The 100,203-nt window shown below is 60.9% G+C and carries 121 protein-coding genes; 85 read left to right on the plus strand and 36 right to left on the minus strand.

Features of this window, described 5'->3' with window-relative positions; translation table 11 throughout:
* The 5 genes from QZ498_RS04540 to QZ498_RS04560 form a co-directional block, all read left to right on the plus strand.
* A partial coding sequence (locus QZ498_RS04540) for a hypothetical protein (protein ID WP_206020970.1) occupies positions 1–87 on the plus strand: 87 nt, incomplete at its 5' end.
* A gap of 172 nt (positions 88–259) precedes the next feature.
* Positions 260–568 carry a 30S ribosomal protein S10 gene (gene rpsJ / locus QZ498_RS04545; RefSeq protein ID WP_057795293.1) on the plus strand — a complete coding sequence of 103 codons (309 nt, stop codon included), beginning with the start codon at positions 260–262 and terminating at the stop codon, positions 566–568.
* Positions 569–580: 12 nt separating this feature from the next.
* Positions 581–1,423: a 50S ribosomal protein L3 gene (gene rplC / locus QZ498_RS04550; RefSeq protein ID WP_294620552.1), complete on the plus strand. Its 843-nt coding sequence runs from the start codon at positions 581–583 to the stop codon at positions 1,421–1,423.
* On the plus strand, positions 1,420–2,037 hold the full coding sequence (gene rplD, locus QZ498_RS04555; protein ID WP_294620553.1) for a 50S ribosomal protein L4: 618 nt from the start codon (positions 1,420–1,422) through the stop codon (positions 2,035–2,037). The genes rplC and rplD overlap by 4 nt, the downstream gene beginning before the upstream one ends.
* Positions 2,034–2,330 carry a 50S ribosomal protein L23 gene (locus QZ498_RS04560; RefSeq protein ID WP_294620554.1) on the plus strand — a complete coding sequence of 99 codons (297 nt, stop codon included), beginning with the start codon at positions 2,034–2,036 and terminating at the stop codon, positions 2,328–2,330. Before rplD ends, QZ498_RS04560 begins: the two co-directional genes overlap by 4 nt.
* A 105-nt stretch (positions 2,331–2,435) precedes the next feature.
* Here QZ498_RS04560 and QZ498_RS04565 read toward each other — a convergent pair whose 3' ends face one another.
* A complete protein-coding gene (locus QZ498_RS04565) occupies positions 2,436–2,789 on the minus strand; it encodes a phasin family protein (protein ID WP_294620555.1) in 354 nt (117 codons plus the stop codon).
* A gap of 663 nt (positions 2,790–3,452) precedes the next feature.
* Between QZ498_RS04565 and rplB the strand changes: the two genes are divergently transcribed.
* From rplB to rplP, 5 genes are read left to right on the plus strand one after another with little or no spacing between them, the layout of a single operon-like run.
* Positions 3,453–4,295 carry a 50S ribosomal protein L2 gene (gene rplB / locus QZ498_RS04570; RefSeq protein ID WP_294620556.1) on the plus strand — a complete coding sequence of 281 codons (843 nt, stop codon included), beginning with the start codon at positions 3,453–3,455 and terminating at the stop codon, positions 4,293–4,295.
* Between the two features lie 3 nt (positions 4,296–4,298).
* Entirely contained in the window at positions 4,299–4,577 is a 279-nt protein-coding gene (gene rpsS, locus QZ498_RS04575; protein ID WP_294620557.1) for a 30S ribosomal protein S19, read from the plus strand.
* Between the two features lie 3 nt (positions 4,578–4,580).
* Positions 4,581–4,961 (plus strand): 50S ribosomal protein L22, encoded by a 381-nt coding sequence (rplV, locus tag QZ498_RS04580; RefSeq protein WP_294620558.1) that lies wholly within the window; start codon positions 4,581–4,583, stop codon positions 4,959–4,961.
* Positions 4,961–5,668 (plus strand): 30S ribosomal protein S3, encoded by a 708-nt coding sequence (gene rpsC / locus QZ498_RS04585; protein ID WP_294620559.1) that lies wholly within the window; start codon positions 4,961–4,963, stop codon positions 5,666–5,668. Before rplV ends, rpsC begins: the two co-directional genes overlap by 1 nt.
* A gap of 13 nt (positions 5,669–5,681) precedes the next feature.
* Positions 5,682–6,095: a 50S ribosomal protein L16 gene (gene rplP, locus QZ498_RS04590; RefSeq protein ID WP_154152103.1), complete on the plus strand. Its 414-nt coding sequence runs from the start codon at positions 5,682–5,684 to the stop codon at positions 6,093–6,095.
* A 508-nt stretch (positions 6,096–6,603) separates the two neighbouring features.
* Here the strand turns inward: rplP and QZ498_RS04595 are convergent.
* Complete coding sequence (locus tag QZ498_RS04595; protein ID WP_294620560.1) at positions 6,604–7,251, minus strand: hypothetical protein; 648 nt, start codon at positions 7,249–7,251, stop codon at positions 6,604–6,606.
* A gap of 146 nt (positions 7,252–7,397) precedes the next feature.
* Here QZ498_RS04595 and QZ498_RS04600 point away from each other — a divergent pair, with 146 nt between their 5' ends.
* The 13 genes from QZ498_RS04600 to rpmD all read left to right on the plus strand — a co-directional run bounded on the left by QZ498_RS04600 (position 7,398) and on the right by rpmD (position 13,189).
* Entirely contained in the window at positions 7,398–8,018 is a 621-nt protein-coding gene (locus tag QZ498_RS04600; protein ID WP_294620561.1) for a 2OG-Fe(II) oxygenase family protein, read from the plus strand.
* Between the two features lie 112 nt (positions 8,019–8,130).
* Complete coding sequence (locus QZ498_RS04605) at positions 8,131–8,616, plus strand: bacterioferritin (protein WP_294620562.1); 486 nt, start codon at positions 8,131–8,133, stop codon at positions 8,614–8,616.
* 197 nt (positions 8,617–8,813) lie between these two features.
* Positions 8,814–9,020 (plus strand): 50S ribosomal protein L29, encoded by a 207-nt coding sequence (rpmC, locus tag QZ498_RS04610; protein WP_154152109.1) that lies wholly within the window; start codon positions 8,814–8,816, stop codon positions 9,018–9,020.
* A gap of 15 nt (positions 9,021–9,035) precedes the next feature.
* Positions 9,036–9,266, plus strand: coding sequence for a 30S ribosomal protein S17 (rpsQ, locus tag QZ498_RS04615; RefSeq protein ID WP_154152111.1), 231 nt, complete (start codon positions 9,036–9,038; stop codon positions 9,264–9,266).
* 152 nt (positions 9,267–9,418) lie between these two features.
* The gene (rplN, locus tag QZ498_RS04620) at positions 9,419–9,787 is read left to right on the plus strand and encodes a 50S ribosomal protein L14 (protein WP_008757934.1); all 369 of its coding nucleotides are present in this window, start codon (positions 9,419–9,421) and stop codon (positions 9,785–9,787) included.
* Between the two features lies 1 nt (position 9,788).
* Entirely contained in the window at positions 9,789–10,100 is a 312-nt protein-coding gene (gene rplX / locus QZ498_RS04625) for a 50S ribosomal protein L24 (protein ID WP_294620563.1), read from the plus strand.
* The gene (gene rplE / locus QZ498_RS04630) at positions 10,093–10,656 is read left to right on the plus strand and encodes a 50S ribosomal protein L5 (RefSeq protein ID WP_294620564.1); all 564 of its coding nucleotides are present in this window, start codon (positions 10,093–10,095) and stop codon (positions 10,654–10,656) included. Before rplX ends, rplE begins: the two co-directional genes overlap by 8 nt.
* A gap of 18 nt (positions 10,657–10,674) precedes the next feature.
* Positions 10,675–10,980, plus strand: a complete 306-nt coding sequence (gene rpsN, locus QZ498_RS04635; protein WP_294620565.1) for a 30S ribosomal protein S14 — start codon at positions 10,675–10,677, stop codon at positions 10,978–10,980.
* 13 nt (positions 10,981–10,993) lie between these two features.
* Positions 10,994–11,386 (plus strand): 30S ribosomal protein S8, encoded by a 393-nt coding sequence (gene rpsH / locus QZ498_RS04640; RefSeq protein ID WP_294620566.1) that lies wholly within the window; start codon positions 10,994–10,996, stop codon positions 11,384–11,386.
* Between the two features lie 12 nt (positions 11,387–11,398).
* Positions 11,399–11,932, plus strand: a complete 534-nt coding sequence (rplF, locus tag QZ498_RS04645; protein WP_294620567.1) for a 50S ribosomal protein L6 — start codon at positions 11,399–11,401, stop codon at positions 11,930–11,932.
* A gap of 12 nt (positions 11,933–11,944) precedes the next feature.
* Entirely contained in the window at positions 11,945–12,304 is a 360-nt protein-coding gene (gene rplR / locus QZ498_RS04650) for a 50S ribosomal protein L18 (protein WP_294620568.1), read from the plus strand.
* Positions 12,305–12,424: 120 nt separating this feature from the next.
* Complete coding sequence (gene rpsE / locus QZ498_RS04655; RefSeq protein WP_294620569.1) at positions 12,425–12,988, plus strand: 30S ribosomal protein S5; 564 nt, start codon at positions 12,425–12,427, stop codon at positions 12,986–12,988.
* Positions 12,989–13,000: 12 nt separating this feature from the next.
* On the plus strand, positions 13,001–13,189 hold the full coding sequence (gene rpmD / locus QZ498_RS04660; protein ID WP_069301454.1) for a 50S ribosomal protein L30: 189 nt from the start codon (positions 13,001–13,003) through the stop codon (positions 13,187–13,189).
* Positions 13,190–13,513: 324 nt separating this feature from the next.
* Here the strand turns inward: rpmD and QZ498_RS04665 are convergent, their stop codons facing one another.
* Positions 13,514–14,323, minus strand: coding sequence for a VWA domain-containing protein (locus tag QZ498_RS04665; RefSeq protein ID WP_294620570.1), 810 nt, complete (start codon positions 14,321–14,323; stop codon positions 13,514–13,516).
* Here QZ498_RS04665 and QZ498_RS04670 point away from each other — a divergent pair.
* The 15 genes from QZ498_RS04670 (at position 14,322) to QZ498_RS04740 (ending at position 31,480) form a co-directional block, all read left to right on the plus strand.
* A complete protein-coding gene (locus tag QZ498_RS04670; protein WP_294620571.1) occupies positions 14,322–14,927 on the plus strand; it encodes a dimethylsulfonioproprionate lyase family protein in 606 nt (201 codons plus the stop codon). The genes QZ498_RS04665 and QZ498_RS04670 overlap by 2 nt on opposite strands.
* Positions 14,928–15,062: 135 nt before the next feature.
* Positions 15,063–15,536, plus strand: a complete 474-nt coding sequence (rplO, locus tag QZ498_RS04675; RefSeq protein WP_294620572.1) for a 50S ribosomal protein L15 — start codon at positions 15,063–15,065, stop codon at positions 15,534–15,536.
* A 111-nt stretch (positions 15,537–15,647) separates the two neighbouring features.
* Entirely contained in the window at positions 15,648–17,018 is a 1,371-nt protein-coding gene (gene secY, locus QZ498_RS04680; protein WP_294620573.1) for a preprotein translocase subunit SecY, read from the plus strand.
* The gene (locus QZ498_RS04685; protein WP_294620574.1) at positions 17,015–17,593 is read left to right on the plus strand and encodes an adenylate kinase; all 579 of its coding nucleotides are present in this window, start codon (positions 17,015–17,017) and stop codon (positions 17,591–17,593) included. The genes secY and QZ498_RS04685 overlap by 4 nt, the downstream gene beginning before the upstream one ends.
* 770 nt (positions 17,594–18,363) lie before the next feature.
* The gene (gene rpsM, locus QZ498_RS04690) at positions 18,364–18,732 is read left to right on the plus strand and encodes a 30S ribosomal protein S13 (RefSeq protein WP_294620575.1); all 369 of its coding nucleotides are present in this window, start codon (positions 18,364–18,366) and stop codon (positions 18,730–18,732) included.
* Positions 18,733–18,747: 15 nt separating this feature from the next.
* Positions 18,748–19,137: a 30S ribosomal protein S11 gene (rpsK, locus tag QZ498_RS04695; protein WP_294620576.1), complete on the plus strand. Its 390-nt coding sequence runs from the start codon at positions 18,748–18,750 to the stop codon at positions 19,135–19,137.
* Positions 19,138–19,250: 113 nt separating this feature from the next.
* On the plus strand, positions 19,251–20,267 hold the full coding sequence (locus tag QZ498_RS04700; protein WP_294620577.1) for a DNA-directed RNA polymerase subunit alpha: 1,017 nt from the start codon (positions 19,251–19,253) through the stop codon (positions 20,265–20,267).
* A 183-nt stretch (positions 20,268–20,450) separates the two neighbouring features.
* A complete protein-coding gene (rplQ, locus tag QZ498_RS04705) occupies positions 20,451–20,876 on the plus strand; it encodes a 50S ribosomal protein L17 (protein WP_294620578.1) in 426 nt (141 codons plus the stop codon).
* Between the two features lie 123 nt (positions 20,877–20,999).
* Positions 21,000–22,379 (plus strand): trypsin-like peptidase domain-containing protein, encoded by a 1,380-nt coding sequence (locus QZ498_RS04710; RefSeq protein WP_294620579.1) that lies wholly within the window; start codon positions 21,000–21,002, stop codon positions 22,377–22,379.
* A gap of 3 nt (positions 22,380–22,382) precedes the next feature.
* Positions 22,383–23,690 carry a replication-associated recombination protein A gene (locus tag QZ498_RS04715; RefSeq protein ID WP_294620580.1) on the plus strand — a complete coding sequence of 436 codons (1,308 nt, stop codon included), beginning with the start codon at positions 22,383–22,385 and terminating at the stop codon, positions 23,688–23,690.
* Positions 23,691–24,005: 315 nt separating this feature from the next.
* Positions 24,006–25,616, plus strand: a complete 1,611-nt coding sequence (locus QZ498_RS04720) for an ABC transporter substrate-binding protein (protein WP_294620581.1) — start codon at positions 24,006–24,008, stop codon at positions 25,614–25,616.
* A 318-nt stretch (positions 25,617–25,934) separates the two neighbouring features.
* Positions 25,935–27,545: an ABC transporter substrate-binding protein gene (locus QZ498_RS04725; RefSeq protein ID WP_294620582.1), complete on the plus strand. Its 1,611-nt coding sequence runs from the start codon at positions 25,935–25,937 to the stop codon at positions 27,543–27,545.
* A 212-nt stretch (positions 27,546–27,757) separates the two neighbouring features.
* The gene (locus QZ498_RS04730; RefSeq protein WP_294620583.1) at positions 27,758–28,714 is read left to right on the plus strand and encodes an ABC transporter permease; all 957 of its coding nucleotides are present in this window, start codon (positions 27,758–27,760) and stop codon (positions 28,712–28,714) included.
* A 15-nt stretch (positions 28,715–28,729) separates the two neighbouring features.
* On the plus strand, positions 28,730–29,791 hold the full coding sequence (locus QZ498_RS04735; protein WP_294620584.1) for an ABC transporter permease: 1,062 nt from the start codon (positions 28,730–28,732) through the stop codon (positions 29,789–29,791).
* Positions 29,792–29,797: 6 nt separating this feature from the next.
* A complete protein-coding gene (locus QZ498_RS04740) occupies positions 29,798–31,480 on the plus strand; it encodes an ABC transporter ATP-binding protein (protein WP_294620585.1) in 1,683 nt (560 codons plus the stop codon).
* 447 nt (positions 31,481–31,927) lie between these two features.
* Here QZ498_RS04740 and carB read toward each other — a convergent pair whose 3' ends face one another.
* Positions 31,928–35,227 (minus strand): carbamoyl-phosphate synthase large subunit, encoded by a 3,300-nt coding sequence (carB, locus tag QZ498_RS04745; RefSeq protein WP_294620586.1) that lies wholly within the window; start codon positions 35,225–35,227, stop codon positions 31,928–31,930.
* A 187-nt stretch (positions 35,228–35,414) separates the two neighbouring features.
* Here carB and QZ498_RS04750 point away from each other — a divergent pair, with 187 nt between their 5' ends.
* Complete coding sequence (locus QZ498_RS04750) at positions 35,415–36,539, plus strand: aminodeoxychorismate synthase component I (protein ID WP_294620587.1); 1,125 nt, start codon at positions 35,415–35,417, stop codon at positions 36,537–36,539.
* On the opposite strand, the gene QZ498_RS04755 is transcribed toward QZ498_RS04750, so the two are convergent.
* A complete protein-coding gene (locus QZ498_RS04755) occupies positions 36,540–37,769 on the minus strand; it encodes a cyclopropane-fatty-acyl-phospholipid synthase family protein (RefSeq protein WP_294620588.1) in 1,230 nt (409 codons plus the stop codon).
* Between the two features lie 247 nt (positions 37,770–38,016).
* Here QZ498_RS04755 and aspS point away from each other — a divergent pair, with 247 nt between their 5' ends.
* Both aspS and QZ498_RS04765 read left to right on the plus strand, forming a co-directional pair.
* Positions 38,017–39,801 (plus strand): aspartate--tRNA ligase, encoded by a 1,785-nt coding sequence (gene aspS, locus QZ498_RS04760; protein WP_294620589.1) that lies wholly within the window; start codon positions 38,017–38,019, stop codon positions 39,799–39,801.
* A 5-nt stretch (positions 39,802–39,806) separates the two neighbouring features.
* Positions 39,807–40,538 (plus strand): GNAT family protein, encoded by a 732-nt coding sequence (locus QZ498_RS04765; protein WP_294620590.1) that lies wholly within the window; start codon positions 39,807–39,809, stop codon positions 40,536–40,538.
* Between the two features lie 16 nt (positions 40,539–40,554).
* On the opposite strand, the gene QZ498_RS04770 is transcribed toward QZ498_RS04765, so the two are convergent.
* On the minus strand, positions 40,555–41,280 hold the full coding sequence (locus tag QZ498_RS04770) for a response regulator (protein ID WP_294620591.1): 726 nt from the start codon (positions 41,278–41,280) through the stop codon (positions 40,555–40,557).
* Between the two features lie 148 nt (positions 41,281–41,428).
* Here QZ498_RS04770 and mce point away from each other — a divergent pair, with 148 nt between their 5' ends.
* Positions 41,429–41,833 (plus strand): methylmalonyl-CoA epimerase, encoded by a 405-nt coding sequence (gene mce / locus QZ498_RS04775; protein WP_294620592.1) that lies wholly within the window; start codon positions 41,429–41,431, stop codon positions 41,831–41,833.
* On the plus strand, positions 41,833–42,120 hold the full coding sequence (locus QZ498_RS04780; protein ID WP_294620593.1) for a DUF1467 family protein: 288 nt from the start codon (positions 41,833–41,835) through the stop codon (positions 42,118–42,120). Before mce ends, QZ498_RS04780 begins: the two co-directional genes overlap by 1 nt.
* A gap of 221 nt (positions 42,121–42,341) precedes the next feature.
* Here the strand turns inward: QZ498_RS04780 and QZ498_RS04785 are convergent, their stop codons facing one another.
* On the minus strand, positions 42,342–42,758 hold the full coding sequence (locus tag QZ498_RS04785) for a helix-turn-helix domain-containing protein (RefSeq protein WP_294620594.1): 417 nt from the start codon (positions 42,756–42,758) through the stop codon (positions 42,342–42,344).
* A 72-nt stretch (positions 42,759–42,830) separates the two neighbouring features.
* Between QZ498_RS04785 and QZ498_RS04790 the strand changes: the two genes are divergently transcribed.
* Positions 42,831–43,463, plus strand: a complete 633-nt coding sequence (locus QZ498_RS04790; protein WP_294620595.1) for a cation transporter — start codon at positions 42,831–42,833, stop codon at positions 43,461–43,463.
* Positions 43,464–43,563: 100 nt separating this feature from the next.
* Here QZ498_RS04790 and QZ498_RS04795 read toward each other — a convergent pair whose 3' ends face one another.
* On the minus strand, positions 43,564–44,259 hold the full coding sequence (locus QZ498_RS04795) for an EI24 domain-containing protein (RefSeq protein WP_294620596.1): 696 nt from the start codon (positions 44,257–44,259) through the stop codon (positions 43,564–43,566).
* Positions 44,256–44,834 (minus strand): nitroreductase, encoded by a 579-nt coding sequence (locus QZ498_RS04800; RefSeq protein WP_294620597.1) that lies wholly within the window; start codon positions 44,832–44,834, stop codon positions 44,256–44,258. The genes QZ498_RS04795 and QZ498_RS04800 overlap by 4 nt, the downstream gene beginning before the upstream one ends.
* A 99-nt stretch (positions 44,835–44,933) precedes the next feature.
* Between QZ498_RS04800 and QZ498_RS04805 the strand changes: the two genes are divergently transcribed.
* Positions 44,934–45,188 (plus strand): DUF167 domain-containing protein, encoded by a 255-nt coding sequence (locus QZ498_RS04805; protein WP_294620598.1) that lies wholly within the window; start codon positions 44,934–44,936, stop codon positions 45,186–45,188.
* A gap of 2 nt (positions 45,189–45,190) precedes the next feature.
* Here the strand turns inward: QZ498_RS04805 and QZ498_RS04810 are convergent, their stop codons facing one another.
* On the minus strand, positions 45,191–45,430 hold the full coding sequence (locus QZ498_RS04810) for a hypothetical protein (protein WP_294620599.1): 240 nt from the start codon (positions 45,428–45,430) through the stop codon (positions 45,191–45,193).
* Positions 45,431–45,547: 117 nt separating this feature from the next.
* Between QZ498_RS04810 and QZ498_RS04815 the strand changes: the two genes are divergently transcribed.
* The 5 genes from QZ498_RS04815 (at position 45,548) to QZ498_RS04835 (ending at position 47,533) form a co-directional block, all read left to right on the plus strand.
* Positions 45,548–46,261, plus strand: coding sequence for a M48 family metallopeptidase (locus tag QZ498_RS04815; protein WP_294620600.1), 714 nt, complete (start codon positions 45,548–45,550; stop codon positions 46,259–46,261).
* A gap of 3 nt (positions 46,262–46,264) precedes the next feature.
* On the plus strand, positions 46,265–46,621 hold the full coding sequence (locus QZ498_RS04820) for a YigZ family protein (protein ID WP_154152184.1): 357 nt from the start codon (positions 46,265–46,267) through the stop codon (positions 46,619–46,621).
* 81 nt (positions 46,622–46,702) lie between these two features.
* Positions 46,703–46,969 carry a DUF6455 family protein gene (locus tag QZ498_RS04825; protein ID WP_294620601.1) on the plus strand — a complete coding sequence of 89 codons (267 nt, stop codon included), beginning with the start codon at positions 46,703–46,705 and terminating at the stop codon, positions 46,967–46,969.
* On the plus strand, positions 46,962–47,246 hold the full coding sequence (locus QZ498_RS04830; protein WP_294620602.1) for a DUF6455 family protein: 285 nt from the start codon (positions 46,962–46,964) through the stop codon (positions 47,244–47,246). Before QZ498_RS04825 ends, QZ498_RS04830 begins: the two co-directional genes overlap by 8 nt.
* The gene (locus tag QZ498_RS04835) at positions 47,243–47,533 is read left to right on the plus strand and encodes a DUF6455 family protein (protein ID WP_294620603.1); all 291 of its coding nucleotides are present in this window, start codon (positions 47,243–47,245) and stop codon (positions 47,531–47,533) included. The genes QZ498_RS04830 and QZ498_RS04835 overlap by 4 nt, the downstream gene beginning before the upstream one ends.
* A 77-nt stretch (positions 47,534–47,610) precedes the next feature.
* Here the strand turns inward: QZ498_RS04835 and QZ498_RS04840 are convergent, their stop codons facing one another.
* The 5 genes from QZ498_RS04840 to rimO all read right to left on the minus strand — a co-directional run bounded on the left by QZ498_RS04840 (position 47,611) and on the right by rimO (position 51,569).
* Positions 47,611–48,021, minus strand: coding sequence for a hypothetical protein (locus QZ498_RS04840; protein WP_294620604.1), 411 nt, complete (start codon positions 48,019–48,021; stop codon positions 47,611–47,613).
* Positions 48,022–48,127: 106 nt separating this feature from the next.
* Positions 48,128–48,535, minus strand: a complete 408-nt coding sequence (locus QZ498_RS04845; RefSeq protein WP_294620605.1) for a thiol-disulfide oxidoreductase DCC family protein — start codon at positions 48,533–48,535, stop codon at positions 48,128–48,130.
* A 112-nt stretch (positions 48,536–48,647) separates the two neighbouring features.
* Entirely contained in the window at positions 48,648–49,451 is an 804-nt protein-coding gene (locus QZ498_RS04850; protein ID WP_294620606.1) for a methyltransferase domain-containing protein, read from the minus strand.
* A 304-nt stretch (positions 49,452–49,755) separates the two neighbouring features.
* Positions 49,756–50,067, minus strand: a complete 312-nt coding sequence (gene cutA / locus QZ498_RS04855) for a divalent-cation tolerance protein CutA (RefSeq protein WP_294620607.1) — start codon at positions 50,065–50,067, stop codon at positions 49,756–49,758.
* A 128-nt stretch (positions 50,068–50,195) separates the two neighbouring features.
* Positions 50,196–51,569 carry a 30S ribosomal protein S12 methylthiotransferase RimO gene (gene rimO / locus QZ498_RS04860; RefSeq protein ID WP_294620608.1) on the minus strand — a complete coding sequence of 458 codons (1,374 nt, stop codon included), beginning with the start codon at positions 51,567–51,569 and terminating at the stop codon, positions 50,196–50,198.
* Positions 51,570–51,672: 103 nt separating this feature from the next.
* Between rimO and QZ498_RS04865 the strand changes: the two genes are divergently transcribed.
* Positions 51,673–53,673, plus strand: a complete 2,001-nt coding sequence (locus tag QZ498_RS04865) for an AsmA family protein (RefSeq protein WP_294620609.1) — start codon at positions 51,673–51,675, stop codon at positions 53,671–53,673.
* A gap of 170 nt (positions 53,674–53,843) precedes the next feature.
* Here the strand turns inward: QZ498_RS04865 and QZ498_RS04870 are convergent, their stop codons facing one another.
* Positions 53,844–54,431, minus strand: a complete 588-nt coding sequence (locus QZ498_RS04870; RefSeq protein WP_294620610.1) for a GcrA family cell cycle regulator — start codon at positions 54,429–54,431, stop codon at positions 53,844–53,846.
* Between the two features lie 124 nt (positions 54,432–54,555).
* Between QZ498_RS04870 and QZ498_RS04875 the strand changes: the two genes are divergently transcribed.
* Positions 54,556–55,359, plus strand: coding sequence for an ABC transporter permease (locus tag QZ498_RS04875; protein ID WP_294620611.1), 804 nt, complete (start codon positions 54,556–54,558; stop codon positions 55,357–55,359).
* Positions 55,360–55,622: 263 nt separating this feature from the next.
* Here QZ498_RS04875 and QZ498_RS04880 read toward each other — a convergent pair whose 3' ends face one another.
* On the minus strand, positions 55,623–55,967 hold the full coding sequence (locus QZ498_RS04880) for a hypothetical protein (RefSeq protein ID WP_294620612.1): 345 nt from the start codon (positions 55,965–55,967) through the stop codon (positions 55,623–55,625).
* A 163-nt stretch (positions 55,968–56,130) separates the two neighbouring features.
* Between QZ498_RS04880 and QZ498_RS04885 the strand changes: the two genes are divergently transcribed.
* From QZ498_RS04885 to QZ498_RS04895, 3 genes are all read left to right on the plus strand, one after another.
* Positions 56,131–56,958 (plus strand): ATP-dependent Clp protease proteolytic subunit, encoded by an 828-nt coding sequence (locus tag QZ498_RS04885; RefSeq protein ID WP_294620613.1) that lies wholly within the window; start codon positions 56,131–56,133, stop codon positions 56,956–56,958.
* An 82-nt stretch (positions 56,959–57,040) separates the two neighbouring features.
* Positions 57,041–57,292, plus strand: a complete 252-nt coding sequence (locus QZ498_RS04890; protein ID WP_294620614.1) for a hypothetical protein — start codon at positions 57,041–57,043, stop codon at positions 57,290–57,292.
* Positions 57,293–57,376: 84 nt separating this feature from the next.
* A complete protein-coding gene (locus QZ498_RS04895) occupies positions 57,377–57,730 on the plus strand; it encodes a hypothetical protein (RefSeq protein WP_294620615.1) in 354 nt (117 codons plus the stop codon).
* A gap of 4 nt (positions 57,731–57,734) precedes the next feature.
* On the opposite strand, the gene QZ498_RS04900 is transcribed toward QZ498_RS04895, so the two are convergent.
* On the minus strand, positions 57,735–58,010 hold the full coding sequence (locus QZ498_RS04900) for a hypothetical protein (RefSeq protein WP_294620616.1): 276 nt from the start codon (positions 58,008–58,010) through the stop codon (positions 57,735–57,737).
* 103 nt (positions 58,011–58,113) lie between these two features.
* Here QZ498_RS04900 and QZ498_RS04905 point away from each other — a divergent pair, with 103 nt between their 5' ends.
* Positions 58,114–58,296: a hypothetical protein gene (locus QZ498_RS04905; RefSeq protein WP_294620617.1), complete on the plus strand. Its 183-nt coding sequence runs from the start codon at positions 58,114–58,116 to the stop codon at positions 58,294–58,296.
* A gap of 74 nt (positions 58,297–58,370) precedes the next feature.
* On the plus strand, positions 58,371–58,553 hold the full coding sequence (locus QZ498_RS04910) for a CTP synthetase (RefSeq protein ID WP_294620618.1): 183 nt from the start codon (positions 58,371–58,373) through the stop codon (positions 58,551–58,553).
* A 92-nt stretch (positions 58,554–58,645) separates the two neighbouring features.
* Here the strand turns inward: QZ498_RS04910 and QZ498_RS04915 are convergent, their stop codons facing one another.
* Complete coding sequence (locus tag QZ498_RS04915; RefSeq protein ID WP_294620619.1) at positions 58,646–59,401, minus strand: alpha/beta fold hydrolase; 756 nt, start codon at positions 59,399–59,401, stop codon at positions 58,646–58,648.
* A 90-nt stretch (positions 59,402–59,491) separates the two neighbouring features.
* Here QZ498_RS04915 and QZ498_RS04920 point away from each other — a divergent pair, with 90 nt between their 5' ends.
* The gene (locus QZ498_RS04920; RefSeq protein ID WP_294620620.1) at positions 59,492–59,866 is read left to right on the plus strand and encodes a hypothetical protein; all 375 of its coding nucleotides are present in this window, start codon (positions 59,492–59,494) and stop codon (positions 59,864–59,866) included.
* Between the two features lie 99 nt (positions 59,867–59,965).
* Here QZ498_RS04920 and glyA read toward each other — a convergent pair whose 3' ends face one another.
* Positions 59,966–61,273, minus strand: coding sequence for a serine hydroxymethyltransferase (glyA, locus tag QZ498_RS04925; RefSeq protein ID WP_294620621.1), 1,308 nt, complete (start codon positions 61,271–61,273; stop codon positions 59,966–59,968).
* A gap of 174 nt (positions 61,274–61,447) precedes the next feature.
* On the opposite strand from glyA, the gene QZ498_RS04930 reads away from it, so the two are divergent.
* Both QZ498_RS04930 and QZ498_RS04935 read left to right on the plus strand, forming a co-directional pair.
* Positions 61,448–62,209, plus strand: a complete 762-nt coding sequence (locus QZ498_RS04930) for an NAD kinase (RefSeq protein ID WP_294620622.1) — start codon at positions 61,448–61,450, stop codon at positions 62,207–62,209.
* Positions 62,210–62,356: 147 nt separating this feature from the next.
* On the plus strand, positions 62,357–63,064 hold the full coding sequence (locus tag QZ498_RS04935) for a type 1 glutamine amidotransferase domain-containing protein (protein ID WP_294620623.1): 708 nt from the start codon (positions 62,357–62,359) through the stop codon (positions 63,062–63,064).
* 38 nt (positions 63,065–63,102) lie between these two features.
* On the opposite strand, the gene prpE is transcribed toward QZ498_RS04935, so the two are convergent.
* Entirely contained in the window at positions 63,103–64,992 is a 1,890-nt protein-coding gene (prpE, locus tag QZ498_RS04940; RefSeq protein ID WP_294620624.1) for a propionate-CoA ligase PrpE, read from the minus strand.
* Positions 64,993–65,231: 239 nt separating this feature from the next.
* Entirely contained in the window at positions 65,232–67,511 is a 2,280-nt protein-coding gene (locus tag QZ498_RS04945; RefSeq protein ID WP_294620625.1) for an NADP-dependent malic enzyme, read from the minus strand.
* A 47-nt stretch (positions 67,512–67,558) separates the two neighbouring features.
* Here QZ498_RS04945 and QZ498_RS04950 point away from each other — a divergent pair, with 47 nt between their 5' ends.
* The 5 genes from QZ498_RS04950 to QZ498_RS04970 all read left to right on the plus strand — a co-directional run bounded on the left by QZ498_RS04950 (position 67,559) and on the right by QZ498_RS04970 (position 72,736).
* Positions 67,559–68,041: a cytidine deaminase gene (locus QZ498_RS04950; protein WP_367117628.1), complete on the plus strand. Its 483-nt coding sequence runs from the start codon at positions 67,559–67,561 to the stop codon at positions 68,039–68,041.
* Positions 68,042–68,045: 4 nt separating this feature from the next.
* A complete protein-coding gene (locus QZ498_RS04955) occupies positions 68,046–69,350 on the plus strand; it encodes a thymidine phosphorylase (RefSeq protein ID WP_294620627.1) in 1,305 nt (434 codons plus the stop codon).
* Positions 69,351–69,353: 3 nt separating this feature from the next.
* On the plus strand, positions 69,354–70,562 hold the full coding sequence (locus tag QZ498_RS04960; RefSeq protein WP_294620628.1) for a phosphopentomutase: 1,209 nt from the start codon (positions 69,354–69,356) through the stop codon (positions 70,560–70,562).
* 12 nt (positions 70,563–70,574) lie between these two features.
* Entirely contained in the window at positions 70,575–71,207 is a 633-nt protein-coding gene (upp, locus tag QZ498_RS04965; RefSeq protein WP_294620629.1) for a uracil phosphoribosyltransferase, read from the plus strand.
* Positions 71,208–71,272: 65 nt separating this feature from the next.
* The gene (locus QZ498_RS04970; RefSeq protein WP_294620630.1) at positions 71,273–72,736 is read left to right on the plus strand and encodes an SPOR domain-containing protein; all 1,464 of its coding nucleotides are present in this window, start codon (positions 71,273–71,275) and stop codon (positions 72,734–72,736) included.
* A 63-nt stretch (positions 72,737–72,799) separates the two neighbouring features.
* Here the strand turns inward: QZ498_RS04970 and QZ498_RS04975 are convergent, their stop codons facing one another.
* Positions 72,800–73,825 (minus strand): hypothetical protein, encoded by a 1,026-nt coding sequence (locus tag QZ498_RS04975; protein WP_294620631.1) that lies wholly within the window; start codon positions 73,823–73,825, stop codon positions 72,800–72,802.
* Positions 73,826–74,079: 254 nt separating this feature from the next.
* Positions 74,080–75,708 (minus strand): AMP-binding protein, encoded by a 1,629-nt coding sequence (locus QZ498_RS04980; RefSeq protein WP_294620632.1) that lies wholly within the window; start codon positions 75,706–75,708, stop codon positions 74,080–74,082.
* Between the two features lie 139 nt (positions 75,709–75,847).
* Between QZ498_RS04980 and QZ498_RS04985 the strand changes: the two genes are divergently transcribed.
* Positions 75,848–76,492, plus strand: a complete 645-nt coding sequence (locus QZ498_RS04985) for a sulfotransferase family 2 domain-containing protein (protein ID WP_294620633.1) — start codon at positions 75,848–75,850, stop codon at positions 76,490–76,492.
* Positions 76,493–76,699: 207 nt separating this feature from the next.
* Positions 76,700–77,350, plus strand: a complete 651-nt coding sequence (locus QZ498_RS04990) for a Hint domain-containing protein (RefSeq protein ID WP_294620634.1) — start codon at positions 76,700–76,702, stop codon at positions 77,348–77,350.
* 56 nt (positions 77,351–77,406) lie between these two features.
* Here the strand turns inward: QZ498_RS04990 and QZ498_RS04995 are convergent, their stop codons facing one another.
* From QZ498_RS04995 to QZ498_RS05005, 3 genes are all read right to left on the minus strand, one after another.
* Complete coding sequence (locus QZ498_RS04995) at positions 77,407–78,090, minus strand: amino acid racemase (protein ID WP_294620635.1); 684 nt, start codon at positions 78,088–78,090, stop codon at positions 77,407–77,409.
* A gap of 36 nt (positions 78,091–78,126) precedes the next feature.
* A complete protein-coding gene (gene hisD / locus QZ498_RS05000; RefSeq protein ID WP_294620636.1) occupies positions 78,127–79,425 on the minus strand; it encodes a histidinol dehydrogenase in 1,299 nt (432 codons plus the stop codon).
* A 134-nt stretch (positions 79,426–79,559) separates the two neighbouring features.
* Positions 79,560–79,997, minus strand: coding sequence for a low molecular weight protein-tyrosine-phosphatase (locus QZ498_RS05005; RefSeq protein WP_294620637.1), 438 nt, complete (start codon positions 79,995–79,997; stop codon positions 79,560–79,562).
* A 43-nt stretch (positions 79,998–80,040) separates the two neighbouring features.
* Between QZ498_RS05005 and QZ498_RS05010 the strand changes: the two genes are divergently transcribed.
* Complete coding sequence (locus tag QZ498_RS05010; RefSeq protein WP_294620638.1) at positions 80,041–80,739, plus strand: NAD-dependent deacylase; 699 nt, start codon at positions 80,041–80,043, stop codon at positions 80,737–80,739.
* Positions 80,740–80,781: 42 nt separating this feature from the next.
* Here the strand turns inward: QZ498_RS05010 and QZ498_RS05015 are convergent, their stop codons facing one another.
* A complete protein-coding gene (locus tag QZ498_RS05015) occupies positions 80,782–81,258 on the minus strand; it encodes a copper chaperone PCu(A)C (protein ID WP_294620639.1) in 477 nt (158 codons plus the stop codon).
* 496 nt (positions 81,259–81,754) lie between these two features.
* Positions 81,755–82,045: a 50S ribosomal protein L28 gene (gene rpmB / locus QZ498_RS05020; protein WP_294620640.1), complete on the minus strand. Its 291-nt coding sequence runs from the start codon at positions 82,043–82,045 to the stop codon at positions 81,755–81,757.
* 286 nt (positions 82,046–82,331) lie between these two features.
* Between rpmB and QZ498_RS05025 the strand changes: the two genes are divergently transcribed.
* Positions 82,332–82,739: a cupin domain-containing protein gene (locus tag QZ498_RS05025; RefSeq protein WP_294620641.1), complete on the plus strand. Its 408-nt coding sequence runs from the start codon at positions 82,332–82,334 to the stop codon at positions 82,737–82,739.
* 190 nt (positions 82,740–82,929) lie between these two features.
* Here QZ498_RS05025 and QZ498_RS05030 read toward each other — a convergent pair whose 3' ends face one another.
* Positions 82,930–83,907 (minus strand): glutathione S-transferase family protein, encoded by a 978-nt coding sequence (locus tag QZ498_RS05030; RefSeq protein WP_294620642.1) that lies wholly within the window; start codon positions 83,905–83,907, stop codon positions 82,930–82,932.
* A 300-nt stretch (positions 83,908–84,207) separates the two neighbouring features.
* On the opposite strand from QZ498_RS05030, the gene QZ498_RS05035 reads away from it, so the two are divergent.
* From QZ498_RS05035 to QZ498_RS05070, 8 genes are all read left to right on the plus strand, one after another.
* The gene (locus QZ498_RS05035; protein ID WP_294620643.1) at positions 84,208–84,432 is read left to right on the plus strand and encodes a DUF6732 family protein; all 225 of its coding nucleotides are present in this window, start codon (positions 84,208–84,210) and stop codon (positions 84,430–84,432) included.
* 4 nt (positions 84,433–84,436) lie between these two features.
* Positions 84,437–85,708: a sirohydrochlorin chelatase gene (locus QZ498_RS05040; protein WP_294620644.1), complete on the plus strand. Its 1,272-nt coding sequence runs from the start codon at positions 84,437–84,439 to the stop codon at positions 85,706–85,708.
* A gap of 72 nt (positions 85,709–85,780) precedes the next feature.
* Positions 85,781–86,419, plus strand: coding sequence for a precorrin-8X methylmutase (locus QZ498_RS05045; RefSeq protein WP_294620645.1), 639 nt, complete (start codon positions 85,781–85,783; stop codon positions 86,417–86,419).
* Between the two features lie 11 nt (positions 86,420–86,430).
* On the plus strand, positions 86,431–87,633 hold the full coding sequence (gene cbiE, locus QZ498_RS05050) for a precorrin-6y C5,15-methyltransferase (decarboxylating) subunit CbiE (RefSeq protein ID WP_294620663.1): 1,203 nt from the start codon (positions 86,431–86,433) through the stop codon (positions 87,631–87,633).
* A gap of 79 nt (positions 87,634–87,712) precedes the next feature.
* Entirely contained in the window at positions 87,713–88,414 is a 702-nt protein-coding gene (cobI, locus tag QZ498_RS05055; RefSeq protein ID WP_294620646.1) for a precorrin-2 C(20)-methyltransferase, read from the plus strand.
* On the plus strand, positions 88,405–90,201 hold the full coding sequence (gene cobJ, locus QZ498_RS05060) for a precorrin-3B C(17)-methyltransferase (protein ID WP_294620647.1): 1,797 nt from the start codon (positions 88,405–88,407) through the stop codon (positions 90,199–90,201). Before cobI ends, cobJ begins: the two co-directional genes overlap by 10 nt.
* Before the next feature lie 67 nt (positions 90,202–90,268).
* On the plus strand, positions 90,269–91,042 hold the full coding sequence (cobM, locus tag QZ498_RS05065) for a precorrin-4 C(11)-methyltransferase (protein WP_294620648.1): 774 nt from the start codon (positions 90,269–90,271) through the stop codon (positions 91,040–91,042).
* Between the two features lie 80 nt (positions 91,043–91,122).
* Positions 91,123–91,476 (plus strand): hypothetical protein, encoded by a 354-nt coding sequence (locus QZ498_RS05070; RefSeq protein ID WP_294620649.1) that lies wholly within the window; start codon positions 91,123–91,125, stop codon positions 91,474–91,476.
* A 2-nt stretch (positions 91,477–91,478) separates the two neighbouring features.
* Here QZ498_RS05070 and QZ498_RS05075 read toward each other — a convergent pair whose 3' ends face one another.
* Positions 91,479–91,925 (minus strand): c-type cytochrome, encoded by a 447-nt coding sequence (locus QZ498_RS05075; protein WP_294620650.1) that lies wholly within the window; start codon positions 91,923–91,925, stop codon positions 91,479–91,481.
* A 139-nt stretch (positions 91,926–92,064) separates the two neighbouring features.
* On the opposite strand from QZ498_RS05075, the gene ispH reads away from it, so the two are divergent.
* The 7 genes from ispH to QZ498_RS05110 are packed head-to-tail and all read left to right on the plus strand — an operon-like array spanning position 92,065 to position 96,376.
* Entirely contained in the window at positions 92,065–93,018 is a 954-nt protein-coding gene (gene ispH / locus QZ498_RS05080) for a 4-hydroxy-3-methylbut-2-enyl diphosphate reductase (protein ID WP_294620651.1), read from the plus strand.
* A complete protein-coding gene (locus QZ498_RS05085) occupies positions 93,012–93,629 on the plus strand; it encodes a LysE family translocator (RefSeq protein ID WP_294620664.1) in 618 nt (205 codons plus the stop codon). The genes ispH and QZ498_RS05085 overlap by 7 nt, the downstream gene beginning before the upstream one ends.
* Positions 93,626–94,078, plus strand: coding sequence for a DUF3429 domain-containing protein (locus QZ498_RS05090; RefSeq protein ID WP_294620652.1), 453 nt, complete (start codon positions 93,626–93,628; stop codon positions 94,076–94,078). The genes QZ498_RS05085 and QZ498_RS05090 overlap by 4 nt, the downstream gene beginning before the upstream one ends.
* Positions 94,075–94,671 carry a class I SAM-dependent methyltransferase gene (locus QZ498_RS05095; RefSeq protein ID WP_294620653.1) on the plus strand — a complete coding sequence of 199 codons (597 nt, stop codon included), beginning with the start codon at positions 94,075–94,077 and terminating at the stop codon, positions 94,669–94,671. The genes QZ498_RS05090 and QZ498_RS05095 overlap by 4 nt, the downstream gene beginning before the upstream one ends.
* Before the next feature lie 4 nt (positions 94,672–94,675).
* Complete coding sequence (locus QZ498_RS05100) at positions 94,676–95,296, plus strand: glutathione S-transferase family protein (protein ID WP_294620654.1); 621 nt, start codon at positions 94,676–94,678, stop codon at positions 95,294–95,296.
* Positions 95,289–95,756 carry a ribonuclease HI gene (gene rnhA / locus QZ498_RS05105; protein ID WP_294620655.1) on the plus strand — a complete coding sequence of 156 codons (468 nt, stop codon included), beginning with the start codon at positions 95,289–95,291 and terminating at the stop codon, positions 95,754–95,756. Before QZ498_RS05100 ends, rnhA begins: the two co-directional genes overlap by 8 nt.
* Complete coding sequence (locus QZ498_RS05110; RefSeq protein ID WP_294620656.1) at positions 95,753–96,376, plus strand: trimeric intracellular cation channel family protein; 624 nt, start codon at positions 95,753–95,755, stop codon at positions 96,374–96,376. The genes rnhA and QZ498_RS05110 overlap by 4 nt, the downstream gene beginning before the upstream one ends.
* A 4-nt stretch (positions 96,377–96,380) precedes the next feature.
* On the opposite strand, the gene QZ498_RS05115 is transcribed toward QZ498_RS05110, so the two are convergent.
* The 5 genes from QZ498_RS05115 to def (QZ498_RS05135) are packed head-to-tail and all read right to left on the minus strand — an operon-like array spanning position 96,381 to position 98,819.
* On the minus strand, positions 96,381–96,623 hold the full coding sequence (locus QZ498_RS05115; protein WP_294620657.1) for a GlsB/YeaQ/YmgE family stress response membrane protein: 243 nt from the start codon (positions 96,621–96,623) through the stop codon (positions 96,381–96,383).
* A 3-nt stretch (positions 96,624–96,626) separates the two neighbouring features.
* The gene (locus tag QZ498_RS05120; protein WP_294620658.1) at positions 96,627–96,869 is read right to left on the minus strand and encodes a hypothetical protein; all 243 of its coding nucleotides are present in this window, start codon (positions 96,867–96,869) and stop codon (positions 96,627–96,629) included.
* 16 nt (positions 96,870–96,885) lie between these two features.
* Positions 96,886–97,794, minus strand: a complete 909-nt coding sequence (gene fmt / locus QZ498_RS05125) for a methionyl-tRNA formyltransferase (protein ID WP_294620659.1) — start codon at positions 97,792–97,794, stop codon at positions 96,886–96,888.
* A gap of 3 nt (positions 97,795–97,797) precedes the next feature.
* A complete protein-coding gene (gene def, locus QZ498_RS05130) occupies positions 97,798–98,292 on the minus strand; it encodes a peptide deformylase (protein ID WP_294620660.1) in 495 nt (164 codons plus the stop codon).
* 2 nt (positions 98,293–98,294) lie between these two features.
* On the minus strand, positions 98,295–98,819 hold the full coding sequence (def, locus tag QZ498_RS05135) for a peptide deformylase (protein WP_294620661.1): 525 nt from the start codon (positions 98,817–98,819) through the stop codon (positions 98,295–98,297).
* 93 nt (positions 98,820–98,912) lie between these two features.
* On the opposite strand from def (QZ498_RS05135), the gene QZ498_RS05140 reads away from it, so the two are divergent.
* On the plus strand, positions 98,913–100,085 hold the full coding sequence (locus tag QZ498_RS05140; protein WP_294620662.1) for a MalY/PatB family protein: 1,173 nt from the start codon (positions 98,913–98,915) through the stop codon (positions 100,083–100,085).
* Positions 100,086–100,203: the final 118 nt, after the last annotated feature.

The raw sequence follows: 100,203 nt of genomic DNA on the forward strand, positions 1-100,203 counted from the left end.
ATCGCCATGGAAGACGGTCTGCGCTTCGCCATCCGCGAAGGCGGCCGCACCGTCGGCGCCGGCGTCGTGTCGAAGATCATCGAGTAAGGGTGGCTTCGCGGCGCCCGCGCCGCGAAACGCTCTGGCAAGATGACAAGAAAGCCAAGTCCCGGGCCACTGGTCCGGGATTTGCCCGGATAGCCCGGGACCCGTTCGAAGAGGGGGGCTGGATGGTCCGGCCGTCCTCCTATCAACTTTAACGCCGCGAAAGGCTACTAACATGCAAAGCCAAAATATTCGCATCCGGCTTAAGGCATTTGACTACCGCGTTCTGGACGCCAGCACGCAGGAAATCGTCAATACCGCCAAACGCACCGGTGCAGACGTGCGCGGGCCCATCCCGCTGCCCAACAAGATCGAAAAGTTCACCGTTCTGCGCGGCCCGCACGTGAACAAGAAATCCCGCGATCAGTTCGAGATCCGGACGCACAAGCGCCTTCTCGACATCGTTGATCCGACGCCGCAGACCGTGGACGCGCTGATGAAGCTCGACCTCGCCGCCGGTGTCGACGTGCAGATTTCGGTTTAAGGAGGGCAAGAGATGTTGCGCTCTGGTATTATCGCGAAAAAAGTCGGCATGACCCGGCTTTTCATGGAAGATGGTCGGCAGGTCCCTGTCACCGTTCTTCAACTGGACAAACTTCAGGTGGTCGCACAGCGCACGCCTGAAAATCACGGCTACTCGGCGGTTCAGCTGGGTGCAGGCTCGGCCAAGGCCAAGCGTGTCAGCAAAGCCATGCGCGGTCACTTCGCAACCGCCAAGGTCGAGCCCAAGCGCAAGGTTGCCGAATTCCGCGTTGACCCGGAAAACCTGATCAACGTGGGTGAAGAGATCACCGCCAACCATTACTTCGAAGGTCAGTTCGTGGATGTCTGCGGCACCTCGATCGGTAAAGGCTTTGCCGGTGGTATGAAGCGCCACAACTTCAGCGGTCTGGAAATGACCCACGGTGTTTCGATCTCGCACCGCTCGCACGGCTCGACCGGTCAGTGTCAGGACCCGGGCAAGGTCTTCAAAGGCAAGAAAATGGCCGGCCACATGGGTGCGGCCCGCGTGACCACACAGAACCTTCAGGTCGTCAAAACCGACGCCGACCGTGGCCTGATCATGGTCAAGGGTGCGGTTCCGGGTGCCAAGGGTGGCTGGGTCACCGTGAAAGACGCGGTCAAGAAACCGTTCCCCGAGAATGCGATCCTGCCCGCCGCTTTGAAATCCGCTGCTGAGGAAGCTGCAAAAGCAGCTGAGGAAGCCGCCGCCCAAGCCGCAGCCGAAGAAGCCGCTGCCGCCGAAGCCGCCGCTGCCGAGCAAGCCGCACAGGAAGCCGCTGCCGAAGCAGAGGCAGAAGCCGATATTCAGGCTGACAAGAAGGAAGGCGAAGAATGAAACTCGACGTGATCAAACTGGACGGCGGCAAGGCCGGCTCGGTCGATCTGGGCGAAGACATCTTCGGCCTGGAACCGCGTGCCGACATCCTGCACCGCGTGGTCCGCTGGCAGCGCAACAAGGCGCAGGCTGGCACCCACAAGGTCAAGACCCGCTCGGAAACCAGCTACTCGACCAAGAAGATCTACCGCCAGAAGGGCACCGGTGGCGCACGCCACGGCGACCGTAACGCGCCGATCTTCCGCAAGGGTGGTATCTACAAGGGCCCGACGCCCCGTAGCCACGCCCACGATCTGCCCAAGAAGGTCCGCCAGCTTGGCCTCAAGCACGCGCTGAGCGCCAAGGCGAAAGCCGGTGAACTGGTGGTGATCGACACCGCCGAGACCGATGGCAAGACCAAGACCCTTGCCAAGCAGGTCAAGGATCTGGGCTGGAAGCGCGCGCTGATCATCGATGGGGCTGAGGTGAACGAGGGCTTTGCCCGCGCCGCCGCCAACATCGACGGTCTGGACGTGCTGCCCAGCGTCGGCGCAAATGTCTATGACATCCTCAAGCGTGACACTCTGGTGATCACCAAAGCGGGTGTCGAAGCACTGGAGGCTCGTCTGAAATGAGCGCACAAGCCAAACACTACGATGTGATCCGCAAGCCGGTGATCACCGAGAAGGCCACCATGGCGTCGGAACATAACGCCGTTGTCTTCGAAGTGCACATGGACGCCAACAAACCCCAGATCAAGGAAGCCATCGAGGCGCTCTTTGGTGTGAAGGTCAAGGCGGTCAACACCACGATCACCAAGGGCAAGCAAAAGCGTTTCCGCGGTCAGCTTGGCCGCCGCAACGACGTGAAAAAGGCCTATGTCACCCTCGAAGAGGGCAACACCATCGACGTGACGACCGGCCTGTAATTCGCCTTCGCGGATGATGAATGTAAGCCCCGGCTGCGAAAGTGGCCGGGGTTTTTCTTTTGTGGCACGCACTCAGGGCGCGTCTCTTCGCGGCGACCTGCCCACTCAAACCGGCACGTCGTCATACCCACGTTTGGTGCCTGACTTCGCCTGTTTGAGGGCGTCCTCGCCGGAACCGGTCATGATTTGATACATCCGCTGCGCCTCCTCGCTGTAGTCCTGCATGGCCTTGCGGAAAAACTCGGATTGCACCTGCATGACTTCGGCAGGGGTCTTGCAGGCCATCATCACCTTTTGTGTCTCAAAGTCGTGTTGCAGGCGCTCGGACACAAAGCGCGCGCTTTCGGTCATGACCTCGGTCCAAGCCTTGGCGAGCGCCGGATTGCCCACCATCATGGCCGCGGTCATTGCAGGCAGGCCGCCAGTTGCGGCCTCGTATGTCTTTTTGGATTTCGCCATAGGTCCTCTCCCATTTGTTTGGCGCGGGCCTGTGCCCATCAGCGCCATCGAATCGAATCTACCACGCGTGCTGGGGCGCTGCTTTGATCTCGATTGAATAGCCCGGATAAAGGCGCCATGCCGCCGCCTTCGGTGTTCCGGGGCGCCGCAACGAAGGGAAATGCCTTTGTCAGCCGCGACGAGGGCAAGACAAGAAGGGCCGTGCACGACGCTGGGAGGGCTTGGCGCCAGATATTCGTGGAGTGAGGCTGCCTTAGTCAAACCGGAGGTTCGGCGCATGACGTCACCCATGCGCCCGCCCGGGGGAGGGGCCATTCTCGGCGTTTGCTTGCAAACGCCTGTCACGCGACGGGGCGCGGCCCGCGGCAAGCCCGGGCGAAACGGTGAACATACGTGGCATTGCGCGCGTCGTCCCTCGTGCGGTGTCTCGCCTTGCGACATGCCGCGCAAACCCATTGTTTTCTGGGCCAAACCCCTTGACCCGCACCGCCCGCTCCCCTATCAGACCCCATCGCCGTGCCCCGGATTCGTCCGGGGCTCTGCTTTTGTTCGTAAGAACAGCAAGAACCGGGGACCTACGGGGCCTCATACATCGGCCACCTTCGGGGGGCTATTACATAGGCGGGGCAGGGCCCTGCCGTTAGCAAACGGAAGACAGAAAGCATGGCACTCAAGTCGTATAAGCCGACGACGCCGGGCCAGCGCGGGCTGGTGCTGATCGACCGTTCGGAGCTGTACAAAGGGCGTCCGGTCAAATCCCTCACCGAGGGTCTGACCAAATCGGGCGGTCGCAACAACACCGGACGTATCACATCTCGCCGTCGTGGCGGGGGGGTTAAACGCCTCTACCGGATCGTTGATTTCAAACGCAACAAATTCGATGTGGCGGCCACCGTCGAGCGGATCGAGTACGATCCGAACCGGACCGCCTTCATCGCGCTGATCAAGTACGAGGACGGCGAACAGGCCTATATCCTCGCGCCTCAGCGTCTGGCCGTGGGCGACAAGGTGCTCGCCTCCAACAAGGCCGACATCAAGCCCGGCAACTGCATGCCCTTCTCGGGTATGCCCATCGGGACAATCGTTCACAACATCGAGCTGAAGCCCGGCAAGGGTGGCCAGATCGCACGCGCCGCGGGCACCTACGCCCAATTCGTCGGTCGTGACGGTGGCTATGCCCAGATCCGCCTCAGCTCGGGTGAGTTGCGCATGGTCCGTCAGGAATGCAAGGCCACCGTCGGTGCCGTGTCGAACCCTGACAACAGCAACCAGAACTACGGTAAAGCCGGTCGTATGCGCCACAAGGGCATCCGCCCGTCGGTCCGTGGTGTCGTGATGAACCCGATCGACCACCCGCATGGTGGTGGTGAGGGCCGGACCTCGGGTGGTCGTCACCCGGTCACGCCCTGGGGTAAGCCCACGAAGGGTGCGCGCACCCGCAACAAGAACAAGGCGTCGCAGAAGCTTATCATCCGCTCGCGTCACGCCAAGAAGAAGGGCCGCTAACACATGGCACGTTCTGTATGGAAAGGCCCCTTCGTTGATGCCTACGTCCTGAAAAAGGCCGAGGCAACACGCGAAAGCGGGCGCAAGGAAGTCATCAAGATCTGGTCGCGTCGCTCGACGATCCTGCCCCAATTCGTGGGCCTGACGTTTGGCGTCTACAACGGGCACAAGCACGTCCCCGTCAACGTGACCGAAGACATGATCGGTCAGAAATTCGGTGAATACTCGCCGACGCGGACCTACTACGGTCACGCGGCCGACAAAAAAGCCAAAAGGAAGTAAGCCATGGGTAAGGATAAAAATCCCCGCCGCGTGGCGGAAAACGAAGCGATGGCCAAGCTGCGCATGCTGCGCACCAGCCCTCAGAAACTCAACCTTGTGGCGGCGATGATCCGTGGCAAGAAGGTTGACAAGGCATTGAATGACCTGACCTTCAGCCAAAAGCGGATCGCCGAGGATGTGCGCAAGTGCCTCCAGTCGGCCATCGCCAACGCTGAGAACAACCACAACCTGGATGTCGACGAACTGATCGTCGCCGAGGCCTATGTCGGCAAGAACCTTGTCATGAAGCGCGGTCGTCCGCGTGCCCGTGGCCGGTTCGGCGCGCTGCGCAAACCGTTCTCGGAACTCACCATCAAGGTGCGTCAAATTGAGGAGCAAGCCTAATGGGTAACAAAGTCAATCCGATTGGCATGCGCCTGCAGGTGAACCGCACCTGGGACAGCCGCTGGTACGCCGATACGAAGGATTACGGTGATCTTCTGCTCGAAGACGTCGCGATCCGGGAATTCATCCACAAAGAGTGCAAGCAGGCCGGCGTCAGCCGTGTGATCATCGAACGTCCGCACAAGAAGTGCCGCGTCACGATCCACACCGCGCGCCCGGGTGTGATCATCGGCAAAAAAGGCGCCGATATCGAAACCCTGCGCAAGAAGCTGGCGAAAATGACCGACAGCGAATTGCACCTCAACATCGTCGAGGTTCGCAAGCCCGAACTGGACGCCGCTCTGGTCGGTGACAGCATCGCGCAACAGTTGGAGCGCCGTGTGTCGTTCCGCCGCGCGATGAAGCGTGCCGTGCAGAACGCGATGCGCATGGGGGCCTTGGGCATCCGTGTGAACGTCGCGGGCCGTCTTGGCGGTGCCGAGATCGCGCGGACCGAGTACTACCACGAGGGCAGTGTGCCCCTGCACACGCTGCGCGCCGATATCGACTATGCCAATGTCGAGGCGCAAACGCCCTACGGTATCATCGGCATCAAGGTGTGGATCTTCAAAGGCGAGATCATGGAGCACGACCCGTCGGCCCGTGATCGCAAAGCCCAGGAGCTCCAGGATGGTCCCGCGCCCCGTGGCGCCGGCGGCCGTCGCTAAGGAGGACTGAACAATGCTTCAACCAAAGCGTACAAAGTTCCGCAAGCAGCATAAGGGCCGCATCAAGGGCCTCGCCAAAGGTGGGTCGGATCTGAACTTCGGGTCCTACGGTCTCAAGGCCACCCAACCCGAGCGCGTGACCGCCCGTCAGATCGAAGCCGCCCGTCGTGCCATGACGCGTCACATGAAACGTCAGGGCCGCGTCTGGATCCGGATCTTCCCGGATGTCCCCGTGACCGCCAAGCCGATCGAGGTTCGGATGGGTAAAGGTAAAGGCTCGGTCGACCGTTGGGTTTGCAAAGTGAAGCCCGGTCGCGTGATGTTCGAGATCGACGGCGTGTCCGACAGCGTCGCCATGGAGGCCCTGCGCCTTGCCGCGATGAAACTGCCGGTCAAAACCCGCGTTGTCGTTCGGGAAGATTGGTAACGGCGTTCGCTCGCGAACGCCGGGTGCGGGTAAGCGATTGACGCAGTCAATTGCGGCCGCACCCCGGTGAAGAAAAGGAAACCCCCGTCAGGAAACTGGCGGGGGTTTTGCTTTGGGCGAAGGGTTGTCCAAGGTCATTATCTGCGAGGAGACCATCACAAACGCCTTTGAGTGCAAATCCTGTGGCATAATCCCACGGCGCGGAATCAAGGCGCGCCGCGCCGCCGCGCCGTGGTCATGCTGGAAGCATGCCTTTGGCATGACGCCACCCCGTCGCCCCAAAAGGGGCGCCGACTATATACGGCACGCCTTTCGCGTGACGGCCCGGCGATTGGGTGCCCCTTGGCGCCCGAGTGTCGAGATTGCGCGCCAGTTGCAGACATAAATCAAGAGGCTCGACAGGTCGGATCGCCGCGCCGCGGCCTGTCGACAGCGCGGCTACGGACGTCATTTAAACCGCCCGCTCCCTCCCGCAAAGCGCGCCATACTTCCGGCTCCCGCTTTCGGTTCACCCCTCCAAAATCGCCCGCACCTCGCGCGCAAAAACGGCATAGTCCATCGTCGCCTTGTTGCCCGCGTAGCCCTCGTAGTAACTCCGCCCCGAGGGCAGGGGCAGGCCGGCCCAGATCTTGGCAAGGTTCAGCATGAAGGCCTCTGCCGTAATCTCCCCGGCCTGCGCCTTCTCAAACCCCGCATCACCCAGCAGCAAATTCGCCAACTGGTCCTGCACCTGCGGGCTGAACCGGGTTTCCGGCGGCAGGTCCAATCGCTTCGCCGAATGGCGCAGGGTGGCCGGGATGAACTGATACCGACCGATGGCATGGGGCTGCCCCGGCGTGGCCCTGATCCACGCGTAAATCTCGCCCAATGTCATGCGTGTCGGGCGTTTCGGCGGTTTCACCCGCGCGCCATGTTGCACCGCGTCATAGCCCATCGGCCCCGCCTCAGCCCGGGCAATCAAATCATGCAGCCGCGCCGCCTTGCCGCCGCCCCGGCGCATTGGCGCGTCCAGCCGACCGGGCAGGGCGGCGAACATCCCGCCGTCCGCCTGACCCACAAATAGGCTGGCCAAACGCACCTCGCCTTCAGGCTCTTGGGGCTTTTCAAAAAGCGGTTGCCGTGCGGCAAAAAGGCTATTGGTGGCGGGCTCTGCCATGCCCGAATTCGCCACCATAACGCAAACCAAACATGCCCAAATATATCGCATCGCCCATGCCCCTTTCTGGTGCGTTCTCACCGGGGTATGGCGCAAAGACCTAAAGATTCCCTTGCCTTTGGCCCCACGCGCGGTATCACGCGGCCATGGCACAGATAGATTCCCTTTTCGTCACCCGTCTTTACCGCGCAGCGCTTTCCGAACATGGCCCCGCCATCGACGCGGAGGAGCTTGAGGCCTCCTGCTATTCCATCGCCGAGGATGACGAGGCGGGGCAGGAATGGTGCGAAACCGAAGGCTACCCCGGCTACACCTCCTATGCCTCGCTCACCGATCTGCCCTGGCGCTTCCCGATCTTCGCCGATCTGGTCGAGGCGCTGGACAAACACGTCGCGGCCTTTGCCGAAGACCTGGAATTCGATCTCGACGGGCGCGAGTTGAAACTCGAAGATATCTGGATCAACATCCTGCCCGAAGGCGGCACCCATTCCTCGCACCTGCACCCCCATTCGGTGATTTCGGGCACCACCTATGTGTCGATGCCCGATGGGGCCAGCGCGCTGAAACTCGAAGACCCGCGCTCCGCCCGGATGATGGCCGCCCCCGCGCGCAAAAAGGGCGCGCGGCGGGAGTTGCAAACCTTCACCTATGAAAAACCGAAAGTCGGCGATGTGCTGCTCTGGGAAAGCTGGCTGCGCCACGAAGTGCCGATGAACATGTCAGAAGACGACCGGATTTCGGTTAGCTTCAACTACAAGTGGGAGTGATCCCAACGGTTCGGCACCCCGCCAAACACATATGAAAAAATTAATGTGTTTGGGGTTCAAAACAGCGCCACCCTGCATAGGTCCTTGGTGAGTTAACAAAGGAGCTATTTCAATGTCGAACGAAACCACTTTGAAAAACCTCAATACCGCGCTGCAAATGGAACTGACCGCCGCGCACCAGTATCAATTGCACGGTCACCTTCTGGATGACTGGGGGCTTGATAAACTGGCTGGCCAAATGCGCGGCGAATTCGAAGAAGAAAACGGCCACGCCGACCGTTTTCTTGAGCGTATCTTCGCCTTGGGCGGATCGCCCGAGATGGCCTTCGCCGCCACGCCCAAGGTTTCCAAATCCCTGCGCGACATGTTCGAAAGCGATCTGGCTGACGAAAAGGAGGCGATCACCTTTTACACCCGCGCCGCCAAGGCCGCCTATGAGGCGGACGATCTGGCCTCCAAAGCCCTGTTCGAAGCCATCGCCATCGAAGAAGAAGGGCACCGCGAATGGCTAGAGCTACAGCTCAGCCTGCTGGATCGCTTGGGCGAAGAGCGGTATGCGTCCAAATACGTCTCGGCAGGTGAGGCCGAAGGCGAATAACGACAGTTCTCAGGGCAAGGCGGGGTTTACCTCAAACTCCCCCTTGCCCTAGCCCTGCACCTCGCTTATAGAGCGCCAATCCATGTCTCCCCCGCGCGTCGGGGGATTCGTGTTGTGTTGCAATTCATCCACCAGGTCTCAGGTCACCCTGTACCAACCGACAGGGGCCCACTGGTGTTTTGAGAAAGGAAAAGGCGATGAACGCCCAAGAGCTGAGAGACAAGACGCCCGATCAGCTGCGCGAGCAGCTGACCGAGCTGAAGAAAGAGCAGTTCAACCTGCGCTTTCAGGCTGCCACGGGGCAGCTGGAAAACCCCGCCCGGATGAAAACCGTGCGCCGCAACGCGGCCCGCGTTCTCACCATCCTCAACGAAAAAGCCGCCTCCGCGGCTGACGCAGAATAAGGGAGGCCTTGAGTTATGCCCAAACGTATCCTTCAAGGCACCGTGACCAGCGACGCCAACGCCCAAACCGTAACCGTTTCGGTCGAACGCCGCTTCACGCACCCGGTTCTGAAGAAAACCATCCGTAAGTCCAAAAAGTACCGGGCTCACGATGAGAAGAACGCCTACAAAGTGGGTGATCGCGTGCGCATCATCGAATGCGCTCCGAAATCGAAGACCAAACGCTGGGAGGTGCTGGAAGCCTGATCGGGCGCTCATCAAGCCTGATGGCTTTCTTCGCGAAGAAGGCCGCAAGGACTGATGAGCGGGCGTGACGATAACCACACTCAACAGCTTAATCGAAACCCTGGGGTCCATGGCCTGACTGCAAGGCGGCCCCAAAGGTCGGGAGAAACCAAATGATCCAGATGCAGACCAATCTGGATGTTGCTGACAACTCCGGCGCACGCCGAGTTCAGTGCATCAAGGTCCTGGGTGGCTCCAAGCGTAAATACGCCTCCGTCGGCGACATCATTGTCGTCTCGGTGAAAGAAGCCATCCCGCGCGGCCGCGTGAAAAAAGGCGACGTCCGCAAGGCCGTCGTCGTGCGCACCGCCAAAGAAGTGCGTCGTGAAGACGGCACCGCGATCCGTTTTGATCGCAACGCCGCCGTGATCCTCAACAACAACAACGAGCCGGTCGGCACCCGTATCTTCGGGCCGGTGGTTCGCGAGTTGCGCGGCAAGAACTTCATGAAAATCATCTCGCTCGCCCCGGAGGTGCTGTAAGATGGCTGCTAAACTGAAAAAAGGCGACAAGGTCGTCGTTCTGGCCGGTAAGGACAAAGGCAAGGAAGGCACCATCGCCTCCGTTGACCCCAAAGCCGGCAAAGCCGTGGTCGAAGGCATCAACATGGCCATCCGCCACACCCGTCAAAGCCAGAACAGCCAAGGCGGCCGCCTGCCCAAGGCCCTGCCGATTGACCTCAGCAACCTGGCGTTCGTTGACAAAAACGGCAAACCCACCCGCGTTGGCTTCAAGATCGAAGGCGACAAGAAAGTGCGTTTCGCCAAGACCACGGGGGACGTGATCGATGCTTGATACTGCAAATTACACCCCGCGTCTGCGTCAGCAGTTCCGCGACACCATCAAAGCGGCGCTGAAAGAAGAGTTCGGCTATACCAACGACATGCAGATCCCGCGCCTGGACAAGATCGTCCTGAACATCGGTTGCGGGGCCGAAGCGGTCAAAGACTCCAAGAAAGCCAAATCGGCTCAGGAAGACCTGACCATGATCGCCGGTCAACAGGCCGTCGTGACCAAGGCAAAGAACTCGATCGCCGGTTTCCGCGTTCGTGAAGACATGCCGCTCGGTGCCAAGGTGACCCTGCGCGGTGACCGCATGTACGAATTCCTCGATCGTCTGATCACGATTGCAATGCCCCGTATCCGCGACTTCCGCGGCGTGTCGGGCAAATCCTTCGATGGCCGCGGCAACTATGCCATGGGCATCAAGGAACACATCGTGTTCCCCGAGATCAACTTCGACAAGGTCGACGAGGTCTGGGGCATGGACATCATTATCGCCACCACGGCGCAAACCGACGCTGAAGCCAAGGCGCTGTTGAAGCACTTCAACATGCCCTTCAACAGCTGATCGCGGGAGGAATTTGATATGGCTAAGAAAGCAATGATCGAACGCGAGAAGAAGCGTCAGCGCCTGGTTGCGAAATACGCCGCCAAGCGGGCCGCTCTCAAAGAGATCATCAATGACGAAAGCAAGCCGATGGAAGAGCGTTTCCGCGCCTCCCTGAAGCTGGCGGAACTGCCGCGCAACAGCTCGGCCACCCGGTTGCACAACCGCTGCCAGCTGACGGGTCGTCCGCATGCTTACTACCGTAAACTCAAAGTGTCGCGGATCGCCCTGCGCGAACTTGGCTCGAATGGCCAAGCTCCCGGCATGGTGAAATCGAGCTGGTAAGGAGGACGATTAGATGAACGATCCTATCGGCGATATGCTCACCCGGATCCGCAACGCAGCCATGCGTGGCAAGTCCACCGTTTCATGCCCGGCCTCCAAGCTGCGCGCATGGGTTCTGGACGTGCTGGCGGACGAAGGTTACATCCGCGGCTATGAAAAAGTGACCGGCGAAAACGGTCACCCGGCCCTGGAAATCAGCCTGAAGTACTTCGAAGGCGCCCCCGCCATTCGCGAAATGAAACGGGTCTCCAAGCCCGGTCGTCGCGTCTATGCGAGCGTCAATGACATCCCGTCGGTCCGTCAGGGCCTGGGCGTGTCGATTGTCTCCACCCCCAAGGGTGTGATGTCGGACGCATCCGCACGCGCTGCCAACGTCGGTGGCGAAGTGCTTTGCACCGTATTCTAAGGAGGCCTGACCATGTCTCGTATCGGTAAACAACCAGTGGCCCTGCCCGATGGCGTAACCGCCTCGCTCAGCGGCCAGACCATCGAAGTGAAGGGGCCCAAGGCCACCAAAACCTTCACCGCGACCGATGACGTCACCATCACCATCGACGATGGCCAGGTGACGGTTGAGCCGCGCGGCAAATCAAAGCGCGCGCGCCAGCAGTGGGGGATGACCCGCACCATCATCGCGAACCTCGTTCACGGCTCCAGTGAGCCCTTCAAGAAAGAGCTCGAAATCCAGGGCGTGGGTTACCGCGCCCAGATTCAGGGTAACATCGTGAAGCTCAACCTCGGCCTCAGCCACGACGTGGATTTCGAGGTTCCGGAAGGTGTGACTGTCACAGCCCCCAAGCCCACCGAACTGGTGATTGAAGGCTATGACAAGCAACTCGTCGGTCAAGTCGCGGCAAACATCCGCGACTGGCGCCGCCCCGAGCCCTACAAAGGCAAAGGGATCCGTTACAAGGGCGAGTACATCTTCCAGAAGGAAGGCAAGAAGAAGTAAGGGACGCGACAGATGGCAAACAGCAAAAGAAAACTGTTCCAAAAACGCCGCCTGCGCGTTCGGAACAAACTCCGCAAGGTCAACGCAGGGCGTCCGCGCCTCAGCGTGCACCGCTCTTCGAAGAACCTCAGCGTTCAGATCATCGACGATGTCAACGGCGTCACTCTGGCCTCGGCCTCGACGCTGGAAAAAGATCTGGGGCTGCAAGGCAAGAACAACCTCGAAGCCGCCGCGAAAATCGGCAGCACGATCGCCGAGCGCGCCAAGAAGGCCGGCATCACCGAGGCACAGTTCGACCGTGGTGGTTTCCTCTTTCATGGCCGCATCAAGGCCGTGGCCGAGGCAGCCCGCGAAGGCGGTCTGAAAATCTAAGGTGCAGGGGGCCGGCTCAGTTGGCCCCCTCGATGATCAGGGTCGCGGCGGCCAGCCGCGACACCAGTGATTGAGACAAACGGAATGGTGCCGCAGGGTGCCGCATGGAAAGGATGCCAAATGGCAAGAGATGACAACCGCCGTGGAGGTCGCGATCGCGACGAAGCGCCGGAATTCGCAGATCGCCTCGTCGCGATCAACCGTGTGTCGAAAACCGTGAAAGGTGGTAAGCGCTTCGGCTTCGCCGCTCTCGTGGTTGTCGGCGATCAAAAAGGCCGCGTCGGCTTCGGCAAAGGCAAAGCCAAAGAGGTGCCCGAGGCGATCCGCAAAGCCACCGAACAGGCCAAGCGCAAGATGATCCGTGTGCCCCTGAAAGAGGGCCGCACCCTGCACCACGATGGCTTCGGCCGTCACGGCGCCGGCAAAATCGTCATGCGGACCGCCCCGCAGGGTACCGGTATCATCGCCGGTGGTCCGATGCGTGCCGTTTTCGAGATGCTGGGCGTGCAAGACGTCGTGGCGAAATCGACCGGGTCGCAGAACCCCTACGCGATGATCCACGCCACCCTCGACGCGCTGCAATTCCAGTCCAGCCCGCGCCTCGTGGCACAGCGCCGCGGCAAGAAGGTCGCCGACATCCTCAAAAAGGATGACGCACCGGCCAAAGAATCCGCGCAAGCGTAAGGAGAGCGACCCATGGCCAAGACTATCGTCGTCAAACAAATCGGCTCGCCGATCCGCCGCCCCGAGAAACAGCGCCAGACGCTGATCGGGCTGGGCCTCAACAAGATGCACAAGACCCGCGAGCTGGAAGACACCCCAGCCGTGCGCGGCATGATCGCCAAGATCCCGCATATGGTCGAGATCATCGAAGAAAAGGGCTAAGCCGTTTTCTTGAAAAGAAAACGGTCCGGAAACTTTGAAAGTTTCCGCCGCCAAGACTACAGCGCCCCGGTCAGAATTGGCCGGGGCGTTTTCTTTGTAACGGTGTTGAAACCTAGACCGGCGCGGAATCAAGGCGTGCAGCGCCGCCGCGCCAAAGCCGACGCGCCCCCACGCGGCGGCTTTTTTGCCACTGCAGTGCACTGCGCAAGGTCATTCGGACTTGGCAACCATAAAGCACCAACTACCACACGTCCCAAACGCCGCCGCGCGCGTCGCCTTTGGTGCGGCTCTACGTCATCCAAACACCCGCCCCGGGGCCTCACCTCACCCTGCGCCCCGCACACCCCGCTCAGGCCCACGCCCCACCACCGTACAGCCCAAGGTCACCTCCAGCGCTTCGGCCAGTTCCTCCACCGTCTGGGTGTCCACGTATAAGCCACCTGTCCGGTCCGACAGGCACTTGGCCACGGTCTTGCCGTCATAACCCTCCGCCTCGGGGCTGTTCCATGAAAAGGGGTCATAGGTCACGCGGAAGCCAATCACATGCACAGTGATCCCCGGCCGCTCCGCCGCCAAACCCGCGCCCAAGGCACAAGGCCTCCCGCCACAGGTCTCATTGCCATCGGTCACCAGCACCACGATCCCCTCATGGCCCAAGACCTCCACCGCCGCTGCCACCGACTCGGCCAAGGGCGTCAGCCCCCCGGGCCGCAGCCCCTCAACCGCACCCACCACGGCCTCGCCCGCATCCGCACGCGGGGCAAATTGCAATGCAATCCCGCCACAGCTATCCGCGCCCCCCGGCCCATAGGTCAAAAGCCCCACCCGCCGCACCGGCGCGATCCGGGGCATGGCCTGGCGCAGGGCGGCGCGCGCCTCGTCAATCCGGGTGGGGGCGTTAGGGTCATACCCCACTTCGGCCATCGAGGCCGACCCATCGAACACCAACATCGCATCCCGCGCACACCCCAGCGCCGAAACCGGGTTGGCCAGCGCGCAGGACAACATAAGGGATAAGGCGGTCCGCATAGCCCCATCACACCCCGCCAAACCGGCAAAAGCAAGCGCCGCCTCTTGCACCACCCCCAAGAGCGGGGCAGCATGCCAAAACCAAACCGCCGGAGCCCCGCGCATGACCCGCCCCGCCGCCTTACAGAGCTTCCTTGATGCCGCCCTCACGAGTTTCGCACAGCGCGCCGATGACCCCCGCGCGCAAGCCTCCATCGCCCGCTGCGCCAAGGCCCTTGCCACCCCCGGCGAAATGTCAAAGGCCCAAGGCGCCCGCCTGCCGGTTTGCACTCATTTGCAAACCGCAGCCGATCCCGCCCGCATGAAAGCGCCGGACCTCGCAGAGGTGCTCAAGGCCTTCAACGCCCTTGAACCCAACCTCACATGGCGCCGCCGCGCGGGCGACATGACGGCGGCAAGCGACAATATCGCAGAGGGCCACGCCAATACCCTGATCACCGGCCCCGGCGGGCTGGAACGGCGTGGCGATGTCTGGCTTGGGGCCTCCCTTCTGGCCCCGCATGTGCGCTACCCCGAGCATACCCACCCGCCCGAGGAAACCTACCTTGTGCTGACCGAAGGCGAGTTTCAGCACGGTGATAGCGACTGGTTCACACCAGGGCAGGGGGGCAGCTTCTACAACACGCCGGGCATTCGCCACGCCATGCGCAGCGGCGATGCGCCGCTTTTCGCCTTCTGGCTGCTCTGGGCGGACAGCCTCGGCGCATAGACCCTCTTGAACGGGGCGGCCAACCCGTCTATACGCCCGCGGGTGGCACCCCGTGCCACGACTCGACATACCAAGAAACGCCGTGGTTGGCCCCATCACGCTTCGGGGGTCACATCCGGCTTTAGGAGAAGCGACATGAAACTGAACGAACTGCACGACAATCCCGGCGCAACCAAACGCCGCAAACGCATTGGCCGTGGCCCGGGCTCGGGCATGGGCAAAACCGGTGGCCGTGGTCTCAAAGGTCAAAAATCCCGCTCAGGCGTGGCCATCAAGGGTTTTGAAGGCGGCCAGATGCCGATCTATCAGCGCCTTCCCAAGCGCGGCTTTACCAAACCCAACCGCAAGAAATTCGCCGTGGTGAACCTTGGCCTGATCCAGAAATTCGTCGATGCGGGCAAGCTGGACGCAAAATCGGCGATCACCGAAGACGCGCTGCTTGACGCGGGCCTCGTGCGCCGCAAACTCGACGGTGTGCGCGTTCTGGCAAAGGGCGACGTGACGGCCAAACTCAACATCGAAGTGACCGGCGCATCGAAATCCGCTGTCGAAGCTGTCGAAAAGGCGGGTGGCTCACTGAAAGTCACAACCGCGCAGGCGGCTGAATAACAGGTTGTGAGCGGCGCTCGCGCCGCTTACATAACCTTAAGTTTTCCCAAACGCCGCCTGGGCCGGAAAACGGCTTGAGGCGGCGTTTCCGTTCAAGGAAGAGACCCGCGCATGGTATCTGCAGCAGAACAAATGGCCGCCAACACCAGTTGGTCCGCGCTTGGCAAGGCCACCGATCTTCGCAACCGCATCCTCTTTACGCTTGGTCTGCTGATCGTCTACCGGCTTGGCACCTATATCCCGGTGCCCGGTATCGACGGCGCCGAATTGCGTGAATTCATGGAAGGCGCGCAATCCTCGATCGGCGGGATGCTGTCGATGTTCACCGGTGGCGCGCTTGGCCGCATGGGCATCTTCGCCCTTGGCATCATGCCCTATATCTCGGCCTCGATCATCGTGCAGCTGATGACGGCCATGGTTCCCGCGCTTGAGCAACTCAAGAAAGAAGGCGAGCAGGGCCGCAAGAAGATCAACCAGTATACCCGCTACGGCACGGTGTTTCTTGCCACGCTGCAATCCTACGGGCTGGCGGCGTCCCTGCAATCGGGCGACCTGGTCACCAATCCGGGCTTCTTCTTCATCGCAAGCTGCATGATCACCCTCGTGGGCGGCACCATGTTCCTGATGTGGCTGGGCGAACAGATCACCGCACGCGGCGTCGGCAACGGCATCTCGCTGATCATCTTCGTCGGCATCATCGCCGAGGTCCCCGCGGCCCTTGCACAGTTCTTCAGCCAAGGCCGCTCGGGCGCCATCTCGCCCGCCGTGATCATCGGCGTGATCGTCATGGTCATCGCCGTGATCGCTTTCGTGGTCTTCATGGAACGGTCCCTGCGCAAGATCCATATCCAATACCCCCGCCGCCAGGTGGGCATGAAGGTCTATGACGGCGGCACCTCGCACCTGCCGGTCAAGGTGAACCCCGCAGGCGTCATCCCGGCAATCTTCGCCTCCTCGCTGCTCTTGCTCCCCGCCACAATCAGCACCTTCTCGGGCAATGAAACCAGCCCGCTGATGTCGACCATCATGGCCTACTTCGGCCCCGGACAGCCGCTTTACCTGCTGTTCTTCGCGGTCATGATCATCTTTTTCGCCTACTTCTACACCTACAACGTCGCCTTCAAACCCGACGATGTGGCCGACAACCTGAAAAAGCAGAACGGCTTTGTGCCCGGTGTCCGCCCCGGCAAGAAAACCGCCGAATACCTCGACTACGTGGTGGCGCGGGTTCTGGTGCTCGGCTCGGGTTACCTTGCGGCAGTTTGTCTCCTGCCCGAAGTTCTGCGTAGCCAATTCGCCATTCCTTTCTATTTTGGCGGCACCTCGGTCCTCATCGTGGTCTCGGTGACCATGGACACCATCCAGCAGGTTCAATCACACCTGCTTGCCCACCAATACGAGGGCCTGATCGAGAAATCGCAGCTGGGCGGCAAAGGTAAGGGCAAAAAGCGCGCTCGCAGAAAAGGGACAGGACGCAAATGAATATTATTCTTCTCGGACCGCCGGGCGCGGGTAAGGGCACCCAGGCCCAGAAACTGGTCGATTCACGCAACATGATCCAGCTTTCCACCGGCGACATGCTGCGCGAGGCCAAGGACAGCGGCACCGAGATGGGTAATATCGTGGCCGATGTCATGGCGCGCGGTGACCTTGTCACCGACGAGATCGTGATCGGCCTCATTCGCGAGAAACTGCAAGGCGACAAACAGGGTGGGTTCATCTTTGATGGCTTCCCCCGCACACTGGCTCAGGCCGACGCGCTGGCCGATCTTCTGGCCGAACAGGGCGAGACCCTCGACGCGGTGATCGAAATGCGCGTCGATGACGATACGCTCGTCAAGCGCATCGTTGGCCGCGCCGAAGAGGCCCGCGCCGCAGGCAAGCCGGTGCGCGCCGATGACAACGAGGAAAGCGTCAAACACCGCTTGATGGAATACTACAAGAAAACCGCTCCGCTCATTGGCTATTACCATGCCAAGGGACAGCTCCAAAGCGTTGACGGTTTGGGCGCGATCGATGAGGTTTCGGGCGCCATCGCGGAGGCTTTGGGTTCGTAAATTGTCCGAGACAAGACTTGACTCATTAATGTCTTATGACATCGTCCGTCAAAACTAGTACTAATTGGGGAGAGGGACGTGAAGCAGTTGATATTCGTATGGGCAGCCTTGTTGTTAGCGGGATGCGCCTCAAGTTCTGTTACACCAGTCTCGAAGAATGAGTTTATCCTCAACACTAGCGCTGCGCCGGTGTGTGGCCAATCCGGTGCAGCGAAGGTGGCAGCCAAGATGGCTGCGGTTGAAACGATACGTGCTGGGTACGATGGGTTTGTTATTAAGGGTGCTCAGTCCAGTGACAACGTAAGAGTTGTTCAGACAGCGCCAACAGGAGCCTACACTACTTCAACATACAATGGTGTTGGAAATACGGTTTACGGCAGTTCAAATACTACGTTCACAGGTGGTGGTCCACTGGTGCTGGGAGATCATAGCCGAGATCTTGCAGTGCGCATGTTCAGAGCAAACGAACGAGGCTTTGCGAACGCCGTAAATGCGCGAGACTTTTTAGGGCCGGAGTGGATTGAACTAGTCAAATCCGGGGTGTCAACTTGTTCTTAAGGTTAAAGGTGAGGTTCTAAATGAATGGGGTTGACGCTCCCGCCTTTTGCGCCTAACCACCCCTATCTCGATTGAGTAAATGATTCCCTATCGGCCCGTCCGAAAGTGAATCGATCACCTGAAATTCAGCTGCGGCCCGACGCTTACGCCTCGGGCCTACGTTGTGAAAAAAGGTTCTGGAGTTACGGAACCGCAACGAAAGGATATGACACGTGGCACGTATCGCCGGCGTAAATCTTCCCACTGCCAAACGGGTCCCGATTGCCCTCACCTATATCACCGGAATTGGCCATTCTTCGGCCAAGGCCATCTGCGAAGCAACGGGCATCGACCCCACCCGCCGGGTCAATGAGCTTAGCGACACCGAAGCCGTGGCCCTGCGTGAGCACATCGACAGCAACTACACCGTTGAAGGTGACCTGCGTCGTGAAGTTCAAATGAACATCAAGCGCCTGATGGACCTTGGCTCCTACCGTGGCCTGCGCCACCGCCGTAACCTGCCGGTTCGCGGTCAGCGTACCCATACCAATGCCCGCACCCGCAAGGGCCCGGCGAAACCCATCGCCGGCAAGAAGAAATAAGGAGGGCATTGAACAATGGCACGTGATACCCGTCGCACCAAACGCAAGGTCTCCAAGAACATCGCCACTGGCGTTGCTCATGTGAACTCGTCGTTCAACAACACCAAGATCCTGATCTCGGACGTGCAAGGCAACGCCATCTCGTGGTCGTCGGCTGGCACCATGGGCTTCAAGGGCTCGCGCAAGTCGACTCCCTACGCCGCCCAGATGGCCGCCGAAGACGCGGGCCGCAAGGCTCAGGAACATGGCATGAAGACCCTTGAGGTCGAAGTCCAAGGGCCCGGTTCGGGCCGTGAGTCGGCGCTCCGCGCGCTGGCGGCTGTCGGCTTCAACATCACTTCGATCCGTGACGTCACGCCGATGGCGCACAATGGCTGCCGCCCGCCGAAACGCCGCCGGGTCTAAGCACTATTTTTCAGGTTGGGGCCGCATCTTTTTCGCGGCCCCAATCCGTCGTTTTAAACCTCGGGCGTTCCGGACCTTCGGACATGGGGCCGGGACAGGAATGGAGGGACCACATGATCCACAAGAATTGGGCCGAATTGATCAAGCCGACCCAGCTTGAGGTGAAGCCGGGCAATGACCCGCTCCGCCAAGCCACAGTCGTGGCAGAACCCCTTGAGCGCGGCTTTGGCCTGACGCTCGGCAACGCTTTGCGTCGCGTGCTGCTCAGCTCGCTGCAAGGTGCCGCCATCACCAGCGTGCAAATCGACAACGTCCTGCACGAGTTTTCCAGCGTCGCGGGTGTCCGCGAAGATGTCACCGACATCGTGCTGAACCTCAAGGGTGTTGCCCTGCGCATGGACGTCGAAGGGCCCAAGCGCCTGTCGATCAATGCCAAGGGTCCGGGCGAAGTGACCGCCGGCGACATCGCCGACAGCGCGGGGATCGAGATCCTGAACAAGGATCACGTGATCTGCCACCTCGACGAAGGCGCCGACCTTTACATGGAACTGACCGTTGGCACCGGCAAAGGCTATGTTGCCGCCGACAAGAACAAGCCCGAGGATGCGCCCATTGGCCTGATCCCCGTGGATGCGATCTATTCGCCGGTCAACAAGGTCAGCTACGATGTCCAGCCCACCCGTGAGGGCCAGGTTCTGGATTATGACAAGCTGACCATGAAGGTTGAAACCGATGGCTCGATCTCGCCGGATGATGCCGTGGCCTTCGCCGCCCGCATCCTGCAAGATCAACTGTCGATCTTCGTCAACTTTGACGAGCCGGAATCGGCTGGTCGTCAGGACGAAGACGAAGGCCTCGAGTTCAACCCGCTGCTTCTCAAGAAAGTGGACGAGCTGGAGCTTTCGGTCCGGTCGGCAAACTGCCTGAAGAACGACAACATCGTTTACATCGGCGACCTGATCCAGAAAACCGAAGCCGAGATGCTCCGCACTCCGAACTTCGGCCGCAAGTCGCTCAACGAGATCAAAGAGGTTCTCTCGGGCATGGGTCTGCACCTCGGCATGGATGTCGAAGACTGGCCGCCCGACAATATCGAAGATCTGGCCAAGAAATACGAAGACCAGTTCTAAGCATTTCGTGGGCCGTTTCGTACGACTCGTACGATCCGGCCCGCGGCACCCCCGAGTTTCGTACGAAACTCACGTACAAAACGTACGACTCGTACAAAACTCACCCCGGGCACCTGCCCCAAGGAGAGTCGGTGACACGCATCATCGGCCAGACAAAGCAAAACACTGTAAAGGACTAGAAAAATGCGTCACGCAAAAGGCTATCGCCGCCTCAACCGTACCCACGAACACCGCAAGGCCCTCTGGGCCAACATGGCCGGTTCGCTCATCGAACACGAACAAATCAAGACGACCCTGCCCAAGGCAAAAGAGCTTCGCCGGGTCATCGAAAAGCTGGTAACCCTCGGAAAACGCGGCGATATTCACGCCCGTCGTCAGGCTGCGGCCCAGCTCAAGCAGGACAAGCACGTCGCAAAACTCTTCGACGTCATCGGCCCGCGCTACGCCGAACGCCAAGGCGGCTATGTCCGCGTCCTGAAGGCCGGCTTCCGCTACGGCGACATGGCCCCGATGGCCATCATCGAATTCGTCGACCGTGACGTTGACGCCAAGGGTGCCGCTGACCGCGCCCGCGTCGAAGCCGAAGAAGCGGCGGCCGACGAAGAATAAAGTATTGAAACCAAAAGGTTTCTTCTACCGGCCCCTGCCAATCTGGCGGGGGCCTTTTCTTTACGGTTGCACTTTTCCTTCGGCCTTCGCATATCTTTGAGACGTGGAATTGAAGGGGGTTTCATGCTCCGCGCCTTGCTCATCGTCGCAATCGGTCTCATCACCCCGGCATGGGCCGAAACCCGTGTGCCCGCATCTCAGTCTGAGATTTCCATGGGCTTTACGCCCGTGGTCAAACGCGCCGCCCCCGCCGTGGTCAACATCTACGCCCGCCGGATCGTTAATGTCCGCTCCAGTCCATTTGCAGGCGATCCGTTTTTTCAAAACCTTTTCAATAACTTCGGTGTTCCGCAGCAGCGCGTGCAAAACTCGCTCGGCTCCGGCGTGATCCTTAGCGAAGACGGTATCGTGGTGTCGAACTACCATGTGGTGGGCGAGGCCACGGATATTCGCGTGGTCCTCAAGGACCGGCGGGAATTTGAAGCCAAGGTCCTGTTATCAGACGAAGAATCCGATCTCGCCATCCTCCGGATGAAAGATGCCCCGCGCCTTCCGGCCCTCGATCTACGCAACAGCGATACGGTTGAGGTGGGTGAACTGGTTCTCGCGATCGGCAACCCCTTCGGTGTGGGGCAAACCGTCAGTTCCGGCATCGTTTCCGGCCTCGCCCGTTCGGGCACAGCCACCGGCAACGCGCGAGGTTATTTCATCCAGACGGATGCCCCCATCAACCCCGGCAATTCGGGTGGCGCCTTGGTGGATGTGAATGGTCAACTCATTGGAATCAATACATCAATCCTCAGTCGCTCGGGCGGCTCCAACGGCATTGGTTTTGCCATTCCATCGGCCTTGGTGGCCCAATTCGTGGCACAGGCCAAGGCCGGACATACGGAATTCAAGCGCCCTTGGGCGGGTCTTAGCGGTCAATCCGTCATGGCCGATATGGTCGAGGGCCTTGGTCTTGATCGCCCCGGCGGCATCGTCATCTCGCAAGTCCATCCGGCAAGTGCCTTCGCGGAGGCCGGTATCGGGGCTGGCGATGTGATTACCACCGTGGACGGTTTGCCGGTCAACACGCCGGCTGAAATGATTTTTCGTATGTCTGTCAAAGGGATAGGAAAAGACGTCACCTTGAATATCTGGCGTGACGGTGAGTCCGAGGAAATCTCGCTCCCGCTGATCGCCGCACCTGACGACCCGCCCCGCGATACACTGCAAACCTCCAGCCGATCGGCCATTCCCGGCCTCACCCTTTCAACCGTCAACCCGGCTGTGATCGATGACTATGACCTGTCGTTCAACGCGAAGGGTGTCGTAGTGGACAACCCGGGGCAAGTGGGCCTGCGCGCAGGGTTGCGAGCGGGTGATATTATTCTGTCTATCAATGACTTATCCCCCAAGAATAGCGCCGATGCCGCGCAACTTCTTGAAGAGACCAGAGGCCGCCTTGCCTTGGAAGTCCAACGTGGAACACGGCGCATGGTCATGCGCTTCCGGTTGTAACGGATGAGCGACCTCTTCGATCAGGCCCCGGACGCCATACCTGAAAGCGCCCCACGCCCCTTGGCTGACCGCCTGCGCCCGAAAACCCTGTCGGAGGTGATCGGGCAGGAGCAAGTGCTGGGGCAGCAAGCTCCGCTTGGCGTCATGCTGTCATCGGGCAGCCTGTCATCGCTTGTTTTCTGGGGCCCGCCCGGTGTGGGCAAAACCACCATCGCCCGCCTTCTGGCCGATGAAACCGACATGCATTTCGTGCAGATCAGCGCGATCTTCACCGGAGTGCCCGACCTCAAGAAAGTTTTTGAACAGGCCAAGCACCGCCGTGCGAACGGGCAGGGGACGCTTCTTTTTGTCGACGAAATCCACCGTTTCAACAAGGCACAGCAAGACGGGTTCCTGCCGCACATGGAGGATGGCACCATCCTTCTGGTGGGCGCGACCACGGAAAATCCCAGTTTCGAGTTGAACGCCGCGCTTTTGAGCCGCTCGCAAGTTCTTGTTCTGGAAAGGCTTTCCTTGGCTGACCTTGAGCGCATGGCGCAACGCGCCGAGGCCGAGCTTGACCGCAGCCTGCCGCTGGACGGCCCGGCGCGTGAGGCACTTCTGGAAATGGCCGATGGCGATGGCCGCGCGCTCTTGAACCTGATCGAACAGGTCGCGGCGTGGCAGGTGGATGGCAAACTTGATACCGAGGCCCTGACCACCCGCCTCATGCGGCGGGCGGCGAAATATGACAAGGGTGGGGATGAGCATTACAACCTGATTTCCGCGCTGCATAAATCGGTGCGCGGGTCCGATCCGGATGCAGCGCTCTACTGGTATGCGCGTATGCTGACCGGCGGCGAAGACCCGCGCTATCTTGCCCGCCGGATCACCCGCATGGCGGTTGAGGATATCGGCCTAGCCGACCCGCAGGCGCAAACCGTCTGCTTGCACGCATGGGAAACCTATGAGCGCCTTGGCAGCCCCGAAGGTGAATTGGCCTTGGCCCAAGCGGTAACGTATCTGGCCCTCGCGCCCAAGTCCAACGCCGGCTACGTGGCCTACAAGGCGGCCATGCGCGAAGCTAAGAAAACCGGAAGTGAACCGCCCCCCAAACACATCCTGAATGCACCCACCTCCCTGATGAAAGAGCAGGGCTATGGCGCGGGATACGATTATGATCATGACGCCGAAGATGGGTTTTCCGGCCAAAATTATTTTCCCGAAGGCATGTCGCGCCCGGTACTTTACCAACCCGTCGAACGGGGCTTCGAACGAGAGTTGAAGAAGCGACTCGACTATTTCGCCAAGTTGCGCGCCAAGCGCCAATAATCCGGCGAGCGCTTGACCGACGTACAGCCCCAGGTGGTATGGCTGTCGTTTTGCGACAACGCCATAATCGCTCTGAATGCCCACCGCAGGCTGTTTTCGCAGGGTTCACCAGCACCTTTCCTGTATCTGCCGGGGATTGTTAAAAAAAAATTGAATAGCCAAACTAGAGGGTAGAAGGCGGGCGGATTTCGTGTTTTGTTACTTGTATGTCGCATTTGGGCCGCCGGCCCACCTAAAGGAAAGGGAAGCTTTTCCAAAGAGTCACGCGCTGACGGCTCCAAGCAGCGAACAAAACCAAATCAACAGGGATACAACATGACAAAGGTCAAAGATCAGATTCTCATCGACCGGCTGGCGGATGCCGCCCGCAATGGCAAGATCTCGCGCCGGTCGTTTATGCACTACTCGATGGCGGCGGGCATGACCGCTTCGGCCGCCACTGGGCTCTGGACCACTCAGGCTCATGCGCAGCCACAGCGCGGTGGCACTTTCAAAGTGGGCATGCATGACGGAAACTCGTCCGATACCCACGACCCGGGCCAGTATGTCTCGCGCCAGCAGATCTATCTTGCCCACCAATACCGCAGCTATCTGACGTTGATCGAACCTGACGGCTCGCTCGGGCCTGATCTTGCAAGCGACTGGTCGGCCAACGAGGATGCCTCGGTCTGGACCTTCGAGATCAACCCGAACGCCTCGTTCCACAGCGGCAACCCTGTAATGGCCAAAGACGTTGTCGCCTCGCTCAATCACCACCGTGGTGAGGAGTCGACCTCGGCGGCCAAGGCTCTGCTGTCTTCGGTGACCGATGTGGCTGCTGATGGTGATCACACGGTTGTCGTGACGCTGGAAAGCGGCATTGCCGACCTTCCTTGGCTGTTGACCGACTACCACCTTGCCATTTGTCCGGCGAATGACGACGGCAGCATGAACTGGCAATCTGGTGACGGCTCGGGTCCCTACAAGATCGACCAAGGGGAGTGGGGCGTTGGCTGGAAACTTAGCCGCCATGACGGCTGGCACCTCGAAGGAGCCTACTTCGACAAGGTCGAGATGCTGGTGCTCAACGACCCGAACGCGCGCCAGACTGCATTGGTCACCGGCGATGTTGACGCAGTGTCGCTGATCGACATCAAGACCTCGGCGCTGTTGCAGCGCGACCCCAACATTGCCGTGGAGAACGTACCCTCGGCGGCCGCGATCACCATGCCGATGTTCTGTGACACCGCACCGTTCGACGATGTCAACGTGCGCAACGCGCTCAAGCTGTCCATCGACCGCAACGAGATCATCGAGAAGATCGCCTTCGGCGCGGCCACCATCGGCAACGACTTCCACCATTCGCCGGCCCAGCCATATTGGCCCGAGGACATACCGCAGCGCGAATATGACCCCGATCAGGCCAAATCGCTTCTGAAGAAGGCGGGGATGGAAGATCTCACAGTCAGCATCTCGACAGCCGACAGCCTGTTCTCGGGTGCCGTTGACATGTGCGTACTTTACGCCGAGCAGGCCAAGCAGGCCGGCATCACCGTCAATGTCGTACGCGAGCCCAACGACGGCTACTATTCCGACGTCTGGCTGAAAAAGCCGTTCTGCGCGGTTTCTTGGGGCGCGCGCCCTACGCCGGACGTTATGTATACGCTTGCTTACAAGTCCGACGCGGACTGGAACGAAAGCCGCTGGCAAAACGAGAAGTTCAACGAGCTGCTGCTACAGGCCAAGTCGGAACTCGACGACAGCTTGCGCGCCGAGATGTACCGCGAAATGGCGATGCTTGCCCGCGACGATGGCGGCACGATCATCCCGATGTTCAACAACTTCGTCTATGCGCGCCGTAGCAATGTGATGCGCGGCGAAAGCCTCGCGGCAAGCTGGGAACTGGACGGTGCCCGCGCGCCAAGCCGCTGGTGGTTCTCGTCCTGATCCGTTGTCTGAAAATCATCCATCCCGGCGCTGATGCCGCCGGGGTGGAGCAGCCGACGTTTCAGGGCCGCATTCGGACATTTGCTTGGCAGTTTCGCAGCTTCGCTCGGGTTTGTTGTCAATCGCCACCGATGCGCCCGCTAGATCAAAATTCGCTTTGAACGCAGCAAGTAAAGGGTAGAAGTGCTTCGGATTTCGTGTTTTGATAATCCAGTGTCGGTTTCAGAACACTCACATTGTGCGTAGATAGAAAATCTTGATCTGGCGCACGCAAAAAAAATGATCACCATGATCGCAAAAATCTTCCAGGGAGACAATATGACCAACAAAGACAACCAAATTCTGATCGACCGGCTGGCGGACGCTGCCCGCGACGGCAAGATTTCGCGCCGGTCGTTTATGAACTATTCGATGGCGGCGGGCATGACCGCCTCGGCGGCCACCGGCCTCTGGGGCACCTCGGCCAAGGCCGCACCCAGCCGTGGCGGCACGTTCCGGCTTGGTTCGCACGACGGTAACACAGGTGACACGCACGATCCCGGCACCTATGTGACCTTCTCGATGATCCAGGTCGCGCATACTTTCCGCGCTTACCTCACCCTGATCGAACCGGACGGGTCGCTTGGCCCGGATGTTGCGCAGGAATGGAGCGCCTCGCCCGACGCGAAGGAATGGACCTTCGTGATCAACCCCAAGGCCACCTTCCACAGCGGCAAGAAGGTTACGGCGGATGATGTCATCGCCTCGATCAACCACCACCGCGGCGAGGATACAACCTCGGCGGCGGCGGCGCTTGTCTCGGATGTCGAGGAACTGGTGAAGGTCGATGACATGACCGTCACCTTCAAGCTGGCCGCCGGTAACGCGGACCTGCCGTGGCTGATGACCGACTATCACCTCGCGATCTGCCCGGCCAATGACGACGGCACGATCGACTGGCAATCCGGCGACGGCTGTGGCCCCTACAAACTGGTCGAAACCGAATTCGGCGTAAACTATCGCTTCGTGCGCCATGACGATTGGCACCTCGAAGGCGCCTATTTCGACGAATGTGTCGTGACGGTTCTCAACGACCCGAACGCCCGTCAGACCGCGCTGGTCACTGGCGACGTGGACGCGGTGACCCAGATCGAATTGAAAACCCTGTCGCTGCTGCAACGCGACCCCAACATCGAGATCGACAATGTGCCCTCGGCGGCGGCGATCACCATGCCGATGTTCTGCGACACCGCACCCTTCGACAACGTCGATGTGCGCAACGCGCTCAAGCACTCGATGAACCGTCAGGAGATCATGGACAAGATCACCTTCGGTACATCGACAATTGGCAATGACTTCCACCATTCGCCTGCGATGCCTTATTGGCCCGAAGGACTTGAGCAGAACGATTACGACCCCGACAAGGCCAAATCGCTTCTCAAGAAAGCGGGTGCTGAAGGTCTGAGCACGGAAATCAGTGTTGCGGATTCGGTCTTCTCGGGTGCGGTTGACATGTGTGTTCTTTTCTCGGAGCAGGCCAAGGCTTCGGGCATCGACATCTCGGTCAAACGTGAGCCGAACGATGGCTACTACTCAGATGTCTGGCTCAAGAAGCCGTGGTGCGTTGTGCAGTGGGGCGCACGTCCGACCCCGGACGTGATGTACTCCTTGGCCTACAAGTCTGACGCCGCATGGAACGAAAGCCGCTGGCAAAATGAGCGCTTCAATGAGCTGCTTCTGAAAGCCAAGGCCGAGTTGGATAACGACCTGCGTGCTGAAATGTACCGCGAAATGGCCATTCTGGCGAAAGACGACGGTGGTACGATCATCCCGTTCTTCCCGAATTTCGTCTATGCGCGTCGTAGCAACGTGAAGCATGGTCCGGAACTTGCCGCAAGCTGGCAGATGGACGGCGCACGCGCCGCAAGCCGTTGGTGGTTCGAAGGTTAAGCCAATACACTTGGCCCGGCGCAAACCCTGCGCCGGGCCTTTTCACTGCTTTGACGCGCTGAAGGCCGCCAACAGGGCCGCGACAAAGCCACCAGTCCTAGGCCACTTGAAAAAACACGCAAGGGCTAAGCGGACACAAGAAACTGTTACGACGCTCAAAGCCGCCCGTGTTGTCAGGGCTGCACCAAGGGCGCAACAGCAGGAGGGAACAGATGGGAGACATTCTAGGGCTGATAGGTAAACGGCTCGGTCTCGGCGTATTCATTCTATTCGTCATTTCGATCATTATCTTCTTCATGGTCGAATTGCTGCCGGGCGACATCGCTCAGGCAGTGCTGGGACAAGGCGCTACCGAAGAAAACCTGGCCGCATTGCGCAAGCAGATGGGCCTCGATCAACCGGCACTGGTTCGTTACGGCGAATGGCTTGCCGGTGCCGTAACACTGGATTTCGGAAGTTCGATCGTAACAGGCGAACGTGTCACCACCGTGATCGGCGAACGCTTCATGAACACGCTCTTCCTTGCGGCCTATGCCGCCGTGATCGCCGTGCCGGTGGCCATTATCCTTGGTGTTATCGTTGCACTCCTGCGCAACTCGATCTTCGACCGGGTCGCCAACGTCGTCACGCTGAGCTTCATCTCGTCGCCCGAGTTCTTCCTGGGCTACATCCTGATCCTGTTCTTCGCGGTGAAATGGCAAATGTTCCCCGCGATTTCGAGCCTTAGCGAAGGCATGAGCCTTGGCGAGTTGCTGATCCGGACCTTCTTGCCGGCGCTGACGCTGGTTCTGGTGGTCATGGCGCACATGATGCGGATGACCCGCGCGGCAATCATCAACCTGCTGGCCTCTCCCTATATCGAGATGGCGAAACTGAAGGGCGCGCCACCCTGGAAAGTGATCGTGAAACACGCCCTGCCGAACGCGTGGGCGCCGATCATCAACGTTGTGGCCCTGAACCTTGCCTATCTGATCACCGGTGTTGTGCTTGTGGAAGTGGTCTTTGTGTACCCCGGTATCGGCCAAGCCTTGGTTGACGCGGTGTCGAAACGTGACTTCCCGATCGTACAGGCCTGTTGTCTGATCTTCGCGGCCACCTTCATCCTGCTGAACCTTGCAGCTGATGTTGGCGCCATTCTCACAAACCCGCGTCTGCGGCATCCGAAGTAAGGGGAGTAGAGACAAATGAGTGTATTTGTAATCGGATACTACACCTTGCTTTTGGCGGTGTCGTGCCTCGCGGCGTTTTACAACAAGCGCCAGATCTTCATGGTGGCATTCGGACTGACGCTGGTGTCCTTTATTCTGGGCATCGTCGGCGGCACGGCAGCCTTGCAAGCGGTTGCAATCTGCGCTGGCCTGCTTGGGCTTGCGGCCATGGTGTCCTTCGCCTTCCGAGAGTTCCTTATCCAGATCTCCTCGGCAGAGATGGGCAAGGAATTGCGGACCGCGCCGATGACAGCGGCCTTCGGGATGTTCGTGATTTTCGTCTATATCATCATGGGCATATTTGCACCGTGGATCGCGCCACATGGCGAGGCCGAAGTCATCGCCTCGGCCTTCGCACCGGCAGACGAGAACATGCTTCTCGGCGCGGACCAACTGGGCCGCGATATGTTCAGCCGGATCATCTACGGCGCGCGGAACTCTGTGGGGCTGGCGCTTGCCGCCACGATCGCCGCGTTCGTACTGGGGGCCTTGGCTGGCCTCTTGGCCGCGACGAAAGGCGGCTGGTTCGATCAGTTCATGGGCCGGGTGGCCGACGTGATCATGTCGATCCCGTCACTGATTTTCGCCCTGCTGATGCTGTCGATCTTTGGTCCGCACATCCATGTGATCATCATCGCCGTTGCGGTGATTTACGCACCGCGCGTTTTCCGCCTGACACGGGCGGTGGCGGGCAACGTCGTTGTCATGGACTATATCGAAGCGGCCCAGCTTCGCGGCGAAGGGACATGGTACCTTATCCGGCGCGAGATCCTGCCCAACTCCACCGCGCCTCTGGTGGCGGAATTCGGGTTGGAGTTCTGCTTCGTGTTCCTGCTGGTCGCGGGCCTGTCGTTCCTTGGCCTCGGTATTCAGCCGCCCACGGCGGACTGGGGTTCCATGGTGCGCGAAAACGCAACCCTGATCTCATTCGGTGACATCACACCCCTGATCCCGGCGGCGGCGATTGCCCTGCTGACGGTTGGGGTCAACTTCGTGGTCGACTGGATGCTGCATCGTTCCTCGGGACTGAAGGAGTAATCGAAGATGACCAAGAGAAAAGAAGTCCTGTTGGAAATCAAAGACCTGGAGATTCAGGGCTATTCCGACGAAACATGGGTCGACATCATCAAGGGTGTCGACCTGACCCTCCACCGCGGTGAGGTGCTTGGCCTTATCGGGGAATCCGGGGCCGGGAAATCCACCATCGGCGCGGCCGCCATGGGCTATGCCCGCGACGGCACGCGTATTTCGAATGGGTCGATTGAATTCGACGGAATGGAACTGACCACGGCCAGCGAAAGCGAGAAACGCGCCCTGCGCGGGCATCGCATCGCCTATGTGGCACAATCCGCCGCCGCCTCTTTCAACCCCTCGCACAAGCTGATTGATCAATACAGCGAGGCCCCGCTTCAGTACCGCCTGAAAAAGCGGATCGAAGCCCAGGAAGACGCGATGGAGCTTTACGAAAAGCTGCGCCTGCCCAACCCGCAGGAAATCGGCTTTCGTTATCCGCACCAGGTGTCGGGCGGGCAGTTGCAGCGTGCGATGACGGCGATGGCCATGTCGTGCAAGCCCGATCTCATCATCTTCGATGAACCGACAACGGCGCTTGACGTGACCACCCAGATCGAGGTGCTGGCGGCGATCCGCGACATCGTCGATGAGTACAACACCGCTGCCATCTACATCACCCATGACCTTGCGGTCGTGGCGCAGATGGCCGATACGATCAAGGTGTTGTTAAAAGGCGAGGAGGTCGAAGAAGCCACAACCAAGGAGATGCTGGACAACCCGAAGGAGGACTATACCAAGTCTCTCTGGGCCGTCCGCAGCTTCAAACGCGATCAAAAGGAGCGCCCCAAGAACGCCACTCCGCTGATCTCGGTTCAAGGCGTGGATGCATCCTATACCGGCGGTGCAAAGGTGCTCGATAACGTCAGCTTTGATGTTTACGAGGGCATGACCGTGGCAGTGGTGGGCGAATCCGGCTCGGGCAAGTCCACGACGGCGCGGGTCATTACCGGCCTCTTGCCGCCCTCAAAGGGCGAGGTTCTGTTCAAAGGCGAACCGTTCCCGCCCGATTACCGGAACCGCACCAAGGATCAGTTGCGACAATGCCAGATGATTTATCAGATGGCCGATACCGCGCTGAACCCCAAGGTGAAGATCCGGGAAATCATCGGTCGACCGGCACAGTTCTATTCGGGACTGAGTGGCGCGGCCCTCAAGAACCGGGTCGACGAATTGCTTGACTTGATCGAGCTTGAGCCATCCCAGTACTACAATCGCTATCCGTCAGAACTTTCCGGTGGGCAAAAACAGCGGATCGGTATTGCCCGGGCTCTGGCGGCGGAGCCGACCTTCATCGTCTGCGACGAGGTCACCTCGGCGCTTGACCAACTGGTGGCCGAGGGCATCCTGAGACTTCTGGATCGGCTCCAGAAAGAGCTCAACCTTGCCTATATGTTCATCACCCACGATCTGGCGACGGTGCGTTCCATCGCCGACGAGGTGGTGGTCATGCAGCACGGCAAAGTGGTGGAGCAGGGGCCAAAGACGGAGATGTTCACCCCGCCGCACCACCCCTATACCGATCTGCTGCTCAGTTCCGTTCCCGAAATGGACCCTGAGTGGCTGACGACTCTGCTGGAAGAACGTGGCGTGGATAACGTCGGCGATGCGGCCACGGCACAGATCGATCCGAACGATCCCAAGATCGCCGGCTGAGTTTGCGGCTTTGAAAAACGAAAGCGGCGGATGGTGTTTTCACCATCCGCCGTTTCTATGTCATGTAATGTGCAACCGAGGATGGGGGAGAGAGGACCCCGGTTTTAGAGTGCCCTGGATCAGGTGATGGACATCGCGCTGAACACCATCGTTGCAACGATGATGCCGTACACGATGAGGACCGCCGGCCAGGAAGCACTATGCATACGCAATTCGCGGTTCAGTTGATCGCGGGTCATATTGTCGGCCTCCTGAGTTTGTGAGGTTGCGGTTGTCCGGGCGTCACTGCGTCCGTATCTCGCACATAATGGTTTTTTCCCCCCGCGCAATCATTTTTCTATTAAAAATCCATGCGCTTTTTGCAATGCTGAATGCGCCGGATGTCATAGCTGACCCCCGGCGCCTGAATTCGGCAGACTGATGTCTGAAACCGACCTTGCGGCGGCTCTACTTGCCGGGGCCTTGAAGTGGCATCACCTGAAGTTCCCCTTCCAACCGGGCCTTGATGGCTTGCGCGGCGGCGTGGGCACCCGCGGCGGTGGTGAAATAGGGGATCTTGTCATAAAGCGCAACCGAGCGAATCTCGCGGCTGTCTTCCACCGCCTGCGCCCCCTCGGTGGTGTTCATGACCAGCGTGATCTGCCCGTCTTTCATCATATCCACGATGTTCGGGCGGCCCTCGTAGACCTTGTTGACCACCTCGCAATCAATCCCGTGCTCGCTCAGGAAGCTGGAGGTGCCACGCGTCGCCACGATGGCAAAGCCCATTTCAACCAATAAGCGCGCGGTGTCGACCAATTGCCCGGTCTTGTCCGCATCCTTGATCGAAAAGAACACCTTGCCATTCTCGGGCAGGTCCGTGCCGGCCCCCATCTGCGCCTTCAGAAAAGCGCGCGGGAAAGACACATCCCACCCCATCACCTCGCCGGTTGAGCGCATCTCGGGCCCAAGGATGGTATCCACGCCGGGGAAACGGGCGAAAGGCAGCACAGCCTCCTTGACCGAAAACCACGGCATGTCCGGATCGGCCAAAGTCATCTGGTCGGCCATCGGCAGGCTGCCGGGGGTCGCGCCCTCGGGGTAAGCGCCGCGATGCGGGAAGGCCTCCATTTTTTCTCCGGCCATCAGCCGCGCAGCGATCGAGGCGATGGCACTGTCCGTGGCCTTGGCCACGAAGGGCACCGTGCGGCTGGCCCGCGGGTTCACTTCGATCAGGTAAATATCGTCGTCTTTCACGGCGAACTGCACGTTCATCAGACCCCGCACATTCAACGCCAGTGCAAGCGCCTCGGTCTGGCGTTTGATTTCGGCAATCGTGTCTGCGCCGAGCGAATAGGGCGGCAGCGAACAGGCACTATCGCCCGAATGCACGCCCGCCTCTTCGATATGCTGCATGATGCCCGTCACATGCACGGTTTCCCCATCGCACAGGGCATCCACATCACATTCAATCGCCCCCGCCAGATAACCATCCAGCAGCACAGGGCTATCACCCGAAACCACCACGGCCTCGGCGATGTAGCGTTCCAGATGCGCCATATCGCGGACGATCTCCATCGCCCGACCGCCCAGAACATAAGACGGGCGAATGACCAGCGGGAAGCCGATTCCCTCTGCAATCTCAAGGGCTTCCGCATCGGAATGGGCAATACCGTTCGATGGCTGCTTGAGCTTGAGTTGATTGACAAGCGCCTGGAAGCGTTCCCGATCCTCGGCAAGGTCAATCGCATCCGGCGTCGTGCCAAGGATCGGAATGCCCTCCGCTTCAAGCCCCCGCGCCAGCTTCAGCGGAGTCTGCCCGCCGAACTGCACGATGACCCCGTGCAAGGTGCCGTTCTCCTGCTCTACCCGCAGGATTTCCATCACATGCTCAAAGGTCAGCGGCTCGAAATACAACCGGTCAGAGGTGTCATAATCGGTCGAAACCGTTTCCGGGTTGCAGTTGACCATGATGGTCTCATAGCCCGCTTCGGTCAGCGCGAAACAGGCATGACAGCAGCAATAGTCAAACTCGATCCCTTGGCCGATCCGGTTTGGCCCGCCGCCCAGAATAACCACCTTTTTACGGTCGCTCGGGCGCGCTTCACATTCCACGTCGCCCATCATCGGGGTCTCGTAGGTAGAGTACATATAGGGCGTTTGTGCCTCGAATTCGGCGGCACAGGTGTCGATCCGTTTGAAAACCGCCGTCACCCCCTTGGCATGCCGCGCGCGGCGCACATCGGCCTCGGTAAAGCCGGTCAGCTTGGCCAGCCGTGCATCGCTAAAGCCCATCATCTTCAGCTTGCGAAGGCCCGCTTCATCACTCGGTAGGCCCTCGGTTTTGACAGTCTCTTCGGCTTCCATGATCTCGCGGATACGCGACAGGAACCACGGGTCAAAAGCGGTCGCGGCCTGAATCTCATCGTCGGTCAGCCCTTCGCGCATGGCCTGCGCGATGGTGCGCATCCGGTCTGGAGTCTGTTCGCTGATCGCCTTGATCACGGCGGCCTTGTCGGGCGCGCCGGGAATGTCCACCTCGTCAAATCCGGTCAGGCCCGATTCCATCGACGCCAAGGCCTTTTGCAGCGACTCATGGATCGTCCGGCCAATCGCCATGGCCTCGCCCACCGATTTCATCGCCGTGGTCAGATAGGGCTCCGATCCGGGGAATTTCTCAAAGGCGAATTTCGGGATCTTGGTCACGACATAGTCGATGGTCGGCTCAAAGCTGGCAGGCGTCACCTTGGTGATGTCGTTGTCCAACTCGTCCAGCGTGTAGCCCACCGCCAGTTTCGCGGCGATCTTTGCAATCGGGAAGCCCGTTGCCTTTGACGCCAAGGCAGACGAGCGGCTCACCCGTGGGTTCATCTCGATCACCACCATGCGCCCGTCTTCGGGGTTGATGGCCCATTGCACGTTCGACCCGCCGGTTTCCACGCCGATCTCGCGCAGCACGGCAATACTGCCGTTGCGCATGATCTGATATTCCTTGTCGGTCAGCGTCAGGGCAGGGGCTACGGTGATCGAATCGCCGGTATGCACACCCATCGGATCGACGTTTTCGATGGAACAGACGATGATGGCGTTATCCGCCTTGTCGCGGACAACCTCCATCTCGTATTCCTTCCAGCCCAGAAGCGACTCGTCGATCAGGATTTGGCTCACGGGCGAGGCATCCAGGCCCGATTTGCAGTAATGCTCGTAATCATCGCGGTTATAGGCCACGCCGCCGCCGGTGCCGCCAAGGGTATAGGCGGGGCGGATGATTGCCGGAAGGCCCACATGCTCAAGCGCGGCCATGCATTCGTCCATGTTCTCGGCGATGGTGGCCTTCGGGTTCTCGATTCCCAAACGGTCCATCGCCTCACGGAACAGCTTGCGGTCCTCGGCCATCTCGATGGCCTCGCGGTTGGCGCCAATCAGCTCCACCCCGAATTTCTCCAAAACGCCCATGTCGGCCACGGCCAGCGCGGTGTTCAACCCGGTTTGCCCACCCATGGTGGGCAGCAGGGCGTCGGGGCGTTCCTTTTCGATGATGCGGGCGACAACCTCGGGGGTGATCGGCTCGATATAGGTGGCGTCGGCCAGTCCCGGGTCGGTCATGATCGTCGCGGGGTTGGAGTTTACAAGGATCACGCGGTATCCTTCTTCGCGCAGCGCCTTGCAGGCCTGCGCGCCGGAATAGTCAAACTCGCAGGCTTGGCCGATAATGATCGGGCCCGCCCCGATGATCATGATGGACGAGATGTCTGTTCTTTTCGGCATGGTGATCCTCGGGCAGCTGATCGGCCGCACCGCCACAATGGGGCGCGCGCAAATTGTTGGCGGTTATATCCATCACGCGCCCGCTTGCAAGGGGGATCGCAAAACTTGGATCAATCGCCGCTTTTGTGGGTGTCATTCCAACGTCGCGGGATTACATACCGTCAGATTGCAACGGGAAAGACGGCATTTGAAGATTCGCTTCGATAATGGCCCCAAGGCCGCCGCCTGCCGTTTCGCGCATCCGCGCGAGATGATCGTCGCGCATGAGATATCCGATGTCCCCGCCGCCCTCGATGCATTGGATGCCGCGCAAGGTGCGGGCGCATGGCTGGCCGGGTTTGCCTCTTACGAATTGGGCTTCGCGCTGGAACCCCGGCTTGCGGCCCTCATGCCCAAGGCCCGCGGCCTGCCGCTATTGCAGTTCGGGGTCTATGACGCCCCCGAAGCGGCGCCCGATCTCACGCCCGGTCCGGCCACCCTGCAACGCTTTCAACCGGGCTGGCGCAAGGCGCGATACACCCAAGCCTTTCAGAAGGTGCATGACTATATCTGCGCCGGTGACATCTATCAGGCCAACCTGACCTTCCCGCTGTCCTTGCGCGCCACCGGAGGGGCCGAGGCGCTCTATCACGCGCTCACGCAGGTGCAGCCCGTCCGCTACGGCGCGATGGTCGAGGCCGAGGGCCTGCCAGCGATCCTCTCGCGCTCGCCCGAGCTTTTCTTCCGCACCAAATCCGATGGCCGGATCGAAACCCGCCCCATGAAGGGCACCCAACCGCGCAGCTCTGACACGGGCGAAGACGCCCGCCGCAAGGCCTTCCTGCAAACGGATGAGAAGAACCGCGCCGAAAATCTGATGATCGTCGATCTTCTGCGCAACGACATCAGCCGCATTTGCGAGGCCGGAAGCGTCAAGGTGCCGGAACTGTTCTGTGTCGAAAGCTATGAAACCGTCCACCAGATGGTCTCGCTCATCACCGGGCAGATGCAGGCGGGCACGGGCCTTGGCGATATCTTCCGCGCGCTTTTCCCCTGCGGGTCGATCACCGGCGCGCCGAAACTGCGCGCCATGGAGATTCTGGCCGAACTGGAAGGGGCCGCGCGCGACATCTATTGCGGCACCATCGGCTGGGCCGCGCCCGATGGCACCTCGGAATTCAACGTGGCGATTCGCACGCTCATGCTTGACGGCGATCAGGTCCGCCTCAACGTCGGCGGCGGCGTGGTCTACGACAGCACCGCCGCCGCCGAATACGAAGAAGCACTTTGGAAAGCCCGCTTCGCCCGCGCCCTCACGCCTGCCATCGCTTAATCATTCGGCGGCGTGCCGCATATCCTCCACCGGGGCAGGATAAAGGTAATCGCGCGTCAAAGGCACCGCGTCCTGCTTGGGCGATAGCTGGAACTGGAACACCACTTGCCGATTGAACCGAAAGGTCAATTCGCTGGCAACCAAGTAATACCGCCACATCCGGCAAAACCGCTCGTCATAAAGCGCGCGGACATTGTCGATGTTGTCCATGAACCTGTCATGCCAATGCTTGAGGGTCTCGGCATAATGCAGCCGCCAGATCTCAACATCGGTGGTGAACAAATCCTGCCCCTCGATGGCATGCGTCGCCTCTGACAAGGCAGGCACATAACCACCGGGAAAGATATACTTGGCAATCCAAGGGCTGGTCACACCGGGCCGCTCACATCGCCCGATGGTATGGATCAGGGCCACTCCGTCTTCATGTAACCGCTCGCGGACATTACGGAAATATTCCCCATAATGCGGCACGCCCACATGCTCGAACATGCCGACCGAAACCACCCGGTCGAATTTGCCCTCCACATGCCGGTAGTCCATCAGGCGGAAATCCACCTTGTCGGACAATCCCGCAGCCTCGGCGCGCTGTCGCGCCATGGCGTGTTGCTCTTCCGACAGGGTCACGCCCACCACCTCCGCGCCATAGTCCCGCGCCAGCGTCAGGCCCATACCGCCCCAACCACAGCCGATATCCAAAACCCGCATGCCCGGCTCCAGAAGCAGTTTGCCCGCGATGTGATGCTTCTTGGCCTCCTGCGCCTCCTCCAATGTCATTTCCGGATCGCGGAAATAGGCGCAGGAATACTGCCGGTCCTTGTCGAGAAAGAGGTCATACAACTCCCCCGACAGGTCATAGTGATGCGCCACGTTTGACCGCGCCCGCCCCACAGGGTTGAACTGCCCAAGATACCGCAGCAAATGCCGCCCCATCTCCAACGGGCGGCGAAACCATGGCTGACCCTGAGCCGCGATATTGCGAATGGCCAACCCCAGAAATCCGTAAAGGTCATCGCCCTCGATGGTCAGACGCCCATCCATATAGGCCTCCCCCACCGCCATATCGGGCGACAGGACAATCCGGCGCGGCAGCGTCGGATCATGCAGGCACAGCGCGACACGCTCGCCCTTGCCATCGCCATAGCGGCGCGTCGTGCCTTCAGGATAGGTAACCGTCAACTCACCATGACGAAACAGATGCCGCAGCATCGCGTCCAAAGCGCTCGTCCACATGTTTCACCCCCAGTTTCCCACGCCCACCCGGCGCATTGATTTGGTGATGCGAAACCTGCCGATCGTCCCGCCGGATGCCCCGGCGACTGCTCACAAAGGGCATTTTTGCCGAAAAACCCTGTTTCTGTAAATGTTTTTGGTCAATGGCGCTGACTTGCGCGGCCTCCCGCCCTTGACTTTACCGCCCCGCCAAGGTGTATCGGCGCGGACCATGAGACATGCCCGTAACGGGCCCTGAGAGGACACCATGCACGCATTCCGCAGCCACACCTGCGCCGATCTGACGAAATCCAACGTGGGCGACACCGTCCGCCTGTCCGGCTGGGTCCACCGGATCCGCGACCACGGCGGCGTTCTGTTCATCGACCTGCGCGATACCTATGGCATGACCCAAGTGCTCTGCGACCCCGACAGCCCGGTTTTCGCCGAGGTCGAAGGCGTCCGCTCTGAATGGTGTATCCGCATCGACGGTGAGGTGAAGGCCCGCGACGACAGCCTCATCAACCCGAAAATACCCACCGGCGAGATCGAGGTTTTCATCCGCGACATGGAAGTTCTGGGCAGCTCCGAGGAACTACCCCTCATCGTCTTCGGCGATCAGGAATACCCCGAGGAAACCCGCCTCAAATACCGCTACCTCGACCTGCGCCGCGAGGTGATGCAAAACAACATGGCCCTGCGTTCGGACGTGGTGGCCTCCATGCGTCGCCGCATGTGGGATAAGGGCTTCCGCGAATACCAAACCCCGATCATCACGGCCTCCAGCCCCGAAGGTGCGCGCGACTTCCTCGTGCCCTCCCGCCTGCATCCGGGCAAATTCTACGCCCTGCCGCAAGCCCCGCAGCTGTTCAAACAGCTGATCATGGTCTCGGGTTTCGACAAGTATTTCCAAATCGCGCCCTGCTTCCGCGATGAAGACCCGCGCGCCGACCGTTCGCCCACCGATTTCTACCAGCTCGACATGGAAATGAGCTTTGTCGAGCAACAAGATGTGTTTGACACCATTTCCCCCGTCATCGCGGGCGTGTTCGAGGAATTCGGCGGTGGCCGCAAAGTGGACGCACCGCAAGACTGGCCGCAAATCCCCTATAAAGAGGCCGCGCTGAAATATGGCACCGACAAGCCCGACCTGCGCAACCCGATTGAGATGCAGGACGTGTCCGAGCATTTCCGCGGCTCCGGCTTTGCCATCTTCGCCAAGCTGCTGGAACAGGACGGCACCGAGATTCGCGCCATTCCTGCGCCCACCGGCGGCAGCCGCAAATTCTGCGACCGGATGAACAAATTTGCCCAACAAGAAGGCCTGCCCGGCATGGGCTATATCTTCTGGCGGGAAGGCGAAAACGGTTCTGAGGCCGCAGGCCCCCTTGCCAAGAACATCGGCCCCGAACGCACCGAGGCGATCCGCCAACAACTGGGCCTTGGCGTGGGTGATGCCGCTTTCTTCCTCGGTGGCAAACCGCAGGCTTTTGAGCGTGTCGCCGGCAAGGCCCGCGATGTCATCGGTGAGGAACTGAACCTCACCGACAAAGACCGCTTTGCCTTCGCATGGATCGTCGATTTCCCGATCTTCGAGAAAGACGACGAAACCGGAAAGATCGACTTTGAACACAACCCCTTCTCCATGCCGCAAGGCGGGATGGAGGCGCTCAACGCCGATCCTTTGGCCGTCAAAGGCTTCCAATATGACCTGTCCTGCAACGGTTATGAACTGGTCTCTGGTGCCATCCGGAACCACAAGCCCGACCTGATGCTCAAAGCCTTTGAGATTGCAGGCTACGGTGAGGACGAGGTGAAAAACCGCTTTGGCGCGCTCTTCCAAGCCTTCCACTACGGCGCACCGCCCCACGGCGGCTGTGCGGCGGGCATTGACCGGATCGTGATGCTGCTGGCGGATGAGCAAAACATCCGCGAGGTCATCATGTTCCCGATGAACCAACAGGCCTCCGACCTGATGATGAACGCGCCCTCCGACCCCACCAGCGACCAGTTGATGGAACTGGGCCTGCGCGTCATCCCGCAGGACGACTAAGGCCCATGGACCAAAGCCGCCCCGTCGGCCCCCCGGTGCCCGATTGGACACCACCGCCCCTGCCAAGGGGCGAGGGGCTCTCGGGGCGTTATGCGCGGCTTGAGGCACTGGATGCCGACCGGCACGCGGCCCTGCTCTTCAAGGCCTTCGACGGGCATGACGCGGTCTGGACCTATATGCCCGATGGTCCCTTCGCCTCCGCCGCGCAGTTTCACCGCTGGATGCGCGAGGCCACGTCGCGCGACGACATCCTGTTCTATGCCATCCGCGACCTGACAACCGGGGAGTATGGCGGCTTTGCCTCTTACCTGCGGATGAAACCCGCCTCCGGGTCGATCGAAGTGGGCTATATCGCCATGTCGCCACAGCTACAGCGCACCCGCGCCGCGACCGAAGCGATCTATCTGATGATGAAATGGGCGTTCGAGGCAGGCTATCGCCGGTTCGAGTGGAAATGCGACGCGCTCAACGCCGCCTCGCGCCGGGCCGCGCAACGCTTGGGCCTCAGTTACGAGGGTATCTTCCGGCAAGCCACCGTGGTGAAGGGCCGCAACCGCGATACCGCGTGGTTCGCCGCCATTGATAGTGAATGGCCCGCCCTCGCCGAGGCGTTTCAGTTCTGGCTGTCCCCGGCCAATTTCGATGCGAGGGGCCAGCAACGCGAACGCCTGAGCGATCTCACCAGCCTCGTGCGGGTCGCAGGCGATCCCGAACAGGCCCCGCAGCACCGCCCCTGACGGGGGGCTACACGACCTAGCTGAACTGCGCCGTGGGTTGGTGCAGCCGCGCCTGTACAAGCCCGGCAATCCGGGCCGCGGCCTCACGCGTGCCGTCCCCGGCCTCGCGCCGCTGTGCCAGATCGCATGCGGCCTGCGCCAATGGCTCATCCTCTGCGGATCGGGCCACACCGCCCAGAAACTGCGCCACATAGTCCATCATTGGTCCATCGCCGCATTCCTCCAAAAGAGTTGCAGCATGAGCCATATCATCCATATAGGCCACAGGGTCCGGCTGGATCACCTCATCGTTCAGGGGGCGTGGCCCGCTGGGTTGCCGGTCGCTTGGCATATGTTCCAAAATCGCCTGCTGAAAAGCGCCCAGGTTTGGAATGGGCTTATCGAGAAACCCGTTGGCCCCCGCCGCCTTGGCCGCGCTGGCCCCGGTGCCATCGCCGCTCATGCCCATCAGGATACCAACCCGCGGTGCCGCCTCGTGCAACTCGGCAATCAACTCAAGGCCCGACCCATCCGGCAGCCCATGATCCACGATCACCGCCGAGGGCCGGTACACCTGCAAATGCCGCCGCGCCGAGGCAAGGCAATCCGCCCGCCGGATGCGCGCGCCGCTATGCAGGCACATCAGGCGCAGCGCCTCGCAGGCATAGCGGCTGTCTTCGACGACCAGAATGGTCATTCCCAAAAGCGGTCGCCGCGCCGAAGGCGCACGCCGTGGGCCCCAGCTCTCGTCAATCTCTTCCATCGGTGCATTCCTTTTTCCAAGATCCATGTCGGAAGGCTAGTCAGAGAATGGCTAACGGGTGGTTAATTGAGGGGATGCGGCCCCCTGTCGCTTGTCAGGCTGGGCCATCATCCCCATAACATGGCCAAGCAACACGAAAGGATCCGCCATGATCGGACGTCTGAATCACGTCGCCATCGCCGTGCCCGACCTCGAGGCCGCCGCCGCCCAATACCGCACCGCGCTGGGCGCCAATGTGGGCGAGCCGCAGGACGAACCCGACCACGGCGTCACCGTGATCTTCATAGACCTGCCCAACACCAAGATCGAACTGCTTTACCCCTTGGGCGACGACAGCCCGATCAACGGATTTCTTGAGAAGAACCCCGCGGGCGGCATTCACCACGTCTGCTACGAGGTCGAAGACATCCTCGCCGCCCGCGACCAACTGAAGGAAAGCGGGGCGCGGGTGCTGGGGACGGGCGAGCCGAAAATCGGCGCCCATGGCAAGCCGGTGCTTTTCCTGCATCCCAAGGATTTCCAAGGCACCCTCGTGGAACTGGAGCAAACCTGATGAGCATCGCTTCCGGAATTGTGCTGTTTCTGGTGATCTGGTTCATGACCTTCCTGATCGCCCTGCCGATCCGCATCCAGACTCAGGGTGAGGCAGGAACCACAGTGGAAGGCACCCACGCCGGATCGCCGGAACAGCACCACCTGCGCAAGAAGGTGATCATCACGACGTTGATCAGCATCGTGCTTTGGATCATCATCGGCGGCACGATCCTGTCAGGGGCCATCTCGGTGCGCGACATTGACATGTTCGGCCGGATGGGACCCCCCTCAAGCCTTGCAGATTGACCTCATTGAGCGCGCGACGCGCGCGCTTTATATCTCGTCAAGCGCCTTTGGCGCTTGCCTCGGGGTGCCTCCGGCGGGAGTATTTCGGGAAAGATGAAGCCGCCCCCGTGCTTCATCTTTCTTCAAATACTCCGGGGTGAATTGGCCGTAGGCCAAGAGGGGCAGCGCCCCTTATTCGAACAAAGCCTGTGCGGCGCAGCCGCGCCTTTGGATGCGTCGGGTCAATGTGCCCCGCCGCAAAATCCGTGATCGGCCAGCGAGGCCAGAACATAGCAATCGCTTGATGGCCCTGCGCCATCGCACCCGCCGGTGATCCGTTCCAATTCTCTTTCCAGTTTGCGCAGCTGGGCGATCTTGTCGCGCACCGCTTCCAACTGCGCCTCGGCGATGGCATTGGCCGCGCCGCAGGTCCGGTCGGGATGGTCCTGCAACTCGATCAGCGCGCGGATCGCCGCAATGGAAAACCCAAGATCGCGGGCATGCTTGATAAAGCCCAGCTGCTGCAATTCCCCCTCGCCATAACGGCGCTGGTTGCCCTCGGTCCGCTCCGAGGCTGCAAGCAGCCCCATTTGCTCATAGTAGCGGATGGTCGGAACCTTGACCCCGGTTCGTTTCGACAATTGCCCAATCGAAAACATCGCAAAACCCCCTTGAACCTCTAGTCACTAGAGAGATTACATTGCCACCGATGTGAATGAAAGGGGTGCCAAATGGCAGGATGTTGCGGGCATGACGCAAAGTTCGAGGGGCTGTCGCCGGACTACAAGCGCAGGCTATGGATGGTCATCGCCATTAACGCGGTCATGTTCGCCGTGGAAATGGGCGCGGGTCAAATGGCCGGGTCCCAGGCCCTCAAGGCCGACGCACTGGATTTCCTGGGCGATGCGTTGACCTATGGCATTTCGCTGGCCGTCATCGGGGCATCGGTCCGGGTCCGTACCGCCGCCGCACTGGCAAAGGGCCTCAGCCTTTTCGCCATGGGCGCATGGGTTTTCGGCTCCACCCTTTACCGCGTTTTCTACATCGGCGTGCCCGAGGCCGAGATCATGGGCGTGATCGGATTCATGGCGCTGGCGGCCAATCTCGCCAGTGTGGTGCTTTTGCTGCCCTACAAGGATGGCGATGCCAATGTGCGCTCGGTCTGGCTGTGCTCGCGCAACGACGCCATCGGCAATGTCGCGGTGATGATTGCCGCGCTTGGGGTCTGGGGAACTGCCACGGGCTGGCCCGACCTGATCGTTGCGGGGATCATGGCGGGGTTGTTCCTGTCGTCCTCGGTGCAGATCGTCCGGCAAGCCCTGGAGGAGCGCCGCAGCGACGCCGCCCGGGAAACCTGTGCCTAGAGCGTTTCCAGTTTACCTTGAATCAAACTGCATCACCAATGTCCCGAGAAGGCCGTAGGCCTGGCAGGGTATTGGTGATGCAATAATAATAGGAAACGCTTTAGCCGTGCTTCGCCTTCAGCCGGTGATAAAGGTGGGTGAAGGTGGCCGCGCCTATGATCGGCACGACCAAGTTCAGGATCGGCACGACCAGCGGCAGCGCCATCATAACCCCTGCGGCCCAGATCGCCGCGCCGTGCTTTTGCCGCATCGCCTTGGCCCCGGCGCGGCCTTCGCGCCGCATGGCGGCCACGGTGAAGTATTCGCGGCCCAACAAGAACCCGTTGACCGCGAAGAAAACCGGCAGGCCCGCTATGGGCAAGACCATGGTCAGCAATAGCGCCACGATATTGGCCACGATCAACACCCCGAAGGCCGCCAGCCCATCGCGAATCTCATCGCTCAGCGGTGGGCCTTTGACCTTGGGCAGGGTCGGGTAATGCCGATCCTCCACCGCATCGGCCACCTCGTCCAGAAACATCGACACGAAGGCCGAAGCCACAGGCACCATCAGGAAGACCGAAAGCCCGATCATCAACGCGACAAAGGCCCAGCTCAGCACATTGTCGACCCATTGCACCTCGCCCAGAAGGGGCAGAGTCACGGCATCCCCCACCATCCAGCCGATGCCCCAGACCAACACGGCGGTAATCGCGGCCAGCAGCCCGAGGGTCAGGGCGATGCCCCGCCACAGAACCTTGCGGAACCGAGGGTCGCCGATTTGCCCCAAGGCTTTGAAGAAACTCGTGAAAATCATTCCGATACCCATGACGTGATGGCCGCGATGTCAGGCCGCGGCCGCTCGGGCGGCTGGCTTGTTTCGGTGCCGATATGAATGAACCCCGCGACACGCTCATGGTTGTCCAGCCCTAGCCCGGCCTCCAGAAACCCGCGGTCATGGCTTGGCCACCCGCTCAGCCAATTGGCTCCCCAGCCGCTGGCCAATGCCGCATTGAGAAGCGCCAAACAGACCGCCCCGGCGGAATAGGTCTGTTCAATCGTGGGGATCTTGTCCGAGGGTTTCATCACTTCGACCACAGCCACCGCCAAGTGCGCCGAGTCGAATTGAACCCGCGCCTTGGACACATCCGCCTCGTCGCGGCCCAAGGATTTGCCTCGTGCCTCCACGACCTCGGCCAGACGCTTGAGCGCGGCGCGTTCCAGCACGATAAAGCGCCACGGCTCCAGCTTGCCGTGGTCGGGGCTGCGTGCGGCGGCGGTCAGGATGGGCATCAGCTCTGCGCGGCTTGGCACCGGTGTGGTCAGTGTCTTGGCCGGCCGCGACCGGCGCGACAGCAGAAATTCCATGGCAGACGGGTTCGGTGCAGGCATATGACCCCCTTGGTGTTGCATGCGATATGTCGGGGCAGGGGGCCGCGGGGTCAACCCCCAACCTCTGGAACACGGGGCATTGCCGGGGTATGAGACCCCATGGCCGATACCCCGCTTGCCCACCTTGCCCAACCCGGCACGCAGATCACCGTGCGCGTGACACCCCGCGCCGCGCGCAACCGCATCACGCAAGAGGGCGGGCAAATCCGCGTCTATGTCACCACGGTTCCGGAAGACGGCAAAGCCAATGCCGCCGTGCAAACGGCTTTGGCCAAGGCGCTGGGCCTTGCCAAATCGCGCCTCACGCTGATCCGCGGACAGACCGCCCGCGACAAGACCTTCGTGATCGACTGAGGTTATTTGGCCTTGGGCGGCAGGGTATAGACCCCCTCCGGCAGGTTCAGGGCCGCGGCCAGATCCCGCAGTTGCGCCATCGACAGGGTGACCTTCTGCATCGTGTCGGTGCGCGCATCGTATTGTTCGACGGTGACGCACTCCTCGAAGGCGTTCACCACCACATCCTCTTGCAAGGGCGCCGCGCCGTCATCGACCAGCGTCACCACCGTCGCATCAAATTCATGCTCGATTGAAAACATGGGAGCAGCCTAACCCCTCGGCGAGCCTTTGCAAGCCTTTGCTGCTTCGCGAGCGGGGGCTGGTACGCCGCGCAAAGCCTGCTAAATATAATTGGAACCCAAAGCAGAGGATCAACCATGCGCTGGATTGCCCTTATTGGCCTTGCCGCCCTTGCTGGCTGTGTCTCAACCGTGGAGCCACAGCAACCCGCCGAACAACCCCGGCAGGTGCAGACGCAGAAAAAGCCCGAGCCGCCCACCCGCGCCGAGGTGCAGCGATTCTCCACTGTTGTGAAAACCGTCGAACCCGTGGCCGAGCGCGAGTGCCGCGCCCGCACCGGCGCGGGAACCAACTGTGATTTCCGCATCGTCGTGGATGATCGCCCCAACCAGCCGGTCAATGCCTACCAGACGCTCGACAAATCCGGTCGCCCGATCCTTGCCTTCACCCTCGCGATGATCTCCGAGGTGCGCAACGCCGATGAACTGGCCTTCGTCATGAGCCACGAGGCCGCCCACCACATCGAAGGCCACATTCCCCGACAGCAGCAAAACGCCATGGCCGGCGCGGTGCTTCTGGGGGGGCTGGCCGCCCTCACGGGCGCCGGCAGCGATGGCGTGCGGGTGGCGACCGACCTTGGCGCCTCCGTCGGCGCGCGCAGCTATTCCAAGGACTTCGAGCTTGAAGCCGACGCGCTTGGCACGGTGATCACCCGCAAGGCAGGCTACAACCCGGTGCGCGGCGCTGAATTCTTCAACGAAATTCCTGATCCCGGCGACCGCTTCCTCGGTACACACCCGCCCAATGCACAGCGTATCGAAACCGTCCGCCGCGTCGACGCAAGCCTGTAACCCATGCGCCAACTGACCGGTGTCATCAGCGACCGGGGCTCGAAATACGCGGTCTCGGGTGGCCCCGCGCGGGACCGCGCGGGGGTGGATGCTTTCCTGAAAGACCTCAAGAAGGACAAGAAATTCGCCAAGGCCACCCATAACACATGGGCCATGCTGATGGCTGATGGCACGCCCTTGAAGGGCGACGATGGCGAATCCGGGGCCGGTATGGTGATCGTCCGGATGCTGGAACGCGCCGGGCTCACCGACCACGTGATCGTTGTAACCCGTTGGTACGGCGGCAAACATCTGGGCGGCGACCGCTTCCGGCATGTGCAGGATTGCGTCACCGCATATCTCGACGATCTCAAGGCTTGATGCACATCAAGGTTGCTTGGAGACAGATTCGTTAGCCTTTCCGCATGCCCGATCCATGGGCCACAGCAGGAAGGCTTTGCCATGACCAGCACAACGACCCTCAAGAAACACGCCGCCTTGGTGGACCGGATGGCCACCACCCTCGGCATCGACCTCGAAGAAAAGGCGATGCAAGGCCAGATCGACTTTGATCAGATCAGCGACGCCGTGATGGCCTGTTCGGGCTGTTCGAACCCCGAAGACTGTACGCATTGGCTTGATGCGCAGCAGGGGCAAACCGACGCGCCGCCTGACATCTGCCGTAACGCCGATCTCTTTGCGCGCCTGAAGGCGGGAAAACATGCCTGAGCCTATCGCTCCGCTCGGCCACCCGCGCCGCCATTACTGGTTGGTCCAGGGCATGGCCCGCGCCACAGGCCTTGATCTGGCCGAGGCCGTGCGCGACGGGCGCCTTGGTCTGCATGACTGGGCCGATATCGTCCATAACTGCCGCTCTTGCGGCTGGGCAAATGGATGCGAGCGCTGGCTGGCCAACGATCCCTGTGTCGCAGCCCCGCCGAGCACCTGCCGCAACCACGCGGCGCTTGCCGCCTTGAAAATCGAACAGGAGCTTGCACAGGCATGACCGCTCAACTTTCCCACCTCGGTGACCCGAACCTGCATTTTTGGCTCACACGCTCGGTGGCGCGTGCCGTGCGGGTCAATCTCTCGGATGCTCTGGCCTCCGGTCAACTTACGCCGACGGGCTATGCCGACATGGTCACCAAATGCCGCCGATGCCCGCACGCCGAGGCTTGCGCGGCATGGCTGGCTGAAAATGCCGCCGGCGCGCCGGAAGTTCCGGCCCATTGCGCCAATGCCGCCATTCTCAATGACCTGATCGCCGAACTGGGGGCGACCAGCCTGCACTGAACGGCCCGCCTCACGCAAAACGCCGCCCCTCCAGCCTGTGCCGGAACGGCGGCGCACCGTCATCTTGTGGGGGCGCGTTACTGCGCGGTGATCACTTCCATCACAAGGTCACCATCCACGCGGATCGGGCCATCCTCCTTGGCGCCCAAGGTGTATTCGAAAACGCCGGTGGACTTGCCACCATCTTCGGCATGCACCATCAGCATCAGCATATCACCGGCGGCCACATCTTCGGTCAGGATCGCGGCCACATCATTGGTCTCGCCCTTGCGAATGGGCGCATGCCCCACAACCGGACCGGGGGCCATGTCGGCATCCGTGCGGTGCACAACCAGCCAGCCATTCTTTTCGGCAACGATTTTGTCGGCGCTCACAACGCCGGTTTCAACGGATTGATCCGAGGCCATGACCATCGGCGCGGCGTGGTCGTCGGCAAAGGCCGTGGTGGCGGCCAGCGCGAAAAGTGCCGTCATGCATGTACGTGTCATATCGTATCCCTTTCTATGTTGCTCACACCCCTAGACACGATGGAGCGGGCAGAAAGTTTCAAAGGATGCGAAGCTTTTTGGATTCTTCTGAAAATGGGGCCGGGGATCAGGCCGCGCCGCGTGCCTCGCGCCGCTTGTGCCAAGCATAAAGCGCCGGGGCGAGGGCATAGTCATAAACCACACCCGCCACCTGCCGCACCCCCGGCAGGCCCACAACACGCGCCACCCAGCGATAGCGGGGCATCTCCCGCCACAGAACCAGAAACGCCGGTATGCCTGCGTAAATCTCGCCATCCTGCATCACGTGCAACCGTTTGGCCGCCTCATCGCGGCTCACACCCCAACGCCCCAGATCACAATCGCTCAGGTCGTCATAGGCCAAGGGCAGGGCGCGCGCCTCGCTGTAACGTGCATAGTGGTTGATCTCGGTGCTGCACACCGGGCAGTCGCCATTGTATAAAACTCGGGTTTCGTCCTTGGGCACAACAACCTCCGTGGCTTTGCTTGGTGACATAAGCCCGCGCCGCACAGGGAAAAGCGTCATTTGGTCCCGGCCCCGATCCCACCCGTTTTATGGCGGCAGACCCGTCAAACTAAAGCGTTTCACCTTTAGCTGATGTCTCGGGTCAAAGGCGAAACGCTTTATTTGCGCGATCGGGTTTCCTGACGGCAAAGCTAAATCGCCCGGTGGCGAAGAAATGCTCGCCTCGTGCGTCCAAGGCGGCTTGCTCTTCGCCCCAAGCCCGCAGGTCGTCCTCATCAACGCTCCCTTGGCCCTGAACATAAGCCGTGATGAAGGGCACGATCATTTCTGAATAGCAGCCCTCGTACCTGTCCACGTTCACGATCGGAAAGTAGCTGACGTCCTCAACCACCAGTCCGGCCTGTCGAAGCCGCTTGTTCAGCGTTCGCGGAAGTTCACTATCTGCACAGTGCGGCGCGAAGGCGGCCAGCACCTTTTTCATCCGATCCGGGTTCTCACTATGCCAGCAGACGCCACCCCAATCCGTGGCAAGGATCAAACCACGCCCTCCCGGTTTCAATACGCGATGAAATTCCGATAAGAACGAAACGATGTCCGGCACGTATTCGGCGACCTGCGTGCTGACGGCCACGTCAAAATGGCTGTCCTCCAAGGGCAGCGCCGTGGCGTCGGCACAGCGATATCTAAGCCAGTCACATTCACGTCTTTGGTTGGCGCGGTCCACCATCTGCTGTGAAACATCTACGCCGATCACCTCGCCATCCGGGCCGGTTTGCTCGGCAATAGCGGCCGCCAGAAAACCCGGGCCGCTGCCAATGTCCAGAACATGCTCACCCCGCATAACCGCGATCCTGCGCAGGGTGTCCTCGCGTTGGGCAACCACGTCAGGCCCAAGATAAACGGCCTCAAGACGGTCCGCGGCGGCATCGTCATATTCCATGGCCATGGTCTGGCACCTCGAGGTTTCAATTCTTTACAATACCATTGATCGTCGAAAATTCCCAAAAGCTCATCACCCCCCCCGTGAAAAGAGCCTGTGACCCGCCCGTAGGGTGCGCATTCACTGCGCACCGCGCACGCGGCCGAACCGTACAAAACCCGCGTACGAAACGTACGAAACGCACCGCGCGCTTTGTTAATTTCCGGGGCCACAGACAAAAATACCGACGCGATACCGACGTGAAACCGACGCGTTACAGGCAGCGGTTTTGCCTGTTAACCAAGGGGGTCAGGGCGATTCGGCGAGAAAGTTAATCGCCGCCCGTCTCCTCGCGCAGCCAAGCCTCCGCATCCGCCGTGCTGGTGACCTCCTCCCAAGTGATCACCGGCAGGTCATAGGGGTGGCGCTCTTGCAGCATCTCGACCACGGTTTGCACGTGGTCCGCCCGCGTCTTGAGGGTCAGGGAAACCTCTTCCTCCACCTCCACACGCCCTTGCCAATGAAAAACGCTCTTAACCCCCGGCACGATAGTCCCACAGGCTGCCAAACGCGCTTGCACAACGGCGCTTGCCAAGTCCTGCGCGATCTCCATATCGGGGCATGTGGTGGTGACATGGATCATCTTTGGCCTCCCGGTCTGATTAGACAACAGTCCATCATGCAGAAGGGCTTCAGGCAAGCCATATGCTGGGCCGTATCTGAACGACCTGCTGTAACTCTTTGACAGTATTAAGATTGTTTCTCTACGGGCTAACCCGACAAACGCCCCCAAAGGTCATACTCACCCGCCTCGTCGACCTCGACGCTGACGATATTGCCCACGCTCAGGCCCTCGGTGCCTTCGTCGATAAACAGGCACCCGTCAATCTCGGGCGCATCGGCCTTGGTGCGGCAGGTGGCGATGCCGTCTTCGTCGATATCGTCGACGATCACCTCTTGCACTGTTCCAACCTTGGCGGCCAGTTTATCCTCGGAAATCGCCTGCGCCTTTTCCATAAAGCGCTCCCAGCGGTCTTGCTTGACCTCTTCGGGCACATGATCGGGCAGGGCGTTCGACCGCGCCCCATCGACGTTTTCATACTTGAAACAGCCCACCCGATCCAAGCGCGCCTCGTCCAGCCAATCCAGCAATGTCTGAAATTCTTCTTCAGTTTCACCGGGGTAGCCCACGATGAAGGTCGACCGCAGGGCAATATCCGGGCAATCACGCCGCCACGCGGCAATCTCATCCAGCGTCTTCGCCGCCGCCGCAGGCCGCGCCATGCGTTTGAGCGTATCGGGGTGCGCATGCTGGAACGGAATATCCAAATAGGGCAGGATCAACCCTTCTGCCATCAGCGGAATAAGCTGCCGCACATGCGGATAGGGGTAGACGTAATGCAACCGCACCCAAGCCCCCAAGCTGCCCAAATCCCGTGCCAAATCAGTGATATGCGCGCGATGCCCGCGCTCCTCGGCATGTTTGATATCGACGCCATAGGCGCTTGTATCCTGGCTGATCACCAGCAATTCGCGGACGCCGTTTTCCACCAGTTTCTCGGCCTCGCGCACAACCGCATGGGCCGGACGGCTGGCCAGACGACCGCGCATATCGGGGATAATGCAGAACTTGCACTTATGGTTGCAACCCTCTGAAATCTTCAGATAGCTGAAATGCCGCGGGGTCAGCTTCACACCGCTGGCTGGCAGCAAATCCACAAAGGGATCGGGCGCAGGCGGCACCGCGCCATGCACCGCGTCCAAAACCTGTTCATACTGGTGCGGGCCGGTCACCGCCAGAACCTTGGGATGCGCCCCGGTGATATACTCGGGCTCGGCGCCCAAACACCCGGTGACGATCACCTTGCCGTTGGCATCAATCGCCTCGCCAATCGCTTCCAGCGACTCGGCCTTCGCGCTGTCCAGAAACCCGCAGGTATTCACGATCACAGCATCGGCCCCGGAATAATCCGGGCTGATGCCATAGCCCTCGGCGCGCAGCCGGGTCAAAATCCGCTCACTATCGACAAGCGCCTTGGGACAGCCAAGGCTCACCATGCCAATGGTGGGCTGGCCCCTGCGCGGGGCCTCGGAAACGCGGGCGCGGGCCAGATCGGGCCGCAAATCGGGGGGATTGGTGCTCATGCTGGCGCATATAGACCCTCGTGAGGTCTGCGGGAAGGGAAAACCGGTTGTTGCGCACAGCCGCTCCCCTTACATCTTGGAACAGGTAAAAATGGGGGTCGTCATGCGGTGGCTTTTGCGTCTCGTGGGTTTGGTCGTTGTTCTGGCCCTTGTTGCTGTGGTCTCGATCATGATGTTGCCGGGCGACCGGATCGCACGCATCGCGTCCGACCAGATATCGTCACTCACGGGCCGCGAGGTCACGATGCAAGGCGACACCACCGTTAGCTTCTATCCCGTCCTCGGCATCTCCACCGGCCAAGTCACGGTCGCCAATGCGCCGTGGTCCGATGCCGGGCCGATGTTCTCCGCCCAAAGCCTCAAGATCGGGGTAGAGCCTCAGGCGCTCTTTGGCGGCGATATCCGTATCACGGGGCTTGAGGCCGTGGGCCCAAAAATCCTGCTGGAACGCGCCGCGAATGGCGCGGTCAACTGGGAAATCGGGGTTGAGGGCGTGGCCCCTTCAGGCCAAAGCGAAGGAGAAACGGCACCGGCCATATCCAATCCTCTGGCCCTGACACTGGACCGCGCCCTGATCACCGATGCGGACCTGACCTATGTCGATCACGGCACCGGCGAACGGATCGCCATGCCGGGGATGGATTTTGATCTTCGCTGGCCTGAATACGAAGGTACCGCCACGTTTGATGCCACCCTGCGCCCTGCTGGTCAGCCCGTGCAGGTTTCCGGGCACTTGGACAAGGTGGGCAACTTCATTGCTGGCGGGGTCTCGGCACTTGAGACCACGATAACCGCTCCGGGCGGCAATGTGACATTCACAGGCCGCGCAGGCGTGCAGCCACAGGTCGCAGGCCAGGTGACAGCAGATTTGAACGACACCGCGCGGTTTATGTCCTCCATGGGCCTTGCCGCGCCGGATATTCCCAAGGGGCTGGGCCGCGCCATGGGGGCACAGGCCGATGTGACCTTTACTCAAGATATGCGCCTTGCCCTGCGCGATACCACGCTCAACCTTGATAACAACCGGCTGACCGGGGCGGCAGATGTCATGCTCGGCGGTGACAAGCCCCGCTTTAATGCGCAACTGAACGCCGGCGCGCTTGATCTGCGCGGCCTTTCGGCCGATGACGGCGCAGCGGGGTCCGCGGGTGGATCAACCAGTGGTGAGGCGGCCTCTTCCGGTTGGCCGAAAACCCCTATCGACGCAGGCGCGCTGGCGCTGGCCGATGGCGAAATCGCTCTTGTCGCCGATAGCGTCGATCTGGGCGATTTCAAAGTCGGCAAAACCCGCACTTTGATGACGCTGACCCGCTCGCGCATGGTTTTCGAGTTGCGCGAATTGCAGGCTTACGATGGCACCATCACCGGGCAATTCGTAATGAACAACCGCTCAGGACTGTCGGTCGGCGGCGATATGGCGGCGCGCGGGATCAATCTTGAAACCTTCCTGACCGACGCCATTGACGTGTCACGCTTCGCCGCCAAGGCCGACGGCGATTTGAAATTCCTGGGTGTCGGCAACTCCCTGCACGCCATCATGAACAGCCTCTCGGGCGATGGCGCGATCAAAACCGGGCGCGGCGTGATCTCGGGCATCGACCTTGACCGCCTGATGCGCTCGGGCGATGGCACCGGGGGCACCACCGTTTTCGACAGCCTCGGGGCCAGTTTCACCATGGAAAACGGCAACCTGCGCAACGATGACCTGTTGATGACCCTTCCCTTGGCCAAGGCCGAGGGCGAAGGCCGCATCGGGCTTGGGGCGCAGGACATCGATTATCTTATCACACCCGTGCTTCTGGAAGGCGAAAACCGCCGTGGCCTTGCCATCCCGGTCCGCATTCGCGGCCCTTGGGCCAATCCGCGCATCACGCCGGATCTGGAAAAAGCGATCGACCTCAACCTCAAGGAAGAAAAAGAAAAGCTGGAACAGCGCGTGCGCGAGGAACGCAAAGAACTGGAGGCCAAGGCCGAAGAGGAAGTGAACCGCGCGCTTGAAAAGGAACTTGGCGTGACGCGCGAAGACGGGCAATCGGTCGAGGATGCGATCAAGGACCGCGCCGAGGATGCACTCAAGGAAGAGCTTTTCAAGCTCTTCGACTAAAGCGTTCCGCCTTTAACCTGAGGCATCAGCGGAAGGCGGAACGCGTGCAACGATTGAGCGTTGCGCTGCATTTCGCGAAAATCTGCGATTCAGGTTTTTCGCGAAACGCTTTAATCCAATGAAATAGGGGCCACGAAGGCCCCTTTATCAAAACGATCGGACCGTCGGAATTACCGCTTGCGATCGCGGCGACTGCTCATCGGCTGGAAGGCCACGCCGACATGCGCCTCGCAATAGGGTTTGCCCGATTGTACTGGCAAGCCGCAGAACCAGAAATCCTCGGTCGCCGGGTCACCGACAGGCCACTTGCAGGTCCGCTCGGTCAGTTCCATCAGGCTCAGCTTCTTGGCCTTCTTCTCGATCTCGCTCACCTTCTTCAAGGCTTCGGGATCAATCTCGTTGGCCGAGGGCTGCGGCGGCAGCGGTTGGCCTGCCGGAATGATCTGCTTGGCACGACTAACCGGAGCCGCGGGCGCTGCGGGCGCGGCCTCCTCGGCGGGTTTCGCGGGCTCGGGTTTGGGCGCAGGCTTGGCCGCCGCCTTCGGCTTGGCCTTGGCCGCCGGTTTCGCCGCAGGCTTGGCCTTGGCGCTATCACTTGCCGCGCCCGAGCCGCTGCGGTTCGACAGGCCCAGCCGGTGCACCTTGCCAATCACCGCGTTACGGGTGACCCCGCCCAACTCCTTGGCGATCTGACTGGCAGACTGGCCTTCGCCCCACATTTTTTTCAGCAGTTCAACGCGTTCATCGCTCCAGGACATGGCCCGCTTCCTTATCTCAAAAGGCGGCCCCATTGGCGCCGCCCTGCAAAATTCATCTGACGCCCTATTCTAATCACTCATGGGTAAGTTACAAGGCATCGAATCGGATGCGAAAGGACAGAGCATGGGCGAAATGACCGATATGGGCACACGCCGCTTCGGGCGAGTGAACTGGCTGGGCCTCTACACTTTGGCCAGCCGCGAGGTGCAGCGCTTTCTTGCCGTCTGGACCCAGACACTCATGGCCCCCCTCGTGACCGCCGGGCTCTTCATGCTGATCTTTTCAATCGCCATCGGCCCGCGCCGGGGAGATGTCATGGGCGTCAGTTTCACCACCTTCATAGCACCCGGCATCCTGATGATGACGGTGATCCAGAACTCTTTCGCCAATACCTCTTCGTCCATCGTTATCTCAAAGGTCCAGGGCAATATCGTCGACACCCTCATGCCGCCGCTAAGCGCTGCTGAAATGGTGCTGGGCTATCTTGCAGGTGGCATTGGGCGCGGGCTCTTCGTGGCCCTCGCCATTGCGCTGGCGCTTTGGGTTGTACTGGGCATCACGCCGGCACATCCCGTCTTGGCGCTGGCCTTCATCACACTCGGCGCGGCCTTCCTTGGCGGTTTGGGGATCGTGGCGGGCATTTTCGCCAACAAGTTCGACCAGATGGCCGCGATCACCAACTTCATCGTCACCCCGTTGGCCTTTCTCTCGGGTACATTCTATTCGGTCGAGGCGCTGCCTCCTGTGCTCAACGAAATCACCCACTTCAATCCGATATTCTATCTGATCGACGGTGCGCGCTATGGATTGATCGGGGTGTCGGACAGCCCACCCATGCTGGGCCTTGCTGTCGGTGTTTTCTCGACCTTGATAATTTCGGCCGTGGCATGGGCAATGCTTGCCCGCGGCTATCGCCTCAAGGCCTGACCAAGAAGCGCGCGCTGACGCGCGCACAGGTTAACGCGCCCCAAAGAGGGGCTCGCCGCAAAAGGCGCATGTGACGCGTTGCTGCGATTGTCAGCACCAGGCGCAAGGCTTGGATGCCTCCGGCGGAGATATTCGAAAAAGGCGCGAGCTGCCCTTCTTCTGTTCAAAAATATCCCGGGGTGAATTGGCCAAAGGCCAAGAGGGGCAGCGCCCCTCAATTTAATCAAACCTGTGTGGCGTAGCCACTCGATTTCGTCGCGGCATCAGCGACAAAGCTGCCGGGCACGCTCGCCGTAGTTGCTATAGGCTTTCCAGAAGCGCTCATTGCTGCCCCGGTCCGATTGGCGGATTTCCTGGGCCGAATGCGGGTCGCGGTAGAATTTCACCGCGCGGCGCTGTTGTGCGCCGGTCAGCGTTTGGTCCGCTGCCGCTTGAATACAGCCGCACAATTGTCGGGACCTTGCCTTGCGATCCGATGCCATGCAGGCCTTGGAGATCGGTCCATAAGCCATCGGCGCACCGCGTGAGATAGTGTCACTCCGGAAGCGGTCACCGCCGCCACAGCCTGCCAGAATCGTAATCAGTCCCAGAAAAATTGCCTGCCGCATGGGTTGCGCCCCCGTTTTGCCTCATCCTGCGGTGGCCCGGTTTATCCGGTATTCCTGCCGCATTTCACTGCCTTTGTCATATTTGCCGCAACTGGGTGGATTTTTCAATTCACAAGATCGCTGCTGACTGCGACACTCGGGCCAATCGTATCGGAGCTTGCCTGTGGACTTCAGCTTTTCCAACCTGATCTTCATCGTTCTTGCAGTCATGCTGTTGCAGCCGCTTCTCTCGGGCCGCATATTCGCAATCCGGCGCGAACAGGCCATTCGAAGCATCGAGAAAAAGCGCCGCAGCCGTGTCATCACCATGATCCACCGACAGGAAAAGCGCAGTTTTTTCGGTATGAATGTCTCGCGTCAGATTGATCTCGAAGATGCCCAATCCATTATCTCGGCCATCAAGTCCACGCCGGATGACACGCCGATCGACCTTGTTCTGCACACGCCTGGTGGGCTTGTGATCGCCGCGATGCAGATTGCCCGTGCGGTCGAGGCGCATCCCGCCAAGGTGACTGTTTTCGTTCCGATCTACGCGATGTCGGGCGGCACCCTGATTGCCTTGGCCGCCGATGAGATCGTGATGGGGGAGTTTTCCATGCTTGGCCCGATTGATCCGCAGATCATGGGCATCTCGGCGGCCTCCATCATCGCCGCGCGCGAGGCAAAACCGGTAGAACATGTCTCGGATGTGGCGCTTGTTTTGGCTGACGTCAGCGAAAAGGCCATCAACCAGGTGAAGGCGGGCGCCGTCGAGATCATGACCCCCCGGATGGAGCGAGCCAAGGCCGAGAAACTGGCCGAAACGCTGACCTCGGGGACATGGACCCATGACTACGCGCTGACGCCTGCCGAGGCTTCGGAACTTGGTGTTCCCGTGACCGTGGGTCTGCCGCGTGAACTCCTTGATTTGATGAAGCTGTACCCGGCCCCGGTCCAACAGTCAGCGGTTGAATTCCTGCCTTTCGATCCCCCCGGCAAGCGGATGAACTGACGGCAGGCGTTCACGAAAGCTTGAAAATTTTTCCGGAACAGGACGAGCGCTCCTGAGTTTTGTTTGAGAAGGAGGTGCTCTAATGGATAGATTGAGCCTTGTTCTCATACTCGCAACTGGTCCCGTCATCGCGGGTGGCTTCATCATCATACTGATGAGCTTTGGCCTCTATGGTTGGGTTTATCTGCTACCAGCCGGTGTCGTCGGGTGGCTTTTGGGCTGGCCTGCCGGGTACGTCATTTCACGCCGCATCAAGCGCCAAGACCCCAATTTCGACCATACGAAAGGGTCAGATGACGGACTTCTGCCTGACCCATCTGCGCCCGAAGCCTGACGTCGCTGCCGCCTGACTGGCAGACTCCTGTGTCGATTTCTGCTATCCTCCCAAGGATAAGTTATTAACCTTGGGGGGGAGACAATGGATTTTGAGATACGCAACTCAATCTCGATGGCCAGACTCGACCATTATTACGGCATCATGCGAACCTGCATTCTCGGCTTTGCGGCCATCGCGGCGATCATCGTTTTTTCGGACGGTGCTTACTCGGCACCGCTGGCAATGCTGGTCATCGCCAACACGGCCTTTGGCATTCTGGCGGGTAACACGGCCATTACCGATGTGGCGAACCTGATCAAGGATCTTGATGACGAGTCAGCGAAAACGCATTTCGGTGCGGGTATCGCGGAGCGCAACATGACGGTGTTGCGCCTTGCCTCGGCTGGGCTCGTTGGTTTGACAGGTCTGGCGGCTTTGGCGACAATTCTGGTTTGAGCCGTCAACTGGCGCCGCGTGCGGCCTCGGGATAGGTTTCCAGGAAGTGATGCAAAACCGCGTAAAGCTCGCGGGCATGGCGTAGATCATCGCGGTGAAGGGCATCGCGGATATCCTCACAGATCATCTGCTGCACCTTTTGCGGCCCCTTGTGCAGACGCATGATATAATCACCCATGAGCGATGCATCCAGCTCGGGCAGGTGCTCATGCTCGGCCACCGCCGCAATCTCCTCGCGGGTCAGGCACGTCATGTCTTCGATATCGTCCAGCGTGATCATCAGACGAAGATACCATTATCAAGTCCTTCTTGTCTGACATGGATCAATGCCCTGTGGCGGGATCTTGCCTATCGGGGGCCAAATATCCGTGAAAGGGCCTTTCATGAACTGGCTTTTGTTCATTTTGCACCTCTTTATCGGCGCGACGCTCGCCGGTGTGGGAATCGTCATTGTACTTGTCGCGGGCCTTTCCGGTGCGGCATGGCTGTGGGGCGCGGTCCTTGGTGGGCTTGTCCTTGCCTTTCCGGTGGCTTGGTTGGTGGCCCGCGCGATGCAGGCAGACTGATGCAGATCAAGGCGTGATATTCCGAATCTGGTATGTATCTTTACGAACGCGCGCCTGATTGCATGAGGTCTGAAATGCTTCGCTTGGGTTTGATACTTTATCTCTTCATCGGCACCACCATGGCTGGCTCGGCGATGATTGCCGCGCTTGCGGCGGGCTATGACACGACCGTGCCGGTCGTCGTCTCGGCTGCGGCGGGGTTCATCGCCGCAATTCCCGTGGCATGGGCCGTGGCGCGGGCGCTTTATTCCGAGTGAGTCTTGGGTGCGTGCGTTTCGTACGAAACCAACCCATGCTGTCTAGGTTTCCGTACGAAAACGGGGGGCTTGGCGTACGACCCGTACGATTGTCAGGAGAGCCAAGTGCGCACCGCCGCTTGGAACTCCCGGGGTTTCTCGGCGTGTAGCCAATGGCCGGCCCCGGGGATTTTAGCAAACTGTGCCTGTGGGAATAACGCCTTGATATCGCTGCGATAGTCGCGCTTCACATAGTCCGAGTTGGCCCCGGACAGGAACAATGTCGGTTTGTCGAATTCCCCGCTCACCTCAGGGAAGGACAGAATGCTCGGCATGTCCTTCGCCAGAACATCCAAGTTAAGGCGCCATTTTTTCTCTTTTACATCAAGCGATTGAGTGAAAAAGGTGATCAGCGTGGCGTCGTCCACCACCTGTTCAAGCTGCTCTGCCGCGTCCGACCTGCGTTCTATCTTTTCCAAGTCTACCGCCTTCATCGCGTCGATGAAGTGACCTTGGGAATGGGAATAGGTCACGGGCGCAATGTCCGCGACGATCAAGCGGTTTACCAACTCCGGCCGCGTCAGCGCCAGAACCATGGCCGCCTTGCCTCCCATGGAATGGCCCAACACATCGAAGGGGCCGTCCAAGCCTTCCAGCACCCGCGCCAGATCTCCTGCCATGTCAGGGTAGGAATGCGTGTCGTACCAAGGGCTTAACCCATGGTTTCGCATGTCCACTGCCAACACCTGCCGATCTTCTGACAGCCGCTTGGCAATCACCCCCCAATTGCGTGCGGAGCCATACAGCCCATGCACGATCAACAGCCCGGGCCGGTCTGTCCGCACCCCATGTTCTATGGTGTTCAACATGGGGCCAGACATAACCGCCCGCGCGCCGCATCGCCACCCCTATTGAGGCTCTACGCCACGCACGTTACCGTGCACTCTGGGGGTAGACAAATGATTGATCCGAAACCGTTTCAGGACAAAACCGCTGAGCTTTCACAGCTTTTGCAGGAACGTCTGGGCATCCGCGGCAAGACTTTGTCTGTCAAACTCCGGCGCGCCGGGCGCCTTTTGCCGCGCTTTGCGCGCAGGGCAGGGGGCGAGGTGGCGCAGGCCGAGGCGATGATGGCACATCCGCGCCTAGCCGCTCTTGTCGATGCGGACCGGTTTACCCGTGCGGCGACCATTCTTGGTGATCACCTGAAAGATATCGACCCCAAAGAGCGGCGCAAGACCCGCGCCTTGCATCTTGTAGCCTCGATCGTCTTCAATCTCGCGCTATTGGGGGCCGCGGTCTACGCCGTTCTCTGGACCGTAGGGCGTATATGAGCGGCGCAGCTTTTGGAAAGTCGCAAACCTTCCAACCGCGCGACATGAAAAACCCCGCGCAGTCGAACTGCGCGGGGCCTTAACTGGAAGCGTACACGCTTACAGGTTGGGGTACATCGGGAAGCGTTTGCAGAGCGCCTCAACCTCAGCTTTCACCTTGGCTTCAACCTCGCCATTGCCCTCTTCGCCATTGGCGGCCAGACCATCGACAACCTCGACGATCCAATCGGCGATCTGGCGGAACTCAGCCTCACCAAAGCCCCGGGTCGTGCCCGCAGGCGACCCCAAGCGGATACCGCTGGTCACGGTGGGCTTTTCCGGATCGAACGGTACACCGTTCTTGTTGCAGGTGATATGCGCCCGGCCAAGGGCCTTCTCGGTCGCATTGCCCTTCACGCCTTTAGGGCGCAGGTCCACCAGCAGAACATGGGTATCGGTGCCGTGTGTCACGGTATCCAGCCCACCCTTGATCAATTGGTCGCTCATCGCTTGTGCGTTGGTGACAACCTGTTGAATGTACTGCTTGAATTCGGGGCGCAGGGCCTCGCCAAAGGCCACGGCCTTGGCCGCGATCACATGCATCAGGGGGCCGCCCTGAATACCGGGGAAGATGGCCGAGTTGAACTTTTTGGCCAGGGCCTCGTCGTCGGTCAGGATCATGCCGCCGCGCGGGCCGCGCAGGGTTTTATGCGTGGTCGTGGTGGCCACGTGGGCATGCGGGAAGGGCGAAGGGTGTTCGCCTGCCGCCACCAAACCGGCGAAGTGTGCCATGTCGACGTGCAGATAGGCCCCAACCATATCGGCGATCTCGCGCATGCGGGCAAAGTCGATCTGACGCGGAATGGCGCTGCCGCCCGCGATGATCAACTTGGGCTGATGCTCTTTGGCCAGCGATTCGATCTGATCGTAATCAATCAGGTTGTCTTCCTTGCGCACGCCATACTGCACGGCGTTGAACCACTTGCCCGACTGGTTGGGGGCCGCCCCGTGGGTCAGGTGCCCACCGGCATCAAGGCTCATGCCAAGGATGGTGTCACCGGGCTTCAGCAGCGCGGTGAAGACACCCTGGTTTGCTTGGCTGCCCGAGTTCGGCTGCACGTTGGCAAAGCCGCAGCCGAATAGCTCGCAGGCACGCTCAATGGCAAGATTTTCCGCGATATCAACAAATTGGCACCCGCCATAATAGCGGCGACCGGGGTAGCCCTCGGCATATTTGTTGGTCATCACGCTGCCCTGCGCTTCCATCACGGCGGCGCTGACGATGTTTTCGCTGGCAATCAATTCAATCTCTTCGCGCTGGCGGCCCAGTTCTTGGCCAATCGCCTTGGCGATCTCGGGGTCGCGGGATGCGAGGGATTCGGTGAAAAACCCTTCACTGACAAAGGGTTGGTTTCCGTCATGGGGCATTGGGCCACCTCCATCAAATCTGAACTTCGCGGGATTTCCTATAGGAAACCTAGTCTTTTTGAAAGGTTGTAAAGCGACAAAAGGCCCGGCAGGACCGGCATGACTGGTACATGCGGTGGATTTATGTTTCGATCCGCCCCAGAATGCGCCCTTTGGAAACGGAACTCATCCGCAATGCCCTTGAAGATTGCCTTTGTCGCCAGTGATGCCCCGTCCTCCCAAACGGCGCGCGGCGCGCTCGTGACGCGTTACGGGAACGTGTCCGAGGACGAGGCCGATGTCATCGTCGCCTTGGGGGGCGATGGGTTCATGCTGCAAACCCTGCATGGCACGCAACATTTGCCTGCACCGGTCTATGGGATGAACCGTGGCACCGTCGGTTTCCTGATGAACGAATACAGTGAAACCGATCTGTTCGACCGCCTCGCCGCCGCCGAAGAGGCCGTGATCAACCCCTTGAAAATGAAGGCGCAAACCATTGACGGCAAGATGCACGACGCGCTTGCCATCAACGAGGTCTCGCTGCTGCGTGCCGGACCACAAGCGGCCAAACTGCGCATTACCATCGACGGACATTTGCGGCTTGAGGAACTTGTCTGCGACGGGGCGCTTGTCTCAACGCCTGCCGGCTCGACCGCCTATAACTACTCGGCTCACGGCCCGATCCTGCCTATCGGCTCGGATGTGCTGGCCCTTACCGCCGTGGCCGCATTCCGCCCCCGTCGCTGGCGTGGGGCGCTCTTGCCCAAATCTGCGCATGTGCGCTTCGATGTGATCAACCCTGGCAAGCGTCCCGTCATGGCCGATGCCGATAGCATCTGGGTGGAAAACGTCCTTTGGGTGGAAATTCAGTCTGAGCCCAGCATCGAGCACCGCCTTTTGTTCGATCCGGGCCACGGCCTCGAAGAGCGCCTTTTGCGCGAGCAGTTCGTGTAACATCAGAAAAATGTGCTGCCCGGGGTTTCGGCCTTGCCGGGGTCTTCTTACGTCATGGGGAGTAGAAAGGCCCTGCACGGTCCGCGTGGTCAGAGCCCAGTTCCCCTACAATCGTAGGGGCGCATAAAACAGAAAGGAGAGTCTTTTATGGCACGCCTTCTTATGATCCTGACATCGAACGATAAAATGGGCGCAGATGGTGCCCCCACCGGATTTTATTGGGAGGAAATGGCCGTCCCCTATTGGGCCTTCCGCGAGGCGGGCTATACCGTCGATCTGGCAAGCCCAAAAGGCGGCCGCCCGCCCGCTGATCCAGCTTCGGATGACGATACCATGGCCCGTCCCCGCGCGGTGAAACGCTTCATGGAGGATGAAAAAGCCATGAACGCGCTGGAAAATACCCTGCGCCTGACCGACGTGGATACCAACCATTATGACGGCGTCTTCCTGCCCGGCGGGCACGGTACCATGTGGGATTTCCACCAAACCCCGCAAGTCGCGGCCACCGTGTCTAAAGTTCACGAACAGGGGGGCGTCGTCGGCGCGGTCTGCCACGGGCCTGCGGGCCTTCTGGGCACCAAGCGCAGTGACGGCACCCCGCTTCTCAAGGGCCGCAAGGTGAACGGTTTCACCAATTCCGAAGAAACCGCTGCAGGCCTCAGCAACGTGGTCCCGTTCTTGCTGGAAGATGAGTTGAAAGCCGAAGGCGCGATTTTCGAACGCAGCACTGAGGATTTCAGCGGCTTTGCCGTCCGCGATGCCCGTATCGTGACCGGACAGAACCCCGATTCATCGGCGCAAGTGGCTGAACACATGCTGGCCGCGCTCAACGATGCGCAACGCGCAGCGGCCTAAAGCGAACCGCGCGCCGGGGAGACCCCGGCGCGCTTTCATTACTTTGCGTAGCCAATCGTCTGCAACGCATCCTTGATTTCATCAAGGATCGCCGGATCGTCGATGGTGGCGGGCATCTTGTACTCGGCCCCATCGGCGATTTTCACCATGATCGCCCGCAGGATTTTGCCCGAGCGGGTCTTGGGCAGGCGATCCACCACAACGGCCAGTTTGAACGCCGCCACCGGGCCGATCTGATCGCGCACCAGCTTCACACATTCCTGCACGATTTCCGCATGGTCGCGATTCACGCCCTTGGTCAGGCACAGAAAACCAACCGGCAACTGGCCCTTCAACTGATCCGACACCCCGATCACGGCACATTCAGCCACATCCGGATGCGCGGCCAGCACCTCTTCCATGCCGCCGGTCGACAGGCGGTGACCAGCCACGTTGATCACGTCATCGGTTCGCGCCATGATCCAAAGATAACCGTCCTCATCCTTCATCCCCGCATCGCCGGTCTCATAATAGCCCGGGAAGGTGTTGAGGTAGGATTTGCGGAACCGATCCTCGGCATTCCACAGCGTCGGCAGTGTTCCGGGGGGCAGGGGCAGTTTGACCGCAATCGCGCCCAATTCCCCCGCCGGCATCTCATTGCCGCCTTCATCCAGAATTTGCACGTCATAGCCCGGCATCGCCACGGTAGGGGACCCGATCTTGACGGGCAGAGCTTCGATCCCTGCCGGGTTGCCCGCGATGGTCCAGCCGGTTTCAGTCTGCCACCAGTGGTCATAAACCGGCTTGCCGGTCATCTCTTTGGTCCACTCAATGGTATCGGGGTCGGCGCGTTCACCGGCAAGGTAAATCGCGCGCAGGTTCGAAAGGTCATATTTTTTCAGGTACTCGCCCTTGGGGTCCTCGCGCTTGACCGCGCGGAACGCCGTGGGCGCGGTAAAGAACGACCGTACCTTATGCTCTTCGATCACCCGCCAGAAGGTCCCGGCGTCGGGCGTGCCGACGGGCTTACCCTCAAAAACAATCGTGGTGTTGCCGTGAATAAGCGGCCCATAGCAGATATAGCTATGTCCAACGACCCAACCCACGTCTGACGCGGCCCAAAACACATCGCCCGGATCGACGTTATAGATATTCTTCATGGTCCAGTTCAGCGCCACCAAGTGACCGGCGGTATGGCGCACAACGCCCTTGGGCGCGCCCGTCGTGCCCGAGGTGTAGAGGATATAGGCCGGGTGGTTGCCCTCAACCGGCACACAGTCCGCAGGTTCAACACCCGCCTGAAAGCCGTACCAATCAAAATCATACCCCTCTTTCAGGGCGGCTACCTCTTGTTCGCGCTGGAAGATCACGCAGAAGTCGGGCTTGTGCTCAGATTGTTCAATCGCGCCTTCGACCAGCGGCTTGTAATGCACAACGCGGCCCGGCTCCAACCCGCAGGAGGCGGCGATAATCGCCTTGGGTTTCGCGTCATCAATCCGCACCGCCAACTCGTGCGCCGCAAAGCCACCGAAAACCACCGAATGGATCGCGCCCAAGCGCGCACAGGCCAGCATCGCTTCAAGCGCCTCGGGTACCATCGGCATATAGATTATCACCCGGTCGCCTTTTTCCACGCCCTTGGCACGTAGCGCCCCGGCAAGGCTGGCCACCCGGTCGCGCAACTCGGAATAGGTGATTTCGTGTTTGCTATGGGTGATCGGGCTGTCATGGATGATCGCCACCTGATCGCCGCGCCCGTTTTCCACATGGCGGTCCACGGCGTTCCAGCAGGTGTTCACCATCCCATCGCTGTACCACTCATAAAGGTTGTCACCCAGATCGAACAGCGCCTTGCTGGGGGCCTCATCCCAGTCGATAGCCTTGGCCGCTTCCATCCAAAACCCTTCCGGGTCCTGCTTCCAGCTTTCATAGACGTCACTGTATGCCATGGTATTCTCCTCCGATCCTTTAAGGATGTGTTACGGAGGAGCGGACGTTGCGGCAAGCGGCTTGGCGCATTGCGTGGCAGATTATCGCATAATCTTTGCAGATATTTGCCCTCAGGGGCTGCAAATTTTTGCAAACCCCCCGCCGGGCATAGATCAGACGTCAAATTTCCCGCGTTTTGCAAATCTGCGAACTCTTGCGGTGCAAAGTGGCGGCGGCAGGCTGGGGGGATTCGCGGGGTCTAGCCGTAGTGCGCCACCGGTGTTCCGGCAATCGCGGCCATGTTCAACAGGCCCCGGGCCGTGATCCCGGGCGTGACCACGTGGGCGCGGTTGCCCATCCCCATCAGGATCGGCCCGACCTCAAGCCCGCCGGCTTTCATCTTCAGGATATTGCGCACACCGCTCGCCGCATCCGCATGGGCGAAAATCAGGATATTGGCCGAGCCTTCCATCCGGTTGTCGGGCAACAACCTCGCTCGCAAGTCCGGATCAAGGGCTGCATCCACGTTCATTTCCCCTTCATAGGCGAAATCCCGAGGCTCGGAATCCAGTATCTCAATCGCCGCGCGCAGGCGTTTGCCGGAGCCTTCGGCCTGATTGCCGAATTGCGATTGCGAGCAAAGCGCCACATTGGGTGTCAGGCCAAAGCGCCGGACATGCCGCGCCGCGCCCATGGCGGATTCGGCCAGTTGCTCGGGTGTGGGCAGGCTATGCACATGCGTATCGGCAATGAAAAGCGGCCCATCCTCCAGAATCATCATCGACAACGACCCATGAGGGCGGTGCTCGGTCGTGCCAAGAACCTGTGTGACGTAATTCAAATGCCAGCGGTACTCGCCGAATGTGCCGCAGATCAGGCTATCGGCCTCCTCGCGGTGGACCATCACCGCCCCAATGGCCGTGGAGTTGGTGCGCATGATCGCCTTGGCCAAGTCGGGCGTCACGCCGCGGCGCTTCATGATCTCATGGTAGCTGCCCCAGTAATCGCGATAGCGCGGGTCGTCCTCGGGGTTGACGATGTTGAAATCCCGCCCGGGCCGAATTTCCAACCCCATCCGCTCACACCGCCGATCAATGACCGAAGGACGCCCGATCAGGATCGGCGTTTCCGTGGTCTCCTCCAGGATCGCCTGTGCCGCGCGCAACACGCGCTCGTCCTCGCCTTCGGCAAAGACAATCCGCCGCTCCGCCGTGGCCGCCGCATCGAAGACCGGGCGCATCAACAGGGCGGATTTGAACACGCTGGCGTCCAGATCTTCCTTGTAGGCCTGCAAATCCTCAACCGGGCGCGTGGCAACGCCGGTTTCCATCGCCGCTTTGGCCACGGCGGTCGACACGACGCCCGAAAGTCTTGGATCAAATGGTTTGGGAATCAGGTAATCCGCCCCGAAGGTCAGTTGCTCTCCCTTGTAGGCCGCCGCGGCCTCGGCGCTCGTCGTGGCGCGGGCCAGTTCGGCAATCCCCTCGACACAGGCAATCTGCATCTCGTCATTGATATCGGTCGCGCCCACGTCCAAGGCCCCCCGGAAAATGAAGGGAAAACAAAGCACGTTATTGACCTGATTGGGAAAATCGCTGCGGCCCGTGGCGATGATTGCCTCGGGTGCTACGCTGCGCGCCTCGTCGGGCATGATCTCGGGCGTGGGATTGGCAAGGGCAAAAACCACGGGTCGCTCGGTCATCTTCGCCACATGCTCGGGTTTCAAGACATTCGGCCCCGACAGCCCAAGAAACAAGTCTGCCCCTTCGATCACCTCGTCGAGTGTCCGCAAGTCACTGTCTTGCGCAAAGGCGGCCTTTTGCGGGTTCATATCCTCTTCGCGGCCTTTGTAGACCAATCCGTGAATATCGCACAGCCAGACATTCTCGCGCTTCACCCCCAGCTTGAGCAGCAGGTTGAGGCAGGCAATCCCCGCCGCGCCGCCCCCCGTACTGACGATCTTGATGTCCTCGAACCGCTTGCCCGCCACATGCAGTGCATTGGTGGCCGCCGCGCCCACGACGATCGCCGTGCCGTGTTGGTCGTCATGAAAGACGGGGATGTTCATCCGCTCCCGGCACAGCTTTTCAACGATAAAGCAATCCGGTGCCTTGATGTCCTCAAGGTTAATCGCGCCAAAGGTCGGCCCAAGCGCGCAAACGATATCGGCCAGTTTTTCGGGGTCTTTTTCATCCACCTCGATATCGAAACAGTCGATATTGGCGAATTTCTTGAACAAAACCGCCTTGCCCTCCATCACCGGCTTGCTGGCAAGCGCGCCGATATTGCCAAGGCCCAAAACCGCGCTGCCGTTGGTGACGACGGCCACAAGGTTGCCGCGCGCCGTGTATCTGCTGGCGTTACGCTCATCTTCCTTGATTTCAAGGCAGGCCTCGGCCACCCCGGGGCTATAGGCCCGGCTAAGGTCTCTGCCATTGGCCAAGGGCTTGGTGGCGCGGATTTCCAGCTTCCCGGGCTTGGGATGCTCGTGATAAGCCAAAGCTGCCTGACGCAGGGCTTCGTTGTGGCTGTCACTCATGGCATCCTCCCGTCTCGCTGATAGTTTAATATTAAACTAATTGCCGAATGGCGCAACCGGCGCTGAATGGTAGCTTGCATAGCCAAGCGCCAAGGCGCAATCTGAAACTGTATCGTGTTTTGAATTGGAGTTTCTGCATGGAGTTACTCAACGCTGCTCGAGCCGTTCGTGACAATGCCCATGCCCCATATTCGGGCTTCAAGGTGGGCGCGGCGCTAAGAGCCGGATCGGGGCGCGTCTACACCGGCTGCAACGTCGAAAACGCCTCCTATCCGGAAGGCACCTGCGCGGAAACCGGGGCCTTGGCGGCACTCGTCGCGGCTGGCGAGACGGAAATCACCGAAGTCGCGATCATCGCCGACAGCCCCGAACCGATCACACCATGTGGCGGCTGCCGTCAAAGGCTGGCCGAGTTTGGGTCAGGGCAGGTCCCCATCACCATGGCCACCCTCTCTGGCGACGTGAAGGCCGATACTCTGGGCGCGCTTCTACCAGGGGCCTTTTCGTCGCAGAACCTCAGCAAAGGGTAATCCAATGGACGCCCGACAGATCATCGCAAAGGCCCGAGACGGTCAGCCCCTTGGCCGCGAGGCGCTGACTTGGATGGCCCAAGGCCTTGCCGACCACCGGGTCAGCGACGCCCAAGCTGCCGCCTTTGCAATGGCCGTGCTGCTCAAGGGGCTTGGCTCCGAGGACCGCACCGCCCTGACGCTTGCCATGCGCGACAGCGGCAAGGTTTTGTCATGGCCCGCAGATCGCCCGGTGATCGACAAACACTCCACTGGCGGCCTTGGCGATTGTGTCAGCCTTGTTCTGGCCCCGGCGCTTGCCGCCTGCGGTGCGCTTGTCCCCATGGTCTCTGGCCGGGGGCTGGGCCACACCGGCGGCACGCTCGACAAACTCGAAGCGATCCCCGGCCTGGCAACCACGCTCTCCGAGGCGCAACTGCGCCGTACCCTCGATCACGCGGGCTGCGCCATTGTCTCGGCCACGGTCGATATCGCCCCCGCCGACCGGCGGCTTTACGCCATCCGCGATGTCACCGCCACGGTCGAAAGCCTTGACCTCATCACCGCTTCAATCCTGTCCAAGAAGTTGGCGGCGGGGCTCGAAGGGCTGGTGCTCGATGTCAAACTCGGCTCCGGTGCTTTCATGAAAACGCCAGACGCCGCCCATGCCCTTGCCACCGCCCTTGTTGATACCGCCAATGCCGCAGGCTGCCGGACAAGCGCGCTGATTTCGGACATGAACCAACCCCTCGCCCCCGCCTTGGGCAATGCGCTTGAGGTGGCCGAGGCGATGCGCGTTCTTACCGGCGAGATCAAAGGGCGGCTTTATGAACTCACTTGCGCGCTGGGCGGTGTCGCCCTGTCCAACGCTGACCTCGCCGCTGACCCCAACACAGGGGCCGCGCAAATCGCTGATGTAATCGAAAATGGCCGCGCCGCCGAACACTTTGGCCGCATGATCGCCGCCATGGGCGGGCCGGTGCATTTCACCAATCAATGGCAACGCTTCCTGCCCGAAGCCACCGTCATCATGGAAATCGAGGCCCCGCGCGCGGGCTATATCTCGGCCATGGAAGGCGAGGCGATGGGCCTCGCCGCCATCACCCTTGGCGCGGGCCGACAGGTGGAAAGCGATACGGTCGATCCTGCTGTGGGCATCGACAAGGTGCTGCCGCTTGGCACGAAGGTCTCCAAGGGCCAACCCCTCTGCCGCCTCCACGCCGCCCGCACCGATCAGGCCGACCGTGCTGCCGAAATGCTGTTGAACGCCATCACCATCAGCGACGCTGCCCCCGAGGTGCCGCCGCTCATTCACGACAGGTTGGGCTAACCCATGCCGCGCGCTTTCCTCGTCGTCATGGATTCCGTCGGTATCGGCGGCGCGCCGGATGCGGCGCAGTTCTTCAACGGGGACACACCCGATACCGGGGCCAATACCATCGCCCATATCGCCAAGGCGCATCCCGGCGGGCTGCACCTCCCCACCCTGGATGCGCTGGGCCTTGGCGCGGCTTTGCACCTTGCCTCAGGGGCCACGGCACCGGGGCTTGATGCCAAACCCACCGGCCTCTGGGGCTGCGCGACGGAAGTTTCGCCGGGCAAGGATACCCCCACCGGCCATTGGGAATTGGCAGGCGTGCCCGTGCCGTGGGAATGGCACACCTTCCCGGATGAAACCCCGGCCTTCCCGCCCAAGGTGGTCGAGGCCGTCAAGGCTGCCGCAGGCACCAAAGGTATCCTTGGCAATTGCCACGCGCCCGGCCTCAAAATCATGCGCGAGCTGGGGGCCGAGCACCTCCGCACCGGCTGGCCCATCTGCTACACCTCCGCCGATAGCGTCTTTCAAATCGCCGCCCATGAGGAAGCCTTTGGCCTTGACTGCCTGCTTGACCTTTGCCGCGCCGTGGCCCCGATGCTGCACGATATGCGCGTCGGCCGCGTCATCGCGCGGCCCTTCGTCGGCGACGAAGACACGGGCTTCCGCCGCACCCCCAACCGCCGCGATTTCGCGATTCCACCGCCCGCGCCCACGCTTTGCGATTGGGTGCAAGGGGCCGGGGGCAAGGTCCACGCCATCGGCAAGATTGGTGACATTTTCTCGATGCAGGGGATTGATGACGTGGCCAAAGGCACCGATGCGCAACTCATGTCGCACCTCTTCGATGCCGTCGATCACGCCGAGGACCAAAGCCTCACCTTCGCCAATTTCGTCGAATTCGACAGCCTCTATGGCCACCCTCGCGACCCGCTCGGTTATGCCCAAGCCCTTGAATGGTTCGACAGCCGCCTCAAAGCCCTCCTGCCGCGCCTGCGTGACGGCGACATGCTGCTGCTCACCGCCGATCATGGAAATGACCCAACCTGGGCGGGCAGCGACCACACCCGCGAACGTGTCCCGGTCCTGATCGCCGGACTGGGCACGGGGGAGTTGGGCCAAATGGCCTTCACCGATGTCGCCGCCAGTGTCGCCGCCCACCTTGGCGTGCCCGCCCAAGGGCCGGGCCAGAACCGCCTGCCACACCACCAACCCACCTCGCAATAACCCGGAGGCCCCATGCCCGATCACCTGACAGTCGTCGATCACCCCCTCGTGCAACACAAGCTGTCCATCATGCGCGAGGTGGCGACCCCAACCGCCACGTTCCGGCAACTCCTGCGCGAAATCAGTCAGTTACTGACGTTCGAGGTGACCCGAGATCTGGCGCTTACCACACGCGACATCGAAACACCGCTTTGCCAGATGCAGGCCCCAACCCTCGCAGGGCGCGACCCGGCGCTGATCTCGATACTGCGGGCGGGCAACGGGTTTCTGGATGGTATGCTTGAACTCATCCCCTCGGCCCGCGTGGGCTTTGTCGGCCTGCAACGAGACGAAGAAACGCTTCAGCCCATGCAATATTACTTCAAGGTTCCTGAGCATCTCGATGAGCGCGCCGTGATCGTTGTCGACCCCATGCTCGCCACCGGTAATTCTTCCGCCGCCGCCATCGACCTTCTCAAACAAAAGGGCGCCCGGAATATCCGCCTCATGTGCCTTGTCGCGGCCCCCGAAGGCGTGGCCCATCTGGGCCAAAAACACCCCGATGTTCCGATCACAACCGCCGCTCTCGACGACCGCCTGAACGATCAAGGCTACATCGTCCCCGGGCTAGGGGATGCGGGTGATCGCATGTTTGGCACAAAATAGGCTATATCCTGTTTACTCAGCGGAACAAATAGGGCAAGATTCCCCAATCTGTCTTGGGGGACAACATGCTGGTGAAACGTATCTTGGCGAGCGCCGTTATCGCCGCTTCAATGGGTATAGGATTTGTGCAGGCGCAGGACATGGCCGATGTTCAGGTTCCGGCCGAATTCCCGCCCGCCTCCTACGAGGGCCGCCAATATGTCGATAGCCGTGGCTGCGTCTACGTGCGTGCCGGGATCGACGGCAACGTGAACTGGGTGCCGCGCGTGTCGCGTGATCGCACGCCGATCTGCGGGTTCAAACCCAGTTTGGCAGGACAACCGGCCAAGCCCACGCAAACCGCTGCCGCGCCCGCGGCCGAACCCGAACAAATCAAGATCAAACAAGCCTCCGAGCCCCAAGCGGAACCCGCCCCTCAACCCAAGGCACAGGAAAAGATCGTCAAGCGTCCGGCGCAACCAAGGGTTGCGGCGCGCGTTCAAAAGTCAGAATCCGCCGCCGCGCCGCCCAAGACCGTGACGAAGGTGGTCAAACGCAAAGCCCAAGCCCCGCAAACCGCGCCCAAGCCACAGCCCAAACGCATGGCGAAAACCGTGCCTGCCCGCACGGGCGAACCGGCCTGCCAAGGTGCCAGTGCCATTTCCCGCCAGTATTACCGCACCGCGCCCGGTATGAGCGTTCGCTGCGGGCCGCAAGCCACACCGCATGTTTCGGTTGTTCAAAGTCGCACGGCACGCGCCAATGCGATGCGTGCACCACGTGCGCCGCAGGTGGCATCCTACACCACTGCGCAAACCGCACCACAACCGATAATACGGCAACCCGCGTCGGGGACCTACAGGACAACCGCGAACCAGCACATTCGCGTCGCGCCCAAGCACGTCTATCAGAACCAGCAAAACAGCACGGTCGGCATCTCGGTGCCAGAGGGCTACAAACCCGTCTGGGATGATGATCGCCTGAACACCAAGCGCGCGCATCAGACTTTCGCTGGTATGGCACAGATGGAGGTGGCATGGTCCAACACCGTGCCCCGCTACCTGATTGACCGAAACACCGGACGCGACATCAGCTACATGTATCCGGGCCTGCAATACCCCTATACCAGCTTCGAGGCGCAACGCGCCGCTGGCGTGACCGTGGCGACCCGAGGGCGTGTCGTGCTGCCGCCACAACGGGTTGCGAATACCTCTCGCCGCGCCACTGTCTCGACACGGCAGGCGGCCCCGCGCAAGTCAAACGTGTCGACACGCTCCGTGGCCCCCGAAACGACGCCGCAAAAGACAATGGTTCGCAAGGCAAGCCATTCCTATGTGCAGGTCGGCGCGTTCCGAGATGCGACCCAAGCACAGCGCGCGGCGCAACGGTTGGCCAACTCCGGCCTTCCGACGCGCATGGGCCGTGTGACCCGCGGTGGTGAATCCTTCTCAATGGTCAAGGTCGGCCCCTTCCGCACTCAGCCACAGCTTGACCGCGCCCTGCGCAAGGTGCGCGGCAAGGGGTATGGTCAGGCGCGTCCGGGCAGCTGATCGCTTCACATGATTGATACGAAAAAGCGCCCCCTTGGGCGCTTTTTTGGCCGTTTATCCGCCTCAGCTACCGCAAATGCCCTGCAAACGAAGCCAATTTGCATCGCTCAACACAGGCTCGGGCGAGGCTGCGGCATAGGGGTCCGCCTCGATCAGGGCCAAGGTCGTTTCCCCCGAGATATCGCGCGCATAGGCGTAAGGGGTCGACCGGACTTGCCATGTCTCGAACCCCTTGAGCAGAACCTCCTCGTCCAGTTCCGGGCGCTCATCGGTCAGAAGATGCTCGGCGTAGGCGGTCAAGGTCTCCTCGCCCAGATCCCCGGTGGTCAACAGGGTGATGGTCGCCCATAGCCCGGCATGCTCCAGCAAATCATTCAGCGGGTCATGCAGCTGCGTGCGCAATCGTTCAGCAATGATATAGCCAGCCACCACATCCGGGTCTTCGAAATCCTCGACCAAGCTACGGTTGATCAGGATTGTGCCGCCGGGCAGGGCAACCGCATCTTTCACGCCGCCGCGCATGACGGCCAAATGGCCCGCGCCGCCTGTACCGGGCAACCGGCGCGCCAGTCTGGCAAGCGCCTCGCGCCCCCCCGCATCCCGACAGGCCGGGCCGGTGACGCGTTGAATATGCCCGAAAAGCCCCTCGCCGATCTCTGTTCGCTTCACCTCTGGCACGACGGACACCGCATGGTTTTTCGCCGCATCCGGAAGCCAGAATACGGCCAATCCCGCCACGGCGAGAACCGAAGCCAGAAACATCACAAGCCGCAGGCGGCCGGGGTGGGGGCGCCGCCGCTCGATCGCGGCCCGCAGCTTTTCGATGGCCTCAACCATCTGCTCTTCGTTTTCGGCCAGTTCCAGGGTCTCGCCGGGGTCGCCATCCGGGTGGTAAATCGCCGGGGTCTCGCCCGGGTTGGCCCGATCCACCGCCGCCAAAGACCAATGCGCCAATGCGCGGTCCTGCATGTCCGAGATCACCAGCGTCGCATCGCCGATCGAAACGATAACCTCGCTCCGCTGGTCCTCGGGCGATGCACGCCACAGACCCGAAGCCTCAAGCCTGTGATATTCACTCAATGCGGTCATGTCGGATGGGCCTGCTCTGCCTCTTTCGCAGCAGGTTAGCACGGTGTGGTACAGGGCGTCTATCGCCTATGGTGCTGACTCATCGGCGCGGAGACACGTACGAAACCCACGTACGTTTCGTACGTTTTGCATCGTACGCAGTGTTAATCCGCGGGGATCCGGCCAAAAATACCGACGTGATACCGACGTGAAACCGACGCAATGCCGCAAGGGTTTTTTCTTGTTAACCAAAGGCTTGGCGGTGATTCTCCCGGTTACATGCCGCGTGCCACCTGCCGCAGTTCGAATTTCTGAATCTTGCCGGTCGATGTTTTCGGCAATTCCTGAAACACCACCGCCTTGGGTGTCTTGAACCCCGCCAGCCGCTCGCGGGCAAAGGCAATGAGTTCGGCCTCGTTCGTGTCGGCCCCGTCCTTCACCTCCACGAAGGCACAAGGCACTTCACCCCATTTCTCGTCAGGCTTGGCGACCACAGCGCAAAGCAGAACCGCGGGGTGCATCATCAAAACGCCCTCAACCTCGACCGAGCTGATGTTTTCCCCTCCCGAGATGATGATATCCTTGGCGCGGTCGGCAATCTGCAAATAGCCATCCGGATGCTGAATGGCGAGGTCGCCGGAATGGAAGTAACCCCCTGAAAAACTTTCCAAAGTTGCCTTGGGGTTCTTCAGGTATCCCTTCATCACCGTATTCGCGCGGATCATGATCTCGCCCTGCGTGGTGCTGTCCATGGGTGTCTGTTCCATGGTCTCGGGGTCCATCGCCGTAATGTCCTCGGCCATGGGCATGGTGACGCCGGTACGCGCCTTGATGGCGTAACGGTCTTCGTCCTTCAGGTCGTCCCACCTTTCCTGCCAGATGCATTCGGTCACATGGCCATAGGTCTCCGTCAGTCCGTAGACCTGCGTGACATGGAAGCCCAACGGCTCGATCGCGCGAAGCGTTGCCGCGGGCGGCGGCGCACCGGCGGTGAAAACCTCGACCACATGGTCAAAAGGCCGCCGCTCCTCGTCCTTGGCATTGACGATGGTATTCAGAACAATCGGCGCCGCCCCGAAATGCGTCACCCCTTCATCCGCAATCGCATCGTAAATGGCCTTGGCCGTGATGTCGCGACAGCACACGACGGTGCCGCCCACCATCGGCATCATCCAGGTGTGATTCCAGTTGTTGCAGTGGAAAAGCGGTACGATTGTCAGGTACTTGGCGTATCGCGGCATCGGCCATGTCACCGCCGTTCCCATCGTCATCAGATAGGCGCCACGGTGATGATAAACCACGCCTTTCGGCCGCCCTGTGGTGCCCGAGGTATAGTTCAACGCAAGACTTTCCCACTCGTCCTCTGGCATGATCCACTCGAAATTAGGATCGCCCGAGGCCAACAGCTCCTCATATTCGGTGTAATGCCCATGGGCATGCACGCCCGCCTCGTCATCGGCCACCTCGATCACGATGGGCGCGGGGCCTTCCATCTGTTCCATGGCATCGGCCAGAACCGGCAGGAACTGCGGGTCGACAAGTACGGCCTTGGCCTCCCCATGATCGAGGATGTACGAGATCGTGTCGGCTTCCAACCGGGTGTTGACCGCGTTCAAAACCGCCCCGCAGGCCGGGACGCCGAAATGCGCTTCGGCATGGGCGGGCAGGTTGGGAAGGATCGTGGCAACCACGTCACCCGGCGCAATACCCAGTTTCGCCAGTCCCGACGCCAGCCGTGTACAGCGTTCGTAATAGTCCGAATATGTCCGGCGGATGGACTTATAAACCACCGCTTCTTGGTCTGGATACAGGCGGCGGGCGCGTTTCAGGTGTGACAGCGGCGTCAATGGCACGAAGTTCGCCGCATTCCTTTCAAGCCCGGTTTCGTCCCGCATCCAGCCCATGGCCTCTCCTCCCTGATTCCCCTGCGTTAAGGTGCAGGAAACCTTATTGAGTTTGCTGCTGTAAGCAAATGTTAATGGTCCTCTGGATAGGGTGGCCAAGCACTTGTCCCCGGGCGGCCTTGGTCCTAGCGTGCGTCACATGATTATCTCGCCCGGTCGCAACTTCATTTTCGTCCATATTCCCAAGACTGGAGGCACCTCCATGATGCTTGCACTGGAAGAACGGGCGAAAAAGGATGACATCCTGATCGGTGACACGCCCAAGGCCAAGCGCCGCCGAAAGCGCCTTAAGGGAATTCAAACAGCCGGGCGGTTATGGAAACACTCGACACTGGCCGATATTGACGGTCTGGTTTCGACCACCGAGATCGAAAGCGCCTTTGTCTTTACCTTGGTCCGCAACCCGTGGGACAGAATGGTCAGTTACTATCACTGGCTACGAACGCAAGCCTTCGACCATCCGGCTGTGACTCTGGCAAAACAGGTTGAGTTCACGACGTTTCTGAACGACCCCAGTACTCAATCCGCGATGCGCGCCGCGCCCTACGGGTATTACGTGACAGATGCCCAAGGGCGCGAGGTTTGCGATAGTTTCATCCGGTTGGAGCAATTCGAGGAAGACAGTGCACCCCTGTGGGACCACCTTGGGTTCCGTCTCGATCTGCCTGTTAACAACCAGTCAACCCGTGATCGTGATTATCGCAACTATTATACCCAAAGCGATTCGGCTCTGGTCCAATCCCTGTTTACGCAAGATATCGAGCGGTTTGGGTATATTTATTAAGTATTGGTTAATGCTAAACCGACGATTAGTTTCAAATTCTAATGCTCATTGATGCCGAAACGTGAACAGTGCCGCATTTCGGCCCTGTTTCTGACCAAGGAGCGGCACGAGAATCGCTCTTTATCGTCTCATCAGACCGGCGGCTGGTAGCCACGGGTCGAGAAAGCGAGGATTGGCGAAATGCTTGGTTGGATGTCTGCACCATCTATGGGGACCAAACGTACAGTGGAAGTAACAGGCGCGATTGATGGCGCGGCCACGGGTGTGATGACAGGGTTGATGACCGGTACACGGGTGGCAACCGCCATGGGCTGGCGCGGGATCGAGACGATTTCGGAAGGTGATCAAGTGCTGACCTTCGACAACAACCTTCAGTCCGTCACCAAGGTCACGCGTGTTCGCCTGTGGGACGGCGAAGGGGATTGCCCCCGCCGCTTTTGGCCGCTTTGCGTGCCTACGGGTGTCTTGGGCAATCGCACCAATATGAAAATCCTTCCGGGCCAACCTGTCATGTTGGAAAGCGACACTGCCGAAGCCCTTTATGATGATCCCTTCGCACTTGTTCGGGCCCGTGTTCTTGAAGGCATCCGCGGCATTGACCGTTCGCCCCCGGCACCGAATGCCGAGGTGATCCTGCTGCATTTTGCGGATGAACAAGTGGTATTCAGCGACAGTGGTGCACTATTCTTTTGCCCCTCGTCGCGCGACTTGATCGAGCGGTCATTGGCCGGTGATGAGTCATTGTATTCCATCTTGCCGGTGCACGAGGCCCTGCGCCTTGTCGATCATATCGAGGCTGTTGGCACCTGCTCAGGCCCGGCGTCCCCGCGTTATCTAGACAACGCCGCCGCCGCTTGAAATCGGGCACGTGCTGTCAACGGTAGTGTCGGCTTCATTCCGTGCGCCTTGATGTTTCAAGACCGCGCGAATGAGACAATCGCGGACGCCAGGCAATCCAGGCTGTCAGTCCATGTTGTAGGGCTTGGTAAGTGGCTGGTCAACAAAGACAATTCCGTGCAAGCGACAAGCAGGTGATCGGCGCCTTGATCCAGCAAAACCTGCGCAAGCCGGGAAAGCTCGGGGCCGGTTTCCGCGGCGGGCTTGCCCGCCTTTACTGCACGGATCACTTGCAAAAGCTCATCATCGTTTGGCAGCGTCAGCTGTCTCAGCCCGCGTTCAGAAAAGGGCGCGTCGAAAACCCCTGTCAAACGGGTTGCCGGAGAGGCCAGCATACCAATCTTTCGGGCTCCGGACTGCGCCAAATGGTTGGCGGTCAAGTCCAGCATGTTCAAAAGGGGCTGGCTGCTCGCCGCCTCGATAATCGGTGCATAGTGATGCGCTGTGTTGCAGGGCATTGCCAGTGCGGAAACACCTGCTTTTTCAAGGTCTTGCGCCATATGCGCGAGCACCGGCGCCGGGTCCTCGCCGGTGCCTTCGATCAAGGCCTTGATCCGGCTGGGGACCTGCGGGTTCTGGTGAACGATCATCGGTATGTGATCGGCGTCGTCGCGGGCATCGGGCACCGCGTCGAATACCTTTTGCATCAGCAAGATCGTGGCCTCCGGCCCCATCCCACCAAGGATGCCGATAGTTTTCATATCCGTTTTCCTTTGTTCGCGCAGCGGCGTCTAGGACTACCCGGCACTCAGTTTGCCGGTATCGGCCAGACGATCAAGCCGAATATCGGCGCTACGGGCGTGGCCCTCCATCCGTTCCTCGCGGCTGATGCGAGCGCTGACGCGGGCCAGATCGGGCAGGGCCCGCTCATCGACTTTCTGCCAAGTCACTGTTTTCAGGAACTTATGCACCGATAGCCCACCGGTATACCGCGCCGCGCCCGAGGTGGGCAGAACATGGTTTGGCCCCGCAGCCTTGTCGCCAAAGCTGACGGTGGTGTTCTCGCCCAGGAACAATGAGCCATAGGCGCGCAAACGCTCGCGCCAGAAGGTTAAATCGCGGGCCTGAACATGCAGGTGTTCGGGGGCTTTTTGGTCGGCATATTGCGCCATGTCCTCGGCTGTGTCGCACAGGACAATTTCGGCCATATCGCGCCATGCCACCTCGGCGGCGCTGCGGTTCGGCTCTGGCAGGTCGGCAATCAGGCGCGGCACCTCGTCCATCACCGCCTCGGCCAGTGGCCGGTGCGTTGTGGCCAGCCACACAGGGCTGTTGGCGCCATGCTCGGCCTGACTGACCAGATCGACGGCCACCGTCAGCGGATCGGCGGTTTCATCGGCCAAAACCAGACTGTCGGTGGGCCCGGCAAACATGTCGATCCCGATGGGGCCGAACAATTGTCGTTTCGCTTCAGCGACATAGGCATTGCCGGGGCCAACCAGAATATCAGCGGGCGGCGCGCCGAACATGCCAAAGGCCATGGACGCCACGCCCTGTACACCACCGATACACAGGATCCGGCTCGCCCCGGCAAGTTGCATGGCATAGAGCATGGGGGCGGGGATGCCCTCGGCCCCATTGGGTGGCGAACAGGCGGTGATATCGGCCACGCCCGCTTCGCGTGCCGTGGCAATCGACATCAACGCCGAGGCGATATGCGTATAGCGCCCGCCGGGAACATAGCAGCCCGCCGCCGCCAGCGGGATTTGCTTTTGCCCGGCAATGAGACCGGGGCGCAGTTCCACTTCCATATCCTGTGCCGTGGCGCGCTGAGCGGCGGCAAAGCGGCTGATGTTGTCATGCGCCCATTGTATATCGTCTTTGAGGTCTTGCGGCACCTTGGCCACGGCCTCGGCGATCGCCTCGCTAGAGACAGTGACCTGCCCCTGCCAGTTGTCGAGCGTGCGGGCATATTCAAGCGCCACTTGCCCGCCGCCCTGCCGCAAACGGGCCAGCATGATTTGCACCGTGTCGATGATATCGGCGGCGGTTTGCGGGGCCTCTCCGGGGGCTGTCTTGAACGGCGTGATGGGCATGGCGGATATCTCCTTGTTGCCTCTTGAATGGGGCCGCACAGGGCCACAGGGCAAGGGGCAGCATGGATCGCGCCGGGTCTTTTTTCAGGCCGCGAAAGTCATGTTCGGAAAAGCCGAAAGCGGGCAGTCGGCCCTCACAGACTGGCGCGCAGGCCTTTTGCGGCCTCTTCAACAATGTCCAGCACAGCATCGAAATCCCGCGTGTAGTACGGGTCAGGAACGTGATCCAAACCGCAACCCGGCGCATAATCCGTGAAGCGTTTTACGGGTGTCGCGTTGCCCGCCGGACGCAGGCGTTCGATGTCTTCGATATTGGCGTCGTCCATCCCGATGATCAGGTCAAAAGCGCTGAAATCTCCGGTATGAAACTGCCGCGCGCGCAGGTCTGAAAGGTCATGCCCGCGTGCCTGCGCCGCCGCCTGCATCGGGCCATAGGGCGGTTCTCCAACGTGCCAGCTTCCGGTGCCTGCGCTATCGGTTTCAACCTCCGGGGCCAAACTGCGAAACACCCCTTCGGCGGCGGGCGAGCGGCAGATATTGCCAAGGCAAACGAAAAGGATTTTGGTGGTCATCGCAGTCTCCTTTGGGCACAAAGGCATAAGCCAAGGAGGGGGAATGGAAAAGATCGTCATTTTGACCGGCGCGGGCATTTCCGCCGAAAGCGGTTTGGGCACCTTTCGCGATGAAGATGGGCTTTGGGCGCAGCACCGGATTGAGGATGTGGCCACGCCCGAAGGTTTCGCACGCAATCCACAGCTGGTGCATGACTTCTACAATGCCCGGCGGGCGCAGGCCGCCGAGGCCAAACCCAACCCCGCCCATGACGCCCTTGCGCGGTTGCAACGCGAGGCCAAGGGAGAGGTTGTGATCGTCACGCAGAACGTGGATGGTTTGCACGAGGCTGCGGGAGCGACAGGGGTAATGCACATGCATGGGGCACTGAACGGCGCCCTTTGCGCCGCCTGTGAGCATCGCTGGGATGCGCCTCTGGTTATGGCTCCAGACGATCATTGCCCGGCCTGTCAGGCCACGGCGACGCGGCCCGATGTCGTTTGGTTCGGTGAGATGCCTTATGACATGGAAGAAATCTGGCGACATCTTGAAGGCGCGGATGTATTCGCTGCGATTGGGACTTCGGGGCAGGTCTATCCGGCGGCGGCCTTCGGGCAACATGCGGGGCGTGCCGGGGCGCATACGGTAGAGTTGAACCTTGAGCCTTCCGTCAACTCCCGCGACTTTGCCGAGACAAGGCACGGGCCTGCCTCAGAAGTTGTGCCGCTTTGGGTGGACGAGGAACTCACCCGCCAAAACTGATAGGCTATGCCGGGCCTGTGTCGGCCCGGCAAGGTATTGAAATCAATTGGACATTTGCCCGTGATTGTGACCGCCCATAGGTTGGCGCTCCAGATCGACAGGCACTTCGATTTCCATCTCACCCGCCTTTTCAAAGGTCAAGGTGAGGGGGATCATATCACCCTGTTCAAATGGTTCAGTAAGGCCCATGAACATGACGTGATGGCCGCCGCGCTGCATTTTGATCATCCCATCCGCAGGCAGGGCGAAACCTTCCTCCACATGCATCATTTTCATGACGCCATTGGCATCTTCCTTGTGGGTGTGCAGTTGCACGAGTTTGGAAACGGGGGAGGCCGCGCCGATCAAGCGGTCTTCGGCGTCGCCGTGGTTGTGGATCATCATGAAGGCCGCGCCGGTTTTGGCGGACATGGCCGAGGACCGGGCATAGGCATCTTCGACCATGATATCGGCGGCCATGGCCGGCAGGGCGGTGGCAAGGCTGGCGAGGGTCGCGAAGGCGATGGATTTGAAGGACATTGGTCTCTCCTGAAGTATTGAATATTGTCTGAGGTTTGTGGGTCAGACCGCTTCAGGAGGCGCGCGTGCGGCAAAGGCTTGTGGTGCGGATGGTTGGATTTCGTCTCTAAATTCAATGGCTTGAACTGAGGTGACCTGCGGAACCGTGGCTGCCTTCGCAAGCGGAGCAGGCACGCCATCAAGGAAGTTCAGGGCGCAGTCAGGGCAGATGTGAACTTGCCCCGTGGGTTGCCCTTCAGCATCGACAAGAATCGTGACCGGGCCTGTCCCTGTGCAAAGCACCGCCTGCCCAACAGGCGTGGGGGCGCCACGGGCAGTCGCCATGGTCTGACTTGTAAGGGTCAGAAGCAGGGCGAGGCAAAGGGCAAGGTATGGCCGCAAGCTGCGCATCATGCCCGAGATATAGGCATTCCGCGGCACCAAAGAAAAGCGACAAAACGCAACAGCCCCGACCAAAAGGACGGGGCTGTCAAAACAATTCTAAAAAACGCGTTGCTTAGGCGCTCGGGGCCTGTGCTTTGGCGATTTCTTTCTTCACTTTCAGAGCGTTGGCCGACAGTTCGGTGTCTTTTGCCTTGGCAAGGTAGCCGTCCAGACCACCGCGGTGGTCGACGCTGCGCAGGGCAGAAGCAGTGATTCGCAGCTTGATCGCGCGGCCCAGGGTTTCGGACTGCAACGACACGTCCTGCAGGTTGGGCAGGTAGCGGCGCTTGGTTTTGTTGTTGGCGTGGCTGGAGTTGTTGCCAACCATCGGGCCTTTTCCGGTCAGTTCGCAGCGGCGCGACATGGGCTTTTCCTCGTGTTTGCTGGGGCTTAACGAAGCCCTGCTCAATACAAACGGGCACCGCCATAGGCAGCGCCCCGAATTCATCACCGGGTCTTTAGGGGGAAACGGGGAGGGCGTCAAGGGATTCGGCGCGGCCTTTGTCAAGGGCGCGCCAGGTTTCGTACGACTCGTACGCCCGAGGGGGGAGTTTCGTACGAAAATCCGCAGGCTGCAAAAAACTTTCGTACGAGTCGTACGGTTTGGCGCTATTTTCGGGCGGTGAGGCAATGACAAGGGAGGTGCAACAATGAAGATCATGCGAGCCGGAGAGCGGCCTTGCAGACTGGCCAATCCGGAGTGGTTCACCGGACGGGTTTGGCAAGAGCCGGTGGTCGAGGCCGAGGCCCCGGCGCGGCTGCGCGCCCTGAAGGTGACCTTTGACCCCGAAGCGCGCACCGCGTGGCACACCCATCCCTTGGGGCAGACCTTGCATGTCTTGTCGGGTGTCGGGCTGGTGGGCCTGCGCGGCGAGCCGCCGAAGGTGATCCGCCCGGGTGATACGGTCTGGATTCCGCCGGGGGTGGAGCACTGGCACGGCGCCGCGCCAGACAGCCAGATGTGTCACCTCGCCATGCAGGAGGCCGACGATGCGGGCCGGGTGGCCGATTGGCTGGATCAGGTGAGTGATGCGGAGTATCGCCGGACCACGCGATAGCGCGGTCGGTTTACCGTTTGGCAAGCCTTCTGTGGCGCAATGCGATGGATAGCCTGCCTTGGGGGCGCTGCCCCTGCCGCCCTTTGGGCGACTCCCCCTAGGGTATTTGGGCCAAGAAAAAACCGGCCTGCTTTTTCTTGGCAAAAATACCCATAGAGCCACGCCTGACCCTTGCGGCAGGGTTGTTATTTCAAGGGCCGCGCCCGTGGTCCGACATCAGGTCAAGCTGTGGGCCAATGGGCACGATGCGGTGCGGGTTGATGGTGTCGTGGCTATAGTAGTAGTGCCGGGTGATGTGGTCGAAGTTCACCGTCTCGGCCACGCCGGGCCATTGGTAAAGCTCGCGCAGGTAGCCCCAGAGGTTGGGGTAGTCGACGATGCGGGCGCGGTTGCATTTGAAGTGGCCGTGATAGACGGCGTCAAAACGGATGAGGGTGGTGAAAAGCCGCCAGTCGGCCTCGGTCAGCCTGTCGCCCATGATATAGCGGTTTTCGCCAAGCCGTTCCTCTAGCCAATCGAGGCTATCGAAGAGAGGATGGACCGCTTCTTCATAGGCCTCTTGGGTGGTGGCGAAGCCGGATTTGTAGACGCCGTTGTTGACGGTGTCGTAGATGCGGGCGTTCACAGGCTCGATCGCCTCGCGCAGGTCTTTGGGCCAGTAGTCATCGGTGTTGCCGGTGATCTCGTCGAAGGCCGAATTGAACATGCGGATGATCTCGGCCGATTCGTTGGAGACGATGGTTTCGCGGGTTTTGTCCCAGAGGATTGGCACGGTGACGCGGCCCGAGGCGTCGGGCTTGGCTTTGGTGTAAAGCTCGCGGGCATAATCAAACCCATAGAGGTCATCGCCAGTGGCCCCGGGGTAGTCGGTGCGGAATTCCCACCCGTCCGAGAGCATATCGGGGTGAACAGCGGACATGCCGATATGCGGCTCAAGACCCTTGAGCGTGCGGAAGATCAATGTGCGATGGGCCCAAGGACAGGCGAGAGAGACATAAAGATGGTAACGCCCTGATTCTGCGGCAAAACCGCCCTCGCCACTGGGGCCGGGTGCGCCATCTGCGGTGATCCAGTTGCGGAATTTCGAGGTGTCGCGTTGGAATTTGCCACCGGTGCTGTCGGTGTCATACCAGCGGTCGTGCCATTCGCCGTCGATGAGTAGTCCCATGATGCGCCTCCTTTCGGTGAAAACTAGGTGAGCGCGCCGGGGGCAAACAGCCCTGTGGCCGCGCAGGGTTCGTGCGGGCCTGCACATGTCGCGGGCCGTGCGTGGTGTGGCGTTTCTCGGTTTGCGCGTGGGGCTTGGGGGGCGTATACGGAGGGGGACGATGCCCCGAGGGGCCGGAAAGGTGTGCAGGGAGGACCGACCCAAGCCGGGGGTCTTGGCCTGAGATCGTCAGGCGGTTTTCGGGCCGCGACCCTCCTTTCCGGGGCCTCAAGGGGCGAGGTGGTAAAAGGGGGAAATCCCATGAAACACGCAATTCTTTTGGTAGCGCTTTTGGCGGCCAGTGGTGCGCAGGCGCATCCCGGGCATTTGGCCGAAGTGGCGGGGCACGGTCATTGGCTGGGTGCCGCAGCACTTGGTGCGGCGATTGCCATCGGGCTTTGGGCCGGGCTGAAGGGCCGCAAGGATGAGGCCACGGAAGAGGCCGAGGGCGATGAGGCCGCCGACGAAGAATTGCAGGAGGCCTGAGCGTATGGTCAAGACTGGTGTGATGATCTGTGGGCATGGCTCTCGTAGTCAGTCGGCGGTGGATGAATTTGCGACTTTGGCCGAGAAGCTGCCGCCCTATCTGCCCAAAGATTGGGAGATGGAGTACGGCTATCTCGAATTTGCCAATCCGGTCATTCGTGACGGTCTGGACAAGCTGCGCGAGGCGGGGTGCGAGCGTATCTTGGCGGTGCCGGGGATGCTTTTCGCCGCGATGCATTCCAAGAACGATATTCCCACGGTTTTGAACACCTATGCCACCAAGCACGGCATCAATGTGCAGTATGGCCGGGAATTGGGGGTGGACCCCAAGATGATCGCCGCCGCCGGTGGCCGCATTCAGGAGGCTGTTGAGCGCGCCAATGCCGAGGCCGGCGACGTGTCGTTGCATGACACTTGCCTGGTGGTCATTGGGCGGGGCGCGTCGGACCCCGATGCCAATGGCAATGTCGCCAAGATCGCCCGGATGTTGCAGGAGGGCATGGGCTTTGGCTGGTGCGAGGTGGGGTATTCGGGTGTGACCTTCCCACTGGTGGAGCCGTGCCTGCAGCATGTGGCGAAGCTGGGTTACAAGCGGGTGATCGTTTTCCCGTATTTCCTGTTTTCGGGCATTCTGATTGACCGGATTTATGGCTTTACCGATCAGGTGGCGGCCGAGCATCCGGAAACCCAGTTTTTCAAGGCGGGCTATCTGGGGGATCATCCCAAGGTTCTGGAAACCTTTGCCGAGCGGGTGATGGAACAGACCAGTGCGACGCCGCCGCCCAACTGTGGCACCTGCCAGTACCGCACGCAGGTTTTGGCCATCGAGGGCGAGGGCGCGCGGGAAATCACGCCCGAGCAACGCCGCGCCTTGGCCGAAGCCAAGGGCGCGGGCCATGTGGCCTTTAGCGATGTGCCGCCGCCCACTTGCGTGTTGTGCAAGTATCGCACCACCATTCTGGGGTTCGAGGCCGAGGTGGGGGCTGTGCAGGAAAGCCACCACCACCATGTGGAAGGGCAAGGGGCCAGTGCGCCGGGCTCGAACGTGGCGGATTGCACCCTCTGCGATACCTTCTGCACGGGGCTTTGCCGCTTGGAAGGGCAGGGGCATCACCACCACCATCATCACCACGATCATGGGCATGATCACGGTCACGATCATCACCACCACCATCACGATCATGATCACGACCATCACCACCATCATCACCATGCCGAGTATCCGCATGCCGACCACCCGCATGGGCCGGAGAGCGCGCGGAAAACCCGGGCCTGAGCCTTTCTTCTTTTTTGAAATATCCCCGCCGGAGGCTGTCCTGCGGGGGCCACATAGCGAAGGGCTAAGGCCGTGCGTCCCTACGAAAAGAACCCCAAAGCCATCTATGCCGAGAGCTTTGCCACCGTCCGCCGTGAGGCCCGGTTGGAGCGTTTCGGGCCGGGGATGGAGGCGCTTGCCATCAGGTTGATCCATGCCTGCGGTATGGTGGAAGTCGCTGACCGGTTGGCCTTTTCACCCGGGGCCTATGAGGCGGGTCGTGCGGCTTTGCAGGCGGGTGCGCCGGTGCTGTGTGATTGCGAGATGGTTGGTGCGGGGATTATCCGGCGGTATTTGCCCGCTGGCAACGAAGTGATCGTCACGCTGAACGACCCGAAGGTGCCGGGCATTGCGGCGGGGATTGGGAACACGCGTTCGGCGGCGGCGGTGGAGTTGTGGGCCGAGCATCTGGAAGGCGCGGTGGTGGCCATTGGCAATGCGCCCACGGCGCTGTTCCATTTGTTGGAATTGCTGGACGAGGGCGCGCCGAAACCGGCGGTGATCCTTGGCTTTCCGGTGGGGTTCGTGGGGGCAGCCGAAAGCAAGGCGGAACTGGCCGACAATCCGCGCGGCTGTGACTTTGTCGCCCTGCGCGGGCGGCGCGGTGGGTCGGCCATAGCCTCGGCGGCGGTGAATGCCTTGGCCGCCGGATTGCCGGAGATTGCGAAATGAGTGTGAGCGACATGAAAGAGCCGTGGCTGCATATCGTGGGGATCGGCGAGGATGGTATGGAGGGCCTGCTGCCCGCCACCCGCGCCGTTGTGGAGGCCGCCGAGGTGATTGTCGGCGGGGACCGGCATCACAAGCTGTCGGACAATGTCACGGCTGAGCGCGTGGCCTGGCCCAGCCCCTTCAATGCGTTGATCGAGATGCTGGAAGGCTTCAAGGGCCGCCGGGTCGTGGTACTGGCGACGGGGGACCCTTTGTGGTTTTCGGTCGGTGCGCGGATCGGGCGTGAGATTGACCCGGGTGAGATCACCTATCACCCGCAACTCTCGGCTTTTCAGTTGGCGGCGGCGCGCATGGGGTGGTCTTTGCCGGATGTGGAAACGCTGACGGTGCATGGCCGGCCCGTGGAGCAGATGATCGCCTTTATCCAGCCCGATGCGCGGCTGTTGATCCTGACCACAGGGGCGGAGACCCCGGCGCAGATTGCCGGGTTCCTGACCGAGCGGGGCTTTGGCCGATCCAAGCTGACTGTCTTGGCCAATATGGGCGGGGCCGAAGAAGCGCGGTTCGACGGGGTTGCCGAAGACTGGGACCATGAGGTGCCGGCCTTCAATACCATGGCGGTGGAATGCATCGCCGCCCCCGATGCCGCGCTTTTGCCGCGCGTGCCGGGGCTGGCCGATGAGCTGTTCCAGCATGATGGGACGATGACCAAGCAGGAAGTGCGCGCGGCCACGCTGGCCAAGCTGATGCCGATGCGGGGGGCTTTGTTGTGGGATATCGGCACCGGCTGTGGCTCGGTCGCGGTGGAGTGGATGCGCGGGGCGCGCTATGCGCGGGCGATTGGTATTGAGCCACGAGCGGATCGGCGGGCCATGGCGGCGGCGAATGCGCTGGCGCTGGGTGTGCCGAAGCTGGAATTGGTCGAGGGCCGGGTGCCGGAGGCTTTGGACGGGTTGGCCGCGCCCGATGCGGTGTTCATCGGTGGCGGTTTGAGCCGTGAGACATTTGAGGCGGCATGGGGCGCGCTGCGGCCGCTGGGGCGGATGGTGTGCAATGCGGTGACGCTTGAGAGCGAGGCGCTGCTTTTGGAGTTGCACAAGGAGCGCGGTGGACAGCTTGTGAAGCTGATGGTCAACCGGGCCGAGCCTGTGGGCGGCCTGACCGGGTGGCGGCCCTTGATGCCAGTCACCCAGTGGAGCCTTGTGAAGCGATGATCGGGCGGTTGCGCATTTGGCGGGGGTTGGATGCCTCCGGCGGGAGTATTTTGGGAAAGATGAAGCCGGGGGCTGCGCTATGAGTGGCGTTTTGTATGGCGTTGGGCTTGGCCCCGGAGACCCGGAACTGATGACGCTGCGGGCGCATCGGTTGATTTCAGGGGCCGAGGTGGTGGCCTATCCCAGCCTTGCGGGGGGTGAGAGCTTCGCGCGGTCGATTGCGGCGGGGGTGATCCCGGCAAGTGCGCGCGAGATCGTCATGGATGTGCCGATGACCACCGAGCGCGCCCCGGCGCAGGCGGCTTATGACAAGGGTGCGGCCGAGATTGCCGAGGAACTGGCGGCGGGCCGTGATGTGGTGTGCCTGTGTGAGGGAGACCCGTTTTTCTATGGCTCTTTCATGTATCTTTTCGCGCGGTTGTCGGAACGGTTTGAGGTGCAGGTGGTGCCGGGTGTGACCTCGATCACCACCTGTGCGGCGCGGGCGGGCATGCCCTTGGCCGCGCGCAATGAGCGGTTGACGGTTTTGCCGGGGCCCTTGCCCGAGGCGGAGTTGCGCGCCCGGATCGACGGGGCCGAGAGTGTCGCCATCATGAAAGTGGGGCGGCATCTGGAGAAAATTCGCGGGGTCATAGGCGAATTGGGCCTGACCGACCGTGCGGTTTACATTGAGCGCGCGAGCCTGCCCGAAGAGGTGGTTTGCCCGCTTGCCGAGGCGCCGGGGAAGGCGCCCTATTTTTCGATGATCTTGCTGACGAAAGGGGCCGATCCATGGCTGTGAAACCTGTTGTTCTGGCGCTGAGCCGGTCGGGTGAAGATGTGGCGCACCGCGTGGCGGCCCTTTTGGGGGCGCAGGTGCATGGCCGCGAGGGGCGGGTTGAAAAGGCGGATGCCTTTTTCCCCAATGCTTTGGACCATGCGCGGGATTTGTTTGCCGCCGGGGTGCCGGTGGTTGGCGTTTGCGCGAGTGGAATTTTGATCCGGGCGGTGGCGCCTTTGTTGGCCGATAAGACCGCTGAGCCGCCGGTTGTGTCCGTGTCGGACGATGGCGGTGTCGTGGTGCCTTTGTTGGGCGGGCATCGCGGGGCCAATCGTTTGGCATCTGAGATTGCTGCAGGGCTAGAGGCGGTTTCAGCCGTCACCACGGCGGGAGATGTGGCCATGGGCGTGGCTTTGGATGCGCCGCCCTTGGGGTATCGCTTGGCCAATCCGGAGGATGCCAAGGGCGCGATGGCGGCGATGCTGTCGGGGGCAGGTGTTTCGGTGTCGGGTGAGAATATCTTTGGCATCGAGGACAGGGGCGGCGCGGTTGAGCTTTTTGTAAGCGAGGCGCCGGTTGAGGGCAGTGAGGCGCGGCTTGTCTACCATCCGCAGCGTTATGCGCTGGGCTTGGGTTGTGCGCGCAATGCTGACCCGGAGGAGCTTTGGGCGCTTGTGCAGGAGGTTCTGGCCGAGGCGAATGTTGCGCCGGGGGCGGTGGCATGCGTGGCCTCAATCGACCTGAAGGCGGATGAGCCTGCGATGAACGTGGTGGCGGCGCGGTTGGGGGTGCCCCTGCGCCTGTTCACGGCGGCAGAGTTGGAGGCGCAACCGGTACCGAACCCTTCGGAGGTGGTTTTTGCTGAGGTGGGCTGTCATGGGGTGAGCGAGGGGGCTGCCTTGGCCTGTGGCGGGGATTTGGTGGCCGAAAAGCGCAAGACCGCGAATGCCACCTGTGCGCTGAGCCGGGCCGCCGCGCCGATCACCGAGATGCCGGGCCGGTCGCGCGGGCGTTTGAGCGTTGTCGGCATCGGGCCGGGACAGGCCAGTTGGCGCACGCCGGAGGTGAGCCGCCTTGTGGCAGAGGCGGAGGAATTGGTGGGCTATGGGTTGTACATTGACCTTTTGGGGCCGCTGGCGGCGGGCAAGCAGCGCAGCGATTTTCCGTTGGGCGGGGAAGAGGCGCGGTGCCGCTATGCCTTGGAGCGGGCGGCGGAGGGGCGCAACGTGGCCTTGGTCTGTTCGGGCGATGCCGGGATTTATGCGATGGGGGCGCTGGTGTTCGAGCTGTTGGATCGTGCGCCCGAGAACGAAGGTGTGAGCGATGCGGCGCACCGGGTGGATGTGGTCTGTTCGCCGGGGGTTTCTGCGCTTCAGGGTGCGGCGGCGCGGGCCGGGGCACCCTTGGGGCATGACTTCTGCACCATTTCGTTGTCGGATTTGTTGACCCCGCGCGAGGATATTTTGCGGCGGCTGCGGGCGGCGGCGGAGGGGGATTTCGTGATTGCCTTCTACAACCCGGTGAGCAAGACGCGCCGGACGCTTCTGGCCGAGGCGCGGGATATCCTGTTGCAGCATCGCCCGGCGGATACGCCGGTGATGCTGGCCAGCAATCTGGGCCGTCCGGAGGAGCATGTGCGCTATCGCCGGTTGGAGGATTTGCAGGTGGATGAGGTGGATATGCTGACCGTGGTCTTGATCGGGTCGAGCAACTCACGGCTTGCGCATTTGGGCGAGGGGCCGCGGATGTTCACGCCGCGCGGTTATGCGCGCAAGATTGATGGGGATTTGGCCCAAGGCCGGGGATGACGCGCGGCGCTGTTTGCCCTTGCAGGGCAAAGGCGCCCCGCCCGCCATCCCGTGAAGGAGAGATGACATGACGGTTTATTTTATTGGCGCGGGTCCGGGCGACCCGGAGCTTTTGACCAAGAAGGCCGAGCGGGTGATCGGGGAATGCCCGGTGTGCCTTTATGCCGGTAGTCTGGTGCCGGCTGAGGTGGTGGGCTGTGCGCCAGAAGGGGCGCTTGTGATGGATACCGCGCCGATGACGCTGGATGACACGCATGGCGTGATCAAGGAGGCGCACGCCAAGGGGCAGGATGTGGCGCGGGTGCATTCGGGCGATCCGTCGCTTTACGGGGCGATTGCCGAGCAGATCCGCCGCCTTCGCGCCGATGGAATTGATTACCAGATCATTCCCGGTGTGCCTGCCTATGCCGCCGCTGCCGCTGCTTTGGGTCAGGAATTGACCGTGCCGGAGATTGGGCAATCCATCGTGCTGACCCGGGTGAGCATGAAATCCACCTCGATGCCCGAAGGCGAAACGCTTGAGAATTTTGCGCGGACGGGCACGACGCTGGCCATCCATCTGGGGGTGCGCGCCCTGCGGGAGATCGAGCGGGTTCTGACGCCTTACTATGGCGCAGACTGCCCGGTGGTGGTGGCCTATCGGGTGGGTTGGCCGGACCAGATGTTCATCCGGGGCACGCTGAGCGATATTCGCCTGAAGGTGCGGGATGAGAAGATCACGCGGACGGCGCTTATTCTGGTTGGGCCGGTTCTGGGGCAGATCAGCGAGTTCACCGAAAGCGCGCTTTACGATCCCGCGATGCCGCATGTCTTGCGACCGAAAGCCACGGAACGCGTTTAATCCGTGCGGCGGTGACAATCGTCATTGGCCGGTCATAGTTAATGCCTATGGTGGTTGTCCGAACAAAGGGAATGGATGCCATGATTACGGTATTGCCGGATGACATACAGGCGGGGTTGGATCAGGCGCGCAAGCGCGCTCTCAAGCGATCCAGCCGTTTGGCGCTTGAGGCCGGGAACCAGCGATTGAAGGTCTTGCGTCTGTCAGACAATGGTTTTGCCGTTGACGCGGCACAGGCCCCGCATTTGCGGGGTTTGGTGGATTTGTATGACGGGACGCGGCACCTTTCGCGCTGCCTGATCGTGGCCTCGGAAGAAGAAGGCGGCGAGATTCGCTATGAGGTGAAGCAGATGACGGCTGCTGCGGATGAACAACCCTTGGATTATGAGCGTGCCGAGAATGCGCCGGTGGGATTGATCGAAAACTACGGCTGAGGTTAGTTGGCTGCCCCCATGGCGTCTTGATTAATGCGGTTGTGGATAGCGATCACGCGGCGGGGCCACGTGGATTTGATATAGGCCAGCACCTCGAGAATCTCCTGATCTGACAGGATGCCGCCGAACCCCATCATGTTGCTTTTGTAGCCATTGCCGACGATGGCCTCGGTACCGTGCTTGGTGATCATGAAAAGCTGTGTGTCGGGATGGTGCCATGTGTGGCCGGTTTCATCATGGGGTGGCGCGGGCAGGTAGCCATTTTCGTCACGGTCGCGCCAGTTGTCTTCGCCTTCTAGGCCTGCGCCGTGACAGGCGGCGCATTGGGCTTGATAAATGGCTTGTCCGTTTTCGATGGCGGCTGCATCGGTGTAGGGCAGGAGGCCAGCCGGGGCCTCGGCCCAGAGGGGCGAGGCGAGAAGGCAAAGAGCGAGGGCGAAGCGTTTCATGCGGATTCCGGCGTGGTTGATGCTTGGATGGCAGCATCGCGCGCTGGCGGGCCAATGCAAATCACCCTTGCGTGAGGGCATCGCCACTGGACGCCGGGCGATAGGGGATTTACCTGTGGGACAACAGGAGGCCGCACTTATGACCACCAAACCGTCTTTGACACTTTACCTGGCCGCGCCGCGCGGGTTTTGCGCCGGTGTGGACCGGGCGATCAAGATCGTTGAGATGGCCCTGCAGAAGTGGGGCGCGCCGGTTTATGTGCGCCATGAGATCGTGCACAACAAATACGTGGTGGATGATCTGCGCGACAAGGGCGCGGTGTTTGTCGAGGAGTTGGAAGACTGCCCCGATGACCGGCCGGTAATTTTTTCCGCCCATGGCGTGCCCAAGGCGGTGCCTGCCGAGGCGGCGCGGCGCGAGATGCTTTTCGTCGATGCGACCTGCCCCTTGGTGTCAAAAGTGCATATTGAGGCCGAGCGGCACCATGAGAATGGCCTTCAGATCGTGATGATCGGCCATGCGGGCCACCCTGAAACCATTGGGACCATGGGGCAGTTGCCCGAGGGCGAGGTTTTGTTGGTGGAGACCGTGGCGGATGTAGCGGGCTTGAATGTGCGCGACCCTGACAAGCTGGCCTTTGTGACGCAAACCACCCTGTCGGTGGATGATACGGCGGATATCGTGGCCGCCTTGCAAGAGCGGTTCCCGGCGATCAAGGGGCCGCATAAGGAAGACATTTGTTATGCCACCACCAACCGGCAGGAGGCGGTGAAGGCCATGGCCCCTAAGGCCGATGCGATGCTGGTGGTGGGCGCGCCAAACTCGTCGAACTCCAAGCGGCTGGTCGAGGTGGGGGCCAAGGCGGGCTGCAATTATTCGCAATTGGTGCAGCGCGCGGGCGATATTGATTGGCGGGCTTTGGAGGGGATTTCGAGTATCGGGATCACCGCCGGGGCCTCGGCCCCCGAGGTGTTGGTGAACGAGGTGATCGACGCCTTCCGCGAAAGGTATAATGTGACCACGGAAGTGGTTGAAACGGCGCAGGAGAACGTGGAGTTCAAGGTGCCCCGTGTAATGAGAGAGGCATCATGAGCTTGCAATTTTTGTTGACCGCCCTTGTGGTGGTCGTGGCCCCCGGCACTGGGGTGATTTACACTTTGGCCGTTGGATTGGGTCAGGGGCGGCGTGCGGCGATCATGGCCGCCGTTGGCTGTACCTTTGGGATCGTGCCGGCGCTTTTGGCCGCCGTGCTGGGGCTGGCGGCGATCATGCATACCTCGGCCTTGTTGTTTCAGATCGTCAAATTCGCCGGTGTGGCCTATCTGTTGTATCTGGCGTGGCAGATGTTGCGCGATGAAGGCGGTGTTGCTGTGCGCGCCGAGACGCAGGCCGGGGCGGATTGGGCGATTGTCCGGCGCGGGGCTTTGATCAATATCCTCAATCCCAAGCTGTCGATTTTCTTTCTGGCGCTGTTGCCGCCGTTTTTGTCGGGCAACCCAGGGACCGCGACCGCCGAGATGCTGGCAATGGGCGCGGTGTTCATGGTGCTGACCTTTGTGGTTTTCGTGGGATACGGCGTCTTTGCCGCTGCTGCGCGGGACAAAGTGCTGTCCTCGCCGCGCGTGGTGCGCTGGATCAACCGCGGCTTCGCCGCCGTGTTCGCCGGGCTGGCGGCGCGGCTTGCCATGGAGAAGGCCACATGACGGCGGTGCCGCGCGCGCCTTTGATCCTGGGGCTGGCGGGGTTGACCCCGTTTGTCTGGGGGGCTTTGACCGTGCTTTTGCCGGGGCTGGCCGACTGGACGCTCGCCAATATCGGGGCGCGGTTTGTCGGGCCTTATGTGATGCTGTTTTACGGCGCGATCATTTTATCGTTCATGTCGGGTGTGTTGTGGGGCTTTGCCGCGCAGCTTGAAGGTGCGCAGGCGGCCACGGGCTATGCCCTGTCGGTGATCCCGGCGCTTTGGGCGTTTTTCATGACCGGCGGGGGGCCGACCAGTTCGGGGATTTCCCTGATGGTTGGGTTCATCGGTATTCTGGGGCTGGACTGGATGTTTTGGCACCATGGTGCGGCGCCTGCGTGGTGGATGCAGTTGCGGGTGCTGTTGACGGTGATCGTGGTGACCTGCCTTGCCATCGGGGTTTTCCTGTGAGCCAAGACGATGAAACGCTGGCCTATTATGGACGGGCGGCGGATGATTATGCCGAGCGCACGGCGCATTTGGATAAAGAGCCGGCGCTGGAGGCCTTCATCGCCGCTTTGCCCGAGGGCGCGCGGGTGTTGGACCTTGGCTGTGGCCCCGGGGTGATGGCCGGGCGCATGGCAGCGGAGGGGTTTTCGGTGCTGGCCACGGATGCGGTGCCGGAGATGGTGGAAATGGCCGCCGCGCGCCCGGGAGTGGAAGCACGGGTTGCGCGGTTCGATGAGATCGAGGGCGTGGCGGAGTTTGATGGCGTCTGGGCCAATTTCTCGCTTTTGCATGCGCCGCGCGGGGATTTGCCGGGGCATATGGCGCGCATCCACCGGGCGTTGCGCTCTGGGGGGCTGTTTCATATCGGGATGAAGGTGGGCGAAGGCGAAAAGCGCGATGAATTGGGGCGGCTTTATAGCTTTTTCACCGAAGCCGAATTGCGCGGGTTGCTGACGGATGCCGGGTTTTCCGTAATGGATGCAAGGCGCGGGCGCGAGGCCGGGATGACCGGCGTGCCTGAGGATTGGATAACGATTTTTGCGGAAGCGATTTAGGCATATGACAGATTTGACCCTCTATTCGATGCCCTCATCGGGCAATAGTTACAAGGTGCGGCTTTTGCTGGCGCTATTGGGGCAGGACTATCGCCATGTGCCGTGTGAAACCCAATCGGCGGAGTTGGAGCAGGCCAAGGCGGAGGGGCATTTGCCCTTGGGCAAACTGCCGGCACTGCATTTGGAGGATGGCACGGTTTTGTCGGAGTCGAACGCTATCCTGTGGTATCTGGCGGCGGGCAGCGAATGGGTGCCCGGTGATCCACTGACCCAAGCGCAAATGCTGGGCTGGATGTTCTTTGAGCAGAACCGGCATGAGCCGGTGGTGGCGGTGCGCGCCTCGCTCAATTCATACCCGCATCTCAAGGATCAGGCGGTGCCGCAGGTGATGGCGGAGCTTTTGGAAAACGGCCATGCCCTTCTGCAATTGATGGAGGATCATTTGCAGGGGCGGGATTGGTTCGCGGGGCAGGCCCCGAGCCTTGCCGATATCGCGCTTTATGCCTACACCCACACCGCCGGGACGCGGGGTGGTTTCGAGATGGACCGTTTCCCGGCCCTCAATGCGTGGTGCGCGCGGATGGCGGCATTGCCGGGATATGTGGGACTGTTCGATCATGCCTGAGCTTTTTGCTTATACCGATGGGGCCTGTTCGGGGAATCCGGGGCCGGGGGGCTGGGGTGTACTGTTGCAGGCCAAGGAAGGCGACAGCCTTGTCAAGGAGCGCGAGTTGCAGGGCGGTGAGGCGGAGACCACCAACAACCGGATGGAGCTTTTGGCGGCGATCAACGCGCTGGAAACCCTGAGCCGGGCCTCAAAAGTGACCGTGGTGACCGATAGCGCCTATGTGAAAAACGGTGTCACGGGCTGGATTCATGGCTGGAAGCGCAATGGCTGGAAAACCTCGGCCAAGAAGCCTGTGAAAAACGCGGAGCTATGGCAGAGGTTGGATGCCGCCCAAGCCCGCCATGATGTGACATGGGAGTGGGTCAAGGGTCATGCGGGCCACCCGGAAAACGAGCGCGCGGATGAATTGGCGCGCGCAGGGATGGCCCCTTTCAAGCCAAGCGCGCGGGCCGAATGAGCGCGCTGTCGCTTCTTGATTATGCCTCGGTGCTGATTTTCGCGCTGACCGGGGCCTTGGCGGCCTCGCGCAAGCAGTTGGATGTGGTGGGCTTTGCTTTTCTGGCCTGTCTCACGGCGGTGGGCGGGGGCACGTTGCGGGATGTCTTGCTGGATCGGAACCCCGTCTTCTGGATTGGCAACCCCGGTTATATCGGTATTGCCTGTGCGGCGGCGGCGGTGATTTTCGTCACCGCGCATTTGGCCGAAAGCCGGTATCGGTGGCTTTTGTGGTTGGATAGTTTTGCCTTGGCCGTGGCGGTGGCGGCGGGGGTGGCGGCGGCGCTGACCATGTTGCAGCCGTGGCCTGTCGTGGTGATCATGGGCATTTTGACCGGCTGCGCCGGTGGCTTGATGCGCGATGTGGTCTGTAACGAGGTGCCGCTGGTTTTGAAGCAAGGCGAGCTTTATGTTTCAGCCGCCTTTGCCGGGTCGCTTTTGGCGGCGGGATTGGCGGCAGCGAACAGTGAGATGACCTTGATCTTGGGCGGTTGCGCGGTACTGACTTGGGGATTGCGGGCCGGGTCGCTGGCTTTTGGCTGGCGCTTGCCGGTCTATCGAGCGCGTCCGCCGAAGGGCTGACGCCCTATTTCTTCTTCGCGGTCACGGTTTGGTAAATCCAGATCAGCAGGATCGCACCAAGCACTGCGCCGATGATCCCGCCCAGCACTCCGGCGATTGTCAGAACCACTTGAAGGATGAATCCGCCGATCAAGGCCCCGGCGATGCCGATGGCGATGGTTTTCAGCGGATCTGCCTTGATGTGCATGATGCGGGTGGCAAGGTAGCCCGCCACGGCCCCGATCACGATGAGGTAAAGCAGGTTCATCGTCTAGCGGCCCCGACGCCAATGGAAAGGCACGATGACAAGCGCCCCGATGGAGGAAATGATGGCATCCACACCGGGCGTGCCGAAGTTGAAGCCGAACATGATGCGGATGAAGTAAAACAGGAACGCCCCGCCGACGCAGATGATGATGGATTGCAGGTATCCATTGCGGGTGAAGCCCGATTTTTCGCTGATGTAGCCGACGATGCCGGCAATCACCACGGTGCCGAAGAGCCTTAGAAACAAGCGTCGTGCCTCCTGTTCAGGTCAGTTTGCTGCCTGCGGGCAGGGCCATGCCGCGCAGGAATGTTTCTGCATCCTGTGCGCCCTTGCCCGCCCGTTGCAAGCGCAAAAGGCGAATAGCCCCGTCACCGCAGGCTACGGTCAGAGTATCGTCAAGGATGTCGCCGGGGCTGCCTTGGCCCTCCGCAAGGGTGGAGGCGAGCAGTCTGATCCGCTGGCCGTCGGCCTCGGTCCAGGCGCCGGGGAAGGGGGAGAGGCCGCGGATATGGGCATCGACCTCGGCCGCAGGGTGGGTCCAGTCCACGCGGGCCTCGGATTTGTCGATTTTCTCGGCGTAGGTGACGCCGTCCTTGGGTTGGGGGTCGGGCGTGAGGCTGTCGAGGTCGGCAAGCGCATCGGTGATTGCCTCGGCCCCCATGGTGGACAGGCGGTCATGCAATTCGCCGGTGGTTTCCGTGGCTCCGATGGGAGTGGCGCGGCGAAGAAGCACGGGGCCGGTATCAAGGCCTGCTTCCATTTGCATGATGCAGATGCCGGTTTCCGCATCGCGCGCCATGATCGCGCGGTGAATGGGCGCGGCCCCGCGCCAACGGGGCAGAAGCGAGGCGTGGATGTTGAGGCAGCCGTGGGTGGGCGCATCCAGTACCGCTTGCGGCAGGATCAGGCCATAGGCCACGACGACGGCGACATCGGCATTGAGGGCAGCGAAGGCGGCTTGTTCCTCGGTGCCTTTGAGGCTGACCGGGTGGCGGACCTCAAGGCCCAGGTCAAGGGCGCGGGCGTGCACCGGGGTGGGGCGGTCTTTCTTACCGCGTCCGGCGGGGCGGGGCGGCTGGCAGTAGACGGCCAACACGTCATGGCCCGCGTCGATCAAAGCGTCGAGGACGGGAACCGAGAAATCGGGGGTGCCCATGAAGATCACGCGCATCGGTCAGCCCGCCTTTTTCGCTTTGCGCAGCAGCATGTCGCGCTTCACCTTGGAGAGGTGGTGAAAGTAGAGTTTGCCGTTCAGGTGGTCGATCTGGTGCTGCACGGAGGTGGCCCAGAGGCCGACCAGATCCCGCTCTTCCATCTCGCCTTGGTCATTGAGGAAGCGCACCGTCACCGCACGCGGGCGCTTGATGGTGGCCGAGACACCGGGAAGGTTGGGGCTGGCCTCCTCATGCGGGCGCAATTCGATGCTGGAATGCAGGATTTCGGGGTTGGCCATGCGGATGGCTTGGCCGCGCTCGGAACTGGCATCGACCACGGCGAGGCGCAAAGGCACGCCGATTTGCGGGGCGGCGAGGCCGACGCCGGGCATGGCCTCCATCGTGTCGATCATATCGGTCCAGATGGCGCGGATGTCGTCGGTGATGGCCTCAACCGGTTCCGCCACGGAACGCAGGCGTTTGTCGGGCCATGGCAGGCAGGGGCGAACGGCCATGATCAGGCCCTCGCCTTGGCCTGTTCGCGTTTCAGCTTTTGCATTTTGCGGGTGATCATCTGCCGTTTCATCGGGCCGAGGTAGTCGATGAACAGTTTGCCGTTGAGATGGTCGATCTCGTGCTGGACGCAGGTGGCCCAGAGGTCATCGAAGGTCTCGGATTGCTCGTTGCCGTCGCGGTCGATCCAGCGGACGTCGACGACCTTGGGGCGCTTCACTTCGGCGTATTGTTCGGGGATCGAGAGGCAGCCTTCTTCGTAGACGTTGGTTTCGTCCGATGAGGCCACGATTTCGGGGTTGAACATGACCAGCGGGCGGGGCGCTTCGCCCTCATCCTTGACGCAGTCGAGCACGATCACCCGGTCCATCACGCCGATCTGTGGCGCGGCAAGGCCGATGCCGGGCGCGTCATACATGGTTTCGAGCATGTCGTCGGCCAGTTTGCGCAGCTCATCCGAGATATCGGGCACAGGCGCGCAGAGTTTTTTCAGGCGCGGATCGGGGTGAATGAGGATCGGGCGTTTCATGGGGTGTCATTTAGGCGATTGATTCGTGATCCGCAACGGGCTTGCGCCTGCGATCTATTCCGATAGCTTGCCGGGAGCTTGAGGGAGGCAGACATGGATTTCGACCGCATCATCGACCGCCACAACACCCATTCGATGAAATGGGACATGATGGAAAAGATTTACGGCGTTCCCGCCAAGGACGGGATTTCGATGTGGGTGGCGGACATGGATTTTCAGCCGCCCAAATGCGTGTCGGACGCGGTGCAGGGCATGGTGGATCATGGGATCTATGGCTACTACGGCGATGACCGCAGTTATCTTGAGGCGATCGGCTGGTGGATGCAGGAGCGGCATGGCTGGGGCATTCACCCCGAGTGGGTTTTCACGACGCATGGGTTGGTCAACGGCACGGCGATGTGCGTGGACAGCTACACGCAGCCCGGTGATGGCGTGGTGTTGTTCACGCCTGTGTACCACGCCTTTGCCAAGGTCATTAACGCCTCGGGGCGACGGGTGGTGGAATGCCCCTTGGTCAATAACGCGGGCCGGTACGAGATGGATTTCGCCGCCTACGACGCGATGATGGATGGCAGCGAAAAGATGGTCATCCTGTGTTCGCCGCATAACCCCGGCGGGCGGGTTTGGAGCCGCGAAGAACTGCAAGGCGTGGCGGATTTCGCCAAGCGGCATGATCTGGTGCTGGTCTCGGATGAGATTCACCATGATCTGGTCATGCCGGGGCAGACACATCTGCCGATGAGTTTGGTGGATGACAGTATCATGGACCGGTTGGTGATGATGACCGCGACCACCAAGACCTTCAACATCGCAGGCAGCCATTCGGGGAATGTGATCATCCCTGACGAGGCATTGCGCGCCAAGTTCGGCGCGCGGATGGCCGCGCTTGGGTTGTCGCCCAATTCCTTTGGTTTGGTGATGGCTGAAGCCGCCTATAGCCCCGAGGGGGCGGAATGGGTTGATGCGCTTGTCACCTATCTGGATGGCAACCGGAAGGTGTTTGATCAGGGGGTGAATGGCATCCCCGGTCTGGCCTCTATGTCGCTTGAGGCGACCTATCTGGCGTGGGTTGATTTTTCCGGAACGGGGATGGAGATGATCGAGTTTACCCGGCGCGTGCAGGAGGGCGCACGGATTGCCGTGAACCATGGGCCGACCTTTGGGGCGGGTGGTGAAAACTTCCTGCGGTTCAATATCGCCACACCTCGCGCGCGGGTTGAGGAAGCTGTTGAACGTTTGCAGAAGGCCTTTGCAGACCTGCAATAAGGCGCAACGAAAAACCGGGGCGCGTGGCCCCGGTTTTTGCCTTAGTCTTGCCGTTCGTAGTTGCTTTCGCGGTCCGCTGGCATTTCGCGGGGCGGACGGCCGATCACATCCTTGAGGT

It is taken from the genome of uncultured Roseovarius sp., from assembly GCF_913057115.1.
In the GTDB taxonomy this organism is placed as follows: Bacteria; Pseudomonadota; Alphaproteobacteria; order Rhodobacterales; family Rhodobacteraceae; genus Roseovarius.

Excerpts from the sequence above, each read along its gene's own strand:
- QZ498_RS05110 (WP_294620656.1), top strand. The coding sequence starts at position 95,753 with ATGAGCGCGCTGTCGCTTCTTGATTATGCCTCGGTGCTGATTTTCGCG.
- QZ498_RS04605 (WP_294620562.1), top strand. The coding sequence starts at position 8,131 with ATGTCGAACGAAACCACTTTGAAAAACCTCAATACCGCGCTGCAAATG.
- QZ498_RS04770 (WP_294620591.1), bottom strand. The coding sequence starts at position 41,280 with ATGGAAGAGATTGACGAGAGCTGGGGCCCACGGCGTGCGCCTTCGGCG.
- rpsQ (WP_154152111.1), top strand. The coding sequence starts at position 9,036 with ATGCCCAAACGTATCCTTCAAGGCACCGTGACCAGCGACGCCAACGCC.
- QZ498_RS04825 (WP_294620601.1), top strand. The coding sequence starts at position 46,703 with ATGACCAGCACAACGACCCTCAAGAAACACGCCGCCTTGGTGGACCGG.
- rpmC (WP_154152109.1), top strand. The coding sequence starts at position 8,814 with ATGAACGCCCAAGAGCTGAGAGACAAGACGCCCGATCAGCTGCGCGAG.
- QZ498_RS04755 (WP_294620588.1), bottom strand. The coding sequence starts at position 37,769 with ATGTGGACGAGCGCTTTGGACGCGATGCTGCGGCATCTGTTTCGTCAT.
- rplN (WP_008757934.1), top strand. The coding sequence starts at position 9,419 with ATGATCCAGATGCAGACCAATCTGGATGTTGCTGACAACTCCGGCGCA.
- QZ498_RS05115 (WP_294620657.1), bottom strand. The coding sequence starts at position 96,623 with ATGAACCTGCTTTACCTCATCGTGATCGGGGCCGTGGCGGGCTACCTT.
- carB (WP_294620586.1), bottom strand. The coding sequence starts at position 35,227 with ATGCCGAAAAGAACAGACATCTCGTCCATCATGATCATCGGGGCGGGC.
- cobI (WP_294620646.1), top strand. The coding sequence starts at position 87,713 with ATGAGTGGCGTTTTGTATGGCGTTGGGCTTGGCCCCGGAGACCCGGAA.
- QZ498_RS04805 (WP_294620598.1), top strand. The coding sequence starts at position 44,934 with ATGGCCGATACCCCGCTTGCCCACCTTGCCCAACCCGGCACGCAGATC.
- QZ498_RS04730 (WP_294620583.1), top strand. The coding sequence starts at position 27,758 with ATGGGAGACATTCTAGGGCTGATAGGTAAACGGCTCGGTCTCGGCGTA.
- fmt (WP_294620659.1), bottom strand. The coding sequence starts at position 97,794 with ATGCGCGTGATCTTCATGGGCACCCCCGATTTCTCGGTTCCCGTCCTC.
- QZ498_RS04930 (WP_294620622.1), top strand. The coding sequence starts at position 61,448 with ATGCCCTTGAAGATTGCCTTTGTCGCCAGTGATGCCCCGTCCTCCCAA.
- rpsH (WP_294620566.1), top strand. The coding sequence starts at position 10,994 with ATGAACGATCCTATCGGCGATATGCTCACCCGGATCCGCAACGCAGCC.
- QZ498_RS04600 (WP_294620561.1), top strand. The coding sequence starts at position 7,398 with ATGGCACAGATAGATTCCCTTTTCGTCACCCGTCTTTACCGCGCAGCG.
- QZ498_RS04960 (WP_294620628.1), top strand. The coding sequence starts at position 69,354 with ATGCCGCGCGCTTTCCTCGTCGTCATGGATTCCGTCGGTATCGGCGGC.
- QZ498_RS04895 (WP_294620615.1), top strand. The coding sequence starts at position 57,377 with ATGGATTTTGAGATACGCAACTCAATCTCGATGGCCAGACTCGACCAT.
- QZ498_RS05140 (WP_294620662.1), top strand. The coding sequence starts at position 98,913 with ATGGATTTCGACCGCATCATCGACCGCCACAACACCCATTCGATGAAA.
- def (WP_294620660.1), bottom strand. The coding sequence starts at position 98,292 with ATGGCCGTTCGCCCCTGCCTGCCATGGCCCGACAAACGCCTGCGTTCC.
- QZ498_RS04565 (WP_294620555.1), bottom strand. The coding sequence starts at position 2,789 with ATGGCGAAATCCAAAAAGACATACGAGGCCGCAACTGGCGGCCTGCCT.
- QZ498_RS04880 (WP_294620612.1), bottom strand. The coding sequence starts at position 55,967 with ATGCGGCAGGCAATTTTTCTGGGACTGATTACGATTCTGGCAGGCTGT.
- cobM (WP_294620648.1), top strand. The coding sequence starts at position 90,269 with ATGACGGTTTATTTTATTGGCGCGGGTCCGGGCGACCCGGAGCTTTTG.
- QZ498_RS04685 (WP_294620574.1), top strand. The coding sequence starts at position 17,015 with ATGAATATTATTCTTCTCGGACCGCCGGGCGCGGGTAAGGGCACCCAG.
- hisD (WP_294620636.1), bottom strand. The coding sequence starts at position 79,425 with ATGCCCATCACGCCGTTCAAGACAGCCCCCGGAGAGGCCCCGCAAACC.
- QZ498_RS04820 (WP_154152184.1), top strand. The coding sequence starts at position 46,265 with ATGCGCCAACTGACCGGTGTCATCAGCGACCGGGGCTCGAAATACGCG.
- QZ498_RS04850 (WP_294620606.1), bottom strand. The coding sequence starts at position 49,451 with ATGGCCATGGAATATGACGATGCCGCCGCGGACCGTCTTGAGGCCGTT.
- QZ498_RS04670 (WP_294620571.1), top strand. The coding sequence starts at position 14,322 with ATGACCCGCCCCGCCGCCTTACAGAGCTTCCTTGATGCCGCCCTCACG.
- glyA (WP_294620621.1), bottom strand. The coding sequence starts at position 61,273 with ATGCCCCATGACGGAAACCAACCCTTTGTCAGTGAAGGGTTTTTCACC.
- QZ498_RS04725 (WP_294620582.1), top strand. The coding sequence starts at position 25,935 with ATGACCAACAAAGACAACCAAATTCTGATCGACCGGCTGGCGGACGCT.
- rpsN (WP_294620565.1), top strand. The coding sequence starts at position 10,675 with ATGGCTAAGAAAGCAATGATCGAACGCGAGAAGAAGCGTCAGCGCCTG.
- rplO (WP_294620572.1), top strand. The coding sequence starts at position 15,063 with ATGAAACTGAACGAACTGCACGACAATCCCGGCGCAACCAAACGCCGC.
- QZ498_RS05005 (WP_294620637.1), bottom strand. The coding sequence starts at position 79,997 with ATGACCACCAAAATCCTTTTCGTTTGCCTTGGCAATATCTGCCGCTCG.
- QZ498_RS04560 (WP_294620554.1), top strand. The coding sequence starts at position 2,034 with ATGAGCGCACAAGCCAAACACTACGATGTGATCCGCAAGCCGGTGATC.
- QZ498_RS04915 (WP_294620619.1), bottom strand. The coding sequence starts at position 59,401 with ATGTTGAACACCATAGAACATGGGGTGCGGACAGACCGGCCCGGGCTG.
- QZ498_RS04700 (WP_294620577.1), top strand. The coding sequence starts at position 19,251 with ATGATCCACAAGAATTGGGCCGAATTGATCAAGCCGACCCAGCTTGAG.
- rplC (WP_294620552.1), top strand. The coding sequence starts at position 581 with ATGTTGCGCTCTGGTATTATCGCGAAAAAAGTCGGCATGACCCGGCTT.
- QZ498_RS04665 (WP_294620570.1), bottom strand. The coding sequence starts at position 14,323 with ATGCGCGGGGCTCCGGCGGTTTGGTTTTGGCATGCTGCCCCGCTCTTG.
- QZ498_RS04720 (WP_294620581.1), top strand. The coding sequence starts at position 24,006 with ATGACAAAGGTCAAAGATCAGATTCTCATCGACCGGCTGGCGGATGCC.
- QZ498_RS04975 (WP_294620631.1), bottom strand. The coding sequence starts at position 73,825 with ATGACCGCATTGAGTGAATATCACAGGCTTGAGGCTTCGGGTCTGTGG.
- QZ498_RS04595 (WP_294620560.1), bottom strand. The coding sequence starts at position 7,251 with ATGGCAGAGCCCGCCACCAATAGCCTTTTTGCCGCACGGCAACCGCTT.
- QZ498_RS05100 (WP_294620654.1), top strand. The coding sequence starts at position 94,676 with ATGACAGATTTGACCCTCTATTCGATGCCCTCATCGGGCAATAGTTAC.
- rplB (WP_294620556.1), top strand. The coding sequence starts at position 3,453 with ATGGCACTCAAGTCGTATAAGCCGACGACGCCGGGCCAGCGCGGGCTG.
- rpmD (WP_069301454.1), top strand. The coding sequence starts at position 13,001 with ATGGCCAAGACTATCGTCGTCAAACAAATCGGCTCGCCGATCCGCCGC.
- QZ498_RS04890 (WP_294620614.1), top strand. The coding sequence starts at position 57,041 with ATGGATAGATTGAGCCTTGTTCTCATACTCGCAACTGGTCCCGTCATC.
- QZ498_RS04875 (WP_294620611.1), top strand. The coding sequence starts at position 54,556 with ATGGGCGAAATGACCGATATGGGCACACGCCGCTTCGGGCGAGTGAAC.
- cutA (WP_294620607.1), bottom strand. The coding sequence starts at position 50,067 with ATGATCCATGTCACCACCACATGCCCCGATATGGAGATCGCGCAGGAC.
- QZ498_RS05015 (WP_294620639.1), bottom strand. The coding sequence starts at position 81,258 with ATGTCCTTCAAATCCATCGCCTTCGCGACCCTCGCCAGCCTTGCCACC.
- QZ498_RS05070 (WP_294620649.1), top strand. The coding sequence starts at position 91,123 with ATGATTACGGTATTGCCGGATGACATACAGGCGGGGTTGGATCAGGCG.
- QZ498_RS04800 (WP_294620597.1), bottom strand. The coding sequence starts at position 44,834 with ATGCCTGCACCGAACCCGTCTGCCATGGAATTTCTGCTGTCGCGCCGG.
- QZ498_RS05090 (WP_294620652.1), top strand. The coding sequence starts at position 93,626 with ATGACGGCGGTGCCGCGCGCGCCTTTGATCCTGGGGCTGGCGGGGTTG.
- QZ498_RS04740 (WP_294620585.1), top strand. The coding sequence starts at position 29,798 with ATGACCAAGAGAAAAGAAGTCCTGTTGGAAATCAAAGACCTGGAGATT.
- rpsJ (WP_057795293.1), top strand. The coding sequence starts at position 260 with ATGCAAAGCCAAAATATTCGCATCCGGCTTAAGGCATTTGACTACCGC.
- rpsS (WP_294620557.1), top strand. The coding sequence starts at position 4,299 with ATGGCACGTTCTGTATGGAAAGGCCCCTTCGTTGATGCCTACGTCCTG.
- cobJ (WP_294620647.1), top strand. The coding sequence starts at position 88,405 with ATGGCTGTGAAACCTGTTGTTCTGGCGCTGAGCCGGTCGGGTGAAGAT.
- QZ498_RS04835 (WP_294620603.1), top strand. The coding sequence starts at position 47,243 with ATGACCGCTCAACTTTCCCACCTCGGTGACCCGAACCTGCATTTTTGG.
- QZ498_RS05010 (WP_294620638.1), top strand. The coding sequence starts at position 80,041 with ATGGAAAAGATCGTCATTTTGACCGGCGCGGGCATTTCCGCCGAAAGC.
- QZ498_RS04990 (WP_294620634.1), top strand. The coding sequence starts at position 76,700 with ATGGGGACCAAACGTACAGTGGAAGTAACAGGCGCGATTGATGGCGCG.
- QZ498_RS04945 (WP_294620625.1), bottom strand. The coding sequence starts at position 67,511 with ATGAGTGACAGCCACAACGAAGCCCTGCGTCAGGCAGCTTTGGCTTAT.
- rplP (WP_154152103.1), top strand. The coding sequence starts at position 5,682 with ATGCTTCAACCAAAGCGTACAAAGTTCCGCAAGCAGCATAAGGGCCGC.
- rnhA (WP_294620655.1), top strand. The coding sequence starts at position 95,289 with ATGCCTGAGCTTTTTGCTTATACCGATGGGGCCTGTTCGGGGAATCCG.
- QZ498_RS04735 (WP_294620584.1), top strand. The coding sequence starts at position 28,730 with ATGAGTGTATTTGTAATCGGATACTACACCTTGCTTTTGGCGGTGTCG.
- QZ498_RS05030 (WP_294620642.1), bottom strand. The coding sequence starts at position 83,907 with ATGGGACTACTCATCGACGGCGAATGGCACGACCGCTGGTATGACACC.
- QZ498_RS04810 (WP_294620599.1), bottom strand. The coding sequence starts at position 45,430 with ATGTTTTCAATCGAGCATGAATTTGATGCGACGGTGGTGACGCTGGTC.
- mce (WP_294620592.1), top strand. The coding sequence starts at position 41,429 with ATGATCGGACGTCTGAATCACGTCGCCATCGCCGTGCCCGACCTCGAG.
- ispH (WP_294620651.1), top strand. The coding sequence starts at position 92,065 with ATGACCACCAAACCGTCTTTGACACTTTACCTGGCCGCGCCGCGCGGG.
- rplQ (WP_294620578.1), top strand. The coding sequence starts at position 20,451 with ATGCGTCACGCAAAAGGCTATCGCCGCCTCAACCGTACCCACGAACAC.
- QZ498_RS04830 (WP_294620602.1), top strand. The coding sequence starts at position 46,962 with ATGCCTGAGCCTATCGCTCCGCTCGGCCACCCGCGCCGCCATTACTGG.
- QZ498_RS05075 (WP_294620650.1), bottom strand. The coding sequence starts at position 91,925 with ATGAAACGCTTCGCCCTCGCTCTTTGCCTTCTCGCCTCGCCCCTCTGG.
- def (WP_294620661.1), bottom strand. The coding sequence starts at position 98,819 with ATGAAACGCCCGATCCTCATTCACCCCGATCCGCGCCTGAAAAAACTC.
- QZ498_RS04845 (WP_294620605.1), bottom strand. The coding sequence starts at position 48,535 with ATGTCACCAAGCAAAGCCACGGAGGTTGTTGTGCCCAAGGACGAAACC.
- QZ498_RS04870 (WP_294620610.1), bottom strand. The coding sequence starts at position 54,431 with ATGTCCTGGAGCGATGAACGCGTTGAACTGCTGAAAAAAATGTGGGGC.
- QZ498_RS04935 (WP_294620623.1), top strand. The coding sequence starts at position 62,357 with ATGGCACGCCTTCTTATGATCCTGACATCGAACGATAAAATGGGCGCA.
- QZ498_RS05035 (WP_294620643.1), top strand. The coding sequence starts at position 84,208 with ATGAAACACGCAATTCTTTTGGTAGCGCTTTTGGCGGCCAGTGGTGCG.
- rpmB (WP_294620640.1), bottom strand. The coding sequence starts at position 82,045 with ATGTCGCGCCGCTGCGAACTGACCGGAAAAGGCCCGATGGTTGGCAAC.
- QZ498_RS04950 (WP_367117628.1), top strand. The coding sequence starts at position 67,559 with ATGGCGCAACCGGCGCTGAATGGTAGCTTGCATAGCCAAGCGCCAAGG.
- QZ498_RS04900 (WP_294620616.1), bottom strand. The coding sequence starts at position 58,010 with ATGATCACGCTGGACGATATCGAAGACATGACGTGCCTGACCCGCGAG.
- upp (WP_294620629.1), top strand. The coding sequence starts at position 70,575 with ATGCCCGATCACCTGACAGTCGTCGATCACCCCCTCGTGCAACACAAG.
- QZ498_RS05025 (WP_294620641.1), top strand. The coding sequence starts at position 82,332 with ATGAAGATCATGCGAGCCGGAGAGCGGCCTTGCAGACTGGCCAATCCG.
- QZ498_RS04955 (WP_294620627.1), top strand. The coding sequence starts at position 68,046 with ATGGACGCCCGACAGATCATCGCAAAGGCCCGAGACGGTCAGCCCCTT.
- QZ498_RS04765 (WP_294620590.1), top strand. The coding sequence starts at position 39,807 with ATGGACCAAAGCCGCCCCGTCGGCCCCCCGGTGCCCGATTGGACACCA.
- rpsC (WP_294620559.1), top strand. The coding sequence starts at position 4,961 with ATGGGTAACAAAGTCAATCCGATTGGCATGCGCCTGCAGGTGAACCGC.
- QZ498_RS04970 (WP_294620630.1), top strand. The coding sequence starts at position 71,273 with ATGCTGGTGAAACGTATCTTGGCGAGCGCCGTTATCGCCGCTTCAATG.
- QZ498_RS04785 (WP_294620594.1), bottom strand. The coding sequence starts at position 42,758 with ATGTTTTCGATTGGGCAATTGTCGAAACGAACCGGGGTCAAGGTTCCG.
- QZ498_RS04980 (WP_294620632.1), bottom strand. The coding sequence starts at position 75,708 with ATGGGCTGGATGCGGGACGAAACCGGGCTTGAAAGGAATGCGGCGAAC.
- rplE (WP_294620564.1), top strand. The coding sequence starts at position 10,093 with ATGCTTGATACTGCAAATTACACCCCGCGTCTGCGTCAGCAGTTCCGC.
- QZ498_RS04920 (WP_294620620.1), top strand. The coding sequence starts at position 59,492 with ATGATTGATCCGAAACCGTTTCAGGACAAAACCGCTGAGCTTTCACAG.
- cbiE (WP_294620663.1), top strand. The coding sequence starts at position 86,431 with ATGAAAGAGCCGTGGCTGCATATCGTGGGGATCGGCGAGGATGGTATG.
- QZ498_RS05040 (WP_294620644.1), top strand. The coding sequence starts at position 84,437 with ATGGTCAAGACTGGTGTGATGATCTGTGGGCATGGCTCTCGTAGTCAG.
- QZ498_RS04995 (WP_294620635.1), bottom strand. The coding sequence starts at position 78,090 with ATGAAAACTATCGGCATCCTTGGTGGGATGGGGCCGGAGGCCACGATC.
- QZ498_RS04710 (WP_294620579.1), top strand. The coding sequence starts at position 21,000 with ATGCTCCGCGCCTTGCTCATCGTCGCAATCGGTCTCATCACCCCGGCA.
- rpsK (WP_294620576.1), top strand. The coding sequence starts at position 18,748 with ATGGCACGTGATACCCGTCGCACCAAACGCAAGGTCTCCAAGAACATC.
- rplV (WP_294620558.1), top strand. The coding sequence starts at position 4,581 with ATGGGTAAGGATAAAAATCCCCGCCGCGTGGCGGAAAACGAAGCGATG.
- QZ498_RS04910 (WP_294620618.1), top strand. The coding sequence starts at position 58,371 with ATGCTTCGCTTGGGTTTGATACTTTATCTCTTCATCGGCACCACCATG.
- QZ498_RS04865 (WP_294620609.1), top strand. The coding sequence starts at position 51,673 with ATGCGGTGGCTTTTGCGTCTCGTGGGTTTGGTCGTTGTTCTGGCCCTT.
- prpE (WP_294620624.1), bottom strand. The coding sequence starts at position 64,992 with ATGGCATACAGTGACGTCTATGAAAGCTGGAAGCAGGACCCGGAAGGG.
- rimO (WP_294620608.1), bottom strand. The coding sequence starts at position 51,569 with ATGAGCACCAATCCCCCCGATTTGCGGCCCGATCTGGCCCGCGCCCGC.
- rplD (WP_294620553.1), top strand. The coding sequence starts at position 1,420 with ATGAAACTCGACGTGATCAAACTGGACGGCGGCAAGGCCGGCTCGGTC.
- QZ498_RS04985 (WP_294620633.1), top strand. The coding sequence starts at position 75,848 with ATGATTATCTCGCCCGGTCGCAACTTCATTTTCGTCCATATTCCCAAG.
- QZ498_RS04790 (WP_294620595.1), top strand. The coding sequence starts at position 42,831 with ATGGCAGGATGTTGCGGGCATGACGCAAAGTTCGAGGGGCTGTCGCCG.
- aspS (WP_294620589.1), top strand. The coding sequence starts at position 38,017 with ATGCACGCATTCCGCAGCCACACCTGCGCCGATCTGACGAAATCCAAC.
- rplX (WP_294620563.1), top strand. The coding sequence starts at position 9,789 with ATGGCTGCTAAACTGAAAAAAGGCGACAAGGTCGTCGTTCTGGCCGGT.
- rpsE (WP_294620569.1), top strand. The coding sequence starts at position 12,425 with ATGGCAAGAGATGACAACCGCCGTGGAGGTCGCGATCGCGACGAAGCG.
- rplF (WP_294620567.1), top strand. The coding sequence starts at position 11,399 with ATGTCTCGTATCGGTAAACAACCAGTGGCCCTGCCCGATGGCGTAACC.
- QZ498_RS04715 (WP_294620580.1), top strand. The coding sequence starts at position 22,383 with ATGAGCGACCTCTTCGATCAGGCCCCGGACGCCATACCTGAAAGCGCC.
- QZ498_RS04905 (WP_294620617.1), top strand. The coding sequence starts at position 58,114 with ATGAACTGGCTTTTGTTCATTTTGCACCTCTTTATCGGCGCGACGCTC.
- QZ498_RS04815 (WP_294620600.1), top strand. The coding sequence starts at position 45,548 with ATGCGCTGGATTGCCCTTATTGGCCTTGCCGCCCTTGCTGGCTGTGTC.
- QZ498_RS04795 (WP_294620596.1), bottom strand. The coding sequence starts at position 44,259 with ATGATTTTCACGAGTTTCTTCAAAGCCTTGGGGCAAATCGGCGACCCT.
- rplR (WP_294620568.1), top strand. The coding sequence starts at position 11,945 with ATGGCAAACAGCAAAAGAAAACTGTTCCAAAAACGCCGCCTGCGCGTT.
- QZ498_RS04780 (WP_294620593.1), top strand. The coding sequence starts at position 41,833 with ATGAGCATCGCTTCCGGAATTGTGCTGTTTCTGGTGATCTGGTTCATG.
- secY (WP_294620573.1), top strand. The coding sequence starts at position 15,648 with ATGGTATCTGCAGCAGAACAAATGGCCGCCAACACCAGTTGGTCCGCG.
- QZ498_RS04840 (WP_294620604.1), bottom strand. The coding sequence starts at position 48,021 with ATGACACGTACATGCATGACGGCACTTTTCGCGCTGGCCGCCACCACG.